The organism is Paracoccus aurantiacus, from assembly GCF_007993065.1.
GTDB classification, from domain to species: Bacteria; Pseudomonadota; Alphaproteobacteria; order Rhodobacterales; family Rhodobacteraceae; genus Paracoccus; species Paracoccus aurantiacus.
Window position 1 is genome coordinate 111,630 of sequence record NZ_VOPL01000003.1, and the last position, 108,352, is coordinate 219,981.

The window sequence follows — 108,352 nt, forward strand, 5'->3', positions numbered from 1 at the left end:
GTCCATCCGCGCCGCGAGGTCAAGGTTATGTGTCGCGATCAGCGCCGAAAGCCCGGTTTCGCGCACCAGGCTCATCAGCATCGCGAAGACCTTGTCCGATGTCTCCGGGTCCAGATTTCCCGTCGGCTCATCGGCCAGAAGCAGGGCCGGCTGGTTGGCAAGCGCCCGGCAGAAGGCCACCCGCTGCTGTTCGCCGCCCGAAAGCTCGGCCGGGCGGTGCCCTGCGCGATCCTTCAGGCCCACACGCTCCAGCAGCTCGGCTGCGCGGGCGGCTGCGCGCTTTTCCGGGACGGCATTGGCCAGTTGCGGAAGGATGATATTCTCGGCGGCGCTGAATTCCGGCAGCAGGTGGTGGAACTGATAGACAAAGCCAAGATCGCGGCGGCGTGCGATGGTGCGGACCATGTCGCGTTGGCCGGTCAGATCGGCGCCGTTCAGCGTGACAGACCCGGAATCCGGCGTATCCAGAAGCCCGGCAATATGCAGAAGGGTCGATTTCCCGGCACCAGACGGCGCGACAAGCGCCACCACCTCTCCGCGCCCGACCGCCAGATCGAGCCCGCGCAGCACGTCGATCTGGCCCGGCTCGCCACGGTTATATGTCTTTTCGATCCCGGTCAGGGCGAGAACATCACTCATACCGCAGCGCCTCCACAGGGTTCATGCGTGCCGCGCGGCGGGCCGGAAAGATGGTGACGATGAAGCTCAGCGCCAGCGACAGCCCGACCGCCTTGGCGATATCGACGCCGCGCAGCTTGGCTGGCAGTTCGTAGATCCCGCGCACCGAGGGGTCCCATGCACCACCGCCGGAAATCATGTTCACCGCGCTCATGATATGGTCGACATTCAGCGCGAATATCACGCCAATCACGACGCCCGCGATCGTTCCGATGATCCCCGTGAAGGCCCCACAAAGGAAGAAGACCCGCAAGACTGCGCCTTCAGTCAGCCCCATGGTGCGCAGGATGCCGATATCGCGTCCCTTGTTCTTCACCAGCATGATAAGGCCAGAGGTGATATTCATGGTCGCGATCAGCACGAGAACCGAGAGGATGACGAACATCACATCATCCTCGATATCCAGCGCCCGCAGAAAGCTGCCGGAGCTGTCTTTCCATGTCCAGACCTGCGCACCATCGCCTGCCGCCTGCATCAGCGGCAGTGACCAGTCGGCAATGTTTTCCGGATCATCGACATACACCTCGATCTCATCCGCGACGCCTTCGCGATTGAAATAGGACTGCGCCTCGGCAAGGGGCATATAGATGCGGGTGCGGTCGATGTCGTAGCGACCGGCGCTGAAGATATAGACAACCTCATAGGCATTGACGCGGGGGGTCGTGCCGAAGGCGGTCTGCGCGCCTTCGGGTGCGATCAGCCTGACACGGTCGCCGATACCGACGCCAAGTTCGCGCGCGATCCCCGATCCGATGGCGATGCCACGGTCGAAATCGCCAATCGTGCCGATCGAGGTTTCGGGGTCAGCGATACGGGGAATTCTTGCGAAATCTTTGTCGGTTACGCCAAATATCTCTGCCACGTTGGCGCGGTCGTCCGCCGTCGCCATGACCTGCCCTTTCACGACCGGTGCCGTGCGGATCACGCCCGGCACCGCCGCGAGGCGCTTGGCCATACCGGCGTAATCCGCGATGGTGCCGGGCTGGGTATAGACCTCTCCCGTCAGCTCGTTCGTGAAGCTGGAAGGCGACATATAGACGGTTGTATGGGCGTTCGCACCAAGGATGGTATCCACGAACTCGGCCCGAAACCCAGAGCGGACGGCGAGCGTGGCGATCAGCGCGGCGACACCAAGGGCAATGCCGATCAGGCTGATCCAGGTCATCGTCGAGACGCCGCCTTCCGCCTTGCGCGCGCGCAGATAGCGCCATGCGATGAGGAATTCGTAGCGCGAGAAGGGGCTGGGGTTCGTTGCGGGCTCTGCCATATCCGGTCCTTTGGCTCGGGCGGGAACCTGATCGGAAAGAGGACAAAGCGCAAGCCGACAATGGCGTGATCGCCGCATCACAGGCTTGCACCACGCGCAGACAGCCCGTAGCCGCCCGAACACCCGCACCACCCACGCCACCCGCACGCGGGCTTGCCGCTGCGCGGGGCCTCTGCCATGAAGTCCGGCATGGCAAAACCAGTTACCACCTTCACCTGTCAGGAATGCGGCGCGACCCACAAGAAATGGGCGGGGCGCTGCGATGCCTGTGGCGCGTGGAACACCATCGTCGAAGAAGCGCCCCTGTCGCAGGGTCCGGGGCGCGGACTTGGGGCGGCGAAGGGCAAGACGGTACCGTTAAGCGCTCTGTCCACCCACGAGCCGCCGCCGCCACGCGCGGAAAGCGGCATGACCGAATTCGACCGGGTTCTGGGCGGAGGTCTGGTGCCGGGATCGGCGATTCTGGTGGGCGGCGATCCGGGCATCGGGAAATCGACGCTGCTGCTGCAGGCCGCCGCCGCCTTCGCCAACCGGGGGCAGCAGGCGATCTATATCTCTGGCGAGGAAGCCAGCGCGCAGGTCCGTATGCGGGCGCAGCGGCTGGGGCTGGCGGAAGCGCCGGTCAGGCTGGGGGCGGAAACCGCCTTGCGCGACATTCTGACGACGCTGGATGCCGAACGGCCCGACATCGCCATCATCGATTCGATCCAGACCCTGTGGTCCGACACGGTCGAGGCCGCGCCGGGCAGCGTCAGTCAGGTGCGCGCATCCGCGCATGAGCTTGTCACCTTTGCCAAGAAGCGTGGCGTGGCCGTGGTGATCGTGGGCCACGTCACCAAGGAGGGCCAGATTGCCGGTCCGCGCGTCGTCGAACACATGGTCGATACGGTGCTGTATTTCGAAGGTGAGCGCGGGCATCAGTTCCGCATTCTGCGCGCGGTGAAAAACCGCTTTGGCCCCGCCGACGAAATCGGCGTCTTCGAGATGACCGGCGGCGGGCTGGCAGAGGTCGCGAACCCGTCAGCGCTGTTTCTGTCGGAACGCGGCCAGCCTTCGCCCGGCAGTGCGGTTTTCGCCGGCATCGAAGGCACGCGGCCCGTACTGACGGAAATTCAGGCGCTTGTCGCCCCATCGACACTGGCAAGCCCGCGCCGCACGGTCGTCGGACTGGACAGCGGCCGGGTCAGCACCATCCTTGCCGTGCTGGAAGCACGCTGCGGCATTCCCTTTGCGGGTCTTGATGTTTTCCTGAATGTCGCGGGCGGGATGCGGGTGCAGGAACCCGCCGCAGACCTTGCAATTGCGGCCGCTTTGTTAAGCGCACGCGAGGACAGCGCCCTGCCCGCCGACTGTGTCACTTTTGGCGAAATCAGCCTTTCCGGCGCGTTGCGTCCGGTCGCGCAGGCGGAAAACAGGTTGAAAGAGGCACAAAAACTTGGTTTTTCACATGCGATCATCCCGGCCTCATCGAAAATCGAGGGCTCAAGGGACATGCGGCTGGACCGGATCGCCGACCTGACAAGCTTTGTCGGAGAGGTTTTCGGGGCCGGCTAGAACAGGGACAGTGCGGCCATTTGCCGCAAAAAAGGTAGGCAAATGGACGGCTTCACCCTTATCGACGGCATTGTTGCGGCCGTTATTATCCTTTCGGCCATTCTGGCCTATGCGCGCGGCTTCGTGCGCGAATCACTGGCCATTCTGGGCTGGATCGGCGCGGCCGTGCTGGCCTTCCTGTTTGCGGCAACGGTGCGCCCGATGATCGCGCAGGTCCCGGTGCTGGACGATTTCCTTGGCGAAAGCTGCGAGTTGGCGACCATCGCCGCCTTCGCGGTTGTCTTTGCGCTGGCGCTGGTGCTGTTTTCGATCATCACCCCGCTGTTTTCGTCGGTCGTGCAACGCTCGGCGCTTGGCGGCGTCGATCAGGGCATGGGCTTCCTGTTCGGGGTCGCGCGCGGCATCCTTCTGGTTGCGATCGCCTTCATCGTTTACGACCGCGTCATGGCCTCGACCCCGGTGGCGATGGTGGACAATTCGCGTTCCGTGAAGGTGTTCCAGCGCATGACCGGGCGGCTTGATTCCGAAATTCCGCAGGATGCGCCGGGCTGGATCACCAATCGCTACAACCAACTCGTATCGGGCTGCGCGGGCGAGCCTGTCACCACGCCGGAAGCCGCGCCAACCGAAGCGGCGCCTGCCGAGGGCACGACCACCGCGCCCGCGAACTGAGCGCATCTTGCTGTGTTATGACAATTTTGCGTCACGCCCCGGCTTGCAGGGCGTGACTTTTGGTGCGTCAGCCCCTATCTAGGGCGCAACCCGTCCCGCGACCCCCAAAAGCCAGGTGAGCGTCATGCAACCCTTCCTCGCGCATCCTTTCGACGATGACCGGCTGCACGAGGAATGCGGCGTATTTGGCGTCACGGGCGTCGCCGAGGCGGCGAATTTCGTGGCACTTGGCCTGCATGCCCTGCAGCATCGCGGGCAGGAAGCCGGCGGGATCATCAGCCACGATGCGGAACGCGGCTTCAACAGCGCGCATCGCTTTGGTTATGTCCGTGACAATTTCACGAAGCAGTCGCTGATGGAAACGCTGCCCGGCCCGCTGGCCATCGGGCATGTGCGCTATTCGACGGCAGGCGCCAAGGCCGCGCATATCCGCGACGTGCAGCCCTTCTTCGGTGAATTCAGCATGGGCGGCTGCGCGGTTGCCCATAACGGAAATATCACCAATGCCGACGCGCTGCGCCGCGAGCTGATCGAGCGGGGGTCCATCTTCCAGTCGGGCAGCGATTCGGAATGCATCATCCACCTGATGGCGCGGTCCATCCAGCGCAACATTCCCGAACGCATGAAGGATGCGCTGCGCCGCGTCGAAGGCGCGTTCAGCGTCATCGCCATGACCCGCACCAAGCTGATCGGCGTGCGCGACCCGTTGGGCGTGCGACCGCTGGTCATCGGCAAGCTGGGCGATGACGCCTATGCGCTGTCGTCGGAAACCTGCGGGCTGGATATCATCGGGGCGGAATTCCTGCGCGAGGTCGAGCCGGGCGAGATGGTGGTGATTTCCAAGGGGCAGATCGAAAGCTCTCGTCCTTTCCATCCGACACCGTCGCGCTTCTGCATCTTTGAACATGTCTATTTCAGCCGCCCCGATTCGATCATCGGCGGGCGGTCTGTCTATGAAACGCGCCGCCAGATCGGGGTCGAACTGGCCCGCGAAGCCCCGGTCGAGGCCGATCTGGTCTGCCCGGTTCCTGACAGCGGCACGCCTGCGGCCATCGGTTATGCGCAGGAATCGGGCATCCCTTACGGCATGGGGATCATCCGCAACCAGTATATGGGCCGAACCTTCATCGAACCGACCGACCAGATCCGCAACATGGGTGTCCGGCTGAAGCTTAACGTCAACCGCTCGCTGATCGCGGGCAAGCGGGTGGTGCTGGTCGATGACAGCGTGGTGCGCGGCACCACCAGCCGCAAGATCAAGGACATGATCCTGGATGCCGGTGCCAAGGAGGTGCATTTCCGCATTGCCTCGCCACCCACGGCCTGGCCCTGCTTCTATGGCGTCGACACACCCGACCGCGACAAGCTGCTGGCGGCCAATATGACGCCCGAGGAGATGCGCGAATGGATCGGCGTGGACAGCCTGTCCTTCGTCTCGCTTGACGGGCTTTACCGCGCCGCGGGCGAGGCAAAGGGCCGGGACAAGTCCTGCCCGCAATATTGCGACGCCTGCTTCTCGGGCGATTATCCGGTCGCGCCCTTCGACCAATTGGAGCGCGGTTTCCAGATGAAGGACGGGTCGGAAACGGCCCATCCGCATGCCGCCGAATAGGCGGCGCCAGTCTTAGTGAAACGCAGGAATACGGGAGGCTGATCCGGCGACCGATCAGCCTTTTTCGCTGGCTTCGGCGTTGCTGGACGTGCCGGCCTTTTCCTCGGCGCGCTCGGCAAGGGACTCGGCGCGGGCGGCGAGTTCGGCCATCGCGTCCTGCACCTCGGACGCGACCATGCCGCTTGCGGCATTGCGGGTGCGCGCTAGCTCGCGTTCGGCAACCAAGGCGCGGTCTTCCATCGTGTTGAAGCGATCCGCCAGCATCAGCCCGGCCAGCAGAAGAAGGCGCGGCTCTGGCATGCGGCCGGCCTGTTCGGTGATTTTCTCTGCTTCTTCATCCAGAAGGGCGGCGGCGCGACGCAGCAGCCGTTCCTCGCCGTCCTGGGCCTGCAGGGAATATTCCTTGTGGCCGATCGTGAAGGTGACATCCATGCTCAGCCCTCGCTGTTGTCGAACGCGACCACTTCGCCCGGCGCGGGCGAGACATTTTCGGCATAAGGCGCATCTGACGACAAGGGCGCGCGCGCAATCAGCGATTCGAGTTCGTCCATGATTTCGTCAAGCGCGGCAACTTCGGCCGCGCGCTCGGCCTTCAGGGCCTCGATCTCGGCCTTGAGATCGGCGTCAGCGGTGGTCGATCCGCCCGCCCCATCCTGCGCTGCCAGTCGCGCCTCGGCCTCGGCAAGTTGCTGTTTCAGTTGCGCGTTTTCGGCGCTTAGCTGTGCCAGCGCATCCGCGTCGCCGGCTGCGGAGGCCGCAGCGTCGCCGGTGCTGCGGTCAAGGGCGCGATCGATGCGGCTGAGCGCCGCGTTCAGACGCTTTTCGCTGTCCGCAAAACTTGTCATTGGTCGTCCCGACAAAAAAACATGACGAATCTTGTGACACTACTCTGTCCAAAAAACAAGGACAGGCGGGGAATTCCCGCCTGTCCAGCATGACTTGGCCGATCTGGCAAAGACCGGGAAAGATGCGCCTCTCAGCGCAGTTCCCGGCGCTCTCCCATCAGGCCCTTGACGATGGCCCAGCACGCGCCGAGCAGAACGATGGTGAAGGGGAAGCCGGTCGAAACCGCCATCGCCTGCAACGCATCAAGTCCGCCTGCCAGCAGCAGCGCGATGGCGACCAGACCTTCGACGGTGCACCAGAACACGCGCTGCGGCACCGGCGAGTTCACCTTGCCGCCAGAGGCGATCGTGTCGATCACCAGCGAGCCGGAATCCGATGAGGTGATGAAGAACACGATGACAAGAATGATGCCGATGAAGCTGGTGATCGCCGTCCACGGAAGCTGTGAGAGCATCACAAACAGCTTGAGCTCAAGCGCTGCGTCCGAAATGCCCTGGAACCCTGCCAGCGTCAGCGAGATCGCCGTGCCGCCGAATGTGGTCATCCACAGGACCGACACGATGGCCGGAACCAGCAGCACTGCGATCAGGAACTGACGCACCGTGCGGCCGCGCGAAACGCGCGCGATGAACATGCCGACAAACGGTGACCAGCTGATCCACCACGCCCAGTAGAAAGCGGTCCAGCCGTGACGGAAGTTGTCATCGTCGCGCCCGAACGGGTTCGACAGCGGCAGCAATTCCTGTGCGTAGGATTTCAGGTTGGCGAAAAAGCCCGACAGGATTGCGGTGCTGGGCCCGACCACGATCACGAACAGAAGCAGCAGGAAGGCAAGGATCATGTTCGCCTCGGACAGGCGCTTGACGCCCTTGTCGACGCCGGTGATGACCGAAATGGTCGCCACGCCCGTGATCGCCACGATCAGCAGGATCATCGTCGTGTTCGACGCGGGCAGACCGAACAGGAAGTTCAGCCCGGCTGTCGCCTGTTGCGCACCGAAGCCAAGCGAAGTCGCCAGACCGAAGATCGTCGCAAAGACTGCGAGAATGTCGATCAGGTGACCCGGCCAGCCCCAGATGCGGTCCCCGAGGATCGGGTAGAAGACCGAGCGCATCGTCAGCGGCAGGCCCTTGTTGAACGAAAACAGTGCCAGTGCCAGTGCGACGATGGCATAGATCGCCCAGGGGTGCAGGCCCCAGTGGAAGATTGTCGCAGCCATGCCCAGACGCCGCGCGCCCAGTTCATCGCCGGCAGCGCCTTGCAGCGGCGCCCAATCGGTGCGCACGCCGTTTTCGACGACCGGCCCGGCAAGCGAGCTGTCAAAATGGCTCATCGGTTCGGAGACGCCGTAGAACATCAGCCCGATGCCCATGCCAGCCGCGAACAGCATCGCAAACCAGCTTCCGAGCGAGAAGTCCGGCGTCGCGTCCGGGCCGCCCAGACGAACGCTGCCAAGCGGCGAGACGATCAGCCCCAGGCACAGCAACACAAAAATATTCGCGGCGAACAGGAAGAACCAGGCGAGGTTGCCGGTCAGCCAGTCGCGCATCCCTTGAAAGAAGGGGTCGAGCTGGTGCTGGAAGATCAGCGCGGCCAGCGTGATGCCAATCACGCAAAGCGAGGAAATCAGGAAAACCGGCTTGTGGACGTCGAATTCCAGCGTGAACGAATGCGCGAGGTTGTCCTGACCGATTTCATATTCGGTGTCGATCACCTCGGTCGCGCCTTCCGGGGCGGGCACGGGATCGGCTTCGGGTTCGCCCCCGTCGATGACCTCTTCGTGTCTTTCGCCATCAAGGATCGGCCGTTCATAGGCGGGATCGCCCGGATGGCCCTTCTGATCTTGATGCGGATCATTTGGATCGGGCATGAAAATCCTTTCAGTTAATCTGTCATGTCTTGCGTCGCTTGTGAGGGGCGCGCTTATGTCACGTTCGGCGAAAGATTGCCACCCCACCGAACAAATGCCCGAAAATGTGTCATATTGCCGCATCGCCCGCACCGGTTGACGGCCCCGGCGGGGAATGGTCAAACCATTGGGGAAAAACAGGTCGCGGGGCATCATGGGCAAGAAAAGACGCAGCTTCGTCGTGCTCGGGCTGGGAAGTTTCGGCAGCGTGGTGGCGAAGGCGCTTGCGGGTCTGGACAATCAGGTTCTCGGCATCGACATCAACGAGAGGCGCGTCGCGGACATGGCCGAGGAACTTGGCAATGTTGCCATTCTCGACGCGACCGATGATGCGGCTTTGCGAGAGGCCGGCGCTGGCAGCTATGACGTCGCGCTGGTTTCCATGGGCGACGATCTGGAAAGCAGCATCCTGACAGTGATGAACCTCAAGCTGATCGGCATCGGCACGATCTGGGTCAAGGCCGACAGTCGCACTCATCATCGAATCCTGTCGAAGATGGGGGTGGATCGCGTGCTTCTGCCCGATATCGAGATGGGGCGTCACACGGCGCAGATGCTGAACAACCCCGCTGTGCAGGATTACGTCGCACTCGGAAACGGCTACAGCGTCGTAAACCTGCAGATGCCCGATACACATGAAGACAGCCTGCTGGCCGATCTGGGGCTGGACCCTGCGGTGCGCGTTCTTGGCCTGATGCGCGGCACCGAATATCTGGCCGCCGCCCCGGACACGGTGCTGAAGGCCGGGGACCGGCTGCTTCTGCTGGGTCAGAAGGCCGAACTGACCGCCGTCAGCGGCAAGCTGTGACGCGCCGCGACCCTTCGCCGTTGCAGGTCGCGATGCGCCGCGCACAGCGGCTGCCGCCGCCTGCGGTGCTGGCGCTGCTTTACCTGGCGCTGGTGCTGGCCGGAAGCGTCGCCTTTTTGCTGCCTGCGGCGACAACGCAGCCGATTTCGGTCATGGATGCGATTTTCACCTCGACCTCGGCGGTGACGGTCACGGGGCTTTCGGTGATAGATATCCAGACCGGCCTGACATTCTGGGGCCAGTTGATCCTTCTGCTGCTGGTCCAGCTTGGCGGGCTGGGCCTGATGAGCTTTGCGGTGCTGATCCTGTCTGCGCTTGGCATGCCCATCGGCATCCGCCACCAGACCTATCTGCGCGAGGATCTGAACCAGACCTCGTTCACGAGCCTGACGAAGATGGTCGGGATCATCCTGCGCGTGGTGCTTCTGGCCGAACTGGCGGGCACGGCGCTGCTCTGCCTTGTATTCGTGCCGGAATTCGGGGTGAAAACGGGCGTCTGGCACGCAGCCTTTCATGCCGTTTCGGCCTTCAACAATGCGGGTTTCTCGACCTTTTCGACGGGGCTAGTTCCCTACGCCACCGATCCGATCATCAACCTCGTCATCCCGGCCTTGTTCATCATCGGCGGCATCGGCTACGTCGTGCTGTCAGACATCCGGCGGCGGAAATTCTGGACCGGCTGGGGTTTGCATACGCGGCTGATGGTCGTCGGAAGCCTGGTGCTGATTTTCGTCGGGGTCACGCTTACCGCGGTTCTGGAATGGCAGAACCCGCGCACTCTGGCGGTCTATCCCGCAGCGGCTGACAGGCTGATGGTGGCGTGGTTTCAGGGCGTGACGCCGCGCACGGCGGGCTTTGCCACGACGGACATGGCCGGGCTGCACGATTCGACCGCGCTGCTTTTCATGGCGCTTATGGTGATTGGTGGCGGCCCGACCTCGACTGCGGGGGGAATGAAGGTCACGACAGTGATGGTCATGTTCCTCGCCACGCTGGCCTTCTTTCGTCGCCGGACCGAGATCTGGGCCTTCGGGCGTTCGATCGGGCTTGACGAGGTGCTGAAGGTCATGGCGCTGATCGCGATTGCCGCAGTCCTGAACTTCGCAGGTATTTTTCTGATTGCCGCGACGCATGACGGCGATTTTCTGAATATCAGCTTCGAGGTCGCCAGTGCTTTCGGCAATGCCGGGCTGACACGGGAATATACCGACGATCTGAGCACGCTGGGGCGCGTGGTCATCATGGTGATGATGTTCCTTGGCCGGGTCGGGCCGCTGACGCTTGGCTTTTTCCTTGCCACGCGCACGACACCGCGCGTCCGCTATCCCGAGGGGCAGGTTCATCTTGGATGATCCGGGCGGGCGGCATATAAGCGGCGGGCAATGAAGGGAAACACGATGCGCAAGGCAGAGATCACCCGCAAGACAGCCGAGACCGAGATCGAGGTCAGCGTGAACCTCGACGGGACCGGGGTCTATGACAACCAGACCGGCGTGGGTTTCTTTGACCACATGCTGGACCAGTTGTCGCGCCATTCGCTGATCGACCTGACGGTGCGCGCCACGGGCGACCTGCATATCGACGATCACCACACGGTGGAAGATGCGGGGATCGCGCTTGGGCAGGCGCTGGTGAAGGCGCTTGGCGACAAGAAGGGTATCCGGCGCTATGGCAGCTTCCTGCTGGCGATGGATGACGCGCTTGTGCGATCCGCGCTGGATCTGTCAGGGCGGGCCTATCTGGTGTGGAATGTCGATTTCCCGACCCAGAAGATCGGGACGTTCGATGTGGAGCTGGTGCGCGAATTCTTTCAGGCGCTGTCCACGCATGGCGGCATCACCCTGCATGTCGATGCCTTGCACGGGATCAACAGCCACCACATCGCCGAGGCCGCGTTCAAATCCGTCGCCCGCGCGCTGCGCGAGGCGGTCGAGCCCGACCCCCGCAGTGATGCGCTGCCCTCGACGAAGGGCGCCTTGTGATGCGGGTTGCGCTTGTCGATTACGACAGCGGCAACCTGCATTCGGCCGAAAAGGCTTTCGCGCTGATGGGCCGCAAGACCGGGGCCGAGGTCTTCGTGACCTCGGAGCCGGAAGCGGTGGCGAGGGCCGACCGGATCGTGTTGCCGGGCGATGGCGCGTTTCCGGCCTGCAAGGCGGCGCTGGAGGCTGTGCCGGGCATGGTCGAGGTGCTGCGCGAGGCGGTCGAGGGTCGCGGGGTGCCTTTCATGGGGATCTGTGTGGGGATGCAGATGCTGGCCGATATTGGCCACGAATACCGCGACACGGCGGGGCTGGGCTGGATCGGCGGCAGGATCGACGCGATCCGCCCTTCGGATGCCGCCCTGAAAGTGCCGCATATGGGCTGGAACGACCTGCGCCTCAGATCTCGGCATCCGGTTCTGGAGGGGATAACCGAAGGCGATCACGCCTATTTCGTCCATAGCTGGCAGTTCCACCCGGCGGACTCGGCGCATCTGCTGGCGGATGTCGATTATGGCGGTCCGGTCACGGCCATCGTGGGCCGCGACAATATCGTCGGCACCCAGTTCCACCCGGAAAAATCGCAGGCCGTGGGTCTTCGCATCATCGAGAATTTCCTGAACTGGAAACCCTAGGGCAGATGCGGTTCATCAATCCCATCTGCTTTTCGGCCGATCTGGACCGCGCGCGGCGGTTCTATCGCGACTTGATGGGGTTGCGCATTCTGGAGGATGAAGGCGGTTTCGTCCGGTTCGAGGGCGGGTTTGCGCTGCATGAAGGACGCGCGCTGCATCGCACGGTCTTCGGAACCGATCCCGCGCCCGGTACTTTTGGGCGCGGCAATCTGGTTCTGTATTTCGAGGATAACGATCTCGACGCCGCTTTCATCAGGATCGCGCCGGAGGTCGAGCTGATTCACCCGATCCAGCGCCAGCATTGGGGGCAGCGCGTTTTCCGCTTTCATGACCCCGACGGCCATATCGTCGAAATCGGCGATCCGGAATAGAAAAGGCAGCCCCAAAGGGCCGCCCGTTCCGTCTACAGGTCTGGCTTACTGGATCCGCGCCCAGGTCTGGTTCTTGCAGATCAGCCCGCCTGCGACGCAGCCCGCAAGGCTCATCTGATTGCCGCTGACCGAGGCCTTGCCGTTATAGATCTTGCCATCGGCCGGACGCAGGACCTTGCCCTTGTAATTGCCATCGCCCTGCGGGGCCATGTCGATCACGATCTGCTTGCCGATATTGGGCGACTGGAATTCAGCCTTGTCCTTGAAGGTGCGGGTGATGGTGCCACAGAAGGCACCCCCGCAGGGACCGATCTGGACATAGGCAAATGCGCCCTCGTCCGGCTGGGTCTGCCACAACCCTTCGATCGGGTCGGCGGATGCGGCACCGGCCAGCAGGCCGAAAGCGGCGGCGAACAGGATTTTCTTCATGGTTTCTCCTCCCAAAGATGCGGTTTGGTGCGATGAGAGGTCACGCCCGCGATTCCCGCAAGTATGACGTAGGGTCGAAGGTCCCGTTGACGCAGCTTCCGCTGCGCTTGCCCTGCCCGCGCCCCTGTGGCAAAGCGCGGCGAACCAAGCCGCCCGGAGCCGTGCCATGATCCTTTACCCCGCCATCGACCTGAAGGACGGCAATTGCGTGCGCCTGCTGCGGGGCGACATGGAGGCCGCGACGATTTTCGGCTCCGATCCGGCAGCGCAGGCAAAAGCGTTTCAGGATGCCGGCGCGGAATGGCTGCATCTGGTCGATCTGAACGGCGCTTTCGCAGGCCAGCCGGTGAACGCCGCAGCGGTCGAGGCGATCCTGCAGGCGACCGACATTCCCGCCCAGCTTGGCGGCGGCATCCGCGACATGGCGACAATCGAGATGTGGCTTAAGAAAGGCCTGAAGCGGGTGATCCTCGGCACCGTGGCCGTTGAAAACCCGGATCTCGTGCGCGACGCCGCCAGCGCCTTCCCGGGTCAGGTCGCCGTCGGCATTGACGCACGAAAGGGCTTTGTCGCGACCAAGGGCTGGGCCGAGGAAACGACCGTGCAGGCCACCGACCTTGCCCGCAGTTTCGAGGACGCGGGTGTGGCGGCCATCATTTATACCGATATCGACCGCGACGGCGCGATGCAGGGCCCGAACATCCCCGCGACTGAGGCGCTGGCGCGCGCGGTCAGCATCCCGGTCATCGCCTCGGGCGGGGTGTCGTCGATGGAAGACCTGACCGCGTTGCGCGATACCGGCGTGATCGCGGGCGCGATATCTGGCCGGGCGCTTTACGATGGCGCGCTGGATCTGAAGGCAGCACTTTACGCGCTTGCCGGCTGACCCCTTCCCCTGCGCCGCCGCGCAGGCTATCACCCGCATATGCTGAAGACACGCATCATCCCCTGCCTTGACGTGGCCGATGGCCGGGTCGTGAAAGGCGTGAATTTCGTCGATCTTATCGACGCGGGCGACCCGGTCGAGGCCGCGAAGGCCTATGACGCCGCCGGCGCGGACGAGATCTGCTTTCTGGACATCCACGCCACCCATGAAAACCGCGGCACCATGTTCGACGTGGTGACGCGCACCGCCGAACAGTGCTTTGTGCCGCTGACCGTGGGCGGGGGCGTGCGCACGCATCACGATGTCCGCGCATTGCTGCTGGCAGGGGCTGACAAGGTGTCGTTCAATTCGGCTGCCGTGGCGGACCCGAACGTGCTGTCCGACGCCGCTGACCGTTTCGGCAGCCAATGCATCGTCTGCGCCATCGACGCCAAGACCGTGGCCCCCGGCAGATGGGAAATCTTCACCCATGGCGGGCGCAAACCGACCGGCATCGACGCGGTCGAATTCGCGCGTCTTGTCGCCGAAAAGGGCGCGGGCGAAATCCTTCTGACCAGCATGGACCGCGACGGCACGAAATCGGGCTTCAACCTGCCCTTGACCCGCGCCGTGGCCGATGCGGTGGACATTCCCGTCATCGCCTCGGGCGGGGTGGGCATGCTGGAACATCTGGTCGAAGGCGTGACCGAGGGCCATGCTAGCGCCCTTCTGGCCGCGTCCATCTTCCATTTCGGCACCTTCACCGTGGGCGAGGCAAAGGCCCATCTGGCCGCCGCAGGCATCCCCGTGAGGCTGACATGAGCTATGACGCGTTCAAACGGCTCGACGCCACCATTGCCGCCCGCAAGGGCGCCGATCCCGATACCAGCTGGACGGCGAAGCTGCTGGCCAAAGGCCCCGAAAAATGCGCCGAGAAATTCGGCGAGGAAGCGGTCGAAGCCATCATCGAAGCCGTAAAAGGCGACCGCGACAAGCTGGCGTCGGAGGCCGCCGACGCGATCTATCACCTGGCCGTCATGTTGGCCGCGCGTGATCTGACGCTGAAAGATGTCGCCGAACAGCTTGCAAAGCGCGAGCATCAGTCGGGCATCGCCGAAAAGGCTGGTCGTGGCTGACGCCTGCTAGCCCGCAAAATGCTGCTGCAGGATGTCGCCCTCTGCCCCGGTGCAGCCCTGATATTCGCCCGCCAGATATTCCAGCTCTTCATTGGCGACCAGCGAGACGACCAGCCGCGCCGCATCTGGCGTGCGGGCGGGCCAGTATTCCAGCGCGAGGATGCCAAGGACCGGCACCGCCGTATCGTCGATGCAGGAAACGGTGACCATGGCCGTCGGCAGGTCGTTGCCGCGACCGTACATATTCGGGTTCAGCACGCCGTCGATCTGGCAGATGCCGGGATAGCCCAGGGGATAAAAGGCCGCCGTCTCGCCCGTGCCGATCAGGACCATCCCATCGCGATCCGCCCCGATGTCGGCATTACCCTTCTGGGCCACCACCGCGCACAGCCCGTGCGAGGTCAGTATCTGCCCGTTCAGATGTTCAAGGTCCCGTGACAAGGCGATAACGGGCGAAATAAGAAGCACCGCCGAAAGCGCCGCAATTCGCTGAAAATGATTGCGCATGTCACAAGTCCTTGTGTTTCTGGCGGAACTGGCCGCATATTCTAGAAAAGCGGACATAAAATGCGAGCGCCAATTCTGTCGGGAATCGCCCAATTTGCTTTCCCTTACCCAGCGTTCCTTGATATAAGCCGCGCAAATCTTACCGTGCGCAAGACGCGGGCATCACAAGGCAGAGGATACTCATGACCGCATTCGGCAAATCCGGCAGCAAGAATCACGAAGGCGATGTCGCTTTCATCCAGTCGCTGGCCGAACTTCTGAACAGCAGTGAACTGGCCGAACTGTCGGTCAAGCGTGAATATGGCGAACATGACCGGCTGACGGTGAGCCTGTCGAAGAATGGCAAGCAGGTCGTTGCGGCAGCGCCCGCTTATGCGCCCGCGCCCGCAGCGCCCGCCCCGGCTGCAGCGGCGGCCCCTGCCTCGCCCGCCACGCCGACTGCCACGCCCGGTGCCACCGCCGAAGATCCGGCGAACCTGCCCGGTGCCGTCACCTCGCCCATGGTCGGCACGGCCTATCTGTCGGCGGAACCGGGTGCGGCTGCGTTCGTCACCATTGGCCAGCAGGTCAGCGAAGGCGACACGCTGCTGATCGTCGAGGCGATGAAGACCATGAACCACATCCCCTCGCCCAAATCCGGCACGGTCAAGCGCATCCTCGTCGATGACGGCACGCCCGTCGAATACGGCGCGCCGCTGATGATCGTGGAATGAGGCCGGTCGGATGTTCGACAAGATCCTGATTGCCAACCGTGGCGAAATCGCGCTGCGCGTGATCCGCGCCGCCCGCGAGATGGGCATTCAGTCCGTCGCGGTGCATTCGACGGCCGACACCAACGCCATGCATGTGCGCATGGCCGACGAATCGGTCTGCATCGGCCCGAACCCGTCTTCTGAAAGCTATCTGAACCCCGCCGCGATCATCGCAGCCTGTGAAATCACCGGCGCGCAGGCGGTGCATCCGGGCTATGGGTTCCTGTCGGAGAACGCCGGTTTCGCGCAGATGCTGGAAGATCACGGCATCACCTTCATCGGTCCCAAGGCGGAACATATCCGCATCATGGGCGACAAGATCACCGCCAAGGAAACCGCGAAAGAGCTGGGGATTCCGGTCGTTCCGGGATCGGAAGGCGGCGTGAATGACGTGGACGAGGCCCGCAAGGTTGCCGCCGAAATCGGCTATCCGGTCATCATCAAGGCCACTGCAGGCGGCGGCGGGCGCGGCATGAAGGTCGCGCATGACGAAAAGGGGCTGGAAGTGGCCTTCCGCACCGCGCGTTCGGAAGCCAAGGCCGCTTTCGGCAACCCCGACGTTTACATCGAAAAATACCTGCAAAAGCCCCGCCATATCGAGATTCAGGTTTTTGGGGACGGCAAGGGCAATGCCGTCTATCTGGGCGAGCGCGACTGTTCGCTGCAGCGCCGTCACCAGAAGGTGCTGGAAGAAGCGCCCGGCCCCTCGATCACCGAAGAAGAACGGCAGCGCATCGGCAATATCTGCGCCGACGCGATGAAGAAGCTGGGCTATATCGGCGCGGGCACGATCGAGTTCCTTTATGAAGATGGCGAGTTCTATTTCATCGAGATGAACACCCGTCTTCAGGTTGAACATCCGGTGACCGAGGCCATTTACGGCGTCGATCTGGTCCGTGAACAGATCCGCGTCGCCGCAGGCGAGCCGATGGAGCTGGATCAGGACAAGCTGGCGATCAACGGCCACGCGATTGAGGTTCGGATCAACGCCGAGAAGCTGCCGAATTTCAGCCCATCGCCCGGCAAGATCACCCAGTTCCACGCTCCGGGCGGACTGGGCGTCAGGATGGATAGCGCGATCTATGACGGCTATGTCATCCCGCCCTATTACGACAGCCTGATCGGCAAGCTGATCGTCCACGGCCGCGACCGCCCCGAGGCACTGGCGCGGCTTAGCCGTGCGCTTTCGGAGCTTATCATCGACGGCGTGGACAATACGATCCCGCTATTCGATGCGCTGCTGCAGGAAGCTGACATCCAAAGTGGAAATTACTCGATCCACTGGCTTGAGCGCTGGTTGAGCGAGAACGTCCCGGCGTGATTTCCGCCGGGCAGATGCTATGGGGATATGCCAATGGCATTTTCCCCATGGCGGTCTCGGCCTCTGATCCCAGCCTGCACTGGTTCGATCCCCCGCAGCGCGGCATTCTGCCGATCGGGGGGCTTCACGTCTCACGCTCCATGCGGCGGCATCTGCGCGGTTGCGGCTGGCGGCTGGCGCTGAACACGGATTTCGCCGCCGTTGTCGATTCCTGCGCCGCGCGGCCAGAAACCTGGATCAACGCGCCGTTGCAGCGCATCTATGCCGAACTGCACGACGCCGGCCGCGCCCATTCGCTGGAGGCATATGACGGTTCGGCGCTTGTCGGCGGCATTTTCGGGCTGAGCATCGGCGGGGCGTTTTTCGGGGAAAGCATGTTCTCGCGTGCCGGGAACGGATCGAAGGCCGCACTTCTCGCCCTGTCAGCGCATCTGGCGAATTGCGGCTTCCTGCTGTTCGATACGCAATATCCGACCCCGCATCTGCAATCGCTTGGGGGGCTGACCATCTCACGCGCCGAATATCACCGCCGCCTGACGCGCGCGCTTGCTGCGCCCGCCGATATCACGCGCCGGCCGCTGCCGGATATTCAGGCGATCTCGCAGCTTAACACCCAGACGTCATAGCGCGCGTCGTCAAGCGCCGAAAGCGCCGGGGCCGAGGCCACCATCCATCCGTCGAACAGGGTTGCCCCGCTGTTGCGGTCGGTAATCACCATCTGCGCGAAAGCGTCGGAATTCGGATCGGCCGAGGGATAGCGGCACTCTCCCAAACGAACTGTCAGGCGCCCGACATTGACCGCCTCGCCCGGTGCCATTTCCAGATCGCGGACTGCGCTCGACACCTTGTCGAGAGCACGAAGCACAGCGCCGGAACCGCGTGTTGTTTCCACGCCTTCCTGCGCCGTTGCGGCTGCCGGTGCCGCGACCAGCAGGCCAAGAAGTGCTGCATGGCCAAGCACGCGGAATTGGCGGCGCAGGGCGAAGAGAGGGTTTTGTGGTCGGATCATTCGGAGTTGCTCGCTTGCGAATCGACGAATTTCATCATCAGCGACAGAAGGCTTACCGCACCCTGCACATCCTCGATCTCGTCGCCCGGTGAAAGGTTGTCGAGACTGCCGCCGGGCTGAAGTTCAAGATAGGCACCGCCAAGCAAACCGTCAGACTGGATAAGCGCCGCCGAATCGCTTGGCAGAAGAATGTTGTCAGGAAGGCTGATCCGGGCTTCCGCGTAATAGGTTTCGGGGTTCAGCCGGATGTCGGACACGCGCCCGACCGGGACACCGGCAAGGCGCACCTCGGACCCCTTCTCGATCCCCTCGATGCTGGGGAAGGCGGCGGTCAATTCGTATCCGCTGGCCGGGACCATGCGCGCGCTGCCGGCGAAGACCAGAAACCCCGCAGCGACCGCCAGAACCAGACCGCCGGCAATCAATTCTGCCCGGCTGTCATCACTCATCCCCGGCGCTCGTCACTGGTCGGGCTGCCAGGCATCGTAGTCGCTGCGATCAACCGGGTTGGCACGATAGATCGAGCCTTTCGGGCGATAGGCCTGCGGAGTGCCCGTCATGTTCATCTGGCTCGGCAACTCCCACGAACGGCGCTGCAGCGGGTCCTTGGTCGGCGGTTCCTTATAGGTGTGGTGCAGCCAGCCATGCCATTCGACAGGCACCCGGCTTGCTTCGGATTCGCCGTTATAGATGACCCAACGGCGCGCGCCCTTCTTGGACTGGTAATAGACGTTACCCTGATCGTCCTCACCGACCTTTTCACCGTAAAGCGCGGTCCAGACCTGCGTGTTCAGGGTCTGTCCCCTCCACCAGGTCAGAATACGGTCAACGATCCACATGGGCTGGACTCCTTCGGGTCTGTTGATCTGTCTATGCCGCAAAGCGGTCGCCGGGTCCAGTGGGGCCGGAACCACGCGACGCATCCGGCGTTGGGAAACAGGGGGCGAGCGATGGCGTACCATCAGGGCAGGCTTATCGACCATATCCATCTTCGCGTGGCGGATTTCGGGCGTGCGCGGGATTTCTACAGCACGGTTCTGGATGCCTTGGGTCGCGATGAATGCGTCGGCCGCGGGCGCGACTGGCTGGAATGTGACGAGCTTTACATCGACGAGGTCGCACCCGGCGAACGGCCCAGCCTGCTGCATCTGTGCTTTCAGGCAGCCGACCGCGACATGGTCGATCGTTTCCACCGTGCGGCGCTTGCCAATGGCGGGCGCGACAATGGCGAGCCGGGGCCGCGCGATTACCACCCCGGTTATTACGCGGCCTTCGTGCTGGACCCCGACGGCAACAATATCGAGGCGAAATGCGACGAACGCATTACCCGCCGCTCTGCCGACAGTATCGAGATCGAGACCTAGCCCAGATCCGCGCCAAGCCCGGTCATCAGCGGCACGAAATCCGGAAAGGATGTGGCAATGGCCGCGCCGTCATCGACGGTGATCTCGGCATCTGCCGCAAGACCTGCGACCAAGAAGGACATGGCGATGCGGTGGTCCAGATGCGTGGCGACCGGCACCCCGCCGCCCGGAATGCGTCCCTGACCGTGGACGGTCATGCTGTCGCGGGTTTCGTCAACCTCGACCCCGTTCGCGCGAAGGCCCTTGGCCATCGCATCGATGCGGTCGGATTCCTTGACGCGCAGTTCGGCCACGCCGTTCATCACCGTGTCGCCTTCCGCCATGGCTGCGATCACCGACAGCACCGGGAATTCGTCAATCATGCTGGCGGCGCGGTCGGCGGGGACCTGGACGCCCTTCAGCGCGGAATGACGCACGATCAGGTCCGCGACAGGCTCGCCCCCTTCCTCGCGGTCGTTTTCCCAAGTCAGGTCCGCACCCATTTCGGCCAGCGTCACATACAGCCCGTCCCGCGTCGGGTTGCGGCTGATACCGGGAACGCGGATTTCTGACCCCGGCACGATCAGCGCGGCAGCAACCGGAAACGCGGCCGAGGACGGATCGCGCGGCACGGCGACGGTCTGGGCGCGCAGTTCGGGCTGGCCGGTCAGGGTGATGACGCGGCCTTCGTCGGTCGTCTTTGTCGTGATGGTGGCCCCGAAGCCCGCCAGCATCCGTTCAGAATGGTCGCGGGTCGGTTCCTTCTCGATCACAACGGTCTGGCCGGGCGCGTTCAGCCCCGCCAGCAGAACGGCGGACTTGATCTGGGCCGAGGCGACGGGCGTCGCATAGCGGACTGGAACGGGATCTTGCACGCCCTTGATGGTCACGGGAAGCAAGCCGCCCTCTCGCGCGGTGATGTCAGCGCCGAACAGCGCCAGCGGGTCGGTGATGCGGCGCATCGGGCGTTTCGACAGGCTGGCATCGCCGGTGAAGGTGGCGGTGATCGGCGTCGTCGCCATCGCCCCCATGATCAGCCGGACGCCGGTGCCGGAATTGCCGCAGTCAATCACGCCCGCAGGTTCGGCAAAACCGCCGACGCCCACGCCATCAACCGTCCATTCGCCCGGCCCCAACCGTTCGACCGTTGCGCCAAATGCCTGCATCGCCTTACCGGTATCCAGCACGTCCTGCCCTTCCAGCAGCCCGGTAATATGCGTACGGCCAACCGCCAACGCCCCAAGGATCAGCGCGCGGTGGCTGATCGACTTGTCACCGGGGACCGAGGCGGTGCCGGAAAGCGGCTTGCCCGGGCGCGAGGACATCGGTTTCGCAGCTGCGTGTGACATCTGGACTGCCTTTCTAGAACAGGGCTTTGCGCAGCATGTTCAATGCCACGAGCATGAGGAATCCGGCAAACACCTTTTTCAGCATCTTCGCATCAAGCTTATGCGCCAGTGTCGCGCCAAGCGGTGCCGTCAGCGTGGTCATCACGATGACGATCAGGAAGGCCGGGATATTGACCGCGCCGATGGTGCCGGGGGGCGCATTTTCGGTCGGCGTGAACAGGAACAGCAGGGCCGAGGGCAGCGCGATCAGCCCGCCAAAGCCCGCAGCCGTGGCCACAGCGCGATGGATCGGGCGGCCATGCAGCGTCATCAGCGGTACGCCGATCGACCCGCCCCCAATCCCCAGCAGAACCGACACAAAGCCGGTCAGCCCCGCCATCACATATTTGATTGGCCCCTGCGGCATTTCCTCTGCCAGCCGCCAAGTGCTGCGTCCGAACATCATGTAAAGCGCAATGATGACAACCAGCACGCCAAAGATCACCTGCAGCGTATGGGTACGCAGCGACGATACCATCAGCACGCCCGCCGACGCGCCGATCATGATGCCCAAAGCCCAGTCCTTCAGGATCTGCCAGTCCACCGCGCCCTTGCGGTTATGCGCCATGACCGACCGGGCCGAGGTGACGATGATCGTCGCAAGCGAGGTCGCAAGACAGATCTGCATCAGATCGTCGGATCCGTATCCAGCCGCGCTGAACAGATAGAAGAAGGCCGGCACCAGCACAATGCCGCCACCCACGCCCAGAAGCCCGGCCAGCACCCCTGCAAAGGCACCGACAGCGGCCAGAATCAGGCCGGGAAGGATCATTTCGCTCATGCTGCCTCCGACGCTTCGCGCACCTGATCCAATGCCGCGTCGTAAAGCGCAAGGCCCTGTTCGGGGGTGTGGGCCTTCGACGCCCCCTCGCTGAGGGTTCTGCGCCACAGACGCGCACCGGGGCGGGCGTGGAACAGGCCCAGCATGTGACGGCTGATATTGTGGATGCGCGCGCCGTCATGCAGCCACGCCTCGATCAGCGGGCGCATGGCCAGTGCGGCGCCGGTGGGGTCGGTGAAGGGCGGGGCGTCGCCCCACAGCGTATCTGCCGCGCCAAGGCTGTCCCATGGCTGGTGATAGGCCGCACGTCCGATCATCACGCCGTCCATATGGGTCAGCTGTTCAGCCTCCATCCCCGGCTGAATGCCGCCATTGATCGACAGGTGCATGTCAGGGAAAGCGGCCTTCATGCGATGGACAAGCGGATAATTCAGTGGCGGGATTTCGCGGTTGTCCTTGGGCGACAGCCCCTCCAGCCAGGCCATGCGGGCGTGGATGGTGACGCGGCTGACGCCCGCATCGCGCATCCGCGACAGGAAATCGGGCAGCACCTGTTCGGGGTCCTGATCGTCCACGCCGATGCGGCATTTCACCGTCACCTCGACCGGGCTTTCGGCAATCATCGCCGCGACACAACGCGCCACCAGATCGGGCGTTTTCATCAGCACCGCGCCAAAGCAGCCCGACTGCACCCGGTCGGACGGGCAGCCCACATTCAGGTTGATCTCGTCATAGCCGAAGGGCGCGGCAAGCGCCGTCGCGCGGGCCAGTTCCTCGGGGTCAGATCCGCCGATCTGCAGCGCGACCGGCTGTTCCGCGCCGTCGCGGCGCAGCAGGCGGTCGCGAGGGCCGTGGATGATCGCGGGCGCTGTGACCATTTCGGTATACAGCAGCGCGCGCCGCGACAGGACGCGGTGAAAACCGCGGCAGAAGCGGTCCGTCCAGTCCATCATCGGGGCGACGGACAGGCGCGCGGCATCGCGGATCGCCGGATCGACAGGGTTTGCGGGCATCGACATGCTGCGCGATCTAGCAAAGCCCGCGCGCCAAGTCACGCCGTCAACGGCGGATTAAACAATTGGGGCTAGCGTCGGGGTCATGCGATTCGTCTTTGCCCTGCTGATCCTGCTGATCCCCTTGCCCGCCCTTGCAGCGACCGAGGAACCGGCAGCCCTTTGCGAATGGGCCGCCCAGACCGCTGCGACCGAAGCCGGCGTGCCCCCCGACATCCTTGGTGCGCTGACGCTGACCGAAACCGGGCGCAGGCGCGACGGCATCGTGCGCCCCTGGGCGTGGAGCGTGAATGCCGAAGGCGAGGGCACATGGTTCGACGACCCGAACAGCGCCATTGCCTTTGCAGAGGAACGCGTGGCGCAGGGGCGCACCAATGTCGATATCGGCTGCTTTCAGTTGAACTATCGCTGGCATGGCGAAAATTTCGGCTCGGTCGCGGACATGTTCGATCCGCTGTCAAATGCGCGATACGCCGCGCGCTTTGTCAGTCAATTACATGCGGAAATGGGTGACTGGCGGCGCGCTGCGGGGGCGTTTCATTCGCGCACACAGGCAAATGCCACCCGCTATCTGGCGCGCTTCGACGAATTGCGCGCAGGCCTTCGTGCGGGCGGGTTCGACGGGATGCGCGACATGTCGGAAACCTATAACCGCTTCGCCTCGGCCGATCCCGGCGCGGTGGCGCGACTGCCGCAGCCGTCGCGTCAGGCGCGGATCGTGGAAAAACGGATGCTGCTTGGCGCGCCGATTGGCACGGCCACGACCGGAATGCCTGGATCTCTTGCGGTTATCGGCGGTGAACGGGTCGCGCTGCTGAGCGCTGGCGCGTTGCGGGACGCCGACACGACTGAGCGGCGGCTTCTTGGCCAAAGGTCGCAACCCCTTATCGGGCCGGGCGCTGCCCCGATGAGGACCCGCGATCGCCGAACAGAGCGACGATCACGCGGCTCGACACGGAAAGCACGGCAAGCCGACCCTGATATGGAGGCCGAGGAATTGGCCGCGACCCCGGAGATACCGCCCGAATATGCCGCAGCGATTCCCGACGGCGGCGCGGCACCTCAGGACCTGATGATCCCTGTCACCGAGATGCCGTTATAGCGAATGCCGATGCAGGACCAAGACCCGTTCGCCTCCCGTGACGCCCGCAAGCGCCCCGGCAGGTTCATTCAGGCCTTCCAGTCCGGCGCGACCGATGCCGCGATGGACGCATCCAGCGCCTCGAAATCGCCGAGGCTGATCGTGCCGTAAAGCTCTTGCCGGGTCTGCATGTCGGGCAACATTGCGGTCGTCGCACCGTCGCGGGCCAGCGTCGCATACAGCTTTTCCTGCGCCTTGTTCGCCACCCGCAAGGAGGAGACCGGCCAGATCACCATGTCATAGCCAAGATCCTCGAACTCCTGCGCGGTCAGTGCGGGCGTCCGTCCGAACTCGGTCATATTGGCCAGCAGCTTCACCCCCGGCAATGCGGCGCGGACTTCCTTGAACATCTCGACCGAGGTCAGCGCCTCGGGGAAGATCGCATCGGCGCCTGCCTCGACATAGAGCTTCGCACGGGCAATCGCCCCTTCCAGACCCTCGCTGGCGGCCGCGTCGGTGCGCGCGATGATGCGCAGATGCCGCCGCGCCTTGGCGGCCGCCGCAACCTTGGCCGCCATGTCCGCCGCCGACGCCAGCTTCTTGTCGTTCAAGTGACCGCATTTCTTCGGCAAAAGCTGGTCTTCCAGATGCACTGCGCCCGCGCCCGCATCTTCGAATGTGCGGACCATGTGCATGACGTTCAGCGCTTCGCCATAACCTGTATCGCCATCGACCAGCAGCGGCAGCCCCGTCGCACGGGTAATCTGGCGGATGAAGAACGCGACCTCGTCCACAGTGATGATGCCCAGATCGGGCAGCCCCATCGACGCGGTCATTGCCGCGCCGGAAAGATACAACGCATCGAAACCGGCGGCCTTGGCTTGCAGCGCCGCCTGACCGTTATGCGCGCCGGGCAGGCGCAGGATACCGGGCGCATCCAGCAATTCCTGAAAACGTTCGCCCGCGGGGCGGTCGGGATAGTCGGCCCCAACAAGATAAACCATGATCGCTCCTTTTCAGCCGCGCTTGGACAGCGGCACGAATTTGCGGTTTTCCGGGCCCGTGTAATGGGCCGAGGGTCGGATGATTTTGCCGTCCTCGCGCTGTTCGATCACATGCGCACCCCAGCCAGAGGTCCGGGCGATGACGAAAAGCGGTGTAAACATCGCGGTCGGCACGCCCATCTGGTAATAGGATACGGCGCTGAACCAGTCGAGGTTGGGGAACATCTTGCGTTCCTCGTCCATCACCGTCTCGATCCGTTCGGCAATGTCGTAAAGACGGGTGTCGCCCGCCGCATCCGACAACTGCTTTGCCACACGCTTGATGACCACATTGCGCGGATCGGCGATGGTATAGACCGGGTGACCGAAGCCGATGATGATCTGCTTATCGGCGATGCGCTGGCGGATATCCTCGGCGGCGTCATCGGGCGAGGCATAGCGCGACTGCACCTCGAACGCGGCTTCGTTGGCGCCGCCATGCTTGGGGCCACGCAGCGCCCCAATGGCTGCGGTGATCGCCGAATACATGTCCGACCCCGTCCCCGCGACCATCCGCGCGGTGAAGGTCGAGGCGTTGAATTCGTGTTCCGCATAAAGGATCAGCGAGGTCTGCATCGCCCGCACATGGTCCGCCGACGGCTTTTTGCCGTGCAGCATGCGCAGGAAATGTTCGGCGATCGTCGTCTCGTCGCCTTCGACCTCGATCCGGCGACCATTATGGCTGTAGTGATACCAATAGAGCAGCATCGACCCCAGCGACGCCATCAGCCGGTCGATGATGTCGCGCGCGCCGGCATTGTCATGCGCATGACCTTCGGGCAGCGTGCAGCCCAGAACCGACACGCCCGTGCGCATCACGTCCATCGGATGGCTGGCCGCAGGAAGCTGTTCCAGCGCCGCCTTGACGGGCGCGGGCAGCCCCCGCAGACGTGACAGCTTTGCCTCATAGGCAGCAAGCTGCGCCTTGGTCGGCAGTTCACCATGAACCAGCAGATGGGCGATTTCTTCGAATGTCGCGGCCTCGGCGATGTCGAGGATGTCATAGCCGCGATAATGCAGGTCGTTGCCAGTCTGCCCGACGGTGCAGAGGGCGGAATTCCCCGCCTCTACCCCCGACAGTGCTACGGATTTCTTCGGTTTCGGTGCCATTTGCGGGCCTCCTTATCCCTTGAAGTCGAAAATGCCGGTCGGGCGCGCGCCGCCAAGCTTGCCAGCCTCGACCACGAAATTCAGCGCGGCAAGATCGCCCGCTTTCAGGTCGGCCAATGCTTCAGCGGCCTGAAGGAAGCGGGTCTGTTCGGCGGGCGCGATGATGCCGTCCGACAGGGTCAGGAACTTGTTCTTATAGTTCTCGCGCACGAAGGGACGGGCGCCGTCGGGATGTGCGTCGGCAAGGGCCAGTTCATCCTCGATCACGGTCCCGTCTTTCAGCGTCACCACCACGCGACCGCCAAAGGCCTTTTCCTTCGGGTCCTGCGAGTGATAGCGGCGCGTCCATTCCTTGTCCTCCGTCGTCGAGATCTTGTGCCACAGATCGACCGTCTCGGGCCGGTTCGCGCGTTCCGGGGCATAGGATTTTTCGTGATGCCAGCCGCCATCTTCCAGCGCCACGGCAAAGATATACATGATCGAGTGGTCCAGCGTCTCACGGCTGGCCTTCGGGTCCATCTTTTGCGGGTCATTCGCGCCGGTGCCGATCACGTAATGGGTGTGATGGCTGGTATGGATGACGATGCTGTCGATCTGGGAAAGATCGCCGATCTTCGGCCCCATGCGGCGGGCCAGGTCGATCAGCGCCTGCGATTGGTATTCCGCCGAATGTTCCTTGGTGTAGGTGTCAAGGATCGCGCGCTTGGCCTCGCCCTTGCCGGGCAGCGGCACGTTATATTTCGCGCCCGGACCCGACAACAGATAGGCGATGAAGCCGTCTTCGCCTTCCCATGCGGGCGACGGCGCGCCCTCGCCGCGCATCACGCGGTCCACGGCCTCGATCGCCATCTTGCCGGCGAAGGCGGGGGCATAGGCTTTCCAGGACGAGATCTCGCCCTTGCGCGACTGGCGGGTGGTGGTGGTGATATGCAGCGCCTGCTGGACGGCCTGATAGATGGTTTCGGTGTCCAGCCCCAGCAGCGTGCCGATGCCGGCGGCGGCCGACGGGCCGAGATGGGCGATGTGGTCGATCTTGTGTTCGTGCAGGCAGATGCCGGTGACCAGATCGACCTGAATTTCGTAACCCGTGGCCAGACCGCGGATCAGGTCGGCGCCGGATTTTCCCGTATGCTGGGCGACGGCCAGGATCGGCGGGATGTTGTCGCCGGGATGCGAGTAATCCGCCGCCAGATAGGTGTCGTGGAAGTCCAGTTCGCGCACCGCCACGCCATTGGCATAGGCCGCCCATTCGGGCGAAACGGTGGTGCCGCTGTCGACGCCGAAGACGGTCGCGCCGGGCTGATAGGGATGGGCCATGGCCTGCGCACGGGCTGAGGCGACCGGGCGGCGCGCGACCGAGGCGGCGGCGACCGAAGCGTTGTCGATGATGCGGTTGATGATCATGTCGGTGACATCGGCATCGACCGCGACAGGATCGGCGGCGACCTCGGCGATTTTCCAGGCGAGCTGGTCTTCGCGGGCCAGATTTTCGGCCGATTTATAAGTGCGGACTTCATGGGTCTTCATGAGCGGAACTCCTGAGCGGTGATTTTCTTCGGCCGTCCGTCTTCATTGACGGCGACCATCTGGAACTGTCCTTGCGCGACCGGGCTGCGTTCCCCGGTCTGCGGATCTTCGCGGCTTGCCGCGACCTCGACCGTCATCGAACTGCGACCCGCATCGGTGACGCGGGCGGCAATGACGAACAGGTTGCCGACCGGGACCGGCGCGGTGAAGCGCAGGTCCTTGACCGCCGCCAGCACCACATTGGCGCGGGCATAACGGCTGGCGGCGGTAAACGCGGCCTGCGCCAGCATCGAAAGCCCCTGCCCCGCGAACAGCGTACCGTAATGGTTCGCCTGTGCGGGCAGGACCAGTTCGGTGTGTTCGAATGTGGCGGTTTCTCGCGCTTGCATGGTGATCCTTCGCAAGATTTGCACAAACAGTTTCCACGCAGCAGGGCCTTTGGTAAACAGCAGAGTTGTATCAAGTTGCAAAAGCGCACAGGCGGTTTTGCGAATCTTGCGAAGGCTTGCGAATGAAGAATGCCTATCTTGGTGGCCAGCTGCGAAGGCTGCGTGAAACCCATGCGATGACGCAGGCGGCGCTGGCGCGGGTGCTGGAAATCTCTCCCAGTTATCTGAACCAGATCGAACGGAATCAGCGTCCCCTGACGCTGAGCGTGCTGGCAAAGCTGGACGAGGTGTTCGGGGCCGAGGCGCAGCCTTTCCACGATGCGGGGGACGGGCGGCTGGCATCCCGGCTGCGGGCCGCGCTTGCAGATCAGGGCGTCGCGATCAGCACCGCAGAGCTGCATGATCTGGCCGACAATTCACCCGCGCTGGCGAAGGTAATCCTCGATATGCGCCGCCGGCTTCGCAATGCGACCGAGCGCGCGAATGTGCTGGCCGAGCAGGCGACCGATCAGCCGGGCGCACCCACCGCACCCACCGCATTCGAATCGGTGCGTGACTATTTTTATACCCGCCGCAATCACATCGCTGAACTGGACCGCGCGGCGGAACCGCTTGGCAATCTGCTGCCGGTGATCGGGCGCGCGGACGGCCTTGCAACCTATCTGCGCGACCGCCACAAGATCCGGGTCGAGCCCGCGACAGAACCGGGCGTGCTGCGCCGCTTTGATCCCGAGACGCGCGTTCTGCGGATCTCGACCCAGCTTTCGGACGCGCAGCAGGCATTTCAGATGGGCACTCAGCTTGGCCTGCTGGAAGAAGCCGCGACCATCGACCGTTTGTGCCAGAATTCGGGCCTGTCGCCCGAGGATCAGCCGCTGCTGCGGATCGGGCTGGCGAATTACTATGCCGGGGCGCTGATCCTGCCTTACGAGACGTTCCTAACCGCCGCCGAGGCTGAACGCTATGACATCGCCCTGTTATCGCAGCGCTTCGATGTCGGGTTTGAAACCACTTGCCACCGCCTGTCGACCTTGCAGCGCAACGGCGCGCAGGGGGTGCCGTTCTTCTTCATCCGGGTGGATCGGGCGGGCAATATCTCGAAACGGCAATCGGCGACGGATTTCCACTTCTCGCGCTTTGGCGGGTCATGTCCGCTATGGACGATTTATGACGCTTTTTCCCATCCGGGCGAGGTGTTGCGGCAGGTGGCGCAGATGCCCGACGGGCGGCGCTATCTGTGGATTGCCCGCACCATCAGTCACGGGCGCGGCGGCTTCGGCACGCCGGTCAAGCATTTCGCCGTGGCGCTTGGCTGTGACATCGCCCATGCCGACCGGCTGGTCTATGCGCGCGGGCTGGATCTGCTGGGACCGGATATCGCGACACCCATCGGCCCCGGCTGCAAGCTGTGTGAGCGAGAGGCCTGCCCGCAGCGCGCCTTCCCGATGATCGGGCGCCCTGCCCTGGCCCTACCCGAAAGGTCCAGCTTCGCGCCTTATTCGTCCGGCGCGTCCTTGCCGTAATACATGGTGCCGATCTCGATCTGGCCGCGGCCGACCTCGCGCCGGTGACGGTTGGTGTCGCGCAGGGAATACACGCAGCCGCAATATTCCTGCATGTAGAATTCCTCGCGCTTGGAAATCTCGATCATGCGGCTGGACCCGCCACCCTTGCGCCAGTTGTAATCCCAGTAATCCAGCCCATCGTAGGGCCGCACTGCGCGTTCCCCGCAGCCATTGATCTGCTTCATGTCCTTCCAGCGCGAAATCCCAAGGCTGGAGGTCATGACCGGAAAGCCGTGTTCATGCGCATAAAGCGCCGTGCGTTCGAACCGCATGTCGAAACACATCGTGCAACGAATGCCGCGTTCCGGCTCCCACTCCATCCCTTTTGCGCGGGCGAACCAGTTGTCGGTGTCGTAATCGGCATCGACGAAGGGGACGTTGTGGATCTCGGCGAAGCGGATGTTTTCATCCTTGCGCAGCAGGTATTCCTTCTGCGGGTGGATGTTGGGGTTGTAGAAGAAGATCGTGTAGTCGATGCCGGACGCCGTCATCGCCTCCATCACCTCGCCCGAACAGGGGGCGCAGCAGGAATGCAGCAGCACCTTTTTCTCGCCATTGGGCGGGGTCAGCACGGGGCGGTCGAGGTCGGTCGTCATGGCGATGGGCCTTGCGTGGTCACAGGGTCAAGCCGCGTATGTAGCGCGAAAAGAGCTGTCGAGGAAGGGTGAAGGTCGGCTGTGTGGGACACAGCACCAGTTCGCTTGATTTGCTTTGCGATCCGCACAGACGATATGTTCGAGCCGAATGAAAGAACCGACATGGAGGCTGCGATGAACCTTGTTGGAAGAGCGCAAAAACCCTGGGACGCCCTGTTTATCTTTCACTTTTTCTCAATGGAAAGGGATCAATTTGTCGGTGAGATGTTGCAAAAGCTGGTTACTCGAGAGGCAAGCACCGGACTAAAGCCCTTTACGCTGGTAAAGGCGGACGAGAAGAGTAGCCGGTGCAGTCTTTTGGACGATTTCTGGATAAGAAGACTGCGTCTGCCATTGTATCTGCTTGGAACGCCCCAGATGGCGAAATGGCATTGAGGTGTTACACACCCAACCATGGTATGGCGACGGTTACTGATGGTGAGTTGGATTGGTGGGCTCTGATTTGCTTTCAGTGCACTAACGCAGGAATTTCAGGCCGGCTGTCGAAGTCAAATCCTTCTGTGCCTAATCGTCTGCTGTCTGGCGGTTCCGCATTAGAAACTGAGCTAACCAGTTTGCTACCGGGGCGCCCTTTCCCTATTCGACTGTAAGTTTGGGCTCAGAACCGACATCCGGAACGTGGCGGCCTCCTGCAACACGGCGTTTCAACAGAACAACGCAGGCACAAAAAAGCGGGCCGCAATGACCCGCCTTCAATTTGTGGTTTGGCTGAAGGTCAGCCTTTGTCGGCGTCTTCCGCCTTGTCGCCGGTGCCGCGGATGGTGGGGACAACCTGGTCACCCCATGCGCCTGCACCGTTGTGGATGCGCGAGACGCGGATCACCTCGACCGAGACGCCTTCCTGCACGGCGCGCTGCACGGCGTCGTTCAGGCGGTGCACGGCCTCGGCCACGCGGTGGATTGCGCGGGTCTCGCGGTCGCCTTCGGGAAGGTCAATGCGCTGGAATTCGGTGTCTGCGTTCATGTCTCGCTCCTCCAGTTTGGGGTTGGGGCCACATTAGCCGCCCCAACCAAGAGTTTACAGAGGCTTATTCCGCTGCGAACTGGTTCATGGTGTTGGCATGGCCGCCCGCTTTCAGCGCGCGCTCGCCGCCGACCATTTCCTTGAACGTGTCGCCCAGATCCGAACCGACCTCGTGCTGGTGCTTGACCGCGCTGATGCCGCGACGGATTTCCTCGCGCTGAACGGTCTTGACGTAGGCCAGCATCTTGTCGTCGCCGAAGTAGCCGCGCGACAGCTCGTCCACCGATTTCGCGGTCAGGTGGAAGGTCGGCAGCGTGATCAGGTTGTGGAACACACCCGCCTGCGTCGAGATGTCGTGCTGGAAGCGCTGCAGGCGCGCATCGGCTTCCTGACCCAGTTCCGAGGCGTCGAATTCCGCCTTCATCAGCTCGTTCCCTTCCGGGTAATCGCCGGCGGCGATCTTGCCTTCCTTGATCCACTCGTCACGGACCTGCTTGCGCAGGTTCAGGGTCCAGTTGAAGGAAGGCGAGTTGTTATAGACCAGCTTGGCATTCGGAACCGCCTCGCGCACTTCGTTCACCATACCGGCGATTTCGGCGACGTTCGGCGTGTCGGTTTCGATCCACAGCATATCCGCGCCACCCTGCGTCAGGTTGGCGATGCAGTCTTCGACGACGCGCGCCCGGCCAGAGCCTTTCTTGAACGGGAACAGACCGTTCGGCAGGCGCTTCGGCTTGACGAATTCGCCGTCCAGCATGATCGCCAATTCGCCATCGCGGACCGGGTTGGCATCGCTGATCGCTTCTGTATCCAGCCATTTGATGTATTCCGAGGCCAGATCGCCCGGTTCCTGCGACACCGGAACCTTCTGCGTCAGACCGGCACCAAGGCTGTCGGTGCGGGCCACGATGACGCCCTCGTCAACGCCCAGCTCTTCCAGCGCCAGACGGCAGGCGCGCAGCTTTTCGATGAAATCTTCGCGCGGCACGGTGACCTTGCCGTCCTGGTGGCCGCATTGCTTCGCGTCCGAGACCTGGTTTTCGATCTGCAGGCAGCAGGCGCCGGCCTGGATCAGTTCCTTCGCCAGCAGGTAGGTGGCATGTTCGTTGCCGAAGCCCGCGTCGATATCGGCGATGATCGGAACAACGTGGGATTCGAAGTTGTCGATGGCCTCGATCGCCTTCTTCTCTGCCGCAGCATCACCGGCCTTCCGGGCCGCGTGCAGGTCCTTGAACAGGTCGTTCATCGCCACTTCGTCAGCCTGACGCAGCGAGACATAGATCTCGCGGATCAGGTCGGCGACGGCGGTTTTTTCGTGCATCGACTGGTCGGGCAGGTGGCCCCAGGTGTTGCGCAGACCGGCAACCATCCAACCCGAAAGATAGACATAGGCGCGCTTGGTGGTGCCGCGCAGGCGCTTGACCGACTTGATCATCTGCTGGGCGTGGAAGCCCGACCAGCACCCCAGCGACTGGGTCGAAAGGGTCGGATCGGCGTCATAGGCCGCCATATCCTCGCGCATGACTTTTGCCATGTCGCGGGCAATATCAAGATGGGTGTCATAGCTGTTCTGAAGCTTCAGCTGCACGATATCATCGACGCTGACGCCACCGGGGGTCTGGCCCGAGGGGTAGCGCTTGGAAACTTCGGCATGAAGCTCGGCGTAGCTTTTGCGGTTTGCCATGATCTTTCCTTTCGTGGCGTTATTCCTTGGGTTCGGACCGACCCCGTGGACCACTGGCCCGATGGGTGATTCGCCCCTCCTCATGAATGTCACTTTAGTAATGTCATGCTGCAGAAGCATCATGCTCTTGCAGAAATGGGGTCATTCTGTCACTTTTGTCAGGCTCGTTACTTTTGTAATGTAAGTATTGTAATAATTTTCTGACAAACCTGCAGGGGGCACGAATGGCCGCGCGTGGTGACAAGCTTATCATAGGTCAGCGCCTGAAGGTGCTGCGAACGACGCTGGGGCTGACGCAGGCGCAGATGGCGGCGCAGCTTGGCGTTTCGGCCAGTTATATCACGCTGATCGAATCGGATCAGCGCCCCGCTTCGGCCAAGCTGTTGATGCGGTTGGCGCAGGTCTATGACATCAACGTGGCCGAACTGGCCCCCGATACCGACGCCCAGCTTGCCGCCGATTTCGAAGCCGCCCTGAAAGACCCCGCGCTGGAGGTCGAGGGCGTCAGCCGCACGGAAATCGAGGCGGTGTTGCAGACCTCGCCCCGGATCGCGGCGGCGCTGGTGCGGCTGCAGGGCAAGCTGGGCGACCAGTTGATGCGGCGCACAGCCGAGGATTCGCCCCTGACCGATGGCAGCCGGGTCGAGGTGATGGCGCAGGTCGCCAAGCCGGTCGAACAGGTGCGCGACTGGTTCTATGAACATCGCAACTATGTCGATGAACTGGACCGCGTGGCCGAGCGCGTCGCCGAGGAGCACAAGATTCACCGCGACGAATCCGGTCGCGCCCTGCACGGGCTGCTGGCCGCGCATAACGTCCGGGTGCGGCGGATGCCGGCGTCGGTGATGGGCGGCTCGCTGCGGCGCTATGATCCGCATCGCAAGGAACTGATGCTGTCGGAACTGCTGGACGTCGCCAGCCGCCGCTTTCAGATGGGGGTGCTGATCGCAAGGCTGGATTATCAGGATCTGATCGACGAGGTGATGACGGGCGGTGCCTTCGACGGCGACGCGACGCGCAGTCTTGCCCGCGTCAGCCTTGCGAATTACTTCGCTGCCGCGCTGTTGATGCCGTATCGCCCGTTCCTCGCCGCCTGCGAATCCGAACGTTACGACATCGAACTGATCGGCCACCGCTTCGGCACCGGTTTCGAACAGACCGCCCACCGCATGACCACCCTGCAACGCCCCGAGGCGCGGGGCATTCCCTTCTTCTTCGTCCGCGTTGACAGGGCCGGGAACGTGTCCAAACGCTTCAGCGCCGGGCGCTTCCCGTTTTCGCGCTTTGGCGGCACCTGCCCGTTGTGGAACATTCACGGCGCATTCGAAACGCCGGGCAAGCTGCAGACGCAACTGATCCGCATGCCCGAGGGCGGCAAATATTTCTCGATCGCGCGGACGGTCACGCGGGCGGGCGGCACATTCTTTTCGCCCGCACCACGGCTGGCCGTCGGGCTTGGCTGCGACGTGGCTTTCGCGCCGCGCCTGATCTATGCCGACGCGATAGATCAGGAAAAAACCGAACCGACAGAGATCGGCCTGAACTGCTTTCTGTGCGAACGTCAGAACTGCGCCTCGCGCGCTCAGGCACCGATCAACCGCAATCTGGCGGTGAACGAGTTGGAGCGCAGCGTGGCCCTGTTCAGCTTTGAGACGGAGTGAGCAGCCAGCCCAGCTTTACACTGCCAGTATATCGCGACAATCTGGGCACCTGACGCGAACCAGCAGCTTGCTGCGGTTCGCGTCCCGCCCAAGGGGGACCACGCTGACAACGCCCGCCACAATCAGAAACCCTGAAGACGCGACGCTTGATCAGACGCAAGACGGCGATCTTCTGCGTCTTGGCGGCGCGCTTCTGGTCTGGACCCTGCCCCAGCTTCCGCGCGACCTGCCCACGCGGATCGGTCTTGGAGATCTCGACCGCATGGATACCGCGGGGGCGTGGTATCTGGCCCGCGCGAGGCAAGCCGGGACACAGCTGGAAGGGTTGAGCGACAGCCATGCGCGCCTGATCGAGACGGTTGCCCAATCGGTCGCGCCACCGGAGCGCGGCGCGATCCCCGATGCGCGCTGGCACAATATCCTTGAGCGGACCGGCAAGCGCGTGGTCGGTGCGCTTGGCTATTTCCACGAACTGGCCGAATTTCTTGGGCGCTTTCTGGCCGCGTGGCTGCGCGCGTTGCGTCACCCATCCGAATTCCGCCTGACCTCGCTGGTCTATCATTGTCAGGAAACCGGACTGCGCGCGGTGCCCATCGTGTTTGTGATGTCCTTCCTGATCGGCGTCGTGCTGGCCTTTCAGGGGGCCGCGCAGTTGCGCCAGTTCGGGGCAGAGGTCTTCGTTGTCGATCTGATTGCGATCGCCGTGCTGCGGGAACTGGGGATACTTCTGACCGCGATCATCGTTGCGGGACGCACCGCCTCGGCGCTGACAGCATCCATCGGCTCCATGAAAATGCGCGAGGAAATCGACGCCATGCGCACGCTCGGCATGGACCCCGACATGGTGCTGATCCTTCCGCGCGTCCTCGCGCTTCTGGTGACCTTGCCTATCCTGGGGCTGCTGGCTGATCTTGCAGGACTGACCGGGGGCGCGCTGATGTCATGGATCGTGCTGGACATCTCTCCTTCGATGTTTCTGACTCGTCTGGGCGAAGTCGATGTCAGCCACGCAATTGCCGGGCTGGTCAAGGCCCCGGTCTTCGCAGTCATCATCGGCGTTATCGGATGCCATGCCGGCATGCAGGTCGGCCGCGACGCGGAATCGCTGGGGCGCATGACCTCCAGCGCGGTGGTGAACGCGATCTTCGCCGTGATCATCGCCGATGCCATCTTCTCGATCGTCTTTTCGGAGATGGGGATATGACCGGCGACAACGCGATCGAGGTTCGCGGCCTGAGAAACCAGTTCGGCGACCACGTCGTGCATGACGACCTGGATCTCGACCTGCGACGGGGCGAGATTCTGGGCGTGGTCGGGGGATCCGGCACCGGCAAATCGGTCCTGTTGCGCAGCATCGTGGGTCTTAACCAGACGCGCCATGGCGACATCAGGGTGCTGGGGCAGAATATTGGTTCGCTGACAAGCGCCGAGCGCGAGGCGCTGGAGCGTCGCTGGGGTGTCATGTTCCAGGACGGCGCGCTGTTTTCATCGCTGACTGTGCGTGAAAATGTCGAGGTGCCACTGCGCGCGGTTCGTGACCTCAGCGATTCTGACCGGATCGGACTTGCGGAACTGAAGGTGGCGATGGCCGGGCTGCCGCCGAATGCAAATGACAAATACCCGTCAGAGCTTTCCGGCGGCATGCGCAAGCGCGCAGGACTGGCGCGCGCACTGGCCCTTGACCCGGAAATCCTGTTTCTTGACGAGCCGACGGCGGGTCTCGACCCCATCGGCGCGGATGCCTTTGACCGCCTTATCGTGGAGTTGCGCGACGCACTGAACCTGTCCGTTTTTCTGGTGACGCATGATCTCGACACTTTGCACACCTGTTGCGACCGGATCGCGGTTCTGGCGGAAAAGAAGGTTCTTGCAACCGGAACGATGAGCGAGATGTTGGCGATCGACCATCCCTGGGTGCATGAATATTTCCACGGCCCGCGCGCCCGTGCCGCGATGACCCCCGACCACGAGGACGCATAGCATATGGAAACCAAGGCGAATTTTGCGTTGATCGGGGCGTTCACGCTGGTCGGATTCCTTGGCATACTCGGGTTTCTGATGTGGTTCGCGAAATTGGAGCTTAATCGGCAATTCGCCTATTACGATGCGTATTTCCGCGAGGTGGCCGGGCTGACCGTATCGTCGCAGGTGCAGTTCGCGGGACTGAATGTCGGCCGCGTCGTTGCGACCGAGCTTTCGCCCACCGGGGCCGAGGCGGTGCGCGTGCGGCTGGAACTTGACGAGGATACCCCGGTCCGTGTCGATTCGACCGCCTCTATCGACACGTCGGCGGTCACTGGCGTCTCGATTGTCACGATCACGCCCGGCTCGCCCGATGCAGCACTGTTGCGCGATGTAACCGAGGAGCAGATCCCGGTAATCACTAGCGGCCGCTCGACGCTTCAGACCCTTGGGCAGCAGGCGCCCGAACTTCTGGCAAGACTGAACGTGCTGGCAGGCCAACTTACCCAGATGACAGGCGACGAGAACCAGCAGCGCATCGCCAATATCCTGAGCAACACCGAAGCTGCTTCGGCAAGTCTGGATCAGACGATGAAGGACGTCTCCAGGGCCACCGATGCGATTGCCGCCGCCGCCACCGATCTTGCAGATGTGGGCGACAAACTGGAACTGATCACGGCAAGGGCCGATACGGCGCTTGAAAGCTTTGCGGGCGCGTCGACACAGGCGGAACAAACGCTCGCCCGCGTCGACGCCTATCTTGGCGATGATCTCTCGCCGCTGACCAATGATCTGCGCGGGAGGGTGCCCGCACTTGCCGACGATCTCAGTCGGCTTAGCAACCGCGCGATGGACAGCCTCGATAATCTTGATGTGGCACTCGGCTCTGCGACGACGACGCTGGATACGGCGGGGCGGGTCGTCGATGACCTTGGACCGGTCTTCAACGATCTTCGCAGCACCCTGGGCCGGGTGAATGAATCGCTGGCCAACCTGCCTGACGAACTTCCGCGGATCACTGCGAATATCGGCGATGCCGCCCGGTCCGCCGCGGGCGCGTTCGATTCCCTGCGCGCGATGCTGGACGGCGCGCGCGCGCCTGTGCAAGCCTTCACCCGAGAGGGGCTGCCGCAATATTCGCGACTGGCGCAGGACATGCGCGCGATGGTCACGAATATCGACGCGCTCGTTTCGACATTACGACGCAACCCCGCGCAACTGTTGCGGGGCCAACCCACGCCCGAATTCCGACGCTGAGGTGCCCATGTTCCGCCCCGCCCTTCTGCTGCTGCTTTGCCTGTCCCTGCCCGGCTGTGCCGCCCTGTCCGCGTTGGAGGGAGAGCCTGATCGCAACGTATTCGAATTGCGCGGCCCAGATGTCGGCATCGGGCAATGCGGCGGTGCGCGCATATCGGAACTGGTGATCGAGCTTCCCAAAACGCGCGGGACACTGGATTCCGAGCGTATCATGATCCGGCCGTCCGCTTTGCAGACACAATATCTGCCTGACGCCGTGTGGGGCGACCCTGTTCCGGCGATGTTGCAACGGCTTCTGGTCGAAACGCTTGGCAGTTATGACGCCTTCGGCCATGTCGGGCGCGCGCCCCTTGGCGTTGCGGGCGATCTGGCGATGATCAGCGAAATCGGTGACTTCAACGCCGAGACAAGCGGCGACGGCGCATTGATCCGGCTGAGTGTCGATGCCCAGCTTGTCCGCGAGATGGATGCCAGCATCGTCGCGCGGGGCCGCTTCGCCGCGACGACCGAAGCGGCGAGCACCCGGACCAATGATCTGATCCCGGCATTTGATGCCGCCGCGCAAGAGCTTGTCGCCGAAATGACCGGCTGGACACTATCGAAGGTCGGCGTGAACACGGCGAATTGCCGCTGAATCGCCTCAGACCCCGTCCTTCGCATCCAGATAGTTCCGCCAGCCGCCGTGCCGCGTGATGTCTTCGGCGCCGGAAAGCGCGGCTGTCTCGCACAGGAAACCCGCGACCTGCCGACCGTCCTCCAAAGTCAACTTTCCGATGCCAAGGGGTGCGGGAATCGCATCCACGAATAGCCCGAACGCATCGGGCGGCAACGCCCAAAGTTCGACCGCGATGCTGTCGCCGTCTTCGGCCCGCACCAGCCCGGGCTTGGGCGGAACGGTATCCGCAAGCGCAAAAAGGCGGTAATCGGGTGCTGTTCGCGTCTCCTGCAGGAATATCCCGCCCGGTTCAGTCAACTGGTGGTTCAGGGGCATGCCCCGCAGATGCGCGCCCACAACGGCCAGCGTCACCCAGCCTTCGGGCACATGCGGCGCGGGTGGCGCGGGAATTGCCGCCGTCCGGTCGCGGCCAAGCCCGCTTGCGGCGTCTGCATGCATCTTCGCCGCGAAATCCTCCAGCGCATCATCCGTGAAGCCGGGCGCAACCAGCATAACACCTGCAGGCAGCCCGTCCCGGCCAAAGCCCGCAGGCACCGCAATCGCGGCACAACCCATCAGGTTTGCGAAATTGGTATAGCGACCGAATTTGCTGTTCTGCCTGATCGGATCGGCCAACATCGCCGAAACCGTCGAGGTCGTGGGCGAGGTCGGCAGCAGCAGCATGTCCACGTCCTGCCATGTATCGGCGGTTTTCTGGCGCAGCCGGCCCAGTTCGTACTGGCCGCGAAACGCATCGACAGCACTGATGCCTTCCGCCCCTTCGATGATTTTGCGCACGGTCGGGTCCAGATCATCGGCATTCGTCGCGATGAACTCCTTGATGGCCGCCAGCCGCTCGGCGACCCAGGGCCCGGACGGGTGCAGATTGCCTTCGCCAATGGCCGGACGCTGGACTTCGACGCGCGGGGCGGCGAAGTTCTGCTCGACAATTATTCCACCGCAGGCATGGGCGCGACGGCGCTGTTCGTGGACAACACGAAAAGAGGTCTGATTTTCTCGAGAAAATGGCGCACCCGAGAGGATTCGAACCTCTGGCCTCTGCCTTCGGAGGGATTACGACTAGCTCCGTCGATTACCGAAAGGGGCACGCCATGATGCGCTATGTTACTGTAAATAAAAAGGAATTTGATTTCCTTCGCCGACAAGCCTATCCTTCTGTTCGCCACGGTTTTCGCCCTGCTGCTTACGTGGTGCTTACGCGGGTTTTCGGGCATGTGACGGAGGAAGTCCATGGCTAAACTTACAAAACGCGTCGTCGATGCGGCGGAAAGCCGTCGCAGTGATTACGTGATCTGGGACGATGAGCTACCCGGTTTCGGGCTTCGTGTCTTCACATCAGGCAAGCGCAGCTATGTGATCCAGTATCGCCAGGGAGGACGGTCGCGGCGCTACACCATCGGCCTGCATGGTATCTGGACGCCAGAACTGGCCCGCCAGGAGGCCAAGGTCCAACTTGGCAGGATCGCGCGCGGCGAAGACCCGGCCGAGGAAAAGCAGCTCGATCGCAAGTCCATGTCGGTCAAGGAACTCTGCACTCTTTATCTGAATGACATGAACGCCGGTCTCATCATGGGGAAAGGCGGCCGTCCAAAGAAGCACAGCACGATTGTGACCGATACCGGGCGGATCAACCGGCACATCATCCCGCTCTTGGGCAGTCGGCGGGTGCGTGACTTGACCAAATCCGACGTCAACAAGCTCCTCAAAGACGTCATGGCGGGTAAAACTCGGATTTCGGTCAAGACCGATAAGCTTAGAGGCAGGGCCATTGTCCGCGGCGGTCCTGGGACTGCCGCTCGAACCGTCAGCCTTCTCGGCGGTATTCTTACCTATGCCGTCGATGCTGGGATCATCGAGCGGAACCCGGCGCATGGCATCAAGAAACCGAAGGATAACGTCCGCAAGCGTCGGCTGTCCGAGGCGGAGTATCGCCTACTTGGTGTCTTGCTGCGCAAAGCAGCGCAGAACGAGAATTATGCCATGACCGTCGAGATCATCCGCCAGATCACCATGACGGGTTGCCGCCGATCGGAAATGATCGGGCTAAGCTGGAGCGAAGTTGACGCCCAAGCCAGTTGCCTGCGCCTTGAAGACAGCAAGGAAGGCTATTCCATTCGGCCCATCGGGCTGCCTGTCGTGGAGTATCTGGAAGAGCGCGCCAAGTCGCGTATCGGCACTTATGTGTTTCCCGGCCGTGATGAGGACAGAGCGTTCGGCAGCTTCCCCAATCACTGGAAGAAGATCTTCACGGACTCCCCGCTTGCCGATGTCACTCCCCACGTTCTTCGCCATAGCTTCGCGAGCATAGCGAATGATCTCGGGTTCACGGAGATCACCATCGCCGCTCTCGTCGGTCACGCCAAGGGGTCTGTCACGAGCAATTACATCCACACCGTCGACACGGCCCTCATCATGGCGGCCGACACGATTGCTGGCTACATTCAGGGCCTGCTCGATGGCATCGAGTTCAAGCAGACCGCCTACGCGCTGGATCGGGACTCCCGGAAGACGTCGCTCGCGCGCTTCCTTCAGAAGGCAGCAGGCAACGACGACAGAACCGCCGACGTGGCGCAGCCTCTGGCGGCTTGAGGATGGCGGAAACGGCTGGCGGATCGTGGGTCAGCCTTGAAATTGGGGCGCCTCCAATATATATTCCGACACATCGGAAGATTTATTGGTTGGAGGCGTCCATGCCCGCGACTGAAATGCTGAAGGCCACGGAGGCGGCCGTGGTCGCCCGCGTCAGCCTGCGCGATGTCAATCGCGTCATCGACGAGCGCATCCTGCCCGAAACGCTGGTCTCGGTCGAAAACGGACGTTTCGTGCTAGGGGCCGCCTGCACCCTGATCGCCTTCTATTTCGAGAGCGCCAAACGGCTGACCTCGGAGGAACGCCTGTTCGCCATCCGCTCCGCCGAGCCACGGTTGCGGCGCTGGAACCGCGCAGCCACCGAGGCCATGCTGAAAGCCGACTGGACCGTTCGCCACGACTTCCTGACCATCGACCTTCTGCCCTTCTTCGAGCGTTCCGTCGCACGGCTGGAACGGCTGGACGCCGCGCGCGAGGTGGTCACCATCTCCGATGACATCATGGGCGGCACCCCGGTCATCAGCGGCACGCGCGTTCCGGTTCACGACGTCGCGGCCGCATTGGCGGCGGGCGTCCCCGCCAAGGAGATCCTTGAGGATTATCCGTCTCTGACCGAGGACAGGCTGGAATTGGCCGCGCTCTATGCGGAGGCCAACCCCCTTCGCGGACGGCCGAAGCCGCTCATCGCCAGACTGCCCGAAGGTGCGCGCATCCTCTCGGATCATCGCGTGCCGCGCAGGCGAGCCGGATGAAGTTCCTGATCGACGAATGCCTCAGCCCGAAGCTGACCGAGCTGGCTCACCAGAGGGGGCATGGGGAATCGTCCCATGTCGTCTGGCTGGGCCGCTCGGGCGCGAAGGACTGGGATCTCATCCCCCTCATCATCGAGGACGACTGGACCTTCGTGACCCGCAATTCCGTCGATTTCCGGGGCGCAGCCTCGCGCCCCGGCGAGAAAGGGCAATATGCCCGTGTCGATCTGCATGCCGGCCTGGTCTGCCTCAATGGCCCCGAGGGTATGACGCGAGCCCTCCAGTTGGAGTTGTTCGAGCAAGCCCTGCTCGAACTTGACGCCGATCCAGACCTTGTGAACCAGGTGCTTGAAGTCACGCTGGAGGACGATGACCATCTGCGTGTTATCCGATATGCGCTCCCCTCGGAGCCGGACCAGAGAACCTGACGGGAGCGCGATCAGCGCTCACGCGGCCAAGCCGCGTGCATGTCGTCGATCACATAGGCATGGGCATGGCGTCGACCATGCCCAGCTTCTGCGAGATGCGGATGGTCGGCCGACAGATCGGCATGACCGTGTTCAAGCACCTCTGGATCGTCGGCAGGCCAGACGGCGAAGCCGATGCCGATCGCGACAGCGGCCAGCGCGGCCAGAATGATCGCCGTCATCGGCAGGCCGAGCGTCGCGCCGGCCCACCCGGCAAGCGGATAGGCGATCAGCCAGCAGGCATGGGAAAGCGCGAACTGCGCGGCGAACAGCGCCGGCCGGTCTTCGGGATTGGCCGAGCGCCGGAGCAGCCGGCCGGATGGCGTCTGTGCCGTGGAATAGCCGACACCGAGCAGGAACCACAGCGGCAACAGCCAGCCGTAGCCCGGCAGCGCCGCCGCCGCCAGTGTTCCCACCGCCAGCAGCGATGCGCCACCGAGCATCGCCGTTCGATCTGGAATCGAGTCCAGCAGCTTCGGCAGCGCAAGCGCCGCGACCATCGAGCCGCCACCGAACGCCGCGAGGGCCAGGGCCATCGCCTGGTTGTCGAGGCCATAGACAGCCTGCACGTAAACGACCGTATTCACGATCACCAGCGCGCCCGCCGAGGCGACTGCGAGGTTGATCGCCAGCAGCCCGCGCAGGCGCGGCGTCGCCAGATAGATGCGGATGCCGCGCGTCGTGCGGTCGTAGATACCACGAGGTTTCGACGGTTTCGGACTCGGCAGGACGACCGAGATCACCAGAGCCGCCGAGACGAGGAAGCCGATCACCGTGCCGGCGAATAGGCTATGGAACGAGATGAAGGCGAGAAGTGCCGCCGCCAGCATCGGACTGACGACGCTTTCCAGATCGTAGGCCAGCCGGGAGAGCGACAGCGCGCGCGTGTATTCCTTCTCGTCCGGCAGGATGTCGGGGATCGTCGCCTGGAAGGTCGGCGTGAAGGCGGCCGAGGCCGATTGCAGCACGAAGATCAGAACATAGACCTGCCAAATCTCGGTGACGAAAGGCAGGAAAACGGCAACGGCGGCGCGGACGAGATCGAGCGCCACCAGCATGGCGCGCCGCGGCACACGCTCGGCGAATGCCGATGCGACCGGCGCGACACCGACATAGGCGATCATCTTGATGGCGAGCGCGGTCCCCAGCACCGCGCCGGCCTCCGCCCCCGCCAGTTCGAAAGCCAGCAGGCCCAGCGCCACCGTCGCAAGGCCGGTTCCCACCAGTGCGATGACCTGTGCCAGAAAGAGGTGGCGATAGGTCCGGTTTTCGAGGATCGCCAACATCACAGATACTTCGCTATTTCCTTGAACTCGTCGATCGACTGCCGCCGATCACGCCCGAGCGGCCCGACCACTTCTTCGAGGCAATGGTCGAGGTGATCCTGAATCAGTGTCTTCTTGGCCTGGGCGATAGCCTTCTCGACGGCATGGAGCTGCTGGGCGATGTCGAGGCACGGCCGCCCGCCCTCGATCATCTCGATGACGCCGCGAAGATGACCATCGGCGCGCTTCAGCCGCTTGACGATCTCCGGGTGGGATTGGTGAGTTTGGGATGGCTTGGTCATCGTCATATCCTATCCCCCTGTAGGGGATATACCAAGATGGTCGAACGTCGAAAGCAGGTTGCTCGTTTGGCTATAGCGGCAGGTGAAGTCAGGTATTGCTTACTTGCACTTCTACGCTTTTGCGGTTGTCGGTTCTTGCGGGGGAAAGCCTTCCCCCTGGCCGGCACTGCGTTGCCGGCACACCCCCTTCTGCGGGGAGACCCCGCAACGCCCCCTGGGTAGGTCTCAGCCGGACTCAGTGATGTGGTGGACGCGCTCGCCTCGCGATACACTGTCCCAATGCCTATACTTCATCTCATCTGTGGGCTTCCCGGCTCGGGCAAGACCACATTGGCACGGCAGCTTGAGAATCAGGGAAAGGGGCTTCGCCTCTCTCCCGATGAATGGATGTCCACGCTCGGATTCCAGCTCTACGACGAGGGCGGCCGCGCGCGTGTCGAGCAGTTGCAATGGCGTCTGGCCCAACGCCTTCTGGCCGCCGGAAACGACGTCATTCTGGAGAACGGCTTCTGGTCAAGAGAGGAGCGCGATTCCTACCGGGCGGTTGCGCAGTCGCTCGGCTGCGAGACCCGGCTTCACTATCTCGACGTCCCCGTCGAGGAGTTGCAGCGTCGGATCATCGCCCGCAACCGCGATGCGCCTGCCGATGCGGCTGTCGATCCGAACGATCTTCTCGCTTGGTCGAAGATGTTCGAACCGCCGACCACGGACGAACTTGCGGTTGGGCACGGCACCGCGCCGCCGTGATCGGCGGCAGCGCCGCTTTAGAGTGAGAGTGCAGACGGGGTTTGCCGTGACGGGTTGAGGGCTGGAGAAGAGGTCTCCGGCGCCCGTCGCGGAGAACCGCGATGTCCAGATACGACCATACCCCCCGTTCCGGCGCGGATCGGGCGAACCTTTACGACGAGATCACCGACAAGATCATCGCCGAGCTTGAGGCCGGGCGCTTTCCTTGGGTCCAGCCCTGGGGCAAGGCCACGGCCCAGGCCCCGCTCGGCCTGCCGCAGAACGCCAGCACCGGCCGCGCCTATAGCGGCATCAATATCCTCATCCTGTGGGGCGCCGTCGTCCAGCACGGCTTCCCCGGACAGGGCTGGCTCACCTTCCGCCAGGCGCTTTCGCTCGGCGGCAATGTCCGCAAGGGCGAGTGCGGCACAACCGTCGTCTATGCCGATCGCTTCACGCCCGAGGACGAGAAGCGGCGGGCGCGAGAGACCGGCGAGGAACCGGGGAAGATCCCGTTCCTGAAGCGGTTCACGGTGTTCAACACCGCGCAGTGCGAGGGCCTGCCCGAGGACATTGCCGTGGCCATGCCGCCTCCGCCATCCGGACTGGTCGAGCCGAGGGTCGAGGCGCTCATCAAGGCGACCGGCATCGACTTCCGCATCGGCGGCGACCGCGCCTACTACGTCCCGGCCCTCGACCATGTGGTCGTTCCGCCGCCGCAAGCCTATTTCGAGCCGATCAACTGGCACCGGACGGCCCTGCATGAGCTGGGTCATGCGACAGGCCATGCGTCCCGGCTGAACCGCGATTTTTCCGGTTCCTTCGGCACCAGGAAATACGCTTTCGAGGAGCTGGTGGCGGAAATCTCGGCCGCCTTCTGCTGTGCCTCCCTCGGCATTGTGCCGACCGTCCGCCATGCGGATTACATCGCCTCCTGGCTCGAAGTGCTGCGCGAGGACAACCGGGCCGTCGTCCGCGCTGCCTCGCAGGCGAGCAAAGCGGCCGACTGGATTTTGTCCTTCCTGCCAGATGCGGACGGGCTCGGTGCGGCCGACGATGAGCGGGAGGCAGCATGATGAACGCGCTCGCCTTTCCCGGCTCGATCCCCGATCCTGCGCAGGCGGCCGAGATCCGCCTGCGTGTCCTCAGCCTCGGCGCCGGCGTCCAGTCGACCACGCTCGCCCTCATGGCTGCCCATGGCGAGATCGGCCCGATGCCGGATTGCGCGATCTTCGCGGACACCGGCTGGGAGCCGAACGCGGTCTATGAGCATCTTGCCTGGCTGGGATCGCCGAATGTCCTGCCATTCCCCATCCATATCGTCTCGGCCGGGGATATCCGCGCCGATCTGCTCACCGGCGCACGCGGCGAGCGGTGGGCCTCGATCCCCGCCTTCACACGCACGGTCGCGCCCGCTGGGACTGAACTACCCGTCTATGATGAAGACGAGAACGGCGAACCCGTCATTGTCGGTTCCCGCGTCCTGGCAGGTGAGCGGATCAGCATTGGCATGATCCGCCGCCAATGCACCAAGGACTACAAGATCACCCCAATCCGGCGGAAGGTGCGCGAACTCCTTGGCATTGCGGGGCGCCGCTCGCCCGGATCGCCAGTCGCCGAGCAATGGATCGGGATTTCTCTCGACGAGGCGTTGCGCATGAAGCCCTCGTTTGAGGACTGGCAGGTCAACCGCTGGCCCCTGATCGAACGGGGCATGACCCGCCAGGACTGCCTGCGCTGGCTGGAGCGGCATGGCTATCCTCTCCCGCCCAAGAGCGCCTGCATCGGCTGCCCGTTCCATTCCAATGCCTATTGGCGGCATATGCGTGACCACGATCCCGAAGGGTGGACCGATGCCGTGTCGGTCGATGCCGCCATCCGCACGGGCTTCCGGGGCATTCGCGGCGAGGTCTATCTTCACCGTTCCGCCGTCCCGCTCGATCTGGCCGATCTTTCGACAGCCGCCGATCATGGCCAGCTCGACCTCTGGCCGAACGAATGCGAGGGCATGTGCGGGGTGTGACTGCTGAAACTCGCCGATGCACATAGCCGGATTTCCGGCTTTGCGATTTTCCGGCTCGCAGCGCCGCCCTTCTGGAGACAGAGGGCGGCGCTTTGGGTCGTGGCGGGTTGGGTGCCGGGAGAGAGGCTCCCGGCGGCCCGCCACGGAGAACGCAGATGCCTGCTATTCAGTCACCCACGCCCCTGAAAACCTTCCTCATCTGCCATGGCGCCGAGAACGAGTTCTGGCTGTGCAAGGCCGCGGACCGGAATCATGCCGTCGAGCAGTTTGAAGCCGCCGCGACGGACGGCGACATCAACGAGGTATTCGAGTGCGTCCCCGCCATGAACCGCTACTTCGTCCGCCAGCGGCGGGCGATGTGGGTCTGCTTCGTCCAGGAGGTCGAAGCAGAGGATGAGGATGCCGCGGTCGATGCCTTCTACCAAGGGTTCGATCCGCAGCACTTCTTCATAGAGGGCGCCCTTCAACACGCTGATCATGGCCCCGCCACGGTCTTCGACCGGCGGGAATACCCGAACGCGAATGTTGCCGAGGCCGACTGACGAGCTGTTCCAAAGCTGAATAGCCCGTGTCCTTGCGACAGCGCTGCCCTCTTAGAGTAAGAGGGCGGCGCTTCGCTTCGTGACGGGTTGGAGGTCGAGAGAGAGGCTCACGACCGCCCGTCGCGGAGATGACCACCATGGCCCGAGCTGCCAAGAAAAAGAAGCCCGCCCTTCAGATGATCGAGTTCTCGCGGGCGCGCGATATTCCGTTCAACCGCATCCGACTGTCGGATAGCAACGTCCGCGAGATCGACGTGGAGGCCGGCCTGGACGACCTGACCCATGACATCGACCGGCGGGAAGATCTCGTGCAAGGTCTCAATGTCCGCGCCGTATTCGACGAGGACGGCAATGAGACCGGCGATTTCGAGACACCCGCAGGCGGCCGCCGCTACAGGTCCATCGCGCGCCTTGTGGAAGCCGGTCGCTTCCCGGCCGAAGGGCTTGTGCCTTGCATCGTCAAGAAGGCCGACGCCAAGACCTCGGCCGTCGACGACTCGCTGGCCGAGAACCTGCTGCGCCTCGCCCTGCATCCGCTCGACCAGTTCAAGGCGTTCAAGCGGATGTTCGACATGGGCATGTCGAAGGAGGAGATCGCCGACGCCTGGCGGACCACGCCGCGCTACATCATGCAGCGTCTGCGCCTCGCCACCGTCGCGCCGACACTACACGATGCCTATGCGCGCAACGAGATGACGCTGGCGATGCTGGAAGCCTTCACCGTCAACCCCGACCACGAGCGCCAGCATCAGGTCTGGGAGCGCATCAGCACGTCGTGGCAGAAGGAGCCCTGGCAGATCCGCAATATGCTGACCGAGACCACGGTTCCGGCCGCCGATAAGCGCGCCCGCTTTATCGGCGTCGAAGCCTATGAGACAGCGGGCGGCCCGGTGCTGCGCGACCTCTTCTCCGAGGAAAACGGCGGCTGGTTGCAGGACGTCACGCTCCTCGACCGCCTGGTCGACGAGAAGCTGCGCGCCATTGCCGACGAGATCGCCGGTCAAGGCTGGAAGTGGATCGACGCGGCGGTCGAGCTGCCCTACGGCCACACCAACGGCCTGCGCAAGCTGGCCGGTGTGACCCAGGAACTGACCGAAGAGGAGCGCGCCACGCGCGAGGCGCTGCGCGACGAGTATGACGAACTCGAAGCCAAGTATGCCGAAGCCGACGACCTCCCCGATGAGGCCGATCAGCGTCTCGGGGAGATCGAGGCCGAGCTGGAAGCCTTCGAGAACCGGCCCGTCACCTTCGCGCCGGAAGACATCGCCCGTGCCGGTGTTTTCGTCAGTATCGGCCGCGAGGGCGAGTTGATCGTCAGCAGCGGCTACGTCCGCCGCGAGGATGAGCAACCCGAGACGGTCGATGGCGAGGATGCCGGAGAGGGCGCGGACCCGTCCGACCCTGATGCCGTGCAGCGCGCCGTCATCACTGTCGGCGGCGAGCCGGTCCCGGACGCCGACGAGGAAGAGGACGATGCTGTCAAACCGCTGCCCGAGCGGCTGGTGACGGACCTGACCGCATGGCGGACGCTGGCGCTGCGCAATGCGCTCGCCGAGAATCCGCACGTCGCCATGACGGCCCTGCTGCACAAGCTGGTTCTCGATACCTTCGAGCGCACGTCCACCTCGGGAACGAGCCTTTATGCCGCCGTGCGTCACATCTATCTCCCGGCCGATGCGACCGGGCTCGCGGACAGTGCCGCCGCGAAGATGATCGACGAACGCGCGGACGCCTGGCGGGGCGACATTCCCTCCGGTGATGACGACAGGCTCTGGGGCTGGATCGACGGCCTCGACGATGCCAGCCGCCTGGCGCTGCTCGCCCATTGCGTCAGCTTCGGCGTCAACGCGCTCTATGAGCGGCCGAACCCCTATTCGGGGAATGGCATCTCGCAGCACGGTCTCGACCGCCGCATGGCCGAGGCCGAACGGCTGGCGCAGGCCACCGGCCTCGATCTTGTCGAAGCCGGCTGGAAACCCACGGTCGAGAACTACCTCGGCCGCGTGACCAAGACTCGCATCCTCGAAGCGGTGCGTGAAGGCGCCGGCGATCGCGCGGCCGATCTCATCGCGCATCTCAAGAAGGGCGACATGGCGAAGGAGGCCGAGCGGCTTCTGGCCGATACCGGCTGGCTGCCGGAGCCGCTGCGCCCCACCGTGGACGCGCAGGCCGTGGATGGCTCAGCCGATCAGGACGAGAATGGCATGGCGTTGCCCGATTTCCTCGCCGGTGACGATGAGAACGCGGCCGATGCCGCCGACGATCCGGTGGCCTTGGTCGCCGCCGAGTGACGCGCACCAGCGGGGCGGTCTCGGTCGCCCCGCTTACTCCCCACCCCATATAGGCTCGGCCCCGGCCGGGCCTTTTTTTTCAGGAGACAGGATCATGCCATCCGACAACCATCCCAACCCCGGCCAGCCCATTCCTCAGACTGTTCATGTCGCCCTTTATGAACATCGCTATGGAACCGATGTGCGCGCTTTTCTCGACAGCGAAGAGGCGATGCACTGGCGCACAGAGATCGCCAAAGAATGGTGGACTGACGCCTTCGATGACGATCTGCCGCCCGACGACCAGATCGGCGACGTGTATTTCGAGCGCATGTTGGAGCGCGACGAGTTCTTTTGGACGAAGGCGTGTGAAATCAAACGCGATCCTCCTGATTCCACCGATCCGGACAGCCCCGTTCCAAGCGCCGATGGTGGTGGCGCATGATCATGACGGTTGATGAAATCTTCGCTGACGACCGCCGCAACCCTCCCATGGAGCGATCGCTTCCGTGGGAGGAAACGCGCGGCGGCGTCACCGTCTTCGTGGAGCCGAAGCCTCATTGGGCCGAGGACATGCGCGCCTTCCGGCTCGATAGGTGCGAATATTGCCGCTATGCGGACTGGAGCGCGCACGGCGCCCGGACACGGTTCTACGGTCATATCGACACGTCCGGCGACGACGTGATGATGGAGGCTCGGGCAATTATCGCCCGCGAGATCGCCGATGGGCTATGGGACTGAGCAGCCCTTACGCCTGTGCCTGGCGCAGACCGGGCCATCGGGGTATCGCCGCGCAGCCAGCGACGGATCGAGGTCCAGCGTCACCATTGCGCCGTCAGCTTCTCGCAGCGGGACAGCGGATTCCATCTCCAGCCTGAAACACATCCTGAAGATCAGCCCGGCAACGAGGCTGGCGCGGCGGGGCATCTATGACGGGATTCCCGGCATCCTGTCAGAGGCGAAGCACCACCCCCGCTTCCATTCGCGAACCTTGGTCCGACCGTCTCTTTGTCAATCAACCCACGAGGGGTCGGCTTACGCGAGCGTGCCGCCCTCGCGGATTCGGACGAGCCGAACGCGCGAGGGTGATTGCAGATCCGGTCGGACACTTCGGGCGCCTGTCGCGCGGGGGATGGTCCCCCGCCTCCCAAGACAGGAGCCGGAACCCATGTCCTATGCAGATGCCACCGCCTTCGCCGCCAGCCTCGCCACCACGCTGATGGTTTCCATCGTCGTGTTTCAGGCCGGAGATGGAACCCACTCCGCCATGCCGGCCGACGAGTTCGACGGCGACGAGGAGATGGTGAAGCTGGAACTCGATCCGTGGAGCTGAGGCGCGAAAGCGCCTCACTCCCAAGGCCCGGTGCCCAAGCGCAGTCGGGCCTTCTCCCGACAATCGCCGCCGATTGCCGCTTGCGTGCCGGACGGCATTGCGATCTCGACCCGCATCGGAAAGAACCGTCGGCGATCACGCCGATTTCGCTCCATCAAGATGAAAGCCATTCGCCATGCTCAGCCATATTGTCGTTTCCATTCTGCTCTGCACGGCGTCATGCGAACCGGCCGAAATCCGCGTCTGGGACGGCGATTCCATTCGCTTGGGCACGACGCGGCAATCTGAGGCCGTCCGGATCTTCAACATCGACGCCCCCGAGATCGAGGGGCAATGCGCGTATGAAACCGACCTCGCGCTGCAATCGAAGATCAGGCTGGCCGAGCTTCTGAAAGGCCAGCGGATCGAAATCCTGCACCAGGGAACCGACCGCTATGGCCGGACCCTGGCGGCGATCCGCGTCGAGGGACGAGACGTCGGAGACATTCTCGTCAGCGAGGGACTGGCCCGAACCTGGGCGGGACGCCGCGAACCGTGGTGCTGATCCACCCCGACAACAGGAGAGTGAGAGGGTGGGTCGGTTGGCCGTGACGGGTTGCAGGTGGAAGAGAGGCTTCCGCCGCCCGTCGTGGAGCAAACCCCATGACCCTTTCCCACCACCCCGGTTTTACCCTGGTCGGCGACGTCATCACGCGCGAGGTGTTGCCCCGGCTGCGCTACGCCCAAAAGCTGCCGTTGCGCCTCTCCTGCATGGGCACGGCCGGTTACGAGGGCCTCGACGAGGCCGATGAATTCGACCGCACGGTCGTCATCGGTCAATCCGCATCCGCCGAAGAAGCCATGATCCTTGCCAGCCAGCGCGTCGCGCGCGGCGACATTCGTGTCAGCGCGGACGACACGCTGCGCTTTCACCCGCGTATCGTCGTCATTCAGGACGGCGATCTCGGCCTGGTTCTCGGTGGCGAGATCCGGGCAGGAATCGTCCTCTGGCAGCAGCCCGTCGTCTCCGACGTGGAGGCCCGCCGCATCATCACCGAAGCCAGCCGCTTGCGCGGGCTGGCCTTCGCCGCCTCCGGTCGGGTCGATCACAGCGCAGCCCGCGATCATCGTTATCGCGCCAGCCTGCTCGAGGCCCGACTGGTCGATCCCTACTGGCGCGAGACCGCGGCGGAGCTTCTCCATCTGCCCCAGGCCGCCTGACACCTTCTTCCACATCTTCGCCCGGCCGCGCGCCGGGCTTTCTCGTTTCAGGAGTCCGACATGGCTAACTATTTCACCCATTTCTCCTGCCTGCTCGACGTAGGCACCCCGGAAAACGCCGCCCGCGCGCTCGACCTCTACAACGCACTTTCAGAGGAAAACGCTGCCGAAGACCCTCCCTCGGAAGGATTCATTCTGTCGATCCAGCCTGAGCATGGCGGCACCCAGCTCTGGATGCGCGACGATGAGACCGGCGATCCCGAGCATGTGATCCAGTTCGTAAAACGCTGCGCGGCCGCGTTCGGCCTGTCGGGCCTCTGGGGCTTCCAGTATGCGACCGCCTGCTCGCAAGCCAGGGTCAACGCCTTCGGTGGTGGCGCGCATGCCCTCGATCTCGCCACCGGCGAGACCGTGGACTGGATCTATAGCGGCAGCTGGCTGGAGATCGTCCTGGACGGAGGTGATCCCTATGCCTGAGATCATCGAAACCACGGTCTATCGGCTCGACGAGCTTTCCGACACGGCGAAGGACAAGGCCCGCGCCTGGTATCGCGAAGGCGGGTTCGACTACGACTGGTATGATGCGGTCTATGAGGATTTCCAGCGGATCGCGGAAATCCTCGGCATCCGCTTCAAGACCCGCACCGTGCGCCTGTATGGCGGCGGCTCGCGGCGGGAGCCGCGCATCTTCTTCTCAGGCTTCTGGTCACAAGGCGATGGCGCTTGTTGGGAAGGGTTCTACTCCTATGGGAAGAACGCCTCGGCCGAGATTCGATCCCATGCACCGCAGGATACGGCCCTGCACGGTATCGCCGATGCCCTTCAGGCAATCCAGCGACGCAATTTCTACCAGCTTCGCGCCGAGGCCAGCCATCGTGGTCGCTACTACCATGAGTATTGCATGGCGATTTCCGTCGAACGCGACAGCCAGACATATCAGGACATGACCGCCGATGCCGAGGAGATCGTGATTGAGGCGCTGCGCGATCTGGCCCGTTGGCTCTACCGCCAGCTTGAGCGCGAATACGACTACCTCTCCTCGGGTGAGGCGGTGGATGAGACCATCACCGCCAACGAATATACCTTCACCAAAGCCGGACGCCGTTTTGGCTGACCCCGACAAGCGCTCCGCCTCTCGGCCGGGCGCTTGTTTCATGCCTGCTTACGCCACGGCTTGAGAGGGAGAGAGCGACCGGAAGGGATTTGAGCCGGTGCGGTCGAGAGAGAGCGCCGTGCGGCTCGGTCCTATTCCGCTCTCCCAAGGAATCTCCGATGAACATGATCTCTGCTTCCGCGGCGGCCTCCGCCGCCGCGCCGCTTCCACTCGACCATGACGCCGAGACGGCTGCTTCCACCTTCACCGCTGCCGGTTTCCTGCTGCCGCATCTCGAACGCGGTCAGCGTGTCGATGCCGCAACCCTGCGCGGCGCCATGGAAGCGGCCTTCGGCGCTTCCGATGCCACCGGCGCCTGGAACTGGAAGACCGCCTATGATGCCTGCGAGGCGGCGACCGTCCTCTTCCTGCGCAAATACGGCGCTGCGCTTTTCCGCAGAGCCGGGTCATCGGCGGCTATCCTGCCGCAGCTCGGCAAGATCGCCGGGCTCCTGCCGACGCATACACGCCGGTCGGAGGAAGCCCAGACCTTCCAGCAGTTCTCCACCCCGATCCCGCTTGGCTTTGCGGCGGTGACGGCGGCGGCGATCACTCCTGCCGACCGGGTGCTGGAGCCCTCGGCCGGCACCGGGCTCCTCGCCATTCTGGCCGAGATCGCCGGCGGCACGCTGCTCCTCAACGAACTCGCCGAGATGCGCGCCGGCCTGCTTTCCTCTCTCTTTCCGGCCCTCTCCGTGACCCGCTTCGACGCCGCCCAGATCGACGATCACCTCGATCCCGGCCTGGTCCCGACCGTCGTGCTGATGAACCCGCCGTTCTCGGTCATGGTGAATGTCGAGGGCCGCATGGCCGATGCCGCCTTCCGCCATGTCGCCTCGGCGCTGGCGCGCCTTGCGCCCGGCGGGCGGCTTGTGACCATCACCGGGGCGAGCTTCGCCGCCGACAATCCGGCATGGACCGCCTCCTGGACCCGGCTGCAGGAGCGCGGCCGCGTCACCTTTTCCGCCGCAGTCGATGGGTCGGTCTATGCCAAGCATGGCACCACGATCCCAACCCGGCTGACCGTCATCGACAAGCTGCCCGCCGACGACCCTGCGGTGTTTCCGACAGCAATCGGAGTCGCGCCGGACGTGGCGACGCTGATGGGCTGGCTGGCGGATCAGTTGCCCGCGCGGCTGCCGGTCGATCCCGGCGTTGCCGTGCCGATCGCGCGGCCTGCCGTCCCCCGCACCGTGCGCGGCTATGTCAACCGAACGGCGAGGGCTGCGCCCGCCGCGCCGCTGGCCGAGCCGGAGGGGGTGCCGCTCGCCTATGAGACCGTCGATTGGGCACCGGCCGAAGACGGCCGCCTCTCCGATGCGATCTATGAGGAATACGGTCTCCAGACCATCCGCATCGCCGGCGCGCAGGCGCATCCGACCCAGCTCGTGCAATCGGCGTCGATGGCGAGCATCGCGCCGCCGAAGCCGAGCTACCGGCCGATGCTGCCAGCCGACATTCTCGGCAAGCTGTCCGAGGCGCAACTGGAAACCGTGATCTATGCCGGCGAGGCCCATACGGGCTTCCTCGCCGGGGCCTGGACGGTCGATGACACGCTCGACAGCCTGTCCGCCGCGCCGGAGGAGGCCGAGGGTGCCATCCGTTTCCGCCAAGGGTTCATGGTCGGCGACGGCACTGGTGTCGGCAAGGGCCGGGAATCCGCTGCCATCATCCTCGACAACTGGATGCAAGGGCGGCGTAAGGCGGTCTGGATATCGAAGTCGGACAAGCTGCTGGAGGACGCACAAAGGGACTGGAGCGCCCTCGGCATGGAGCGGCTGCTGGTCACGCCGCTGTCGCGCTTCCTACAAGGCAAGCCGATCACTCTGGGCGAAGGCGTCCTATTTTTAACCTATGCCACGCTGCGCTCCGACGACCGCGGCGAAAGGGTTTCGCGCGTCAAACAGATCGTCGAATGGTTGGGCTCCGACTTCGATGGGGTCATCATCTTCGACGAGGCGCATGCCATGGCCAACGCCGCCGGCGGCAAGGGAGAACGCGGTGATGTCGCCGCCAGCCAGCAGGGTCGCGCCGGGCTGCGCCTCCAGCATGCCCTGCCGCAGGCCCGCGTCGTCTATGTCTCGGCCACCGGCGCCACCACCGTCCACAACCTCGCCTATGCGCAGCGCCTGGGCCTCTGGGGCGGCGAGGATTTCCCGTTCTCGACCAGGGCGGAATTCGTCGAGGCGATCGAGGCCGGTGGCGTCGCGGCAATGGAGGTGCTGGCCCGCGACCTGCGCGCCCTCGGCCTCTACACCGCCCGTTCGCTGTCATTCAAAGGCGTGGAATACGAGCTGCTCGACCATGAGCTGACCCCGGAGCAGATCCGCATCTACGACAGCTACGCCGATGCCTTCGCCATCATCCACAACAACCTGGATGCCGCGATGCAGGCCGCCAACATCACCGGCGGCGACGGCGGCTCCGGCACGCTGAACCGGCAGGCCAAATCCGCCGCCCGCTCGGCCTTCGAGAGCGCCAAGCAGCGCTTTTTCGGGCACCTGCTCACGTCGATGAAAACCCCGACGCTGATCCGCTCGATCACCAGCGATCTGGAGGCGGGCCATTCCTCCGTCATCCAGATCGTTTCGACCGGCGAGGCGCTGATGGAACGGAGGCTCGCCGAGATCCCCACCGAGGAATGGGGCGACCTGAAAATGGACCTGTCGCCGCGCGAATATGTCCTCGACTACCTCGCCCATTCCTTCCCGGTCCAGCTCTACGAGCCGTTCACGGATTCGGAGGGCAACCTGTCGTCTCGCCCGGTCTATCGCGACGGCCAGCCAGTCGAAAGCCGGGAGGCCGTGGCGCGGCGCGACGAGATGATCGCAAGCCTCGCCAGCCTGCCGCCGGTCCCCGGCGCGCTCGACCAGATCATCCAGCATTTCGGCACTGACACCGTGGCCGAGGTCACTGGCCGCTCGCGCCGGATCGTTCGCAAGCGCAGCGTGACCATCGACCGGCTGGTCGTGGAGAATCGCGCCGGTTCGGCCAATCTCGCCGAGACCCAGGCGTTCATGGATGATGGCAAGCGTGTGCTGGTGTTCAGCGACGCCGGCGGCACCGGGCGCAGCTACCACGCCGAACTCTCGGCGAAGAACACCCGGCTGCGCGTCCACTATCTCCTCGAAGCGGGCTGGAAGGCCGATGCCGCCATCCAAGGGCTTGGCCGCACGCACCGCACCAATCAGGCGCAACCGCCGCTGTTCCGGCCGATCTCGACCAATGTGAAAGCCGAGAAGCGATTTCTCTCGACCATCGCCCGCCGCCTCGACACCTTGGGTGCGATCACGCGCGGCCAGCGCCAGACCGGCGGTCAGGGCCTGTTCCGCCCGGAAGACAATCTGGAGAGCCACTACGCCCGCGACGCGCTGCGCCAGCTCTATCTCCTGCTGGTGCGGGGCAAGGTCGAGGGATGCAGCTTGGAGCGGTTCGAGGCCGCAACGGGGCTGAAGCTGATGGACTCGAACGGCATCAAGGATGATTTGCCGGCGATCACCACGTTTCTCAACCGTTTGCTCGCCCTGACCATTGAGCTTCAGGGCGTGCTGTTCACCGCCTTCGAGCAGCTTCTGACCGCGCGGATTGAGGGCGCCATCGCCTCGGGCACCTATGATGCCGGACTGGAGACGCTGCGCGCCGAAAGCTTCGTGGTGGCGGACCGGCAGGTGATCTACACCCATCCGCGCACCGGGGCCGAGACCAGCCTGCTGACTATCACCGAACGCAAGCGCAACCGGCCGGTGACGCTCGACGCCGCCTTGGCCGAACTCGATGATCCGCGTGCGAAGCTGCTGATCAACGAGCGCTCGGGTCGCGCGGCGGTGCAGATCCCCAGCACGAGCGTCATGCTGGATGATGGCGAGATCGAGCGCCGCGTCCGCCTGATCCGGCCGATGGAGGCCCATAACGTCCCGGTCAGAATGATGGGCGAAACCCATTGGGTCGAGGCCGACCGGGACGTCTTCGCATCGGCTTGGGAGGCCGAGGTTGCAGAAGTGCCGGAGTTTGCCGACAGCACCCTGCATATGGTCACGGGCTTGTTGCTGCCGATCTGGAAGCGGTTGCCCAATGACTCCACCCGCGTCTATCGGCTCCAGTCTGACGCCGGCGAGCGCATCATCGGCCGGAAGGTCTCTCCAGCCTGGGCCGCGAACGCGACCAAGACCGGAACCGCATCGGTCACGCCGGATGATGCCTTTGCGGCGCTGATGGAAGGTCGGACGATCCTCGATCTCGCCGAGGGCCTTCAGCTTCGGCGGGTCCGCGTCATGGGCGCGAACCGGATCGAACTCTCCGGCTTTACCGACATGATGCGTCAGCGCCTCTCGGCCTATGGCCTCTTCCACGAAATCATCTCATGGAAGCTGCGCATGTTCGTTCCGGTCGATGGGACTGGCCCTGCCGTTCTCGGCAAGGTTCTCGACCGCTGGCCGGTCGAGCGCATCGGCGAGCGGGAGGCAGCATGATGCCCCGTCACGATGTCTCGGAACTGGCGATCCGTCTCGGTCGGGAGGCCGAGGCGGTCTGCCGCCATTATCTGTCGTCCGGCCAGCGCGCCGGACGATACTGGCTGGTCGGCGATGTGCAAAACACGCCTGGGCGATCCATGTTTGTCCGCCTCACCGGGCCTGAATCCGGCAAGGGCGCGGCGGGGAAGTGGACCGACATGGCCACTGGGGAGCATGGCGATCTGCTCGACATCATCCGGCAATCGCTTGGCCTCGTCGACTTCAAGGACGTGGCCGAGGAAGCGCGCCGTTTCCTCGCTCTCCCGCATCCCGAACCGGAGAAGACGAAGACGCCGACCGGCAGCACGTCCAGCGTGGCGTCCGGTTCGCCTGAAGCGTCTCGCCGCCTCTTCGCCATGGCGCAGCCGATCGGCGGCACGCTTGCGGAGATCTACCTGCGCGGGCGGGCGATCACCCGCCTCTCGGGCACCGCCGCGCTGCGCTACCATCCCCGGTGCTATTACAGGCCCGATGAGCATTCGCCCACCGAGATCAGGCCGGCACTCGTCGCCGCCGTCACCGATCTCTCCGGCCACCAGACCGGCGCGCATCGCACCTGGCTCGCCCCGGACGGTTCCGGCAAGGCACCTGTCGAAACACCGCGGCGGGCGATGGGCGACCTTCTCGGCCACGCAGTCCGCTTCGACACTGCCGCTGAGGTTCTCGTAGCCGGCGAGGGCATCGAGACCGTGCTGTCGCCCCGTCAGGTTCTGCCCCACATGCCGATGCTGGCGGCGCTTTCAGCCGCTCACCTCGCTGCCATCCTGTTCCCGCCGTCCCTGCGCCGGCTCTATGTCCTGCGCGATCGCGACCCGGCCGGGGACGGCGCAAGAGACAGCCTCGCCTCCAGAGCAGCGAGCTTCGGGATCGAGGCGGTCACGCTCACGCCGGTCGAGGGCGACTTCAACGATGATCTGCGACGCCGTGGCGCCGATGCCCTCAGGGCGGCCCTGAAGGATCAGCTTCATCCCGAGGACATCCGCCGTTTCATGGAGCGGTGAGGATGTAATCGTTCTCGGAGGCGCGGCCCAACTCGTCGCCTGCCGGTTTCGTTCGCTGGCCATCGGCAGGCGCATCCTTCGTCGGAGAGGCCCGCACCCACGGCCTTCTGAGAGGGCGATCGGCGCACAAACGGGCCGGGCAGGCAATGGCCGCTTTCGGACTATTTTCCGCCGGCGGGGACGAGCCCCGCCTTTGCATCGCGAAAGTCAAAATAGTCCGAACCCGGCCATCGAGGCCCTCGCGGAGTGGGCGAGGGCTGCCAACCCGTCCCGCCCGTGCGCGTCGACGCCTGCGAAGGCCGCGATGGGCGCGGTCTCCAGACAAAGGACGCTCCCGATGACGAACGAAACCTATTCCGCAGGCGACGAGCCGGTCCACACCTCCTCCCAGACCGATCACGCCCTCACCGAACTCCAGCTCTACGGCTGGCGTCCTTTCCAGGACGAACCCGATCCCAGGCCGCTGCCCGAAGGCAATACCGTCGCCAGTGCCGTCACCGACATCTTCGACGCCCTCGTCGCGACGCTCGGCGACACCCGCTTAGAGCCCGATCTCGAAGAGCTGCTCTGGGGGACGGTCAATCTCTTTCACCGCGCCGCCAGCCGGGTGGAACGCGATCTCGACGACAACGAGCAGGCGCAGCGCCGGATGCAGCGGGAACAGGACGGCAGCGAGGTGAAGTCGGTCGAACTCGAACGCCTCACGGCAGAGGGACAGACCCTCATCGAACGGCGCAACAGCATGGAACTCTTCCGCGATCTCGCCGCCGAGGCTTTCGAACACCACACCGGCAGCGCCTGGCGGCCGCGCAGCGGCTCGATGGTCAACCATCGCAACCTGACCGCCGCGATGATCGACAGCCGCGACTTCCTTGCCGCGAAACGCCGCGCCGAGACCGAGGTGATGCTGCCTGCCGGTCCCAAGGTGGCCGTGACCGGCGGCGCCGGTTTCAACGATCACCGGCTGATCTGGGGGCGGCTCGATCAGGTCCATGCCAAGCACCCGGAGATGGTCTTGCTGCACGGCGGCACCCCGAAAGGCGCGGAACTGATCGCCTCCCGCTGGGCAGACCACCGCAAGGTGCCGCAGGTCGCCTTCCGGCCCGACTGGACGAAGCACGGCAAGGCCGCACCCTTCAAGCGCAACGACGCGATGCTGGATGTGCTGCCGGTCGGCATCCTCGTCTTCCCCGGCACCGGGATTCAGGAGAATCTCGCCGACAAGGCCCGCAAGCTCGGCATCCCGGTCATGAAGTTCGACGGCGGCGCGTAAGCGCCGCCGTTCGGCGGCTTTCAGCCGCCAAACCTTGACAGGAAGCGAGGTCGAGCCTCTATTGGAGCATCCTTGTAGAACCGGCGAAGCAGAATAGTCGCAGGCGGAGCGCATCTCCCGGCAGCCTGTCGTGATCCTCAACCGTTCGCTGGAGGTTTCCATGACGTTGATCCTGCTCGCCATCTCTTTGACCATCACGGCCTGCGTGATCGCCTACAATCTCGCGATCTACGCTTTGCCCGTCATGTCGGCCATTACTGCCGCGCAATACGCGTGGGGCGCGGGAGCCGGCGTCCTGATGTCCGGTTTCGCTGCGCTCGGTGCGGCCCTGCTGTCCATCGTCTTGGTGATCGCGGTCCTGGGCTTTGCCAAGAACCCTGTTCTTCGCCTCATCGCGCTTGCCCTCTTCGCGGTGCCCGCCGTCATAGCTGGCTACGCGCTCGTCTATGGCGTCACGAAGAACGCCATAGACTCGACCCTCGCGCTCAACCTTCTGGGCGGCGTGGGCGGCCTGGTCATCGGCGTCTCGGCCATCATCAATCTGAACGCGCTCGGCGAGTCGGTGTTCTCGCGCTGAGCCGGCGCGCGCGATCCCGCAGTCTCATGGAAACCCGACGGCTGGACCACCGGGCTCCGGGCTTCCTGCTCAGAATGGGAAATCATGTCATCGCGGTCACGCTGCCGTCTTTCTCGACCTGCTTTGCCCGGCTCTGGAAGCCGGTCATCGGCGTGAATCCCGCTGACGCCGTGCAGTCGATGGCCAGCCGCATCCTTCCACTTCATTTCGTGAACACAGCCGCAATCACCTTCAAACCCTTGCCGCAATACTGCCGGACCTGACCTCGTGCCATTGATGCAGGTGATGCGATGCCGGTTCCGCGCTCCAGACCCGATAGCCCTTCTCGTCACGGGCCACACAGCCTTCCAGCGGGGCGTGAACATGACGGGGAAGTGGGTTAGATCGGGATGCCCGGTGGCATGGATACGGGTTCCAAGGGCCAGCACGCTGCTGCTACCGGCAGGGATGCCAGTTCTGCTGCGCGTCCCCGATTGGCTCTCGAAGGCACCAATCCCTCCGACTGACTGATCCCCTAAGTCCGTTCGGTTTCCACCAGCAACCCCGGCGGCTCCGGACCGTGTTGCCGCGCGAGCGCGGCTGCCCGCCCCACTCCGGGCCTTAGGGGCGAGCTGCCGCAAGGGCGGCAGTTGCGGGAGTCTCCCGACGGCCTTGGCCGGGTCTCGTCGGAGGGATGGTCCCTCCGAGGAGCAACGGAGACTTACAATGCAGAACATCGTCATCCTCGCCGGCAACATCGGTCAGGCCCCCGAAACCCGCACCACCCAGGGCGGCACCTCGATCACCCACTTCAGCCTCGCCACGTCGCGCCCCAAATACTCGGAAGGCCGCGTGGTCCGTGACGAGAAGGGCTATCGGGTTCAGGACACGGAATGGCACCGCATCACCTGCTTCAACGGCCTCGGCAAGACGGTCCAGCAGTATTGCGACACGGGCATGAAGGTTCTGGTTCGCGGCCGCATCCACTACACGAAGTGGAAGGATGCGGAGGGCAACGACCGCTACGGCTGCGAGATCATCGCCGAGACCGTCGATTTCCTGAGCCGGGCGAAGCAGACCGAGAACGACGACGGCAAGTTCATCGACGACGATGACATCCCGTTCTGAGCGGGAAGCCAGAGGCCCGGCGGCGCAAGCCGCCGGGCCTTCCATGTTTACGGTGGGTCGCGCCCGCCGGCTCAGCGCAAGATTCCCCACCGGAACGCCATGCGCCTTCGCGCCCGGCGCTCCGATTTCCTTGCCGGAGAATCGGATCATTTCCAAAAACAGGAAACCACTTTTTGGTCCGATGCTCCCCGAATGAGTAGGGGGCAAGCCGCCCCTCTCAAACTCGCCCCATGAAGGTGCAGGGCTACGCCCCGCCCCCTCCAACTCCCTACCCATGGAGGGGAGACCCCTCCAAACCTCCCCTTTGGCGTTGCGCTGAATAATGTCGCGACCCCTGGTCGGGGCCGCGGGCTCCTCTCTCTCTGACTTCGGATCATGCACCAGCCACTCCGGCGTCAAGGACTTCGCGGTCCCCCAATTTTCAGCCGACGCCCAAGAACATCGTCAGAAAATCGGCTCCACCACTCGCCGCCGCTGGCGGTCGGCTTACGCGATCCCTGACCCCTCGCGGCAACAGTGCAGGCTCCTCCCGTCAGAACGAAAGGAGAAACAAATGTCTGATCTCGATTTCCTCAATCTCTCAAGAAAGCTTGGCCGCATCAGAACCAGGGTGCGCAAGAACTACTTCAGGTGCGACACTCGCTTTTCGCAGTCCCTCCATGAAAAGCTGCTTCTTGCCCTCAACGGCCATCTCAAGACTTGCCGCGAGGGCGCAAAGGTCCAGCGGCGGCTACGGAACGAAAGCGATCCGACGGTGCGCGAGTCCCTTGAACAGACCCTCGGCGACTGCATGGGCGATCTCGAATCCGGCGGCCGGGGGTTCTATCCTTGGCATCTGCTGGATGCCGTCGATGGTGACCCGGACTTCGGCGGATACCACCACCCCGTTGCGGCCATGTGGTGCAATGGCCCGATCCCGGAATGGATGACCGTCGAGGACAAGCATCTGTCCGGCCTTGGTCCCATCCTCCGGCAGATCGCTGCCCAGACAGGTATCCGCTTCACCACCTATCTCTGCGATGCCAGCATTGGCCCCGATGGCGCGGGGCAACTCGACCCCGAGATCTACGAGCGCCCGGTCAGCAACTTCCGATACCGATACCGATAGCGAGGTGGCGGGCGGCGGAAGCCGCTCGCCACCTTTTCCCCTGTCGTAATAGCCATACCGACCGGATCGACCGCTCGGCAGGGCTTATGAAAGGGGGGCAAGCCGCCCCTCTCAAACTCACCCCATGAAGGTGCAGGGCAAAGCCCCGCCCCCTCAAACTCCCCCACCCATGGAGGGGAAACCCCTCCAAACCTCCCCTTCGGTTCCACCGAATATTGTCGCGGCCCCTAGTCGGGGCCGCGGGCTCTTCTCTCTCTGACTTCGGATCATGCACCAGCCACTCCGGCGTCAAGGACTTCACGGTCCCCCCAATTTTCAGCCGATACCCAAGGGCATCGTAAGAAAATCGGCTCCCCCGCTCGCCGCCGCTGGCGGTCGCTGCGCGATCCCTGACCCCTCGCGGCTACGGTGCCCGACCCTCCCGTCAGCGAGAGAAAGGAGCATGACATGACCGAACAAAAGATCATCCGTATCGACGGGGGCAGCGCCGAATACTGGCGCGATCGCAAGCAGGCTTTCGGGCTTATCCGCGATGCCGAGCTTGCCGCAAAGCGTCTGGCCGAGGCGCCGATGTATCTGCACGGCGGCTACGACGAGGATGGCGACGTTATCCCCATCGAAAACCTCGGTCCCCACGACGATATGGAGGACGCGATCTGGGCCATCGAGGCCGATCCGACTGCGGTGAGCATCCTCGTTGCGCAGGGGCGCACGAGCATCGGCGGTCACGAGATCGGGGCTGTGGTTCGCGGTTTCGAACCGGACTACGGGCACATCGAGGACCCGGAGAGCAATCCGCTCTGGGGACCGGATACCGACTGACCCTTCGACGAGAGGCGGCGAAAGCCGCCTCTCGTCTTTGCTTCGTCGTCAAAGCCCTGCCGGCCGGATCGACCGGCCCGCAGGGCTGATGAAAGGGGCACGCCCCTCTCAACGCTCTCCCATGAAGGAAGGGGCAAGCCCCCTCCTTCAAACATCCTCCCCAAGGGAAGGGCTGAAGCCCCTCCCTTGAACCCTCCCATGGGAAGGAGGCGACGGTTCCCTCGCCCTCCTTCCCAAACCCATCCTCCTCTCCCTGGGCCAGGCCATTCTGGCCGCGCCGATACGCTGTCGTATGTCCGACCGAATCAGATGGCTGCCTATCCCGCCACTGCGAGGTTGATCACGACGATTCCAGCCGAATTTCGAGTGGAATTTGAAGGCAGAGCGACTATTATAGTCGTAGTTCTGGAGTGCGTGCAGGTCTCGGTGGGAGGTGATCATGTATGATCACCGCTCGCCAATCACGGGCCGCACGCGCGTTGCTGGGTTGGACACAGGAGACGCTCGCTGACAAGGCCCAGGTCGCATTGACCGCACTCAAACGCCTCGAATCCCAAAATGGGCTTGAGGTGTTCGAGACGACTCGCGATCAGGTTCGCCGCGCTCTCGAAGCGGCCGGCATCGTTTTCCTGTCAACGGATAAGGGCGAAGGCGTCTTGCTCCTGCACGAGCGGAGCCCGACGCCGGGTTAGCGTCGTGGCCTGCGCATTGACCCGTTGCCCATAAAAAGAATGGCTATCTCCCGCCGGAGATGGTTAACAAATACGTTATCCGATCGTGAGCGACTGATGGGACAAGCGACACAGACATTTCTTGACGAACCACCGTCCAGCCAAACGCTGACACCATATGATCGAGAACACATGAAGCTCTATATGCGCCTGCTCGACGCAGCGCGCGATGGCGCCGACTGGCGCGAAGCGGTTCGAATCCTCTTCAATCTCGATCCAGAGCGTGATCCCGAGCGTAGCCGCCGCGTTCATGACGCGCATCTCGCACGAGCGCGTTGGATGACCGAGCGCGGCTATCGCGAACTGGTCCGCGAAAGTCAGCACCGAACATCATAGCGATGCGCGGGACGCATCACCTGTTGATCCCGACCCAGCTTCCTCAATTCAACCCGAACGGGAATCGTAGAGTCTCTCCAACTTCCTGAGCTGTGACGTGGGAGGCTCCGATGACACCCAACGCATCTACCTGGCGTTCTTCGGCAGACTACGAGCATCTGGATGTGCTGACGCCATCCGATCTGGCTTGGGAGTGGCTCCGCCGCAACGATGCCTATGACGCTGATTTTGAGGCATCGGCCTCTGGCCAGGGAGATCCCGAACCGCTGACCGAACGAATCCGGCAGCGGTGGGGACTCCGATTTCCCCGTCGATCCGCTGGCTGCGCCACCTGACGCCAAGGTATTATGGCTTCCGCAGGAGGACACGAGCGTCGTCATACTGGCGAACGCGCCATCGGAATTTGACGAGCAAATCGGTCTCGCAGCTACCGTGATCTGGCGCGCCCATCCTCGCTCGCAACCTACGGATGAGGACTACCGGCTCGATATTGGCAACGGACAGCATCTGCAGATCCTCGACTGCACGGCCGGCGACGACAGGATCGCCGTCGCCATCGTTCCGCTCGGCCTGGACGGCTTCGACCGGATCGAAGCCGTCCGCCGCTTCCTCTCCGCCCTACATGGCCGCGCCATTCCTCCCGATACGCGGCTGACCCGGCAGCAGCGCATACGCCTGCGACGGATGCTTCGCGCCTTTGACGGACACAGGGCGGGCGCCACACAGCAGGAAATCGCGCAAGTCATCCTGAAGATCGGGCCGCTCGACCGCGATGAATGGCAGGCGTCTTCGGCCCGCCACACGATCAAGGCGCTTCTGCGCGACGCCCATTCCATGGTCGCGGGCGGCTATCGAAAACTCCTGCGTCATCGTCGCCAACGCTAGCGTAGTTCGACGCCTGGGCTGGTGGGCGATTTCGATACCCATCAACTTCGCCCTGCAACTCGCCGGCCTCCCTCCGCCACCGTGGTCGTTGTCCCGCCGCTGACTCGCAGTGGCCGTTCCCAACAGCCCGGAGGCCCGATCATGCCACATGAACCCGTCGTTTTGCCGCCGCGCTTCCTGCGCACCAAGGAGGCTGCGGATTTTCTCAGCCTTTCGGCCCGGACGCTCGAAAAACACCGCACCTACGGGACCGGCCCTGCCTATCGCAAGCTCGGCGGCCGGGTTGTCTATGCCATCGACGATCTCGAAGCCTGGACCGAGCGCGGTGCGGTAACCTCCACCTCCGATCCCCGTGGCTCCGTGCTGCCCGCCAAGCGCCACGCCCTTCCGACCGGCCCGCAGGTCGGGCGCTCCGCCCGCTGATCGCACCCAGTTCCCTTCATGGTGGCGCGACGTCGATCCCTTTCCGAGCGCGGGCAGCTCGACCTGTTCAGGGCGCTCCCCGGCGACTTCGCGCCACGAGACGCGCAGGATCTCATGGCCTATCCCTTCTTCTCCCTCGGCAAGTCAAAACGTGTCGCGCCCATCGACTTCGCCGCCGGCAATGTGACGATCCGGGTCGAGGCGGTCCCCGATCATGGCATGGCGACGATCTGGGATGCGGACATCCTGATCTGGGCCGCCAGCCAGATCGTCGAAGCCCGTGATACCGGGCTTCGGACGTCCCGGCTGATGGCCGCCACGCCTTACGAAATCCTCACCTATGTCGGGCGCGGCACGTCGCTGCGCGACTACCAGCGCCTGAAGGCCGCACTCGACCGGCTGCAATCGACCACCATTTCCACCTCGATCCGGCAACCAGCTGAAGGCCGCCGGCATCGCTTCTCCTGGATCAACGAATGGCAGGAGCGCACCGACCGCAACGGCCGCCCCGATGGTATCGAGATGATCGTGCCGGACTGGTTCTATCAGGCCGTCCTCGACGACGCGCTCGTGCTGACCATCGACCGGACCTATTTCGACCTGACCGGCGGACTCGACCGATGGCTCTACCGCCTAGTGCGTAAGCACGGCGGCCGCCAGCGTGAGGGTTGGCGCTTCGACTTCCGCCACCTCCATCAGAAGTCCGGCAGCATGTCGCCATTCAAACGCTTCGCTTTTGAGTTGCGCGACATCATCCGACGCCAGCCCTTGCCGGGCTACCGGCTCTTTCTGGAAGCCGAGATCGGCGGGCGCATGCTGCTCGCCTTCGAGCCGACACCGGCCTGTGGAAAACCTGTGAATGGCCTCGTGCTATCGGGAACCCGGACTATCGTGCTATCGGGAACCCAAGGCTCGTGCTATCGGGAACCGAAATCGGGCTTAACGCCCGAAGACCACTCGCAAAATCGCGCCCTTAACTTAGAGTCTAACAAAGACTCTAACCTTGAAGAGCGCGTGCGCGATGTGGAAAACCTCATCCGCGACACCGCCAGAAGCCTCAGCAGAGCCGCTAGGAACGGCGCATCTGCCACGCCACGCGCTTCCCAGCCGGCCCCTCAGCCCGGCGGAACCGAGGCTTCCGAAGGTTCCGACACACCCCGCCTTCCTCTCGACTTGCCGGGAGGCGGCCAATGATCATCGCACTCCTCAACCAGAAGGGCGGTGTCGGCAAGACCACGCTGGCGCTGCATCTCGCCGGAGAACTGGCGCAGGGCGGAAAGCGCGTCACACTTCTCGATGCCGACCCGCAGGGTTCGGCGCTCGACTGGTCACAGCAACGCGCACGCGAGGGCCTGCCTCGACTGTTCGGCACCGTCGGCCTCGCACGGGACACACTGCACCGCGAGGCACCGGAGATCGCCCGCGATGTCGATCACGTCGTCATCGACGGACCGCCGCGTGTCGCCAGCCTCATGCGCTCCGCGCTCCTCGCCGCCGACCTGGTGCTGATCCCGGTGCAGCCGTCGCCCCTCGATGGCTGGGCCTCGGCCGAAATGCTGGCCCTCCTCGCAGAGGCCCGCATCTATCGGCCCCAACTCGTCGCCCGCTTCGCGCTCAACCGCTGCGGCGCGCGCACCGTCATCGCCCGCGAAACGGCCGAAAGCCTTGCAGATCACGACCCGCCCGTCCTTGCCACCACTGTCGGGCAGCGCGTCGTCTTCGCCGACGCTGCACAGTCAGGTCGTCTCGCAGGCGAGATCGACCGCCAATCTCCTGCCGCGCGTGAAGTCGCAGCGCTCACCGATGAGATTGCGCGGCTGGGCATCGGGAGGGTCGGCCAATGACCATCCTGACCGGCGACTGCCGCGAAGAAATGCCCTGGCACGCTCCCTACGACATGATCCTCGCCGATCCGCCCTATGGCGACACCTCGCTCGCCTGGGACCGGCGCGTCGAGGGCTGGGTCGCGCTGGCGCGCGCCGCCCTCAAGCCGACCGGCTCGCTCTGGGTTTTCGGTTCACTTCGTTCCTTCATGGCGACCGCCGACCACTTCGCCAATGCGGGTCTGCGCATCGCGCAGGAGGTGATCTGGGAGAAGCAGAACGGCACCGGCTTTCACAATGATCGCTTCAAGCGGGTGCATGAGCTGGCCGTCCAGTTCTATCCGGCAGAGACCGCCTGGCGCGACATCTACAACGACGTCCAGACCACGCCCGACGCAACGGCCCGCACGGTGCGGCGCAAGCAGCGTCCACCCCATACCGGCCAGATCGACGCCGGCCATTACATTAGCCATGACGGCGGACCGCGCCTCATGCGCTCGGTCATCTACCTGCGCAACTGCCACGGCCGCGCCATCCATCCGACCGAGAAACCGTCGGCGCTCCTGGAAATCCTGATCCGCACGAGCTGCCCGGAAGGCGGACTTGTCGGTGACTGGTTCGCCGGTTCCGGCGCAGCCGGGGAAGCCTGTCGGCTTTCCGGCCGGAGCTATCTCGGCTGCGAGATCGACGCCGACATGGCCGATCTCGCCCGCGCCCGCATCGCCACCGTGCTGCCGTTCCATGACGGAGCCCCGTCATGACGGCCGGCACGGACAAGCGCGGCTTCGCTACGCGCCCAGCCGATCCCGATGGCTGGATCAAGGCTGGCGATGGACGGCCAGCGCGCGATGGCGCCGCAGCCGCCCATTCCGCCCGGCTGACGATCGACATCACGCCCGAGCTTCGCGGGCGGATCAAGATCGCCGCGTTCGGGCGCGGCACCACCGTCGCGGACATGCTGCGTGACCTGCTTGCGCGCGAGTTTCCCGACACAGCGGGAGACCGCCCATGATCGGTATCGATGCCCATGATGGCGATCTGACCCGCGTGGAACTGACCTGGGTGGAGGGCAGGACCGAATACTGGATCAGGTTCGGCCATGAGGCGGGAACGCAGATCCTCGACCGCAACCGGCGCGTCGTTTCTTTCGGTCCTGGTTCGGTGTTCGCGTTCGTCCGCTGGGCGGCGAACGACCACGGCACGATCATTTCGCGCCTCGACATCCTGCGCGCGGTTGCGCCGGGCGAATCCTATCAGACGCTGCCCTTCGTCCGTCCGGGCGGCGAAATCCTGCTGAAGATCGAAGGCTGGCCGAAGGTTGAGGCCGTCCTTCGCCATGTCGACGGGATCGAGGCCATTGGCGTCGATCCCGCCCAGGTCGATCCCGATCACTGGCGGCATGTCGCCCACTGGATGAACGCAGGCGAAGCGCCGCGTCCTTACACCGCCGAGCGCCATCAGGCATGGCTCCGGCGCCGGGAGATTGCCCCATGACGCGCTTTCGCTATGTCATGGTGACGGCGGCGGCCACGCTGGGGATCGCCATCGCCGGATTCGTTCCGACCGCGCCAAGGCTGCTCTGGAACGCATCGGCCAGCGTGCCGATCGGGTTCTACACCGTCGCGCCCGCTGATCGGATCGAGATGCCCGATCTGGTCGCCGTCATGCCACCTGAGCCGTTCGCGTCCTACATGGTGGACCGCGGCTACGTCGCGCGCGACGTGCCGCTTCTGAAGCGCGTGATCGGCCTGCCCGGACAGCGCGTCTGCCGCGCCGGCCGCGCCATCGCCGTCGATGGTGTTCCGCTCGGCGAAGCACGCGACCGCGACAGCCTCGGCCGAGACCTGCCGGTCTGGCAGGGCTGCCGCGTCATCGCCGAGGGCGAAGTCTTCCTGATGAACCCGGACGTCGGCGACAGCCTCGACGGCCGCTATTTCGGCCCGTTCCCCGCCTCGGCGGTGATCGGCCGCGCGATCCCGCTTTTCACCGACGAAGACGGCGATGGCCGCTTTGTCTGGCGCGCGCCGATGCGGTGACGGCGCGTCCGCTGCGGGGCGTGCGAACGGCCCGCGTCTTCTCCACCGCATAGCAAAGGAAACCTCCCATGGCACAGATCGGCCAATTTACCCGCACCCCGTCCGGCTATTCCGGGCATGTCCGCACCCTCACGCTCGACGCGGAGTTGACCTTCGTTCCAGCAGAGAACGCCGAGGCGGAGAATGCGCCCGCCTACCGCATCCACCTCGGCGACGAGGACGGACCGGAAGTCGGCGCGGGCTGGAAACATTCCGGGGAACGCGCCGGGCCGTTCGTTTCGGTCCTGCTCGACGATCCCGTCTTCCAGCAGCCGATCCGCGCCCGCCTGTTCCAGGCGGACGAGGACGGACGCGACTGGGGCTTGCACTGGACCCGCCAAAAGAAGCGCGACGAGCAGGAATGACCATGCTCATCTCCTGCATTCGTCTCGCCTCCGGGAGATACGGCGTCCGCCGCCGCATCATCCTCTCTCTTCTTTCCGGCCTGTTCGTTTCAGCCATCACCACGCCGCCCGTCCTAGCCCAAGCTGCGATGCCCGGTCATGTGGTTGCCGCGCATCCGCACGACGCCCACATTGCGGAAGCCTCGCAACGCTTCGGCATCCCGACGACATGGATCATCGCCGTGATGCGCACTGAGAGCGCGGGCGACGTGCGCGCAATTTCGTCCGCCGGTGCGATGGGACTGATGCAGGTCATGCCCGACACCTGGGCGGATCTGCGCATCCGCCATGCTCTCGGCCGCGACCCCTTCGAGCCGCGCGACAACATCCTCGCGGGCACGGCCTATCTCCGCGAGATGTGGGATCGCTACGGCAATGTGGCCGCGATGCTCGCGGCCTACAATGCCGGTCCCGGCCGTTACGACGAATACCGCGCGACGGCTCGTCCGCTTCCGGCCGAGACACGCGCCTACGTCGCCGCGCTGACACCGATCCTGCTCGGCGAGCGACCGTCGGGGGGCAGCTCGTCGGTTGTTCCACCGCTCGATTGGCGCGAGGCGGCGATCTTCGTGGCGGGAGAAATCGGCGCTACCGCTTCCGATCCGGCTTCACCCGACCCCACGCCTCGCGACGCCCCTTCATTCGTCCCGGCAGCACCGGAAACGCTCACGGCCTTGCAGCCGGAGGGGCTGTTCGTCGCTCGCAGTGCCGGTGAGGACCAGCCATGAGCGGCTCCGTGCGGTTTCGCATCCTGTCGACCGCTGGCGTGTCATGGAGGGCGCGGGGGGTGGCGGCAGGCACCACGACCGGAAGATGGCAGGATAAAAGCGCGCACGGTGCGGCTCGGTCGGTCGGTTGTTTTTGTTCATGTTTTCGGCGCGTTCCGCACCGTGCCGCGCATTCGCGCACCGTGCGCCTCGCGCCCATCCTCCTGAATTTCCTTACTGTCTTGCACCGTGCGGGGCTGTGTCATGTCCGATGAACACGAGTTCCGCATAAGGCCGGGGCGCATCCGCTCGACCCGCGCTCAGCAGACCCGGCCCTTCATCGCGCAGGCGCTCGCCGCCGCGAAGAAGGCCGGCGGTGGCGTCTCTCGATCCGGCCGCGTGACTTCCGGCAATCGCTCCCGCTTCGGGCGCGGCCAGCGCGCCAGCGTCCAGGCCAATCGTCTCATCACCACCCGCACACGCGGCGCCGTCGTCAAGGCGCGCGTGGTGCGCAACATGGCATGGTCCGCGCCGCTCGGAACGCATCTCGATTATCTCCGCCGTGACGGCGTGACCCGAGATGGCGAGAAGGCACGGCTGTTCGGGCCGGGAACGGAGGATGCCGATGGTCGCGCCTTCGCGGAGCGGTGCGGCGATGACCGGCATCATTTCCGGTTCATCGTCTCGCCCGACGACGCGCCGGATATTTCCGACCTCCGATCATTCACGCGCGATCTTGTCGGCCAGATGGAAAAGGATCTCGGGACGCGCCTCGACTGGGTGGCGGTCGATCACTGGAACACCGCGCATCCGCATGTCCATCTGATCGTGCGCGGTGTTCGCGACGATGGGCAGGACCTCGTGATCTCCCGCGACTACATCAAGGAGGGGATGCGGGACCGGGCGCGCGATCTCATCACCCAGGAGCTGGGGCCGCGCACCGATCTCGACATTCACCGTGCGCTAGAGGCCCAGATCGAGGCGGAACGCTGGACCCAGCTCGACCGGCAGCTTGTCCGTGATGCGGGAAAATCCGGCATCGTCGATCTTGCCCCGCTCGCCAGCCGACCGCAGGACGAGTTCCATACGCTGAAGGTCGGGCGGCTGCGCACCCTCGAAATCCTCGGCGTCGCCGGGCAGATCGGCCATTCGCAATGGTTCATCAAGCCCGAGGCCGAGACGGTCTTGCGCGAACTCGGCGAGCGCGGCGACATCATCAAGCGCATGCACCGTGCCCTGATCGCGCGCGGCATCGAACGCGGCTCGGCCAGCTATGTCCTCGCCGGCGAAAGCCTCGACGTTCCCGTCATCGGCCGCCTGGTCGAGCGCGGCCTTGACGACGAGTTGAAGGGCACGGCCTATGCCGTCGTCGATGGCGTCGACGGACGCACCCACCACATCAAGCTCCCTCATCTCGATGCCGCCGGTGACAGCCCGCCCGGCTCAATCGTCGAGTTGCGCGCCTATGAAGATGCGCAAGGTGCGCGCCGCGTCGCGCTCGCTGTCCGCTCCGATCTTGATCTCGGTGCGCAGGTGGGGGCCTCGGGCGCGACCTGGCTCGACCGCCAGGCCATCGCCCGCGAGCCGGTTCCTCTCTCGGATAGCGGCTTCGGCGCCGAGGTCCGTCAGGCACTGGACGAGCGGGCGGAGCATCTGATCGGCGAGGATCTCGCGGAGCGGCAAGGCGGGCGCGTCGTCTTCGCTCGCCGGCTATTGAACACGCTGCGCAGGCGCGAACTCGACAGTCTCGGCGAGAAGCTCGCGGCCGAGACCGGCATGTCCTTCGAGCGCGCCGCCAGCGGCGAATATGTCGCCGGCTCCTATCGCCAGCGCTTCGCGCTCGCCTCAGGCCGCTTCGCCATGATCGACGATGGCCTCGGCTTCCAGCTCGTGCCCTGGTCGCCCTCCATTGAGAAGCAGATCGGCCGTCACGTCTCCGGCATCGCCCGCGACGACGGCGGTGTCGATTGGGACTTCGGGCGCAAGCGCGGCCTCGGCCTCTGACCTCAATCGGAAAGGAACCAACCCCATGTCCGCCACCAAGATCCTCTGGGGACAGATCAGCGTCGTCTTCCTCATCATCCTCGCCACCACCTGGGGCGCCACCCAATATGTCGCCTGGAGCCTTGCCTATCAGGCGCAACTCGGGCCGCCCTGGTTCGAGCTGTTCGGCACCCCGATCTACTATCCGCCCGCACTCTTCTGGTGGTGGTATTTCTATGAAGCCTATGCGCCGCCGATCTTCGCCAAGGGCGGGATCATCGCGGCCTCGGGCGGCTTCATCGCCATCGCGGTCGCCATCGGCATGTCAGTCTGGCGCGCGCGCGAGGCGAAGAACGTCGCCACCTATGGCTCGGCGCGATGGGCGGAGAAACCCGAGGTGAAGGCGGCCGGCCTGCTCGATCCCGATGGTGTCGTCCTTGGCCGGTATGATCGCGAGTATCTGCGCCATGATGGACCGGAGCATGTGCTGTGCTTTGCCCCGACACGTTCGGGCAAGGGCGTCGGCCTGGTGGTGCCGACGCTGTTGACCTGGCCCGGCTCGGCCATCGTCCACGACATCAAGGGCGAGAACTGGCAGCTTACCTCGGGTTTCCGGGCACGCCATGGCCGCGTGCTGCTCTTCGACCCAACCAACCCAAAGTCCTCGGCCTACAATCCGCTGCTCGAGGTGCGCCGCGGCGAGTGGGAGGTGCGCGACGTCCAGAACATTGCCGACATCCTCGTCGACCCCGAAGGCTCGTTGGACAAAAGGAATCACTGGGAAAAAACCAGCCATTCGCTCCTCGTCGGCGCCATCCTTCATGTCCTCTATGCGGAGCCCGACAAGACCCTCGCCGGCGTGGCACGATTCCTCTCCGATCCGAAGCGCCCGGTGGATTCCACCCTGCGCGCCATGATGGAAACCGCGCATCTCGGTGACGCAGGACCGCACCCCGTCATCGCCAGCGCCGCGCGGGAGCTGCGCAACAAATCCGAGAACGAGCGGTCCGGCGTGTTGTCGACGGCGATGTCGTTTCTCGGCCTCTATCGAGATCCGGTCGTGGCCGAGGTCACGCGCCGCTCAGACTGGCGCATCAGCGACATTGTGGGAGGCGATCAGCCGACCACGCTCTACCTCGTCGTGCCGCCCTCCGACATCAACCGCACCAAGCCCTTGATGCGACTGCTGCTGAATCAGGTCGGCCGCCGCCTGACCGAGGATCTGCAGGCGAACACGGGGCGGCATCGGCTGCTCTTGATGCTCGACGAGTTTCCGGCGTTGGGCAGGCTCGACTTCTTCGAGACGGCCCTGGCCTTCATGGCGGGCTATGGTCTCAAGAGCTTCCTGATCGCGCAGTCGCTGAACCAGATCGAGAAAGCCTATGGCCCGAACAACTCTATCCTCGACAACTGCCATGTGCGGGTGAGCTTTGCGACGAATGACGAACGCACCGCCAAGCGAGTCTCGGACGCGCTCGGCACTGCTACCGAGATGAAGGCGATGAAGAACTACGCCGGGCACCGGCTGTCGCCCTGGCTCGGGCACCTCATGGTTTCGCGCTCGGAAACCGCCCGCCAGTTGCTGACGCCGGGCGAGATCATGCAGCTTCCCCCGCATGAGGAGATCGTCATGGTGGCGGGCATCCCCCCGATCCGGGCGACGAAGGCGCGCTACTACGAGGACGCCCGGTTTCGCGAGCGTGTTCTGTCACCACCTGAATTGCAGCGCCCTGAGGGAGCCCGGCCCGACGACTGGACCACGCTTCCGCTCCCGGCGCGGCCGGAAGCCGCCGTGGATGAGGACAACCCCACGACGGATGACGAGGATACGACCGAATCCGAACGCCGCTTGCAGCCAGAACTCAGCCGGGTGAAGCCGGTGGAGAAGAAAAAGCCCATCGAGAACGAGTTTGAGTTCGCCCCGCCCGATGATGTCGACGAGGAGGCTGTCCAGAACCGGCGGATGATCCGGCAGGTCCAGGGGATTGCCCGGCAGGTTGCCATGGACCCGAACGACGGCATGGACCTATAGGACCATGATGCAACGCAAGAAGAAATCAAAGGTCACGATCTATCTCGATCCAGACCTCACTGCGGCGCTGGCCGACTTCGCCGCACGCCGGGATCGGTCGCAATCCATGATCGCCGAGGCTGCCATCGCATCCTTCGTGTCGCCGGATGATGCTGAGCGCCGCGAGGCGATCGTCGCCAAGCGACTCGACCAGATCGACCGCCGCATGACGCGGGTAGAGCGTGATGTCGGCATCGCCGTCGAGAGCCTGGCGGTATTCATTCGTTTCTGGCTGATGACGACGCCAGCCTTGCCCGAGCCGGCGGCAAAGGCGGCAAAGGCCAAATCGGCCGAGCGATACGAGGCGTTCATCACTGCGCTCGGCCGACGCCTCGCACAGGGACCGAAGCTGCGGCAGGAGATTACCGAGGATGTAGCGGCAGCGGACGAATAGATCGTCAGGCGGAGTGCTTGCATTAATGCCGATCCCGTAAACTGCTTTTTCGCGGCGATGGCGCGACGGAGGCGAACGCTACAACTATCGCAAAACCGTTCTTAGGGCACGATCCAGCGTCCTTCCCAGCCGTGGAGCCCTTGCCTAAAGCTGCATCGCCTGTGCGGCTCCGAGGAAAGATCCAATCGTTCCACATGGCTTATGACGATCTCGACCAGGCAGAACCGCGCATAGGCGGTCGCCGGATCGCTATCGTCGGTTTCCATTTCATTCGGCGAGGCCAGCACTGTCCCCGGCGGCAGTGCCGACCGAAAGAGGATATGTGTATGCGGGCGCAGCGCGTTCCAGAAGTCCCGCCGCCTCGTCTCGTCTTCGATGATCTCCGCCCGACCGTCGATGCGCAGTTGAACGACCCTCTCATTGTCGAAGCCGGCAAGCGATACGCACGGATTGGCCGTGATCTCCCGAACCTTGGGCGAACGCAGGTCGGTGATGAAGGACAGACTCGTAGATGCCTCGTTGAAGCTGCGCAGCACGATGGTTCGGATCTTCGGCGCACCGTCCTCGCCGACGGTCGCGAGTTGCATCAGCGTAAAGGGCGTTCGCTGTTTGACCGCATCGGCCAGCACCAGCCAGACATCATGGAGCAATGCCTGCTTCATGGTGCTTTTCCGGCAGGAGCAAGGCCGACACCGGCATCTGGCTCGACCTCCGGTGCCACCTTCCGCGACCCGAACTGAAGCAGAGCGACCCCCGCGAGGATGAGGCACATCGCCAGGTAGCCGATCAGCTGGATCGCCTCGCCGACGAACACGACGCCGATCACCAGGGCCACGACCGGAGGAATGTAGGTAACGCTCGAAGCCGCCAGCGCACCGAGGTTTTCGACGATGTGATAATAGGCGACATAGGCAAGGCCGGTTCCGCAGAGGCCAAGACCGATGACAAGGCCGATCCAGGCCCGGTCGTCGGCGAAGACCGCGCCAATCCCCTCGACCGGGATCACCATGAACAGCAGAAGCATTGCGATGCCGATCTGGTAGGTCGTCAAGGCGGCGGCTGGCAGCTTCAGCGGGCTGACGAATTTTCTGGCATAGACGAAGGAGCAACCGACGCTGAAGGTGCCCGCGATCATCCAGGCGACCCCTGCCATCTCGATGTCGCCACCGACCGACCACGGCTGCGCGATCAGCAACACGCCGAGAAAGCCGAGGGCGACGCCGACCGCCTTTGTCGCCGTGATGCGTTCCTCGCGCAGGAAAAGGAAAGCGCAGACGAAGGTGAAGAGCGGGATCGCCCCGCTCAGCATTCCGGCGATGCTCGACGGCAGCAAGGCCGTGCCCTTGGCGAAGGCGAAATAGTAAAGCGCGGTCGCCACCAGCGCCATGACCGCGAAATGATGCACATGACGGGCATGGCTCCATCGCAGTTCGCCCCGAGACAGCGCGAACAGAAAAACAGGGAGGAAGCCGAAGACCACGCGCAGCAGCGTGATCTGAGCCGGCGTGATGTATTCCGCTGCCCATTTGACGAAGATGAAATTGCTTCCCCAGATGAATCCGAGGAAGCAGAAGGCAAGCCAGGCGGTTTTCTTCATGGGCTTACACGGCGCGGGTGACGCCGCCGTCGACCCGGATATTCTGGCCAGTGATATAGGCCGCGCCATCGGAAGCGAGGAAGGCAACCGTCGCCGCGATTTCCTCGGAGGTGCCGTAACGCTTCAAAGGCACGCCGTCGCGGCGCTCCTCGGTCGCGGGGAGACTGTCGATCCAGCCGGGCAGCACGTTGTTCATGCGGATGTTGTCGGCCGCATAGGTATCGGCGAAGATCTTGGTGAAAGATGCGAGCCCGGCACGAGCAACGGCCGAGGTCGGGAACATCGCACTCGGCTCGAAGGCCCAGGCCGTCGAGATGTTGATAATGACGCCGCCCTTCTGCTTCTGCATGGTCGGAGCGACGAGCCGAGCCGGCCGCACGACGTTCAGGAAATAGGTGTCGAACCCTGCGTGCCAGTCCTCGTCGGTGATTTCGAGGATCTGCTTGCGCGGGCCGTGGCCGGCGCTGTTGACCAGCACGTCGATACGTCCCCAACGCTCAAGGGTGCCGTCGACGAGGCGCTTCAAGTCGTCATTCGACTGGTTCGAGCCCGTGACGCCGAAGCCCCCGAGTTCCTGTGCCAGTGCCTCACCCTTGCCAGAGGACGAGAGAACCGCGACCTTGAACCCATCTGCCGCCAGCCGGCGCGCAGCAGCCGCGCCCATTCCACTACCGCCAGCCGTGATGATTGCGATTTTTTCTACTGTCATATCCGTGGCCTCTGAAAGAGAATTGATCGTGGAAGCCGCCTATACGGAGGCACTATGGATTGGTATCATCCTTTGAAACGGGATACGAACCAGTTCCACTCCCATCACTCTGTAGAAAATCTATCCTATGCCGGAAGGTTTCCCTCGACTCCCCTCGCTCAACGGCCTGCGCGTATTCGAGGTCGTGACGCGGCATCTCAACTTCCGGCTCGCGGCCGAGGAGCTGGGCGTCACGCAAGGGGCGGTCGCGCAGCAGATTCGCGGGCTGGAAGCCGAACTCGGGCTGAAGCTGTTTGAGCGCCAGCCACGCACGCTGGCCTTGACGGAGGCGGGCCGCAGCTACGTTGCCAATATCCGCCGGGCGTTCGAGTTGATCGCCGAGGCGACCGAAATGCTGAAGCCGGAACCCAGGCACCTGACCATCAGCGTCACGCCGACCTTCGCATCACGCTGGCTGATCCCGCGCCTGCCAGATTTTACCGCCACACACCCGGATATAGACCTTCGTATCCTTGCCACGGATCGGCTTTCCAGCTTCCAGACGGATGCGGTCGACATCGCCGTGCGCTATGGGCGGCCACCCTTCGGGGCGGGCCTCAACACCGAACTCCTGTTCGAGCAGGTGATCGTCGCAGTTGCCAGCCCGCTTCTCCTCGAAAAGCTCGGTCCGCCCGACGAGGACGACAATCTCACGCGCTATGCGCTCCTACACGACGCACATAATTTCTGGCCACAGTTCCTCGAACGAGCCTATCCGGGTGGCGTGACCGCCTCAGCCAAGAACATTCGCTTCAACCAGACATCGCTCGCCGTTGACGCGGCTGTCGCCGGTCAGGGTCTGGCGTTAGCGAGCCTGTTCTTCGTGCAGGACGATATTGATGCAGGCCGCCTCGCGCGCCCCTTCGCGACGGAATTGCGCGTCGGTTCGGACTTCTACCTGGTTTCGCCGCGCAAGCCGCGCCACCCTGAACCGACAGCGGATGTGCGGAGCTGGCTCCTGACCGCCGCGCGATGAACCGAATCACCTGACAAGGACCAAGGCGCTGCTTTCAGGCTTGGTCCTAGATGGGGTCACCGCCGTTCTCCTGTATTTGCGCGCTACGCTACTACGACGGTCGAAACTTGTTGAAACGACCCGATTTGGGTCTCTTTTAGTCATCCCCATCCGGGGATCGTCTCTCGCCTCCCCGGTGGAACGGGGACGAGATGGCAGGCATCAACCACAAACAGGCAACGGTGGACCGCGGCGCGCGTATGCTCCGGACGGCGCTCGGGCCTGCCATCTCAACCTTGCTGCAAGACCCGTCTGTCGTCGAGGTCATGCTGAATCCCGACGGGCGCATCTGGGTCGACCGGCTGTCCGAAGGGCTGGCCGATACCGGCGAGATCCTGTCCGCCGCCGATGGCGAGCGCATCGTGCGGCTGGTGGCCCACCATGTCGGCGTCGAAGTGCATGCGCGCAGCCCACGGGTCTCGGCGGAGCTGCCGGAATCGGGAGAGCGCTTCGAGGGGTTGCTGCCCCCGGTGGTGTCCTCGCCTGCCTTCGCCATCCGCAAACCCGCCGTCGCGGTGTTCACCCTCGATGACTATGTGGCGGCCGGCATCATGTCCGAGGATCAGGCAGAAGCACTCCGCGCCGCCGTCCAGTCGCGCGCGAACATCCTGGTCGCGGGCGGCACGTCCACCGGCAAGACCACGCTGACCAATGCGCTGCTCGCCGAGGTGGCGAATACGCAGGATCGGGTCGTAATCATCGAGGATACCCGCGAGTTGCAATGCGCGGCGCCCAATCTGGTCGCCATGCGGACCAAGGATGGTGTCGCCACTCTGTCCGATCTGGTGCGCTCGTCCTTGCGCCTGCGCCCCGACCGTATCCCGATCGGTGAGGTCCGTGGGGCCGAAGCTCTGGACCTGCTCAAAGCCTGGGGCACCGGCCACCCCGGAGGGATCGGAACGATCCATGCCGGTTCCGGCATCGGCGCGCTGCGCCGCCTCGAACAACTCATCCAGGAAGCGGTCGTCACCGTGCCGCGCGCGATGATCGCGGAAACCATCGACCTTGTTGCCGTCCTCTCCGGGCGCGGTTCCGCCCGCCGCCTTGCCGAGCTTGCCCGCGTCGAGGGGCTCGGGCCGGACGGAGACTACCGAATTTCCTCAGCCTTTTCAGAACCCGACACCACTCACAACACTGGAGAACCTGCATGATCCGTCGTGCCTTCCGTATCCGCCACCATATCGCAACCGCATCGGCCTTCGCCTGGGTGAGCCTGATGACGTCCCCGGCCTGGGCCTCCGGCTCCTCCATGCCCTGGGAGGCGCCGCTGCAATCCATCCTCGAATCCGTCGAAGGTCCAGTGGCGAAAATCGTGGCGGTGATCATCATCATCGTCACGGGCCTGACACTGGCCTTCGGCGATACCGGCGGCGGTTTCCGGCGGCTGATCCAGATCGTCTTCGGCATCTCCATCGCCTTCGCGGCATCGAGCTTCTTCCTGTCGTTCTTCAGCTTCGGCGGGGGGGCGCTGGTCTGATGGCCGTGAGCTTCGAGGCCCTCGATACCGTGCCGGGCTTCGCGGTGCCGGTTCACCGCGCCCTGACCGAGCCGATCCTGCTCGGCGGGGCGCCCCGATCCGTCGCGATCCTCAACGGCACGCTGGCTGGCGCCGTCGGCCTCGGCCTTCAGCTATGGCTTGCAGGCATCCTGATCTGGGCCGTCGGTCACATCGCCGCCGTCTGGGCCGCCAAACGCGATCCGCTCTTCGTCGAGGTCGCGCGCCGCCATCTTCGCATCCCCGGCCATCTTTCGGTGTGAGGCACGAGCCATGATGAATCTCGCAGAATACCGTCGCACCGCCTCACGCCTTGCCGACTACCTTCCCTGGGTGGCGCTGGTCGGCTCCGGCGTCGTGCTGAACAAGGACGGCTCGTTCCAGCGCACGGCGAAGTTCCGTGGTCCCGATCTGGATTCCGCCGTCGCGGCCGAGCTGGTCGCGGTGGCCGGGCGGCTGAACAACGCCTTCCGCCGTCTCGGCTCCGGCTGGGCCATCTTTGTCGAAGCACAGCGGTCGGAAGCCGCAAGCTATCCCGCAAGCCGCTTCCCCGATCCGGCCTCGGCGCTGGTCGATGCCGAGCGGAAGGCCGATTTCGAGGAGGAGGGCAGCCATTTCGTCTCTGGCTACTTCCTGACCTTCCTGTGGCTCCCGCCCGCCGAAGATGCCGCACGTTCCGAGTCCTGGCTGTATGAAGGGCGCGAGACCTCGGGCGTGAACCCCTGGGAACTGGTGCGCGGCTTCATCGACCGCACCGACCGCGTGCTGGCGCTGCTCGACGGCTTCATGCCCGAGTGCCGATGGCTCGATGACGCCGGCACGCTGACCTACCTCCACTCGACGATTTCGACCAACCGGCATCGCGTCCGCGTGCCCGAAACTCCGGTCTATCTCGATGCGCTGCTGGCCGATCAGCCGCTGACCGGCGGCCTGGAACCCCGACTGGGCAATCAACATCTCCGGCTTCTGACGATCACCGGCTTTCCGGGCACCACCACACCCGGCCTGCTCGACGAGATGAACCGGCTGGCCTTTCCCTACCGATGGTCCACCCGCGCCATCCTTATGGACAAGACCGACGCGACCCGGCTGCTGACGAAGATCAGGCGGCAATGGTTCGCCAAGCGCAAGAGCATCGCGGCGATCATCAAGGAGGTGATGACCAACGAGCAATCTGCGCTCGTGGATACCGATGCGGCGAACAAGGCCGCCGACGCGGACATGGCCTTGCAGGAACTCGGCGCCGACATGGCCGGGATGGCCTATGTCACGGCGACCGTCACCGTCTGGGACGAGGACGCCCGCCGCGCCGACGAAAAGCTGCGGCTGGTCGAAAAGATCATCCAGTCCCGCGATTTCAGCGTCATGGTCGAGACGGTCAATGCCGTCGACGCCTGGCTCGGCAGCCTGCCCGGACATGCCTATGCCAATGTCCGGCAGCCGCCGGTCTCGACGCTCAACCTTGCCCACATGGTCCCTTCGTCCGCCGTGTGGGCGGGGCCGGAACGCGACGATCATCTCGGCGCACCCCCACTGCTTTACGGCAGGACCGAGGGATCGACGCCGTTCCGGCTTTCCCTGCATGTGGGCGACGTGGGCCATACCCTCGTCGTCGGACCGACCGGCGCGGGCAAATCCGTGCTGCTGGCGCTGATGGCCTTGCAGTTTCGCCGCTATCCGCGCGCTCAGGTCTTTGCCTTCGATTTCGGGGGGTCCATCCGCGCCTGCGCCCTCGCCATGCAAGGGGACTGGCACGATCTTGGCGGCGAGCTGACCGATGCGGCCGATGCTTCCGTCTCGCTGCAACCGCTGGCTCGTATTCACCAGACCTCCGAGCGCGCCTGGGCTGCGGACTGGATCGTCGCGATCCTGATGCGCGAGAACATCCAGATCACCCCGGACGTCAAGGAACATATTTGGACGGCGCTGACTTCGCTTGCTTCCGCCCCGGTCGGCGAACGCACCATCACCGGCCTTGCCGTGCTGCTCCAGTCCAACGACCTGAAACAGGCGCTACGGCCTTATTGCGTCGGCGGCCCGTATGGTCGGCTGCTCGACGCCGAGAGCGAACATCTCGGTTCGGCCGATGTCCAGGCATTTGAAATCGAGGGCCTCGTCGGCACCGGCGCAGCGCCCGCCGTCCTCTCCTATCTCTTCCACCGCATCGGCGATCGGTTGGGTGGGCAACCTACGCTGCTGATCATCGACGAGGGCTGGCTTGCGCTGGACGACGAAGGGTTCGCGGACCAACTCAGAGAATGGCTCAAGACCCTGCGCAAGAAGAACGCCAGCGTCATCTTCGCCACGCAGTCGCTGTCCGACATCGACAATTCCGCCATTGCTCCGGCCATCATTGAAAGCTGCCCGACGCGACTCCTCTTGCCGAACGAGCGCGCCATCGAACCCCAGATCACCGCGATCTATCGCCGCTTTGGCCTCAATGATCGCCAGATCGAAATCCTGGCCAGGGCGACTCCGAAGCGGGACTACTACTGCCAGTCGCGGCGTGGCAACCGCCTGTTCGATCTTGGATTGTCGGAGGTCGGTCTGGCGCTCTGCGCCGCCTCGGCCAAATCCGATCAGGCCCTGATCACCGAAATCCTCGCTGAACACGGTGGCGACGGGTTCCTCTCGGCCTGGCTCCGGGCACGCGACGTCGATTGGGCCGCCGATCTCATCCCGGACCTCACCAATCTCGCGACCGAAAGCGAGACCCTGCCGCCGACGGTCGCTGACCTCGGCGAAATCGAACTCATCCTGGAAGAAGAGGAGATTACCCCATGACGCGCACAATTCCCCGGCTCACCCGCATCGCCAGCGCTTCGGCGCTCGCCCTTGCGCTCACCGCACCGCTGGCGCTGACCCCGATGTTCACGACACCGGCCCACGCCTTCTTCGGCATTGGGCGGATCGTCTATGACCCGACCAACCACGCGGAGAACCTGCTGACCGCCGCCCGCACTCTGGAACAGATCAACAACCAGATCACCTCGCTCCAGAACGAGGCGCAGATGCTGATCAACCAGGCCCGCAACCTCGCGAGCCTGCCCTACAGTTCGCTTCAGGCGCTTCAGCAGAACGTCCAACGCACCCAGCAGCTTCTCGGGCAGGCCCAGAACATCGCCTTCGATGTGCAGAACATCGACCAGATGTTCCAGCAGGATTATGGCAACCTTTCCCTCACGGCCACCGACCAGCAGCTCATTGCGGATGCCCGAACCCGCTGGGAAAATACCGTCGGGGGTCTTCAGGACGCGATGCGGGTGCAGGCGGGTGTCGTCGGCAATATCGACAGCAACCGCGCGGAGATGTCCGCGCTCGTCGGCGAAAGCCAAGGGGCGACCGGCGCGCTTCAGGCCACCCAAGCCGGCAATCAGCTTCTCGCCCTCCAGTCGCAGCAGCTTTCCGACCTGATCGCGGTCATCTCGGCCAACGGCCGGGCCGACGCCCTGATGGAAGCCGAACGCGCGACCGCCGCCGAACAGGGCCGCATCCAGCGCGAACGCTTCCTGACACCGGGCTCGGGCTACCAGCCCGGCAACGCCCAGATGTTCAACTGACGCCGGGGAGGCCCATCATGGAGGGGAAGGTGCTGGCCCGGATCGCAGCCATCGTATTCGTAGCCGTCGCCATCACGGCGGCGATCATCGAGATGAACCGCGAGGATGTAGCCGGTCCGGCCCCTTCCGTTCCTTTGCAGACGCGACAGGTCGATCTCCTGCGCGAGGGGCAGCGTCTCTGTCAGGAAATGGGCGAGGCGGCGGCCAATGACGCCGAATGCTTGGCGATCTGGGCCGAAACCCGCGACCGCTTCCTCGGACGGTCGCCCGCGCAGTCGACGCCTGGCCCGGATGGGGAGCGATAATCATGGGCGGAACGGGGGTCATCGACAATTTTCTCGGTATCTTCACCAGCTACATCGACTCGGGCTTTGGCCTGCTCGGCGGTGAAGTTGCCTTCATCGCGACGACGCTGATCGTCATAGACGTCACGCTCGCCGCCCTGTTTTGGGCCTGGGGCGCCGACGACGACATTCTCGCGCGCCTGGTGAAGAAGACGATCTTTGTCGGTGTCTTCGCCTATATCATTGGCAATTGGAACAGCCTCGCACGCATCGTCTTCGAGAGCTTCGCCGGGCTGGGCCTCATGGCTTCCGGCACAGGCTTTTCGGCCGCAGATCTCCTGCGCCCCGGCCGCGTTGCCCAGATCGGTCTCGACGCCGGGCGGCCGCTGCTCGAATCCATCTCCAGTCTCATGGGCTGGATCGCCGTCTTTGAAAACCTGGTGCAGATCCTCTGCCTGTTCTTCGCCTGGGCACTGGTTATCCTCGCCTTCTTTATTTTGGCAATCCAGCTCTTCGTCACCCTGATCGAGTTCAAGCTGACCACGCTTGCGGGCTTCGTGCTGATCCCCTTCGGCCTGTTCGGCAAGACCGCCTTCATGGCGGAACGGGTTCTGGGGAACGTCATCTCTTCCGGCATCAAGGTGTTGGTCCTCGCCGTCATCATCGGCATCGGCTCGACACTCTTCGGCCAGTTCACCGCCGGCTTCGGCGGCGCGACCCCGACCATCGACGACGCCATGGCGATCGTGCTGGCAGCCCTTTCCCTTCTCGGCCTCGGCATCTTCGGCCCCGGCATCGCCACCGGCCTCGTCTCCGGCGGCCCGCAACTCAGTGCTGGCGCTGCCGTCGGGACTGGCCTCGCTGTCGGCGGTGCCGCGATCGCTGCCGGTGGTGCGACCATGCTCGCCGCGCGGGGGGGCGGTGCCACACTCTCGGGCGGTGCTGCACTTGCACGCGGCGGGGCCTCAGCCGCCGGCGCAGCATCGTCTGCCTATTCCCTCGGCTCCATGGGTGGGTCAGGCGCGGCGGGGGTCGCTTCCGGCCTTGGCGGTGTGGCGCGCGCCGCAGGCTCGGCTGCCATCTCGCCTTTGAAGCGCGCAGCCTCCCATGCCGCCGACAGCATGAAGTCCAGCTATTCCGATGGCGCAAGGGCCGGATTTGCGGCGTCCGGCGGCAGTTCGTCCATGGGCACGGTCGGGGGCGCCCCGTCGCCCGAGCAATCACCTCCTTCAGCCGCTGATGGTCCACCGGCCTGGGCGCAGCAGATGCGCCGCAGCCGGGCGATGAGCCACGGCGTCACCGCTGCCGCCCATGCCGTCCGGTCCGGCGACAGCCACGGTGGCGGCTCCTCAGTCAGCCTTTCCGAAAGTGACCGCACATGAACACCTTCAAACGACCGACGACCCATTACGGCAAGGTGCCGGAACCCGAAACGCCCTATCAGCGCGCCGCGCAAGTCTGGGACGACCGCATCGGCTCGGCCCGCGTGCAGGCGAGGAACTGGCGCTACATGGCGTTCGGTTCGCTGATCCTCTCGGTCGGGTTCGCCGGCGCTCTTGTCTGGCAATCTGCGCGCGGAACCGTCGTGCCCTGGGTCGTTCAAGTCGACAATCTCGGCCAGGCGCAGACCGTTGCCCCCGCTACCGCCGATTATCGGCCGACCGATCCGCAGATCGCATTCCATCTCGGCCGCTTCATCGAACAGGTCCGCTCGCTTCCGGCTGACCCGATCATTGTCCGTCAGAACTGGCTCAGGGCCTATGACTGGACCACGGATCGCGGCGCCGTGGCGCTCAACGACTACGCCCGCGCCAACGACCCGTTCACGCGCGTCGGCCGCCAGCAGGTCGCCGTCGAGGTGTCGAGCATCATCCGGGCGTCCCCGGACAGTTTCCGCGTAGCCTGGACCGAACGCCACTACGAAAACGGCCAGCTCTCCACCACCGAGCGATGGACCGCGATCCTCACCATCGTCATCCAGCCGCCGCGTGACGCCGAGCGCCTGCGCGCCAATCCCTTGGGAATCTATGTCAACGCAATCAACTGGTCGCGGGAGATGAGTCAATGATCCGCACGTCTTTGAGTGAACCCGCTTTTCCGGTTTTCCGTAAACTCGGTTTTCCGGCTTTGTTGCTTGCCGCGACCATGCTCGCTGGCTGCGCCACCAACCGGACACCGCAATTCAGCTACGACGCCGATGTCCCGCCTCTTCCGTCCGCGCAGGCTCCCATCACCGATGCACGCCCAAGGCCGCTGCATGTGCCGCCCACCTGGAATGTGGCGCGGGGCGGCGAGGCTGCCGGCACGGCCACCGGCCGCGTTGAGAACGCCAATGCCGCCGCCCGTGTCGAGCCGCGTCGCGAAGGCTATTACAATGCCATACAGATCTATCCCTGGTCGGAAGGTGCGCTCTACCAAGTCTATGCCGCCGTCGGACAGATCACCACCATCGCGCTGGAGCCGGGCGAGAACCTGACCGGCGCGGGACCGATCGCCGCCGGCGACACGGCCAGGTGGGTGATCGGCGACACAGAGAGCGGAAGCGGTCCGACGCGCCGAGTGCATGTGCTGGTGAAGCCAACCCGGCCGGACATCTCGACCAACCTCGTCATCACCACCGACCGGCGCATCTACATGATCGAACTTCGCGCCCGCGAAGCGCTCTATATGCCTGCCGTGGCATGGGCGTATCCGGCACCGCCGCCGGGCAGCCGAGCGACCGCGCCGTCGGTCCCCGTCATCCCGGCCGAGGCCGCGCGGAACTATCGCTACGCCTTGCAGCTGCAAGGCGACAGCCCGCCATGGCGTCCAGTCTCCGTCTTCGATGACGGCAGGCGCGTCTATGTCGTCTTCCCACGCGGCATCGTGCAGGGCGAGATGCCGCCCCTGTTCGTTCTCGGTTCCGACGGCGAACCGCAGATCGTCAATTCGCGCATCCACCAAAATGTCCTGATCGTCGACAGGCTGTTCGGCGCGGCGGAACTGCGCCTTGGCAGCGGTGACCGCCAGCAGGTGGTCAGAATCGTCCGTATCGAGCAGAGACAGGCCGCTACCCAGTCGGCCGACGCGACCACGGGAGGATCGCCTTCATGAGCGATACCAACACCGCCGCGCCCATGCGGTTGCGCGCCGAGCCGCCCCGCGTCACCCGCTTGTCCCGCAAGGTGCTGGCAGGCGTCGGCGCCGCCGCGCTTCTCGGCGTCGGGGGAGCGCTGATCTATGCGCTCCAGACCCGCGAGGCGGGGCCGGGAGGAGGCGAACTCTACTCAACCGAGAACCGTCCCACTGCGGATGGCCTCGCCGGTCTCCCGCGCGATTATACTGGCCCGATCCTGGGGCCGGCATTGCCGGGCGACCTTGGCCGGCCAATCCTCGATGCACAAAATCGGGGACAGCCGATCGTTCCGCCTGCCATCACAACCCCTGCCGTCGATCCCGAGGAGCAACGCCGCCTCGCGGAAGAAGAAGCCGCACGGTTGAGCAACGTATTTTTCCAGTCAGGCCCACGCACGGGAGGTCCGGCCGGAACAGCCATGCCCGGACTGGCTGGGCTCACAGGACAACCGGACGGAACGGCGGGCCAGAATCGCCATACCGCTTTCCTCAACGGGCCGGTGGACCGGCAGACCGTCGCTCCGGATCGCGTCGCACCGCCGGCCTCGCCCTACATCCTTCAAGCCGGAGCCGTGATCCCGGCCGCGCTCATCACCGGCATCCGTTCCGACCTTCCGGGCCAGATCACCGCACAGGTGACGGAGAACGTCTATGACAGCCCCACCGGCTCGCTGCTCCTGATCCCGCAGGGAACGCGCATCATCGGCCAATATGATGATGGCGTGACCTTCGGCCAGCGCAGGGTGCTCTTGGTGTGGAATCGCCTGATCCTGCCGGGCGGACGCTCCATCGTGCTTGAGCGCCTGCCGGGCGCGGACGCCAGCGGCTATGCCGGCCTTGAGGACGGGATCGACTACCACTGGTGGGATCTGATGAAAGCGGCTGGCCTCTCCACGCTGCTCGCGGTCGGCGCGGAGCTGGCGACCAGCGACGAGGACCGGCTTATCCGGGCCATCCGCGACGGCGCACAGGATACCGTCAATCAGGCGGGCCAACAGATCGTGCAACGTCAGTTGCAGGTTGCCCCCACGCTGACCATCCGGCCGGGCTTCCCGGTCAGGATCATCGTGACCCGCGACCTTGTATTCGAGCCGGCAGGAGGTTGATCATGACCAAGCTGAGACTCGGCCCGCTGCCCGACGACAAGCCCGTCAAGGTGACGGTGGAGCTGCCCGCGCCGCTTCACCGCGATCTGGTCGCCTATGCCGAGGTGCTGGCCCGCGAGAGCGGCCAGCCCGTCGCCGATCCCGTCAGGCTCATTGTGCCGATGCTGGAGCGATTTATTGCGACAGATCGCGGCTTCGCAAAAGCACGTCGCTCGCCCCAATCTGCGAAGCCGCTTGCTTGAGCCTCATAGCCTTGGCAGACGCCGCCTTTGCCATGGAGAGCAACCTGCGGAACGCGGGATTGTCGTTCGCCGGGGACCAGACCGCCGAAAATGGAAGCACCTCGGCGGCGATGGGTCGGTATGTGATGCCTGGAAGCGCGGCCACCGTCATGGCCTCGCTCACTAGCGTCAGACCCTGGCCGATCGCCACCAGCGGCAGCAGGTTATCCCGACCGACCGATTGAACCTGGATCTCGGGATGCCGGCCGAGGTCCGCCAACTCCCGCACCAGATGGTCATGGATCTCCTGGCCCGGCGCGGCTTCGCTGACGATGAAGGGCTCATCGGCGAGATCTCCCCACATCACCTCGTCCAAAGCCGCCAGGGGGTGGAGATCGGGCAGCACAACGAAAACCCGCTCGGACCACAGAGGCGCCCGGTCGCATCCAGGCCATTCCCGGTCGCCGGTCAGGAAGGCGACGTCGAGGCGGAACTGGCGGATGGCCGCGACGTGTTCGGCAGGATCGCCGTCGATCAGTTCGATCCTGACGTCTTTATGAGACCGACCATAGCTTGCCAGCAGCTTTGTCAAAAAGCCCGAAGCGATGGACGAATAGATGCCGATCCGCACTCGTCCCTGCTCGGATCGTCCTGCGGCGGCAACTTCGTGAGCGCCTTCGTCTATCGTCTTGATAGCCCGACGCGCGCGATGAAGGAAACGCTGCCCCGCAAAGGTCTGCGACACGCCCCATGCGTGCCGGTGAAAAAGGGACGCGCCCATCCTGTCTTCGAGATCGGCGATGCAACGGCTGATTGCCGATTGCGATAGTCCTAACGAACTCCCTGCCTTTCGGAAGCTGCCATGTTCGGCAGCGGCTATGAAGTAGCGAAGGTGACGAAGCTCGATGGAGTCAGGGAACTTGGCGGTCTCCTTCATCCGAGGGCCGCCGTCCGGATCATATGCTCTCGGACCATAGGCAAGCCAACTGTCCCTCTCCGATTGTCGAGCATTCACGCGATGACGAGACGTATCGCGCGTAGCGGGTCATAGCCAGATCATACAACATTTGAACACATAAACAACTGTTCAATATTTGTATGAAAGAGGAAGATAATCGAGAGAGGCGATGCCACCGCCAGGTCAAGATGCCGAAGTCTCAAAACGAGCCCGTGGCGCTTGAGGATTGCGGTCGTGGCATGACGGATGCTTGCGGCTTACAACGGTGGCAAGGTCAAGCAGAAAGTTTTCTGAATTTTGCCCCTTGACCTTCCAACGGTGGAAAGCCCCATTTTCCAGAGGACTCAAATCAAGGAGCCCTCCATGTATCTCTTCACCGTTCCCAACATGACATGCGGCGGTTGCGCCAAGTCGGTAACCAAGGCGCTGCAAATCGTCGATGCCGCCGCGAAGATCGAGACTGATCCGCCCAAGCGTGAGGTCCGTGTTGAATCATCCGCGACCGAGGCGGACCTGCGTGCCGTTCTCACCGAGGCGGGCTATCCGGCCGAAGGCGCCCCGGCAGCCGCCTGATGCTACCTCCTGCCCACTGATCATGAGCGTCAAGCTGCTCCCGTAGGTGTCCCCCGGTTCATTGCAGTGTCAAAATGGGCAGTCCTCGGGCTGCCCATTTTGATTTCTAGGATCAGCCAGATCTTCAACGTCGAAGGCGTCGGCATTGCCCTGTGCGCCGTCACGACCCGTCGGTCCTAGAGGCTTCGGGCAGATGGCAAAAAAATTCGCACGGCTGGTTGACAAGCATACACTTGAACAACTATTCAAGTGTTGACTTGATGCAACCGGAAACGAGCAATGGCAAACTCATCACACTCCCACAGCGACCATGACGGTCACGACCACTCCAAGCACGACCATAACCACGGCGGCGGCCACGATCATGGTCACGATCACGATCATGACCACTCGCATGTCCCGACAGTCACGAAGGACAACGAGCGCAAAATCCTCATTTCCTTTTTCATCATCTTCACCTTCATGATCGTGGAGGCCGTCGGCGGCGTGATCTCGGGCTCGCTCGCGCTGCTTGCCGATGCCGGCCACATGCTGACCGACGCAATCGCGCTCGGCCTCGCCTATGTCGCCTTCCGCCTCGGTCGGCGGGCCGCGGACGGCCAGCGCACCTTCGGCTATGCCCGCTTCGAGGTGATCGCCGGCCTGGTCAACGCTCTTACGTTGTTCGGCATCGTCGGCTTTATCGTCTATGAGGCTATCGAACGGTTCCAGGAGCCCCAGCCGGTCCTCGCTGGTTCGATGTTCGTCGTAGCCATCATCGGCATGCTCGTGAACCTCTTCGTGCTTTGGTATCTGACGCGCGGAGATTCCGAACACGTCAACGTCAAGGGCGCTGTCCTGCACGTCATGGGCGACCTGCTCGGCTCGGTGGGTGCGATCGTCGCCGCTGTCGTCATCTGGTATACGGGTTGGACTCCTATCGACCCCATCCTGTCGGTATTCGTGTCTCTGCTGATCCTGCGCAGTGCATGGAGCCTGCTCAAGAACACTCTGCATATCCTGCTCGAAGGCGCACCTGACAACGCCGGCGCCGACAAGATCTCCGAGCATCTTCTCAAGACTGTTCCTGGTATCCAGAGCGTCAACCATATCCATGTCTGGTCGCTGACCTCCGGTCGTGTGCTGGCGACGCTTCAGGTGCAGCCGATGGAAGGCGTCGATGTTCGCAGCGTCATGAAACAGGTCGAGGCCGAACTGAAAACGAAGTTCAAAATCGAACACCCGACGATCGGCATCGACTGGGACGGAGTAGCCAGTTGCACCTTGGAGGAGCCGAACACCGCGGCGCTATCCCATGCGGGTCATTCGCACTGATCGGTCGCGCCTGATGGTTCACTCAGTTGATCGGGAAGGTTCGACATGAATATCGCAGAAGCCCCTTCGTCCCAAGAGTTGAACTTTCTCGCTGAAACCTTCCGCCTGCTGGGTGATCCCAGCAGGCTGAAGATTCTCCTGCACTGCGAAGACGGTCCGAAATCCGTGACCGATATTTCCGAGGCGCTGGAGCTTTCGCAGTCGCTCGTCAGCCATCACCTGCGTCTTCTTCGTGGCGCGCGCCTGGTGACCCGTGTTCGCCACTCGAAGCAAATGTTCTACGAGGTCACCGACAGGCATGTCGGTGACGTTCTGCTCGACATGCTCTCGCATGCGCGTGAGGAAAGGGAAGGCGACCCAAAACGCGACATCATCGGTCCTCGTTCTTGAGCAGCCCTTCGCTGGCCTGTGACACTAAATGTCGATCTTGGTAGTTCTCAATCGCAAAGCGTTGGCAATGACGCTGACCGAAGAGAGCGCCATGGCCAGTGCGGCAAGCGCCGGTGACAACAGCAGCCCCATCACGGGATACAGTAACCCGGCCGCCACCGGCACGCCTGCCGAGTTGTAGAAGAATGCGAAGAACAGGTTCTGCCGGATATTGCGCATTGTCGCTCCCGACAGGCGACGCGCCTTCACGATCCCCAATAGGTCACCGCCTAGCAGCGTGACTCCCGCGGATTCCATGGCGACATCCGTTCCTCCGCCCATCGCTATGCCGACATCGGCAGCCGCAAGCGCTGGGGCGTCATTCACCCCATCGCCCGCCATGGCGACGATACGGCCTTCCTTGCGAAGACGTGTAACAACCTCGCTCTTGCGTTCTGGAAGCACCTCGGCCTCCACATCGGCGATGCCCAGCTCTTTTGCCACCGCCTGAGCCGTGAGCTTATTGTCACCAGTCATCATGACCACGCGGATGCCGTCCTTTCGGAGGGCTTCCAGCGCTGCCGGCGTAGTGGATCGTATGGGATCGGCCACGCCGATGGCGCCGACGGGCCGGCCGTCGATGGCGACCAAGACGGCGGTGGCCCCGCGTGAGCGAATGACGTCCGCCTCGATCGCCGCTGCGCCCGGCTGAACGCCTTCCAGCTCCAAAAACTTGGCGCTACCGATCAGCACGCGCTGACCGGCGACGGTTCCCAAGACTCCCCGACCGACAGGAGAGTCGACGTCCGAGGGTTCCGACAGTGCGAGCTGCTTCTCCACCGCGGCACGGACAATAGCCTGTGCAATCGGATGTTCGCTCGCACGTTCAAGGCTCGCCGCGGCTTGAAGAAGTTCCGTCTCGCTCCGCCCATCGACCGGAACGATGGCCGTGACGGCCGGTTTCCCCTCCGTAAGCGTGCCGGTCTTGTCGACCACGAGGGTATCGATCTTCTCCAGCCTTTCGAGCGCCTCGGCGTTCTTGATCAGCAATCCGAGATTGGCGCCTTTGCCGACGCCAACCATGATCGACATCGGCGTTGCAAGGCCAAGGGCGCATGGGCAGGCGATGATGAGAACAGAAACAGCCGCAATCAGGCCGTAACTCAACCGGGGTTCCGGGCCAAAAAGGGTCCAGGCCACAAAAGCGATCAAGGCGATAACGATGACCAGTGGAACGAACCAGCCGGACACCTGGTCTGCTAAGCGCTGGATCGGGGCGCGGGACCGCTGCGCCTGCGCCACCATCTGGACGATCTGCGAAAGCATGGTATCGCGACCAATGCGAGCCGCATCCATGACCAGAGCGCCAGATTGATTGATGGTCCCTGCGATGAGCTTTGCACCCGGCTCTTTCGTGACCGGCATCGATTCGCCGGTAATCATCGATTCATCGACGGCCGAACGCCCCTCCAGCACCGTCCCGTCCACCGGAACTTTCTCGCCCATGCGAACACGAAGCTTGTCGCCGACGGCAATATGCTCGACCGCCACCTCCTCGTCGGTGCCATCTGGCCGGATACGTCGGGCTGTCTTCGGAGCCAGGTCAAGAAGCGCGCGTATCGCGCCCGAGGTCTGTTCGCGCGCGCGTAGCTCCAGCACTTGGCCGAGCAGCGCCAGCACCGTGATCACCGCGGCCGCCTCGAAGTAAACCGCAACGGTGTCTCCCATCATCCGCGCCGTTTCCGGGAACAGGTCGGGGGCGAGCGTTGCCACCACGGAGTAAATCCAGGCAACGCCTACGCCCATCGCGATGAGCGTGAACATATTGAGCGATCGGTTCACCACGGACGCCCAGCCGCGCTGAAAGAACGGCCAGCCTGCCCACAGCACCACCGGCGTCGCCAGTATGAGTTGCAGCCAGTTGTTGATCTGGCCAGGAATGTAACGATGCAGGCCGAAAAGTTCGCTGCCCATCCCAAGGAAGACCACCGGAACAGAAAGGGCGGCACCCACCCAGAACCGTCGAGTCATGTTGACCAGTTCCGCACTGGGTCCGGTTTCGGCCGTCGGCATTTCGGGTTCCAGCGCCATCCCGCAGATCGGGCATGATCCTGGACCGACCTGACGGATCTGGGGGTGCATCGGACAGGTAAAGATCGTGCCCTCCGGCACTACCGCTGCCTGGGTCGGTTCCGATGGTCCAACATATTTGCCCGGATCGGCCATGAACTTGGTCTGGCAGTTCTCGGAGCAGAAATAATACGTCGCGCCCTGGTATTGGGCTCGGTGCTTAGCCGTTGTGGGGTCCACGGACATCCCACAAACGGGGTCCTTCACAGTATCGCTTGCCTCCGCAGTCGCGGTGTGATGGCCCGATCCGCCACCGTGCCCCTTGTTATGGGCATGGGCGGCGCCTTGATGATGGTTATGGTCGTGAACCATAGTAAGCCTCCGCTTCCCTTATCTCCCCGCATGCAGGTTGCCACCGCATGCGAACCAAGCCCCGACTAATCGTTCAGCCGGCCAGCAATCGCCTGCATTTGCTCGATCTCGCGACGCTGGGCGACCTCAATCTCTTCACACAACGCCAGAAGCTCGGCGTCCGACAGGTTGGCCTCTCTGCACATCAAGATGGCTCCCGAGTGATGCGGAATCATCGAGTCGATAAACTGGCGGTCATCGATCATGGCTTGGGATCGAGTCGCCCAAAATGATCCCAGGGTAAGGACGACAAAAAGCACATAGAGGACAATATTCACGCTGCGGTTCGGAAACATGCCCGGCATCGTCGCCAGCATGAAGATGCCCATCGGCGCCCACATGGTTATCGCCATGTAAAGCATGTTCAGATTGTTCCGGAAGTCGCCCCAGCCGTCGATCATCGAAAACATCACGACATACATCACGATGAGGCCGAGGATCATGTTGATCCAGAACATCAGATAGGGACGGCCATGGGAGCCGTGGCTATTCCCCGAATGCCCGCCATGAGCCGTGTGGTCGCTCGCCATTTGATCGTCCTTTCGCGGTTGTCAGTGTCCAATGCCCATCGGCTTGAAGATCATCCAGACCGCCATGCCGATCATCATGAGGTTCTCGGTGAGCGACACGAAGCCGAGCGGCACGTTGCTGTCGCCACCGACGCAGGCGCATTTCAGCTCGCGCCTGTCGATATAGACCGCCTTGAACACCGAGACCGCGCCGATGCCGCCGATGAACAGCGCGACGGGGATCGACACCCACATCAGGGCACCGGAGATCATCAGGACGCCGGCGAGCGCCTCCGCGAAGGGATAGATGTAGGCATATCGGACCCATCGCTGCGCCAGAAGGTCGTAGTTCAGGAACATGGTCGCGAAGCCTTCCACGTCCTTCAGTTTCTGAAGGGCAAGAAGGCACATCGCGATGGCGATGAGCCATTCGGCGGCTTGGACCGTCGCGAGGTTCCCGAACGCCGCCCAACTCGCGGCCAAAGCCATTAGGGCAGCCATCGCGAACAGCGCGATCACCGGCTTGTAGGTAACGGCATCCTTGTCCTCGACCTTGCCGCCGAAGAACCGGACGAGATCATCGTAACCGCCGATCCGCTTGCCGCCTATGAAGGTCTGCGGCGTCGATTGAACATCATGCTTTGCCTTGAAGGCGTCCGTCTCCGCGCGGGTCGTCAGATGGTGATCGTCGACCTCGTAGCCTTCCCGCTTGAGCAGATCGAGCGCTTTCAACCCGTAGGGGCAGGTATGGTTTTCCATCACCATTCTATGAAGTTCGGCGCGTTTGGCTGCATGGGTCGCCATAGTCTGATCCCTTCGATCTAAAGTTTCGCTTTCGCGAACACCTCCACCAGTTCATTGAACTTGGCGCGCTGAAGGTCTGCATCGCCCGATGCGATCGCCTCCTCGACGCAGCAGGCGGCATGCGATCGCAACACCTGGTTCTCCACCTTGGAGAGCGCGGCTTTAACCGCGTGGATCTGGTTGAGAATGTCGATGCAGTATCGCTCGTCCTCGACCATCTGGCCGACACCGCGAACCTGCCCGGCGATCCGGTTGAGCGACGCGATGATCTGCTTGGAATTTTTGTTGCACATCCAGCTACCCCTACCCGGTATGGGTATATATACGTTAGAGCAAAAGTTTGGTTCCCGCAAAACCCAAGAGTTTTGCCGGCATGTCAACGTCGAAGCAAATAATCGTGGGAGGTCCAATGGACGATACGGTAACTGTCCGGCGCAACATCACCGTCCTTACTGCCGCGCAGGCGCTCGGAGGATCGAGCGCGCCGATCGTCATGTCGCTCGGCGGCCTGGTCGGCCAGCAGCTTGCCGACAACCCCGCATGGGTGACGCTGCCGGTCAGTCTCTTCGGTCTCGGCCTCGCAATCGGCACGCTGCCCGCCGCCTTCGTCATGCGCGCCTGGGGGCGCCGTGGCGGTTATCTGTTCGGCGCGTTGTTCGGCCTCGCAGCGGGACTCATCGCGGCGTTTGGCATCTTCGTATCGTCGTTCCTACTGTTCTGCGTCGGCTGCTTTACCGCCGGTCTCTACGGTTCCTACGTCCAAAGCTATCGCTTCGCTGCCGCCGATGCTGCCGAAGGCGCTTTGAAGGCACGAGCAATCTCCTGGGTGATGGTCGGTGGGCTGATCGCGGCTGTAATCGGTCCGCAGCTCGTCATCTGGACACGCGATTCCTTCCCCGGCACCCCCTATGTCGGCAGCTTCCTCAGCCAGGCGGCGCTTCCGTTGTTGTCGATCCCGATTCTGTTGATGCTGCGCACGCCGCAATCCGCTTCGCAATCCGCGTCGGAAAGCTCCGGCCGTTCCCTGATCCAGATCCTGATGATGCCCCGCTACATGCTTGCCGTCGCGGCCGGCGTCGTCTCCTACGGCCTCATGGCTTTCGTCATGACGGCCGCACCGATCGCGATGGTCAATACCGGCCATTCGGTCGACAGCGCAGCACTCGGAATCCAGTGGCATCTACTGGCGATGTTCGCGCCGAGCTTCGTCACCGGCCGCCTCATGACACGCTTCGGCAAGGAGCGTGTGACGGCGGCGGGGATGCTGCTCATCGCCGTCTCGGCCATCGTCGCGCTGGCCGGGCTTGAGCTAATCAATTTCTGGGGGTCTCTGGCCATCATGGGCATCGGCTGGAATTTCAGCTTCATCGGAGCGACGGCGATGGTCACAGACTGCCATACGCCGGGCGAGCGCGCCAAGGCGCAGGGCGCAAACGACTTCATGGTCTTCGGCACGACCGCCGCCGTCTCGTTTCTGGCAGGCAGCGTCCTGCACAACTCGGGCTGGGCGGCAATCAACTGGCTATTGTTTCCGCCGGTCGCCTTGATCCTCGTGCCGTTGCTCTGGCAAGCGGCACGCAAACCGCAAGCCTGAAACGCAATGTCCCCGCCATTTTGGCGGGGACGCACCGGGTCAGGTCCTCGCTCTGCGCCCTCGCAGCCGAAAGGCTGCTTGGGCATGCGGTTATTGCAGCGAGCGATTGACCGCGCCGGACCGAGGCCGGATCGAAAGATCTTCATCGTCCTGATCGGTCTCAAGGCGCTGTAGGATCGGGCAATGCGGCCGATGATCCCCTTGGCAGGCGTTCACCAGCATGGTGAGCGTGTGGGCCATGTCCTGCATATCCGCGATCTTCCTCTCCAGCGCGTCGATATGGCCCTGCGCCAAGCGCTTCACTTCTGCGCTCTGTCGCGTCTCGTCGCGCCAGAGGTTGAGCAGGTCGCCGATCTCGGCCACCGAAAAACCGAGGTCGCGCGCGCGGCGGATGAAGCGCAGCATGTGGACATCGGTAGCCGAATAATCGCGGTAGCCGGAGTCCTTCCGATCAGCAGCCGGGATGAGACCTGTCTGCTCGTAGTAGCGGATCATCTTGGCCGAAACGCCCGATGCCTTTGCTGCCTGTCCGATGTTCATGAACAATCTCCCATATGTAAGGACAGCCGACCCTAAATATAGGATCGGCTGTCTGGTTTCATCAGCCCTGGACCTTGAAGGTCTTGAGCCGGAGCGCATTGCCGAGGACGAAGACGCTCGACAGGGCCATGGCGCCGGCGGCAAAGACCGGCGACAAGAGGATGCCGTAGGCCGGATAGAGCGCACCCGCGGCGACCGGGATCAGGGCCGTGTTGTAGGCGAAGGCCCAGAACAGGTTCTGCCGGATATTGCCGATCGTCGCCTTGGACAGCGCGATGGCGTTCGGCACCCCGGTCAGGCTGCCCGACATCAGCACCACGTCCGCCGCCTCGATGGCGATGTCCGTGCCCGTGCCGATGGCGAGACCCACATCCGCCTCGGCCAGCGCCGGAGCGTCGTTGATGCCGTCGCCGACGAAGGCGACCTTGCCATGCTCGGCCTTGAGCCGGCGGATCGAGTCGACCTTGCCGTCCGGCAGCACCTCCGCCACCACCTCGTCGATGCCCAGGCGAGCCGCGATGGCCTTGGCCGTGCGCTTGTTGTCGCCGGTGATCATCGCGACCTTCAGGCCGAGGTCGTGCAGCGCCTTGATCGCCGCCGGCGTCGTCTCCTTGATCGGGTCGGCCACGGCGATGATCGTCGCCAGCTTGCCGTCGATCGCCGCATAGAGCGGCGACTTGCCCTCGTTGCCCAGACGTTCGGCAACCTGGGCGAAGCCCGCCACGTCATGGCCAAGCTCGACCATGTAGCGATCCGCGCCGATCTCGATGCGCTTGCCGTCGACCACGGCCTTCACGCCGAAGCCGGTCACCGACTCGAAGTCCGACACGGCGGGCAGTGCAATGCCTTCCGCCTCGGCCGCATCCACGATGGCGCGGGCAATCGGGTGTTCCGACTTGGCTTCGACGGCTGCGACCAGGCCCAGCACCGTCGTCCGGTCGAAGCCGGCGGCCAGTTCGAGGTCGGTCAGCGCCGGCTTGCCTTCGGTCAGCGTGCCGGTCTTGTCGACGGCCACCACCTTGGCATCCTTCAGCAGTTGCAACGCTTCACCCTTGCGGAACAGCACGCCCAGCTCCGCGCCCCGGCCGGTGCCGACCATGATCGAGGTCGGCGTTGCCAGACCCATGGCGCAGGGGCAGGCGATGATCAGCACGGCGACGGCATTGACCAGCGCGAAGGTCAACGCAGGCGACGGGCCGAAATAGAGCCATGCAGCGAAGGTGAGGGCGGCGACGGCGAAGACCGCCGGCACGAAATACATCGTCACCTTGTCGACCAGCGCCTGGATCGGCAGCTTCGACCCTTGTGCTTCCTCGACCATGCGGATGATCTGCGACAGCACCGTGTTGCCGCCGACCGCCGTGGCCCGGATCGCGAAGGCGCCCTTCTGGTTCACGGTTCCGGCCACGACCTCGCTGCCGCTCGTCTTGGACACCGGGATCGGTTCGCCGGTGATCATCGACTCGTCGACATAGCTTTCGCCCTCGATGACTTCACCATCGACCGGGATACGGTCGCCGGGGCGGACCTCCACGATGTCGCCGGACAGCACCGAATCGATCGGCAGATCGACCGTCTTGCCGTCGCGGCGGACACGCGCGGTCTTGGCCTGAAGTCCGACCAGCCGCTTGATCGCTTCCGAAGTGCGCCCCTTGGCGCGGGCCTCGAGCAACCGGCCGAGCAGGATCAGGGTGACGATAACCGCGGCGGCTTCATAATAGACGTTCACCGTCCCAGCGGGCAGGAAGCCCGGCGCGAAGGTCGCCACCAGCGAATAGAGGTAGGCGGCCAGCGAGCCGACGGCGACCAGCGAGTTCATGTCGGGAGCCAGCCGCCAGAGCGCCGGGAGGCCCTTGTCGTAGAAGCGGATGCCGGGCACGAACAGCACCAGCGTCGTCAGCACGAACTGAAGATACCAACTGTTCTGCATGCCGATGGTCGCGGCGATCATGTCGTGCGCGCCCGGAATGAGGTGCGACCCCATCTCCAGGATGAAGACCGGCGCGGTCAGAACCGCCGCGATGGTGAAATCGCGGGTCAGCTCACGGCGTTCGGCTTCCTTCTTCTCGGCGCGGTCATCGACCTCGGCCTGGCCCGCCCCGGTCGCCGCCGCGATCACCTTGGCCTCGTAGCCCGCGTTCGCGATTGCCGCGACGATGGCCGCAGCATCGGCGGTTCCCTGGACGGTGGCCTTCTCGGTGGCGAGGTTGACGACGGCGTTGGTGACGCCCGGCACGGCCTTGAGCGCCTTTTCGACACGTCCCACGCAGGAGGCGCAGGTCATGCCCTCGATCGCGACCTCAAGCGAAGCCGCCGCCGGCGCGGTGAAACTTGCCGAAACCGCGTAGCCTGCGTCCTCCACGGCCTTCACGACGACCGCTCGGTCCACCGGGCCGCTCGTCGTGATGCTGGCTTTCTCGGTAGCGAGGTTGACCACGGCATTGGCAACGCCGGGGATGGCCTTGAGGGCCTTTTCCACCCGCCCCACACAAGAAGCGCAGGTCATGCCTTCGATCGGCACTTCAAGGAGGGCAGCTTTCGGCGCACTGAAGCTGGCCGGCACTTCATAGCCAGCATTTTCGACCGCCTTGACGAGCGCTATGCGATCAACCGTGTCGTTCGTCGTGATGCTGGCCTTCTCGGTCGCCAGATTGACGACCGCGTTGGCGACGCCGGGGACGGCCTTCAGGGCTCTCTCGACACGGCCGACGCAGGATGCGCAGGTCATGCCCTCGATAGGCAGGGAAATTGCTGCATTCATCTTGTCCGCAGCTCGAACAGGGGCATCCATTGCCGCCTCCTTTCTAAGTCAGAATTCGAGTTCGGACACTGATATGCTCCTTCCAACGATGGGAAGGTCAAGGGTAAAAATTCCTTTTCGTTTCCTCTTGACCTTACCATCGTTGGAAACCCCAACTTGAGGACCATGAGAACCGAACCCAAAGGAGAAAGCTCATGGAACTCAAGATCGAAGGCATGACCTGCGGCGGTTGCGCCAAGTCCGTCACCAAGGCGATCCAGTCGGTCGATCCGACCGCCAAGATCGATACCAACCCCGCCCAGCGGATGGTCAAGGTCGAGACGACCGCAACCCCGGCAGCCCTTCGGCAGGTTCTCGAAGAGGCTGGCTATCCGGCGACCGTGAAGTGAACAGGAGCAAGATCATGCACAAGCTGACCCCGATTTTCATTGGCGGCGCACTCGCCATCAGCGCCGGCCTCGCCATCGCACAAAGCCAACTGAACACGGATACCACCATGCAAGGCCACGACATGCCGGGGCATTCGATGCCGGCCTCCGACAACCCATCCACGCAGGCTTACATCGAAGCCAATAACCGTATGCACGCCGACATGACAGTCGACTTCACCGGCGACGCCGACATCGACTTCATGCGCGGCATGATCCCGCACCACCAGGGCGCGATCGACATGGCGCGGATCGTGCTGCAATACGGCACTGACCCCGAGGTCCGCAAACTCGCCGAGGAGGTGATCTCGGCCCAAGAAGGTGAGATCGCTATGATGCGGGAATGGCTCGCCGCGCGCGGCCAGTGATTTTGATATGTAGGAACCGCCGCGGTGCGTCAGCAATGATGCGCGGCGGCGGTTGCGACATATAAGATTCATCCAGCCAAGGATGCGCGGAATGTTGTCTGACAAGGAGTTTTGACGCCGATGCGTCGTCTGTTCATCGCAGTGCTGATGATCTTCTCCTTCGTCACGGTGGCGTTGGCTGTGCCGGCGCACGGCGCCCGCATGGCCACCGTCTCCCAAACGATCGCCTCAAAACACGAAGCGCCGCATCGCACCGCATACTCCTCTCCCGAGGCATGTCAGGAAGATCGAATCTGTTCCGGAAGCGATGGCTTCTGCTACTTCGTATGCTCTGGCATGGGCTCTTGGTTCGTGTCTGACCAGCCCGGAAATGCGATTCAGCCTACCTCGGCGCGTTGGGCACTACCGGAGACGACGAACCTCGCCGGTCTCAGCCCCGAACGGAATGAACGCCCTCCCAATCCCAGTCTCGCTGAAAACCAGTGGCTGCATAAGCGCACGCCGATCTGAACTCAGAGGGAGCATAGTTCTCCCAGGAGACCGAAAATGACACTTATTTCACGACGCGGCTTTCTTGCCGCAAGCGCTGCCACGTTGTCCACAGCAGCTCTACCGCGCTTTGCCATGGCGCAAAACGCCATATCGCTCAGCGCCGCGACACGGGTGCTGGACGTCAATGGACGCGCCGCCACAGTCTTCGGCTTGGAAGGCCCGAGTGGACAGGGATTGGTTCTCAATCCAGGCCAACGCTTTCGCGCCAGTCTTACCAATCGCCTGGATGTTCCGACCCTCATCCATTGGCATGGCCAGATCCCGCCCAACGAGCAGGATGGCGTCCCGGATCTGCCACAGCCGATGCTGCAACCCGACGAAACGCGCTCCTATGACTACGAGCCGCTCCCCGGCACATACTGGATGCACGCGCACATCCCGCTCCAGGAGATGAACCTGCTCGCCGCGCCGCTGATCGTGCGCAGCGCCGAAGACGTGGCGGCCGACCGCCAGGAAGTCGTGATGTTTCTCCATGACTTCTCGTTCAAGGCGCCCGAAGAGGTCATGCAGGAGATCACCGGCGGGCACGGCGGCGGCCACGATATGAGCGCCATGGGAGGCCACGCCGCCCCCGGCGCCTCGATGGACCATTCAGGCATGCAGATGGATATGTCCTCGATGCAGGGCATGGCCATGGATCTGAATGACTACAATTGGGACGCCTACCTGACCAACGACCGCACCTTGTCCGACCCGGAGATCATCATGGTCGAGAAGGGCGGACGGGTAAAGCTGCGGGTGATCAACGGCGCCTCGGCCACTGTTTTCTGGATCGATACGGGTGGGCTGTCTGCGAGACTCGTGGCAGTCGACGGCCATGCCATCGCGGGCCTCGAAGGCAGTCGTTTCGGTATCGCCATGGGCCAACGCCTCGATCTGGATCTGGAGCTTGCCGGTGAAGGGGCGTGGCCCGTGCTTGCGTCGCGCGAGGGGTCGAAGGAGCGCACGGGGTTGATCCTCGCCACGCCCGGCGCGACCATTGAGAAGATCCCGGCGCTTGGCGAAGCGGATGCGCCTGCGTTCGACATCGACCTGTCGCAAGAGCTGAAGCTGCGCGCCTCGGACGGCCTTCCCTCGCGTGCGCCACAGCGCAGCCACATGGTTATGCTGGGCGGCTCGATGCAGCCCTATGTCTGGACCATCGACGGCAAGGTCTGGGGAGATCACAAGCCCCTCCTTGCAAAGACGGGCGAGCGGGTCGAGATCATGTTTCACAATATGTCGATGATGGGGCATCCGATGCATCTGCACGGCCATGTCTTCCAGGTCGTGGACATCAACGGCAAGCGCTTCGATGGGGCACGGCGCGACACCGTTTATGTTCCTCCGATGGCCATGGTGACCGTCGCGCTCGACGCCGGAGAGGCGGCGCGCTGGATGCTGCACTGCCATCATATGCCGCATCTCCAGACCGGCATGATGACCGAGCTCAGCATATCCGCCTGAAATGAATGAAAAAAGCCTGCGCCGCGATTCCTCGCAGCGCAGGCTCTCGCCTGATTTCATTGAACGAGGCGACTAGCCTTCCTGCCCTTCGGGCGTGAAGAAAACGTCGGCGTGCATGTCCTCGGGTCGCAGCCCGCGCGCAAATGCCATTGCCATCGCCGCATCAACCATCGGGGGCGGGCCTGCGACATAGGCTTTCCACCCGTCGAAGTCCGCGAGATCCTCGGCCACCGCGTCGGTCACGAACCCGTGCCGATGGGGGGCTACCTGTGTATCGGACAAGACAGCCGTAAAGCTGAGATTGTTGTGGCGGTCCGCCAGGGTCTCGAAATGCTCGACGAGATAGAGATCACGCGCGCCGCGTGCGCCGAAGTAGACATGGATCGGCTGCTTCATGCCGTGCGCAAGGGCTGTTTCCACGATCGACTTGATCGGCGCCAGACCGGAACCGCCGGCGATGCACAGGATCGGGCCGGAATGATGCTGGCGCAGATAGGAGGAGCCTAGTGGAAATTCGAGCGTCAGCTTGTCACCGGCCTTCAGTGCCTCATGGACGTGCTGCGAGGTGACGCCGCCCGGAACCTTGCGAATGTGAAATTCGAGGCTGTCGTCGCCGTGACGATTGGCCATGGAGTAGCTGCGCGCGGGCACACCATCGAATCCGACCTGGGCATACTGTCCGGCCGTGAAGAGCAACGGGGAGCCATCCACAGGCGAGATTCGCACCAGTTTGATGTCGTGGGTAAGGTCATCGAGGCCGGACACGATGGCCTCCACCCGTCGAGGAGCCTCAACCGCATCATCGTCATCGCTGCCAAGCCAGGCGACAGCCGCATCGGTCTGCGGCACCGCGCGGCATGCCAGGATCAGGCCGTCGGCCTTCTCTTCCTCGCTGAGGGCGAAGCGAGAATGCTGGAGCAGTTCCACCTCGCCCTCGATCAGACGTGACTTGCACGAGCCGCAGCGGCCGGAACGGCAGCCGTGGGGATAAGGTATGCCTGCGGCAAGTGCTGCGTCGAGGATGGTTTGTCCCTCCTGGACCTCCAGACTGACCCGTGCCTGCCGAATATCAACGAACCTGGTCGTCATCATGCACTCCCGGTCAAACCTAGAGCCTTGACGAGTCCCGGCTTCTGGCTTGGGAAGGTTCCGTAGAAAACTTCCGACCCTACGATTGTAATAGGAGCGACCCTGACACCCGTGCGTGCCTTTGCCTCCTCGGCGATCTTGGGGTCGGTCAGGTCACGCTCCTCATAGGCGAGACCCTGCTGGGCCAGCCAACGCTTGAGTGCATGGCAGTCCGGGCAGGTCGGCGTCGTATAGATGAGGATGTGTGGCGTGTTGGCTTCTGGCATGTCCTTGCCCTTCTTGCTTTAGACGTGGATTGGCTTCCGGCAGACCGTCAAACGGCCTCCCGGAAGAGTGGATTGCCGTCAGCGTGCGGCTTCCAGCGCTTGTAAAGTCAAGGCTGTTCTTGCTCCGGGGTCGAAATTTCCGAAGCGCAGGACGACATCAGCAGATGAAGACTGACGTGGTGCCGGCTACGATCGCTCCGACTCGCTGATCGGGAAGTATCGGGCCTGTTGCGCATTGAGATCGCGCAGCCTTCCGGTAGATTGGACGAGACAAATCGACGTGGCCGACACGTTGCCATCAAACGGGCGTGAACCGCCTCAAGACACAGGTGAAAATCGCTGATGACTGCCGGTAAACCGAAACTACGGGTCGAAAAGCAGGCCGAGGCCGCAACCCCGAGCGCAACAGAGACACGCAGCCACCTCGACCATTCCTCGCTCTCGCAGAACGAGGTGACGATCCTGGCGGAAACCTTCCGGCTTCTCGGCGATCCTTCACGGCTGAAAATCCTCCTGAGCTGCATGCCCGGTCCGATTTCGGTCGGCGAGATCGCGGAGAAAATCGACCTGTCCCTATCCCTGGTCAGCCATCATCTGCGCCTGCTGCGCGGTGCCCGTCTCGTCAAGGGCGAGCGCCAGGCCAAGCAGATCTTTTACGAGATCGCCGACGAGCATGTCCGTCAGGTTCTCCACGACATGGCGACGCACATCTCCGAGGATCACGCCGAGGAGTGATCTGAAACCGCGAAAGCCGATACTATCAACATACGCTTGAATAGTTGTTCAATCGTGGTATTGACTCCTTTCGTGGCCATGCGGGGCCTGCGCACGCGCCCACCGCGTGGTGAGAAAGGAGATCGGAATGACAACGGGACTTTCAGCACCTAGCGGCGGTGAGCGCTTGGGCTTTCGCGTCGAGGGCATGGATTGCGCAAGTTGCGTCGGCAAGATCGAGACTGCACTGAACCGTCTGGGAGGCATCACTGACGTTACCGTCAATTTTGCCACCGAGACGCTGCAGCTTTCCCGCGATACGGCCAGCACAACGACGTCGAACGACATCGCCAGGAAGATCCGCGCGCTCGGCTTCGATGTGACCGAGCTACCGCCCGCCGTCATTCCATCGACGCCCGCCCGGCATTCCGAAGCGCACAGCGGGCATGACCACAGCGGCTGCTCCGGTGAGCATGATCATGGGCACGATCACCACCATGCGCATCATCATGATCACAGCGACTGCGGTGGCCACGATCATGGTCAGCTCGCGCAAACGCCGGTCTCGCGCACAGATCCGACATCTCCGCCCAATGTCTCGATGCGGGTCGAGGGCATGGATTGCGCGAGTTGCGTCGGCAAGATCGAAGTCGCACTTGCAAGAATGCCCGATGTTTCCGACATTCGCGTGAACTTCACGACCGAAATGCTTGAACTCAACTTGGTTCCCGGCTCGGGCACCAAGGTTGCCGACATCGAAAGGACCATCAAGAGCCTCGGCTTCGGGGTATCCAACACACGCGAACTTTCGTCTTCGTCCGACGTCGCCGTGGACGTTGCGCCCGCGCCAGCCATGCGCAATCAACGCTGGTGGCAGACTCGCAAGGGCAAGCACGTCATCGGCCTCGGTCTGCTGATGGGCTCGGCCTACCTCATCGCCCAGTTTATCCCCCTCTATGCAGAGTGGATCTTTGCACTCGCCGTCGTCGCAGGCGTCCTGCCGTTCGCCCGCAAGGCGTTTGCTCTCGCGACGTCAGGGTCGCCATTCTCGATTGAGACACTGATGAGCGTGGCCGCGATCGGCGCCTTGGTGATCGGCGAGGCCGAAGAGGCGGCTGCGGTGGTGTTCCTGTTCGCGGTCGGCGAGTTGCTTGAAAGCGTTGCAGCCGGACGCGCTCGCGCTGGCATAAAGGCCCTTGCGTCGCTGGTGCCAAAGACCGCAATTCTGCTTGATCCCAGCGGCGCTCAGCGCAGCGTCCCGGCGACTTCCTTGCGCGTGAACGACCTTGTTCTTGTGCGGCCCGGCGACCGAGTGCCGGCCGACGGACAGATCGTCCAAGGCACTTCCAGCCTCGACGAATCGCCCATCACCGGAGAATCGGTCCCGCGCGCCAAAGCCAAGGGCGAGAGCATTTATGCTGGGTCCATCAATGTCGATGGCGTTCTCAAGGTTCGCGTCGAAAAGGCCGCTGCCGACAACACGATCTCGCGCATCATCCAGCTCGTCGAGCAGGCTCAGTCCGCCAAGGCTCCTACCGCACGTTTCATCGAGAATTTCAGCCGCTACTATACCCCGGCCGTGATGCTGATCGCTGCGCTGATCGTCATCGTGCCGCCACTGGCGATGGGCGGCGATTGGGACACCTGGATCTATCGCGGCCTCGCGCTCTTGCTGATCGCATGTCCCTGCGCGCTCGTTCTCTCGACGCCTGCGGCGATCGCCTCGGGCCTTGCCGTCGGCACCCGCCGCGGCCTGCTGATCAAGGGCGGCAACGCCCTCGAAACCATCGGCAAGGTGAATGCTATCGCCTTCGACAAGACAGGGACGCTTACTGAGGGCAAGCCGCGCGTCACCGAAACGGTGGCCTTCGGCAAGAACGAGGAGAAGGACGTCATCGCATTGGCGGCAGCGGTCGAGACGGGTTCCAGCCATCCGCTTGCCAAGGCGATCATCAACCGAGCAGAGGCTTCCGGCATAGCGGTCCCTCCGGCGCAGGACGCCTCTGCGACGGCCGGGAAGGCAGTCCATGCCACGGTCGTCGGGCGCCGCCTTGCCGTCGGCTCCCCGAGCCATGCCGCGAACGTGGTAGTGATCGGTAAGCACGAGCAGAGCGCAATCGAAGGGCTCGAAGATCGCGGCAACACCGTTGCCGTCCTCTTTGATGAGGGGACGCGGGAAGCAATCGGCCTGATCGCCTTGCGCGACGAACCGCGGCGAGACGCGCCCGAGGGGATTGCCCGGCTCAAAGCGATGGGCGTTCGTTCCGTGATGCTGACCGGCGACAATCGGCGCACCGCTCAGGCGATCGCCAAGGGTCTTGGTATCGAATGGAGCGCCGAGCTTCTGCCGCAGGACAAGCTCGATCTCGTGAACGAGATGAAACGAACGACCAAGGTGGCTATGGTCGGTGATGGAATCAACGATGCCCCTGCGCTCGCAACCGCCGATGTCGGGATCGCCATGGGCGGCGGAACCGACGTGGCAATCGAGACGGCGGACGCCGCCCTGCTGAAGAGCCGAGTGACGGATGTTGCCCATCTTGTGGCGCTGTCCCGTGCGACAATGGCCAACATCCATCAGAACGTCGTCTTCGCTTTGGCGCTGAAGGGCCTGTTTCTCGTTACCAGCGTCCTAGGGATCACCGGCCTCTGGATCGCAGTCCTCGCCGATACCGGCGCCACCGCGATCGTGACGCTGAATGCGCTCCGGCTCTTGCGCTTCAAGGGGGCGAAGTCGAACGACGACGAACGTGACGACGGCACGTCTTCACGCCCCCTGATACCAGCCGAGAGCTACTGATCCCTCCCGTCGAAGAAGCCGTCCGTCAAACTTGACGGGCGGCTTTGCCCGGCCGGAACCAATCGTAGCAACGGCGAACATCGCGCTCGGAAAACCCATTCATGAACTGGCACCACCCTTCAGAAAGGACAACAGCCATGGACCTGGGCATCGGCAAACTCTCCCAGATCACGGGGGTCAAGATTCCAACGATCCGCTATTACGAGCAGATCGGTCTCTTGCCCGAGGGCTTGCGAAACAAGGGCAATCAGAGACGCTACGATCATGATGCGGTCAAACGATTACTGTTCATTCGCCGGGCGCGGGATCTCGGGTTTGACATCGATGCGATCAGGGATCT

Annotated in this window: 122 protein-coding genes (2 of these 122 only partly in view); 87 read left to right on the top strand and 35 right to left on the bottom strand. The window is 63.8% G+C overall.

Annotated features, from left to right (window positions below):
- Both FQV27_RS08855 and FQV27_RS08860 read right to left on the bottom strand, forming a co-directional pair.
- Positions 1-639 carry the 5' portion of an ABC transporter ATP-binding protein gene (locus FQV27_RS08855; RefSeq protein ID WP_147097653.1) on the bottom strand. Its footprint begins 42 nt before the window's first position, so the window shows 639 of its 681 coding nt (coding positions 1-639); its start codon is at positions 637-639; its stop codon lies beyond the left edge, outside the window.
- A complete protein-coding gene (locus FQV27_RS08860) occupies positions 632-1,945 on the bottom strand; it encodes a lipoprotein-releasing ABC transporter permease subunit (RefSeq protein WP_147097656.1) in 1,314 nt (437 codons plus the stop codon). The genes FQV27_RS08855 and FQV27_RS08860 overlap by 8 nt, the downstream gene beginning before the upstream one ends.
- A gap of 189 nt (positions 1,946-2,134) precedes the next feature.
- Between FQV27_RS08860 and radA the strand changes: the two genes are divergently transcribed.
- From radA to purF, 3 genes are all read left to right on the top strand, one after another.
- Entirely contained in the window at positions 2,135-3,499 is a 1,365-nt protein-coding gene (gene radA, locus FQV27_RS08865) for a DNA repair protein RadA (RefSeq protein ID WP_147097658.1), read from the top strand.
- Between the two features lie 42 nt (positions 3,500-3,541).
- Positions 3,542-4,171 (top strand): CvpA family protein, encoded by a 630-nt coding sequence (locus FQV27_RS08870; protein ID WP_147097660.1) that lies wholly within the window; start codon positions 3,542-3,544, stop codon positions 4,169-4,171.
- A 124-nt stretch (positions 4,172-4,295) separates the two neighbouring features.
- Positions 4,296-5,783 carry an amidophosphoribosyltransferase gene (gene purF / locus FQV27_RS08875; RefSeq protein WP_147097663.1) on the top strand — a complete coding sequence of 496 codons (1,488 nt, stop codon included), beginning with the start codon at positions 4,296-4,298 and terminating at the stop codon, positions 5,781-5,783.
- A gap of 54 nt (positions 5,784-5,837) precedes the next feature.
- Here the strand turns inward: purF and zapA are convergent, their stop codons facing one another.
- The 3 genes from zapA to FQV27_RS08890 all read right to left on the bottom strand — a co-directional run bounded on the left by zapA (position 5,838) and on the right by FQV27_RS08890 (position 8,499).
- Complete coding sequence (zapA, locus tag FQV27_RS08880; RefSeq protein WP_147097665.1) at positions 5,838-6,215, bottom strand: cell division protein ZapA; 378 nt, start codon at positions 6,213-6,215, stop codon at positions 5,838-5,840.
- Positions 6,216-6,217: 2 nt separating this feature from the next.
- Positions 6,218-6,628 (bottom strand): hypothetical protein, encoded by a 411-nt coding sequence (locus FQV27_RS08885; protein WP_186827269.1) that lies wholly within the window; start codon positions 6,626-6,628, stop codon positions 6,218-6,220.
- Between the two features lie 131 nt (positions 6,629-6,759).
- Positions 6,760-8,499, bottom strand: a complete 1,740-nt coding sequence (locus tag FQV27_RS08890) for a BCCT family transporter (protein WP_147097667.1) — start codon at positions 8,497-8,499, stop codon at positions 6,760-6,762.
- A gap of 193 nt (positions 8,500-8,692) precedes the next feature.
- Between FQV27_RS08890 and FQV27_RS08895 the strand changes: the two genes are divergently transcribed.
- From FQV27_RS08895 to FQV27_RS08915, 5 genes are read left to right on the top strand one after another with little or no spacing between them, the layout of a single operon-like run.
- Positions 8,693-9,346: a potassium channel family protein gene (locus tag FQV27_RS08895; RefSeq protein ID WP_147097668.1), complete on the top strand. Its 654-nt coding sequence runs from the start codon at positions 8,693-8,695 to the stop codon at positions 9,344-9,346.
- Positions 9,347-9,378: 32 nt separating this feature from the next.
- Positions 9,379-10,698 (top strand): TrkH family potassium uptake protein, encoded by a 1,320-nt coding sequence (locus tag FQV27_RS08900; RefSeq protein WP_147098138.1) that lies wholly within the window; start codon positions 9,379-9,381, stop codon positions 10,696-10,698.
- Positions 10,699-10,743: 45 nt separating this feature from the next.
- Positions 10,744-11,328 (top strand): imidazoleglycerol-phosphate dehydratase HisB, encoded by a 585-nt coding sequence (hisB, locus tag FQV27_RS08905; RefSeq protein ID WP_147098140.1) that lies wholly within the window; start codon positions 10,744-10,746, stop codon positions 11,326-11,328.
- Positions 11,328-11,963 (top strand): imidazole glycerol phosphate synthase subunit HisH, encoded by a 636-nt coding sequence (gene hisH, locus FQV27_RS08910; protein WP_147097670.1) that lies wholly within the window; start codon positions 11,328-11,330, stop codon positions 11,961-11,963. The genes hisB and hisH overlap by 1 nt, the downstream gene beginning before the upstream one ends.
- Positions 11,964-11,968: 5 nt before the next feature.
- On the top strand, positions 11,969-12,334 hold the full coding sequence (locus FQV27_RS08915; protein WP_147097672.1) for a VOC family protein: 366 nt from the start codon (positions 11,969-11,971) through the stop codon (positions 12,332-12,334).
- Positions 12,335-12,379: 45 nt separating this feature from the next.
- Here FQV27_RS08915 and FQV27_RS08920 read toward each other — a convergent pair whose 3' ends face one another.
- On the bottom strand, positions 12,380-12,763 hold the full coding sequence (locus FQV27_RS08920) for a DUF2147 domain-containing protein (RefSeq protein ID WP_147097674.1): 384 nt from the start codon (positions 12,761-12,763) through the stop codon (positions 12,380-12,382).
- Positions 12,764-12,929: 166 nt separating this feature from the next.
- Here FQV27_RS08920 and hisA point away from each other — a divergent pair, with 166 nt between their 5' ends.
- From hisA to FQV27_RS08935, 3 genes are read left to right on the top strand one after another with little or no spacing between them, the layout of a single operon-like run.
- Positions 12,930-13,649 carry a 1-(5-phosphoribosyl)-5-[(5-phosphoribosylamino)methylideneamino]imidazole-4-carboxamide isomerase gene (hisA, locus tag FQV27_RS08925; protein WP_147097676.1) on the top strand — a complete coding sequence of 240 codons (720 nt, stop codon included), beginning with the start codon at positions 12,930-12,932 and terminating at the stop codon, positions 13,647-13,649.
- Between the two features lie 39 nt (positions 13,650-13,688).
- Positions 13,689-14,450, top strand: a complete 762-nt coding sequence (gene hisF / locus FQV27_RS08930) for an imidazole glycerol phosphate synthase subunit HisF (protein ID WP_147097679.1) — start codon at positions 13,689-13,691, stop codon at positions 14,448-14,450.
- Complete coding sequence (locus tag FQV27_RS08935; protein ID WP_147097681.1) at positions 14,447-14,764, top strand: phosphoribosyl-ATP diphosphatase; 318 nt, start codon at positions 14,447-14,449, stop codon at positions 14,762-14,764. Before hisF ends, FQV27_RS08935 begins: the two co-directional genes overlap by 4 nt.
- Positions 14,765-14,770: 6 nt before the next feature.
- On the opposite strand, the gene FQV27_RS08940 is transcribed toward FQV27_RS08935, so the two are convergent.
- Positions 14,771-15,271: a hypothetical protein gene (locus FQV27_RS08940; protein WP_147097683.1), complete on the bottom strand. Its 501-nt coding sequence runs from the start codon at positions 15,269-15,271 to the stop codon at positions 14,771-14,773.
- A 182-nt stretch (positions 15,272-15,453) separates the two neighbouring features.
- Between FQV27_RS08940 and accB the strand changes: the two genes are divergently transcribed.
- Genes accB through aat form a run of 3 tightly spaced genes read left to right on the top strand, consistent with a single transcriptional unit; the run spans position 15,454 to position 17,970 of the window.
- Positions 15,454-15,984 carry an acetyl-CoA carboxylase biotin carboxyl carrier protein gene (gene accB / locus FQV27_RS08945; protein ID WP_147097684.1) on the top strand — a complete coding sequence of 177 codons (531 nt, stop codon included), beginning with the start codon at positions 15,454-15,456 and terminating at the stop codon, positions 15,982-15,984.
- 10 nt (positions 15,985-15,994) lie between these two features.
- On the top strand, positions 15,995-17,344 hold the full coding sequence (gene accC / locus FQV27_RS08950; protein ID WP_147097687.1) for an acetyl-CoA carboxylase biotin carboxylase subunit: 1,350 nt from the start codon (positions 15,995-15,997) through the stop codon (positions 17,342-17,344).
- Positions 17,341-17,970, top strand: a complete 630-nt coding sequence (gene aat, locus FQV27_RS08955; protein ID WP_342779880.1) for a leucyl/phenylalanyl-tRNA--protein transferase — start codon at positions 17,341-17,343, stop codon at positions 17,968-17,970. Before accC ends, aat begins: the two co-directional genes overlap by 4 nt.
- Here aat and FQV27_RS08960 read toward each other — a convergent pair.
- The 3 genes from FQV27_RS08960 to FQV27_RS08970 are packed head-to-tail and all read right to left on the bottom strand — an operon-like array spanning position 17,934 to position 19,192.
- Positions 17,934-18,353 (bottom strand): DUF2155 domain-containing protein, encoded by a 420-nt coding sequence (locus FQV27_RS08960; protein ID WP_147097689.1) that lies wholly within the window; start codon positions 18,351-18,353, stop codon positions 17,934-17,936. The genes aat and FQV27_RS08960 overlap by 37 nt on opposite strands.
- Entirely contained in the window at positions 18,350-18,802 is a 453-nt protein-coding gene (gene mlaD, locus FQV27_RS08965; protein WP_147097691.1) for an outer membrane lipid asymmetry maintenance protein MlaD, read from the bottom strand. The genes FQV27_RS08960 and mlaD overlap by 4 nt, the downstream gene beginning before the upstream one ends.
- A 12-nt stretch (positions 18,803-18,814) precedes the next feature.
- Entirely contained in the window at positions 18,815-19,192 is a 378-nt protein-coding gene (locus FQV27_RS08970; RefSeq protein ID WP_147097693.1) for an NADH:ubiquinone oxidoreductase subunit NDUFA12, read from the bottom strand.
- Positions 19,193-19,303: 111 nt separating this feature from the next.
- On the opposite strand from FQV27_RS08970, the gene FQV27_RS08975 reads away from it, so the two are divergent.
- Positions 19,304-19,717: a VOC family protein gene (locus tag FQV27_RS08975; protein WP_147097695.1), complete on the top strand. Its 414-nt coding sequence runs from the start codon at positions 19,304-19,306 to the stop codon at positions 19,715-19,717.
- Here FQV27_RS08975 and aroA read toward each other — a convergent pair.
- From aroA to dusA, 3 genes are read right to left on the bottom strand one after another with little or no spacing between them, the layout of a single operon-like run.
- On the bottom strand, positions 19,714-21,045 hold the full coding sequence (gene aroA, locus FQV27_RS08980) for a 3-phosphoshikimate 1-carboxyvinyltransferase (RefSeq protein ID WP_147097698.1): 1,332 nt from the start codon (positions 21,043-21,045) through the stop codon (positions 19,714-19,716). The two genes, FQV27_RS08975 and aroA, sit on opposite strands and share 4 nt — an antisense overlap.
- A 13-nt stretch (positions 21,046-21,058) precedes the next feature.
- Positions 21,059-21,865: a sulfite exporter TauE/SafE family protein gene (locus FQV27_RS08985; protein ID WP_147097701.1), complete on the bottom strand. Its 807-nt coding sequence runs from the start codon at positions 21,863-21,865 to the stop codon at positions 21,059-21,061.
- On the bottom strand, positions 21,862-22,878 hold the full coding sequence (gene dusA / locus FQV27_RS08990) for a tRNA dihydrouridine(20/20a) synthase DusA (protein ID WP_147098144.1): 1,017 nt from the start codon (positions 22,876-22,878) through the stop codon (positions 21,862-21,864). Before dusA ends, FQV27_RS08985 begins: the two co-directional genes overlap by 4 nt.
- Positions 22,879-22,963: 85 nt before the next feature.
- Between dusA and FQV27_RS18860 the strand changes: the two genes are divergently transcribed.
- On the top strand, positions 22,964-23,980 hold the full coding sequence (locus FQV27_RS18860; RefSeq protein WP_186827270.1) for a lysozyme family protein: 1,017 nt from the start codon (positions 22,964-22,966) through the stop codon (positions 23,978-23,980).
- Positions 23,981-24,048: 68 nt separating this feature from the next.
- Here the strand turns inward: FQV27_RS18860 and prpB are convergent, their stop codons facing one another.
- From prpB to FQV27_RS09015, 4 genes are read right to left on the bottom strand one after another with little or no spacing between them, the layout of a single operon-like run.
- Positions 24,049-24,963 (bottom strand): methylisocitrate lyase, encoded by a 915-nt coding sequence (prpB, locus tag FQV27_RS09000; RefSeq protein ID WP_147097703.1) that lies wholly within the window; start codon positions 24,961-24,963, stop codon positions 24,049-24,051.
- A gap of 12 nt (positions 24,964-24,975) precedes the next feature.
- Positions 24,976-26,112: a bifunctional 2-methylcitrate synthase/citrate synthase gene (prpC, locus tag FQV27_RS09005; protein ID WP_147097705.1), complete on the bottom strand. Its 1,137-nt coding sequence runs from the start codon at positions 26,110-26,112 to the stop codon at positions 24,976-24,978.
- Between the two features lie 12 nt (positions 26,113-26,124).
- The gene (locus FQV27_RS09010) at positions 26,125-27,639 is read right to left on the bottom strand and encodes an MmgE/PrpD family protein (protein ID WP_147097707.1); all 1,515 of its coding nucleotides are present in this window, start codon (positions 27,637-27,639) and stop codon (positions 26,125-26,127) included.
- Positions 27,636-28,028: an acyl-CoA thioesterase gene (locus FQV27_RS09015; protein WP_147097709.1), complete on the bottom strand. Its 393-nt coding sequence runs from the start codon at positions 28,026-28,028 to the stop codon at positions 27,636-27,638. The genes FQV27_RS09010 and FQV27_RS09015 overlap by 4 nt, the downstream gene beginning before the upstream one ends.
- A gap of 122 nt (positions 28,029-28,150) precedes the next feature.
- Here FQV27_RS09015 and FQV27_RS09020 point away from each other — a divergent pair, with 122 nt between their 5' ends.
- Complete coding sequence (locus FQV27_RS09020; protein ID WP_147097711.1) at positions 28,151-29,551, top strand: short-chain fatty acyl-CoA regulator family protein; 1,401 nt, start codon at positions 28,151-28,153, stop codon at positions 29,549-29,551.
- Here the strand turns inward: FQV27_RS09020 and FQV27_RS09025 are convergent.
- Positions 29,524-30,189 carry an epoxyqueuosine reductase QueH gene (locus FQV27_RS09025; protein WP_147097713.1) on the bottom strand — a complete coding sequence of 222 codons (666 nt, stop codon included), beginning with the start codon at positions 30,187-30,189 and terminating at the stop codon, positions 29,524-29,526. The genes FQV27_RS09020 and FQV27_RS09025 overlap by 28 nt on opposite strands.
- Before the next feature lie 135 nt (positions 30,190-30,324).
- Between FQV27_RS09025 and FQV27_RS09030 the strand changes: the two genes are divergently transcribed.
- Complete coding sequence (locus FQV27_RS09030; protein WP_147097715.1) at positions 30,325-30,624, top strand: hypothetical protein; 300 nt, start codon at positions 30,325-30,327, stop codon at positions 30,622-30,624.
- 340 nt (positions 30,625-30,964) lie between these two features.
- Here the strand turns inward: FQV27_RS09030 and FQV27_RS09035 are convergent, their stop codons facing one another.
- Both FQV27_RS09035 and FQV27_RS09040 read right to left on the bottom strand, forming a co-directional pair.
- Complete coding sequence (locus tag FQV27_RS09035) at positions 30,965-31,213, bottom strand: hypothetical protein (protein ID WP_147097717.1); 249 nt, start codon at positions 31,211-31,213, stop codon at positions 30,965-30,967.
- 64 nt (positions 31,214-31,277) lie between these two features.
- A complete protein-coding gene (locus tag FQV27_RS09040) occupies positions 31,278-32,897 on the bottom strand; it encodes an isocitrate lyase (RefSeq protein WP_147097721.1) in 1,620 nt (539 codons plus the stop codon).
- 224 nt (positions 32,898-33,121) lie between these two features.
- On the opposite strand from FQV27_RS09040, the gene FQV27_RS09045 reads away from it, so the two are divergent.
- From FQV27_RS09045 to FQV27_RS09065, 5 genes are all read left to right on the top strand, one after another.
- Positions 33,122-34,558, top strand: coding sequence for a helix-turn-helix domain-containing protein (locus FQV27_RS09045; protein WP_147097724.1), 1,437 nt, complete (start codon positions 33,122-33,124; stop codon positions 34,556-34,558).
- Between the two features lie 121 nt (positions 34,559-34,679).
- Positions 34,680-35,762, top strand: coding sequence for an MlaE family ABC transporter permease (locus tag FQV27_RS09050; RefSeq protein WP_417629435.1), 1,083 nt, complete (start codon positions 34,680-34,682; stop codon positions 35,760-35,762).
- The gene (locus tag FQV27_RS09055; protein WP_147097728.1) at positions 35,759-36,538 is read left to right on the top strand and encodes an ABC transporter ATP-binding protein; all 780 of its coding nucleotides are present in this window, start codon (positions 35,759-35,761) and stop codon (positions 36,536-36,538) included. Before FQV27_RS09050 ends, FQV27_RS09055 begins: the two co-directional genes overlap by 4 nt.
- Before the next feature lie 3 nt (positions 36,539-36,541).
- Entirely contained in the window at positions 36,542-37,777 is a 1,236-nt protein-coding gene (locus tag FQV27_RS09060; protein WP_147097731.1) for an MlaD family protein, read from the top strand.
- A 7-nt stretch (positions 37,778-37,784) separates the two neighbouring features.
- Positions 37,785-38,411, top strand: a complete 627-nt coding sequence (locus FQV27_RS09065) for an ABC-type transport auxiliary lipoprotein family protein (RefSeq protein ID WP_147097733.1) — start codon at positions 37,785-37,787, stop codon at positions 38,409-38,411.
- Positions 38,412-38,417: 6 nt separating this feature from the next.
- Here the strand turns inward: FQV27_RS09065 and FQV27_RS09070 are convergent, their stop codons facing one another.
- Positions 38,418-39,230, bottom strand: a complete 813-nt coding sequence (locus tag FQV27_RS09070) for an allophanate hydrolase-related protein (RefSeq protein ID WP_246133054.1) — start codon at positions 39,228-39,230, stop codon at positions 38,418-38,420.
- An 81-nt stretch (positions 39,231-39,311) separates the two neighbouring features.
- Between FQV27_RS09070 and FQV27_RS19145 the strand changes: the two genes are divergently transcribed.
- The 5 genes from FQV27_RS19145 (at position 39,312) to FQV27_RS09085 (ending at position 42,222) form a co-directional block, all read left to right on the top strand.
- Entirely contained in the window at positions 39,312-39,548 is a 237-nt protein-coding gene (locus FQV27_RS19145; protein WP_246133055.1) for a hypothetical protein, read from the top strand.
- Positions 39,545-39,691 carry a hypothetical protein gene (locus tag FQV27_RS18865; RefSeq protein ID WP_155043630.1) on the top strand — a complete coding sequence of 49 codons (147 nt, stop codon included), beginning with the start codon at positions 39,545-39,547 and terminating at the stop codon, positions 39,689-39,691. The genes FQV27_RS19145 and FQV27_RS18865 overlap by 4 nt, the downstream gene beginning before the upstream one ends.
- Entirely contained in the window at positions 39,684-41,042 is a 1,359-nt protein-coding gene (locus tag FQV27_RS09075) for a tyrosine-type recombinase/integrase (RefSeq protein ID WP_080620466.1), read from the top strand. The genes FQV27_RS18865 and FQV27_RS09075 overlap by 8 nt, the downstream gene beginning before the upstream one ends.
- 101 nt (positions 41,043-41,143) lie before the next feature.
- Positions 41,144-41,794, top strand: coding sequence for a DUF433 domain-containing protein (locus FQV27_RS09080; RefSeq protein WP_080620467.1), 651 nt, complete (start codon positions 41,144-41,146; stop codon positions 41,792-41,794).
- Positions 41,791-42,222 (top strand): DUF5615 family PIN-like protein, encoded by a 432-nt coding sequence (locus FQV27_RS09085; RefSeq protein ID WP_147097739.1) that lies wholly within the window; start codon positions 41,791-41,793, stop codon positions 42,220-42,222. The genes FQV27_RS09080 and FQV27_RS09085 overlap by 4 nt, the downstream gene beginning before the upstream one ends.
- Before the next feature lie 11 nt (positions 42,223-42,233).
- Here FQV27_RS09085 and FQV27_RS09090 read toward each other — a convergent pair whose 3' ends face one another.
- Both FQV27_RS09090 and FQV27_RS09095 read right to left on the bottom strand, forming a co-directional pair.
- A complete protein-coding gene (locus FQV27_RS09090; protein ID WP_080620471.1) occupies positions 42,234-43,547 on the bottom strand; it encodes an MFS transporter in 1,314 nt (437 codons plus the stop codon).
- Positions 43,547-43,828 carry a metal-sensing transcriptional repressor gene (locus tag FQV27_RS09095; protein ID WP_080622743.1) on the bottom strand — a complete coding sequence of 94 codons (282 nt, stop codon included), beginning with the start codon at positions 43,826-43,828 and terminating at the stop codon, positions 43,547-43,549. Before FQV27_RS09095 ends, FQV27_RS09090 begins: the two co-directional genes overlap by 1 nt.
- A gap of 279 nt (positions 43,829-44,107) precedes the next feature.
- On the opposite strand from FQV27_RS09095, the gene FQV27_RS09100 reads away from it, so the two are divergent.
- From FQV27_RS09100 to FQV27_RS09275, 36 genes are all read left to right on the top strand, one after another.
- A complete protein-coding gene (locus FQV27_RS09100) occupies positions 44,108-44,575 on the top strand; it encodes a P-loop nucleotide/nucleoside kinase family protein (protein WP_080622744.1) in 468 nt (155 codons plus the stop codon).
- A gap of 101 nt (positions 44,576-44,676) precedes the next feature.
- Positions 44,677-45,630 (top strand): ArdC family protein, encoded by a 954-nt coding sequence (locus FQV27_RS09105; protein WP_080620472.1) that lies wholly within the window; start codon positions 44,677-44,679, stop codon positions 45,628-45,630.
- Entirely contained in the window at positions 45,627-46,577 is a 951-nt protein-coding gene (locus FQV27_RS09110) for a hypothetical protein (RefSeq protein WP_230382924.1), read from the top strand. Before FQV27_RS09105 ends, FQV27_RS09110 begins: the two co-directional genes overlap by 4 nt.
- A gap of 155 nt (positions 46,578-46,732) precedes the next feature.
- Positions 46,733-47,119 carry a hypothetical protein gene (locus FQV27_RS09115; protein ID WP_080620473.1) on the top strand — a complete coding sequence of 129 codons (387 nt, stop codon included), beginning with the start codon at positions 46,733-46,735 and terminating at the stop codon, positions 47,117-47,119.
- A 137-nt stretch (positions 47,120-47,256) separates the two neighbouring features.
- Positions 47,257-49,410 (top strand): ParB/RepB/Spo0J family partition protein, encoded by a 2,154-nt coding sequence (locus FQV27_RS09120; protein WP_080622746.1) that lies wholly within the window; start codon positions 47,257-47,259, stop codon positions 49,408-49,410.
- 94 nt (positions 49,411-49,504) lie between these two features.
- On the top strand, positions 49,505-49,834 hold the full coding sequence (locus FQV27_RS09125) for a hypothetical protein (protein WP_080620474.1): 330 nt from the start codon (positions 49,505-49,507) through the stop codon (positions 49,832-49,834).
- Complete coding sequence (locus FQV27_RS09130) at positions 49,831-50,130, top strand: hypothetical protein (RefSeq protein ID WP_080620475.1); 300 nt, start codon at positions 49,831-49,833, stop codon at positions 50,128-50,130. Before FQV27_RS09125 ends, FQV27_RS09130 begins: the two co-directional genes overlap by 4 nt.
- A 427-nt stretch (positions 50,131-50,557) precedes the next feature.
- Positions 50,558-50,722, top strand: a complete 165-nt coding sequence (locus tag FQV27_RS09135) for a hypothetical protein (protein ID WP_164871400.1) — start codon at positions 50,558-50,560, stop codon at positions 50,720-50,722.
- 175 nt (positions 50,723-50,897) lie between these two features.
- Positions 50,898-51,266 carry a thermonuclease family protein gene (locus FQV27_RS09140; RefSeq protein WP_080620477.1) on the top strand — a complete coding sequence of 123 codons (369 nt, stop codon included), beginning with the start codon at positions 50,898-50,900 and terminating at the stop codon, positions 51,264-51,266.
- 98 nt (positions 51,267-51,364) lie between these two features.
- Positions 51,365-51,922 (top strand): hypothetical protein, encoded by a 558-nt coding sequence (locus FQV27_RS09145; RefSeq protein ID WP_080620478.1) that lies wholly within the window; start codon positions 51,365-51,367, stop codon positions 51,920-51,922.
- A gap of 60 nt (positions 51,923-51,982) precedes the next feature.
- Positions 51,983-52,399, top strand: coding sequence for a hypothetical protein (locus tag FQV27_RS09150; protein ID WP_080620479.1), 417 nt, complete (start codon positions 51,983-51,985; stop codon positions 52,397-52,399).
- Positions 52,392-53,036: an antitoxin of toxin-antitoxin stability system gene (locus tag FQV27_RS09155; protein WP_080620480.1), complete on the top strand. Its 645-nt coding sequence runs from the start codon at positions 52,392-52,394 to the stop codon at positions 53,034-53,036. The genes FQV27_RS09150 and FQV27_RS09155 overlap by 8 nt, the downstream gene beginning before the upstream one ends.
- A 158-nt stretch (positions 53,037-53,194) precedes the next feature.
- A complete protein-coding gene (locus FQV27_RS09160; protein ID WP_080620481.1) occupies positions 53,195-57,544 on the top strand; it encodes a strawberry notch family protein in 4,350 nt (1,449 codons plus the stop codon).
- Positions 57,544-58,587 (top strand): DUF7146 domain-containing protein, encoded by a 1,044-nt coding sequence (locus FQV27_RS09165; RefSeq protein WP_080620482.1) that lies wholly within the window; start codon positions 57,544-57,546, stop codon positions 58,585-58,587. Before FQV27_RS09160 ends, FQV27_RS09165 begins: the two co-directional genes overlap by 1 nt.
- A gap of 337 nt (positions 58,588-58,924) precedes the next feature.
- On the top strand, positions 58,925-59,860 hold the full coding sequence (locus FQV27_RS09170) for a DUF2493 domain-containing protein (RefSeq protein WP_080620483.1): 936 nt from the start codon (positions 58,925-58,927) through the stop codon (positions 59,858-59,860).
- Between the two features lie 160 nt (positions 59,861-60,020).
- Positions 60,021-60,437 carry a hypothetical protein gene (locus tag FQV27_RS09175; protein ID WP_080622747.1) on the top strand — a complete coding sequence of 139 codons (417 nt, stop codon included), beginning with the start codon at positions 60,021-60,023 and terminating at the stop codon, positions 60,435-60,437.
- Positions 60,438-60,463: 26 nt separating this feature from the next.
- Positions 60,464-60,700, top strand: a complete 237-nt coding sequence (locus FQV27_RS09180; protein ID WP_147097742.1) for a hypothetical protein — start codon at positions 60,464-60,466, stop codon at positions 60,698-60,700.
- Between the two features lie 442 nt (positions 60,701-61,142).
- Entirely contained in the window at positions 61,143-61,544 is a 402-nt protein-coding gene (locus FQV27_RS09185; RefSeq protein ID WP_080620484.1) for a single-stranded DNA-binding protein, read from the top strand.
- A gap of 553 nt (positions 61,545-62,097) precedes the next feature.
- Complete coding sequence (locus tag FQV27_RS09190; RefSeq protein ID WP_080620485.1) at positions 62,098-62,652, top strand: hypothetical protein; 555 nt, start codon at positions 62,098-62,100, stop codon at positions 62,650-62,652.
- Positions 62,653-63,099: 447 nt separating this feature from the next.
- A complete protein-coding gene (locus FQV27_RS09195; protein WP_080620486.1) occupies positions 63,100-63,474 on the top strand; it encodes a hypothetical protein in 375 nt (124 codons plus the stop codon).
- Positions 63,475-63,917: 443 nt separating this feature from the next.
- The gene (locus FQV27_RS09200; protein WP_080620487.1) at positions 63,918-64,166 is read left to right on the top strand and encodes a helix-turn-helix domain-containing protein; all 249 of its coding nucleotides are present in this window, start codon (positions 63,918-63,920) and stop codon (positions 64,164-64,166) included.
- Positions 64,167-64,262: 96 nt separating this feature from the next.
- Positions 64,263-64,541: a DNA -binding domain-containing protein gene (locus FQV27_RS09205; protein WP_080620488.1), complete on the top strand. Its 279-nt coding sequence runs from the start codon at positions 64,263-64,265 to the stop codon at positions 64,539-64,541.
- A gap of 110 nt (positions 64,542-64,651) precedes the next feature.
- Complete coding sequence (locus FQV27_RS09210; protein ID WP_080620489.1) at positions 64,652-64,876, top strand: transcriptional regulator domain-containing protein; 225 nt, start codon at positions 64,652-64,654, stop codon at positions 64,874-64,876.
- Positions 64,877-64,973: 97 nt separating this feature from the next.
- Positions 64,974-65,426, top strand: coding sequence for a DUF2285 domain-containing protein (locus tag FQV27_RS09215; protein ID WP_226341155.1), 453 nt, complete (start codon positions 64,974-64,976; stop codon positions 65,424-65,426).
- Between the two features lie 141 nt (positions 65,427-65,567).
- Positions 65,568-65,849 (top strand): helix-turn-helix transcriptional regulator, encoded by a 282-nt coding sequence (locus tag FQV27_RS09220; RefSeq protein WP_080620491.1) that lies wholly within the window; start codon positions 65,568-65,570, stop codon positions 65,847-65,849.
- A gap of 114 nt (positions 65,850-65,963) precedes the next feature.
- Complete coding sequence (locus tag FQV27_RS09225) at positions 65,964-67,043, top strand: replication initiator protein A (RefSeq protein WP_230382923.1); 1,080 nt, start codon at positions 65,964-65,966, stop codon at positions 67,041-67,043.
- The gene (gene parA, locus FQV27_RS09230) at positions 67,040-67,693 is read left to right on the top strand and encodes a ParA family partition ATPase (protein WP_080620493.1); all 654 of its coding nucleotides are present in this window, start codon (positions 67,040-67,042) and stop codon (positions 67,691-67,693) included. The genes FQV27_RS09225 and parA overlap by 4 nt, the downstream gene beginning before the upstream one ends.
- Positions 67,690-68,433, top strand: coding sequence for a DNA-methyltransferase (locus tag FQV27_RS09235; protein WP_080620494.1), 744 nt, complete (start codon positions 67,690-67,692; stop codon positions 68,431-68,433). The genes parA and FQV27_RS09235 overlap by 4 nt, the downstream gene beginning before the upstream one ends.
- Positions 68,430-68,684, top strand: coding sequence for a ribbon-helix-helix protein (locus FQV27_RS09240; protein WP_080620495.1), 255 nt, complete (start codon positions 68,430-68,432; stop codon positions 68,682-68,684). The genes FQV27_RS09235 and FQV27_RS09240 overlap by 4 nt, the downstream gene beginning before the upstream one ends.
- Positions 68,681-69,166, top strand: a complete 486-nt coding sequence (locus FQV27_RS09245; protein ID WP_080620496.1) for a DUF2840 domain-containing protein — start codon at positions 68,681-68,683, stop codon at positions 69,164-69,166. The genes FQV27_RS09240 and FQV27_RS09245 overlap by 4 nt, the downstream gene beginning before the upstream one ends.
- Positions 69,163-69,708, top strand: a complete 546-nt coding sequence (locus FQV27_RS09250; RefSeq protein ID WP_080620497.1) for a S26 family signal peptidase — start codon at positions 69,163-69,165, stop codon at positions 69,706-69,708. Before FQV27_RS09245 ends, FQV27_RS09250 begins: the two co-directional genes overlap by 4 nt.
- A 68-nt stretch (positions 69,709-69,776) precedes the next feature.
- Entirely contained in the window at positions 69,777-70,112 is a 336-nt protein-coding gene (locus tag FQV27_RS09255; protein WP_080620498.1) for a DUF736 domain-containing protein, read from the top strand.
- A 2-nt stretch (positions 70,113-70,114) separates the two neighbouring features.
- Positions 70,115-70,879 carry a lytic transglycosylase domain-containing protein gene (locus FQV27_RS09260; protein ID WP_080622748.1) on the top strand — a complete coding sequence of 255 codons (765 nt, stop codon included), beginning with the start codon at positions 70,115-70,117 and terminating at the stop codon, positions 70,877-70,879.
- Positions 70,880-71,122: 243 nt separating this feature from the next.
- On the top strand, positions 71,123-72,862 hold the full coding sequence (locus FQV27_RS09265) for a relaxase/mobilization nuclease domain-containing protein (RefSeq protein WP_080620499.1): 1,740 nt from the start codon (positions 71,123-71,125) through the stop codon (positions 72,860-72,862).
- A 25-nt stretch (positions 72,863-72,887) separates the two neighbouring features.
- Positions 72,888-74,873, top strand: coding sequence for a conjugal transfer protein TraG (locus tag FQV27_RS09270; protein WP_089389005.1), 1,986 nt, complete (start codon positions 72,888-72,890; stop codon positions 74,871-74,873).
- 4 nt (positions 74,874-74,877) lie between these two features.
- On the top strand, positions 74,878-75,306 hold the full coding sequence (locus tag FQV27_RS09275; RefSeq protein WP_080620500.1) for a ribbon-helix-helix protein, CopG family: 429 nt from the start codon (positions 74,878-74,880) through the stop codon (positions 75,304-75,306).
- Positions 75,307-75,407: 101 nt separating this feature from the next.
- Here the strand turns inward: FQV27_RS09275 and FQV27_RS09280 are convergent, their stop codons facing one another.
- From FQV27_RS09280 to FQV27_RS09290, 3 genes are read right to left on the bottom strand one after another with little or no spacing between them, the layout of a single operon-like run.
- Complete coding sequence (locus FQV27_RS09280; protein WP_080620501.1) at positions 75,408-75,968, bottom strand: pyridoxamine 5'-phosphate oxidase family protein; 561 nt, start codon at positions 75,966-75,968, stop codon at positions 75,408-75,410.
- A complete protein-coding gene (locus FQV27_RS09285; RefSeq protein WP_080620502.1) occupies positions 75,965-76,903 on the bottom strand; it encodes a DMT family transporter in 939 nt (312 codons plus the stop codon). The genes FQV27_RS09280 and FQV27_RS09285 overlap by 4 nt, the downstream gene beginning before the upstream one ends.
- Positions 76,904-76,907: 4 nt before the next feature.
- Positions 76,908-77,612, bottom strand: a complete 705-nt coding sequence (locus FQV27_RS09290) for an SDR family oxidoreductase (protein WP_080620503.1) — start codon at positions 77,610-77,612, stop codon at positions 76,908-76,910.
- 127 nt (positions 77,613-77,739) lie between these two features.
- On the opposite strand from FQV27_RS09290, the gene gcvA reads away from it, so the two are divergent.
- The 12 genes from gcvA to FQV27_RS09350 all read left to right on the top strand — a co-directional run bounded on the left by gcvA (position 77,740) and on the right by FQV27_RS09350 (position 88,467).
- Complete coding sequence (gene gcvA / locus FQV27_RS09295) at positions 77,740-78,627, top strand: transcriptional regulator GcvA (protein WP_080620504.1); 888 nt, start codon at positions 77,740-77,742, stop codon at positions 78,625-78,627.
- Positions 78,628-78,866: 239 nt separating this feature from the next.
- Positions 78,867-79,817 (top strand): P-type conjugative transfer ATPase TrbB, encoded by a 951-nt coding sequence (gene trbB, locus FQV27_RS09300; RefSeq protein WP_425274181.1) that lies wholly within the window; start codon positions 78,867-78,869, stop codon positions 79,815-79,817.
- A complete protein-coding gene (locus FQV27_RS09305; RefSeq protein ID WP_028710779.1) occupies positions 79,814-80,143 on the top strand; it encodes a TrbC/VirB2 family type IV secretion system protein in 330 nt (109 codons plus the stop codon). The genes trbB and FQV27_RS09305 overlap by 4 nt, the downstream gene beginning before the upstream one ends.
- Positions 80,143-80,424, top strand: a complete 282-nt coding sequence (locus FQV27_RS09310) for a VirB3 family type IV secretion system protein (protein WP_080620506.1) — start codon at positions 80,143-80,145, stop codon at positions 80,422-80,424. Before FQV27_RS09305 ends, FQV27_RS09310 begins: the two co-directional genes overlap by 1 nt.
- Before the next feature lie 10 nt (positions 80,425-80,434).
- The gene (trbE, locus tag FQV27_RS09315; protein ID WP_080620507.1) at positions 80,435-82,945 is read left to right on the top strand and encodes a conjugal transfer protein TrbE; all 2,511 of its coding nucleotides are present in this window, start codon (positions 80,435-80,437) and stop codon (positions 82,943-82,945) included.
- Positions 82,942-83,721: a P-type conjugative transfer protein TrbJ gene (gene trbJ / locus FQV27_RS09320; RefSeq protein WP_080620508.1), complete on the top strand. Its 780-nt coding sequence runs from the start codon at positions 82,942-82,944 to the stop codon at positions 83,719-83,721. The genes trbE and trbJ overlap by 4 nt, the downstream gene beginning before the upstream one ends.
- 17 nt (positions 83,722-83,738) lie before the next feature.
- Positions 83,739-84,026 carry a putative entry exclusion protein TrbK-alt gene (trbK-alt, locus tag FQV27_RS09325; RefSeq protein ID WP_080620509.1) on the top strand — a complete coding sequence of 96 codons (288 nt, stop codon included), beginning with the start codon at positions 83,739-83,741 and terminating at the stop codon, positions 84,024-84,026.
- 2 nt (positions 84,027-84,028) lie between these two features.
- The gene (gene trbL / locus FQV27_RS09330) at positions 84,029-85,387 is read left to right on the top strand and encodes a P-type conjugative transfer protein TrbL (RefSeq protein ID WP_080620510.1); all 1,359 of its coding nucleotides are present in this window, start codon (positions 84,029-84,031) and stop codon (positions 85,385-85,387) included.
- Positions 85,384-86,073 (top strand): conjugal transfer protein TrbF, encoded by a 690-nt coding sequence (trbF, locus tag FQV27_RS09335; RefSeq protein WP_080620511.1) that lies wholly within the window; start codon positions 85,384-85,386, stop codon positions 86,071-86,073. The genes trbL and trbF overlap by 4 nt, the downstream gene beginning before the upstream one ends.
- A complete protein-coding gene (trbG, locus tag FQV27_RS09340; protein ID WP_080620512.1) occupies positions 86,070-87,098 on the top strand; it encodes a P-type conjugative transfer protein TrbG in 1,029 nt (342 codons plus the stop codon). The genes trbF and trbG overlap by 4 nt, the downstream gene beginning before the upstream one ends.
- Positions 87,095-88,225, top strand: coding sequence for a TraB/TrbI/VirB10 family type IV secretion system protein (locus FQV27_RS09345; RefSeq protein ID WP_080620513.1), 1,131 nt, complete (start codon positions 87,095-87,097; stop codon positions 88,223-88,225). The genes trbG and FQV27_RS09345 overlap by 4 nt, the downstream gene beginning before the upstream one ends.
- 2 nt (positions 88,226-88,227) lie before the next feature.
- On the top strand, positions 88,228-88,467 hold the full coding sequence (locus FQV27_RS09350) for a DUF2274 domain-containing protein (protein WP_080620514.1): 240 nt from the start codon (positions 88,228-88,230) through the stop codon (positions 88,465-88,467).
- Here FQV27_RS09350 and FQV27_RS09355 read toward each other — a convergent pair.
- Positions 88,400-89,383, bottom strand: coding sequence for a LysR family transcriptional regulator (locus FQV27_RS09355; RefSeq protein WP_080620515.1), 984 nt, complete (start codon positions 89,381-89,383; stop codon positions 88,400-88,402). The genes FQV27_RS09350 and FQV27_RS09355 overlap by 68 nt on opposite strands.
- Positions 89,384-89,767: 384 nt before the next feature.
- Here FQV27_RS09355 and FQV27_RS09360 point away from each other — a divergent pair, with 384 nt between their 5' ends.
- The 3 genes from FQV27_RS09360 to FQV27_RS09370 all read left to right on the top strand — a co-directional run bounded on the left by FQV27_RS09360 (position 89,768) and on the right by FQV27_RS09370 (position 91,681).
- Positions 89,768-89,977, top strand: a complete 210-nt coding sequence (locus tag FQV27_RS09360) for a heavy-metal-associated domain-containing protein (RefSeq protein ID WP_080620516.1) — start codon at positions 89,768-89,770, stop codon at positions 89,975-89,977.
- Between the two features lie 279 nt (positions 89,978-90,256).
- Positions 90,257-91,291, top strand: a complete 1,035-nt coding sequence (locus FQV27_RS09365) for a cation diffusion facilitator family transporter (RefSeq protein WP_080620517.1) — start codon at positions 90,257-90,259, stop codon at positions 91,289-91,291.
- Positions 91,292-91,336: 45 nt separating this feature from the next.
- Positions 91,337-91,681, top strand: a complete 345-nt coding sequence (locus tag FQV27_RS09370) for an ArsR/SmtB family transcription factor (RefSeq protein WP_080620518.1) — start codon at positions 91,337-91,339, stop codon at positions 91,679-91,681.
- Between the two features lie 24 nt (positions 91,682-91,705).
- Here the strand turns inward: FQV27_RS09370 and FQV27_RS09375 are convergent, their stop codons facing one another.
- The 4 genes from FQV27_RS09375 to FQV27_RS09390 all read right to left on the bottom strand — a co-directional run bounded on the left by FQV27_RS09375 (position 91,706) and on the right by FQV27_RS09390 (position 95,747).
- Complete coding sequence (locus FQV27_RS09375) at positions 91,706-94,102, bottom strand: heavy metal translocating P-type ATPase (protein ID WP_089389385.1); 2,397 nt, start codon at positions 94,100-94,102, stop codon at positions 91,706-91,708.
- A 65-nt stretch (positions 94,103-94,167) separates the two neighbouring features.
- On the bottom strand, positions 94,168-94,671 hold the full coding sequence (locus tag FQV27_RS09380) for a DUF305 domain-containing protein (protein WP_080620520.1): 504 nt from the start codon (positions 94,669-94,671) through the stop codon (positions 94,168-94,170).
- Positions 94,672-94,692: 21 nt separating this feature from the next.
- Positions 94,693-95,415, bottom strand: coding sequence for a MauE/DoxX family redox-associated membrane protein (locus FQV27_RS09385; RefSeq protein ID WP_230382932.1), 723 nt, complete (start codon positions 95,413-95,415; stop codon positions 94,693-94,695).
- A 56-nt stretch (positions 95,416-95,471) separates the two neighbouring features.
- Positions 95,472-95,747 (bottom strand): metal-sensitive transcriptional regulator, encoded by a 276-nt coding sequence (locus FQV27_RS09390; RefSeq protein WP_064790834.1) that lies wholly within the window; start codon positions 95,745-95,747, stop codon positions 95,472-95,474.
- Positions 95,748-95,863: 116 nt separating this feature from the next.
- Between FQV27_RS09390 and FQV27_RS09395 the strand changes: the two genes are divergently transcribed.
- On the top strand, positions 95,864-97,048 hold the full coding sequence (locus FQV27_RS09395) for an MFS transporter (RefSeq protein ID WP_080622749.1): 1,185 nt from the start codon (positions 95,864-95,866) through the stop codon (positions 97,046-97,048).
- A gap of 90 nt (positions 97,049-97,138) precedes the next feature.
- Here the strand turns inward: FQV27_RS09395 and cueR are convergent, their stop codons facing one another.
- Both cueR and FQV27_RS09405 read right to left on the bottom strand, forming a co-directional pair.
- Positions 97,139-97,588, bottom strand: a complete 450-nt coding sequence (gene cueR, locus FQV27_RS09400) for a Cu(I)-responsive transcriptional regulator (protein ID WP_080620522.1) — start codon at positions 97,586-97,588, stop codon at positions 97,139-97,141.
- A 61-nt stretch (positions 97,589-97,649) separates the two neighbouring features.
- Positions 97,650-100,379: a heavy metal translocating P-type ATPase gene (locus FQV27_RS09405; RefSeq protein ID WP_226341156.1), complete on the bottom strand. Its 2,730-nt coding sequence runs from the start codon at positions 100,377-100,379 to the stop codon at positions 97,650-97,652.
- Between the two features lie 164 nt (positions 100,380-100,543).
- On the opposite strand from FQV27_RS09405, the gene FQV27_RS09410 reads away from it, so the two are divergent.
- The 4 genes from FQV27_RS09410 (at position 100,544) to FQV27_RS09425 (ending at position 103,143) form a co-directional block, all read left to right on the top strand.
- A complete protein-coding gene (locus FQV27_RS09410; RefSeq protein WP_080620523.1) occupies positions 100,544-100,738 on the top strand; it encodes a heavy-metal-associated domain-containing protein in 195 nt (64 codons plus the stop codon).
- A gap of 14 nt (positions 100,739-100,752) precedes the next feature.
- Positions 100,753-101,145 carry a CopM family metallochaperone gene (gene copM, locus FQV27_RS09415; protein ID WP_080620524.1) on the top strand — a complete coding sequence of 131 codons (393 nt, stop codon included), beginning with the start codon at positions 100,753-100,755 and terminating at the stop codon, positions 101,143-101,145.
- A 120-nt stretch (positions 101,146-101,265) separates the two neighbouring features.
- A complete protein-coding gene (locus FQV27_RS09420; RefSeq protein WP_127898013.1) occupies positions 101,266-101,655 on the top strand; it encodes a hypothetical protein in 390 nt (129 codons plus the stop codon).
- Positions 101,656-101,691: 36 nt separating this feature from the next.
- Positions 101,692-103,143, top strand: a complete 1,452-nt coding sequence (locus tag FQV27_RS09425) for a multicopper oxidase family protein (RefSeq protein ID WP_080620525.1) — start codon at positions 101,692-101,694, stop codon at positions 103,141-103,143.
- A 72-nt stretch (positions 103,144-103,215) separates the two neighbouring features.
- Here the strand turns inward: FQV27_RS09425 and FQV27_RS09430 are convergent, their stop codons facing one another.
- Entirely contained in the window at positions 103,216-104,232 is a 1,017-nt protein-coding gene (locus FQV27_RS09430; protein WP_080622751.1) for a 2Fe-2S iron-sulfur cluster-binding protein, read from the bottom strand.
- Positions 104,232-104,498: a glutaredoxin family protein gene (locus tag FQV27_RS09435; RefSeq protein ID WP_080620526.1), complete on the bottom strand. Its 267-nt coding sequence runs from the start codon at positions 104,496-104,498 to the stop codon at positions 104,232-104,234. The genes FQV27_RS09430 and FQV27_RS09435 overlap by 1 nt, the downstream gene beginning before the upstream one ends.
- Positions 104,499-104,840: 342 nt before the next feature.
- Between FQV27_RS09435 and FQV27_RS09440 the strand changes: the two genes are divergently transcribed.
- The 3 genes from FQV27_RS09440 to FQV27_RS09450 all read left to right on the top strand — a co-directional run.
- Positions 104,841-105,233 (top strand): ArsR/SmtB family transcription factor, encoded by a 393-nt coding sequence (locus tag FQV27_RS09440; RefSeq protein ID WP_080620527.1) that lies wholly within the window; start codon positions 104,841-104,843, stop codon positions 105,231-105,233.
- A gap of 127 nt (positions 105,234-105,360) precedes the next feature.
- On the top strand, positions 105,361-108,012 hold the full coding sequence (locus tag FQV27_RS09445; protein ID WP_080620528.1) for a heavy metal translocating P-type ATPase: 2,652 nt from the start codon (positions 105,361-105,363) through the stop codon (positions 108,010-108,012).
- A 137-nt stretch (positions 108,013-108,149) separates the two neighbouring features.
- Positions 108,150-108,352: the start of a MerR family transcriptional regulator gene (locus FQV27_RS09450; RefSeq protein ID WP_080620529.1), read on the top strand. Its footprint extends 208 nt past the window's final position; only the first 203 of its 411 coding nucleotides appear in the window; the start codon lies at positions 108,150-108,152; the stop codon falls past the right edge of the window.

What these genes read in the sequence shown, in the direction of transcription:
- FQV27_RS08870 (WP_147097660.1), top strand. Translation starts at nt 3,542, where the DNA reads ATGGACGGCTTCACCCTTATCGACGGCATTGTTGCGGCCGTTATTATC.
- FQV27_RS09200 (WP_080620487.1), top strand. Translation starts at nt 63,918, where the DNA reads ATGATCACCGCTCGCCAATCACGGGCCGCACGCGCGTTGCTGGGTTGG.
- FQV27_RS09445 (WP_080620528.1), top strand. Translation starts at nt 105,361, where the DNA reads ATGACAACGGGACTTTCAGCACCTAGCGGCGGTGAGCGCTTGGGCTTT.
- FQV27_RS08935 (WP_147097681.1), top strand. Translation starts at nt 14,447, where the DNA reads ATGAGCTATGACGCGTTCAAACGGCTCGACGCCACCATTGCCGCCCGC.
- FQV27_RS09090 (WP_080620471.1), bottom strand. Translation starts at nt 43,547, where the DNA reads ATGTTGGCGATCCTCGAAAACCGGACCTATCGCCACCTCTTTCTGGCA.
- FQV27_RS09160 (WP_080620481.1), top strand. Translation starts at nt 53,195, where the DNA reads ATGAACATGATCTCTGCTTCCGCGGCGGCCTCCGCCGCCGCGCCGCTT.
- FQV27_RS09045 (WP_147097724.1), top strand. Translation starts at nt 33,122, where the DNA reads ATGGCCGCGCGTGGTGACAAGCTTATCATAGGTCAGCGCCTGAAGGTG.
- trbB (WP_425274181.1), top strand. Translation starts at nt 78,867, where the DNA reads ATGCTCCGGACGGCGCTCGGGCCTGCCATCTCAACCTTGCTGCAAGAC.
- FQV27_RS09165 (WP_080620482.1), top strand. Translation starts at nt 57,544, where the DNA reads ATGCCCCGTCACGATGTCTCGGAACTGGCGATCCGTCTCGGTCGGGAG.
- FQV27_RS09430 (WP_080622751.1), bottom strand. Translation starts at nt 104,232, where the DNA reads ATGACGACCAGGTTCGTTGATATTCGGCAGGCACGGGTCAGTCTGGAG.
- hisA (WP_147097676.1), top strand. Translation starts at nt 12,930, where the DNA reads ATGATCCTTTACCCCGCCATCGACCTGAAGGACGGCAATTGCGTGCGC.
- FQV27_RS09185 (WP_080620484.1), top strand. Translation starts at nt 61,143, where the DNA reads ATGCAGAACATCGTCATCCTCGCCGGCAACATCGGTCAGGCCCCCGAA.
- FQV27_RS09080 (WP_080620467.1), top strand. Translation starts at nt 41,144, where the DNA reads ATGCCCGCGACTGAAATGCTGAAGGCCACGGAGGCGGCCGTGGTCGCC.
- FQV27_RS08920 (WP_147097674.1), bottom strand. Translation starts at nt 12,763, where the DNA reads ATGAAGAAAATCCTGTTCGCCGCCGCTTTCGGCCTGCTGGCCGGTGCC.
- FQV27_RS09110 (WP_230382924.1), top strand. Translation starts at nt 45,627, where the DNA reads ATGATGAACGCGCTCGCCTTTCCCGGCTCGATCCCCGATCCTGCGCAG.
- FQV27_RS09135 (WP_164871400.1), top strand. Translation starts at nt 50,558, where the DNA reads ATGTCCTATGCAGATGCCACCGCCTTCGCCGCCAGCCTCGCCACCACG.
- FQV27_RS08940 (WP_147097683.1), bottom strand. Translation starts at nt 15,271, where the DNA reads ATGCGCAATCATTTTCAGCGAATTGCGGCGCTTTCGGCGGTGCTTCTT.
- trbL (WP_080620510.1), top strand. Translation starts at nt 84,029, where the DNA reads ATGGGCGGAACGGGGGTCATCGACAATTTTCTCGGTATCTTCACCAGC.
- FQV27_RS18865 (WP_155043630.1), top strand. Translation starts at nt 39,545, where the DNA reads ATGATGCGCTATGTTACTGTAAATAAAAAGGAATTTGATTTCCTTCGC.
- FQV27_RS09250 (WP_080620497.1), top strand. Translation starts at nt 69,163, where the DNA reads ATGACGCGCTTTCGCTATGTCATGGTGACGGCGGCGGCCACGCTGGGG.
- FQV27_RS09310 (WP_080620506.1), top strand. Translation starts at nt 80,143, where the DNA reads ATGGCCGTGAGCTTCGAGGCCCTCGATACCGTGCCGGGCTTCGCGGTG.
- FQV27_RS08960 (WP_147097689.1), bottom strand. Translation starts at nt 18,353, where the DNA reads ATGATCCGACCACAAAACCCTCTCTTCGCCCTGCGCCGCCAATTCCGC.
- mlaD (WP_147097691.1), bottom strand. Translation starts at nt 18,802, where the DNA reads ATGAGTGATGACAGCCGGGCAGAATTGATTGCCGGCGGTCTGGTTCTG.
- FQV27_RS09095 (WP_080622743.1), bottom strand. Translation starts at nt 43,828, where the DNA reads ATGACCAAGCCATCCCAAACTCACCAATCCCACCCGGAGATCGTCAAG.
- FQV27_RS09115 (WP_080620473.1), top strand. Translation starts at nt 46,733, where the DNA reads ATGCCTGCTATTCAGTCACCCACGCCCCTGAAAACCTTCCTCATCTGC.
- FQV27_RS09395 (WP_080622749.1), top strand. Translation starts at nt 95,864, where the DNA reads ATGGACGATACGGTAACTGTCCGGCGCAACATCACCGTCCTTACTGCC.
- FQV27_RS09350 (WP_080620514.1), top strand. Translation starts at nt 88,228, where the DNA reads ATGACCAAGCTGAGACTCGGCCCGCTGCCCGACGACAAGCCCGTCAAG.
- prpC (WP_147097705.1), bottom strand. Translation starts at nt 26,112, where the DNA reads ATGGCACCGAAACCGAAGAAATCCGTAGCACTGTCGGGGGTAGAGGCG.
- FQV27_RS08890 (WP_147097667.1), bottom strand. Translation starts at nt 8,499, where the DNA reads ATGCCCGATCCAAATGATCCGCATCAAGATCAGAAGGGCCATCCGGGC.
- FQV27_RS08860 (WP_147097656.1), bottom strand. Translation starts at nt 1,945, where the DNA reads ATGGCAGAGCCCGCAACGAACCCCAGCCCCTTCTCGCGCTACGAATTC.
- FQV27_RS09100 (WP_080622744.1), top strand. Translation starts at nt 44,108, where the DNA reads ATGCCTATACTTCATCTCATCTGTGGGCTTCCCGGCTCGGGCAAGACC.
- zapA (WP_147097665.1), bottom strand. Translation starts at nt 6,215, where the DNA reads ATGGATGTCACCTTCACGATCGGCCACAAGGAATATTCCCTGCAGGCC.
- hisH (WP_147097670.1), top strand. Translation starts at nt 11,328, where the DNA reads ATGCGGGTTGCGCTTGTCGATTACGACAGCGGCAACCTGCATTCGGCC.
- FQV27_RS09150 (WP_080620479.1), top strand. Translation starts at nt 51,983, where the DNA reads ATGGCTAACTATTTCACCCATTTCTCCTGCCTGCTCGACGTAGGCACC.
- parA (WP_080620493.1), top strand. Translation starts at nt 67,040, where the DNA reads ATGATCATCGCACTCCTCAACCAGAAGGGCGGTGTCGGCAAGACCACG.
- FQV27_RS09440 (WP_080620527.1), top strand. Translation starts at nt 104,841, where the DNA reads ATGACTGCCGGTAAACCGAAACTACGGGTCGAAAAGCAGGCCGAGGCC.
- FQV27_RS09435 (WP_080620526.1), bottom strand. Translation starts at nt 104,498, where the DNA reads ATGCCAGAAGCCAACACGCCACACATCCTCATCTATACGACGCCGACC.
- FQV27_RS09270 (WP_089389005.1), top strand. Translation starts at nt 72,888, where the DNA reads ATGTCCGCCACCAAGATCCTCTGGGGACAGATCAGCGTCGTCTTCCTC.
- FQV27_RS09425 (WP_080620525.1), top strand. Translation starts at nt 101,692, where the DNA reads ATGACACTTATTTCACGACGCGGCTTTCTTGCCGCAAGCGCTGCCACG.
- FQV27_RS09285 (WP_080620502.1), bottom strand. Translation starts at nt 76,903, where the DNA reads ATGAAGAAAACCGCCTGGCTTGCCTTCTGCTTCCTCGGATTCATCTGG.
- FQV27_RS09365 (WP_080620517.1), top strand. Translation starts at nt 90,257, where the DNA reads ATGGCAAACTCATCACACTCCCACAGCGACCATGACGGTCACGACCAC.
- FQV27_RS09225 (WP_230382923.1), top strand. Translation starts at nt 65,964, where the DNA reads ATGGCCTATCCCTTCTTCTCCCTCGGCAAGTCAAAACGTGTCGCGCCC.
- radA (WP_147097658.1), top strand. Translation starts at nt 2,135, where the DNA reads ATGGCAAAACCAGTTACCACCTTCACCTGTCAGGAATGCGGCGCGACC.
- FQV27_RS09235 (WP_080620494.1), top strand. Translation starts at nt 67,690, where the DNA reads ATGACCATCCTGACCGGCGACTGCCGCGAAGAAATGCCCTGGCACGCT.
- FQV27_RS09390 (WP_064790834.1), bottom strand. Translation starts at nt 95,747, where the DNA reads ATGTGCAACAAAAATTCCAAGCAGATCATCGCGTCGCTCAACCGGATC.
- FQV27_RS09155 (WP_080620480.1), top strand. Translation starts at nt 52,392, where the DNA reads ATGCCTGAGATCATCGAAACCACGGTCTATCGGCTCGACGAGCTTTCC.
- FQV27_RS09055 (WP_147097728.1), top strand. Translation starts at nt 35,759, where the DNA reads ATGACCGGCGACAACGCGATCGAGGTTCGCGGCCTGAGAAACCAGTTC.
- FQV27_RS09420 (WP_127898013.1), top strand. Translation starts at nt 101,266, where the DNA reads ATGCGTCGTCTGTTCATCGCAGTGCTGATGATCTTCTCCTTCGTCACG.
- FQV27_RS09035 (WP_147097717.1), bottom strand. Translation starts at nt 31,213, where the DNA reads ATGAACGCAGACACCGAATTCCAGCGCATTGACCTTCCCGAAGGCGAC.
- trbK-alt (WP_080620509.1), top strand. Translation starts at nt 83,739, where the DNA reads ATGGAGGGGAAGGTGCTGGCCCGGATCGCAGCCATCGTATTCGTAGCC.
- trbE (WP_080620507.1), top strand. Translation starts at nt 80,435, where the DNA reads ATGATGAATCTCGCAGAATACCGTCGCACCGCCTCACGCCTTGCCGAC.
- FQV27_RS09305 (WP_028710779.1), top strand. Translation starts at nt 79,814, where the DNA reads ATGATCCGTCGTGCCTTCCGTATCCGCCACCATATCGCAACCGCATCG.
- FQV27_RS09105 (WP_080620472.1), top strand. Translation starts at nt 44,677, where the DNA reads ATGTCCAGATACGACCATACCCCCCGTTCCGGCGCGGATCGGGCGAAC.
- FQV27_RS09175 (WP_080622747.1), top strand. Translation starts at nt 60,021, where the DNA reads ATGACGTTGATCCTGCTCGCCATCTCTTTGACCATCACGGCCTGCGTG.
- FQV27_RS09240 (WP_080620495.1), top strand. Translation starts at nt 68,430, where the DNA reads ATGACGGCCGGCACGGACAAGCGCGGCTTCGCTACGCGCCCAGCCGAT.
- dusA (WP_147098144.1), bottom strand. Translation starts at nt 22,878, where the DNA reads ATGCCCGCAAACCCTGTCGATCCGGCGATCCGCGATGCCGCGCGCCTG.
- FQV27_RS09020 (WP_147097711.1), top strand. Translation starts at nt 28,151, where the DNA reads ATGAAGAATGCCTATCTTGGTGGCCAGCTGCGAAGGCTGCGTGAAACC.
- FQV27_RS09370 (WP_080620518.1), top strand. Translation starts at nt 91,337, where the DNA reads ATGAATATCGCAGAAGCCCCTTCGTCCCAAGAGTTGAACTTTCTCGCT.
- FQV27_RS08915 (WP_147097672.1), top strand. Translation starts at nt 11,969, where the DNA reads ATGCGGTTCATCAATCCCATCTGCTTTTCGGCCGATCTGGACCGCGCG.
- trbJ (WP_080620508.1), top strand. Translation starts at nt 82,942, where the DNA reads ATGACGCGCACAATTCCCCGGCTCACCCGCATCGCCAGCGCTTCGGCG.
- hisB (WP_147098140.1), top strand. Translation starts at nt 10,744, where the DNA reads ATGCGCAAGGCAGAGATCACCCGCAAGACAGCCGAGACCGAGATCGAG.
- FQV27_RS09345 (WP_080620513.1), top strand. Translation starts at nt 87,095, where the DNA reads ATGAGCGATACCAACACCGCCGCGCCCATGCGGTTGCGCGCCGAGCCG.
- FQV27_RS09170 (WP_080620483.1), top strand. Translation starts at nt 58,925, where the DNA reads ATGACGAACGAAACCTATTCCGCAGGCGACGAGCCGGTCCACACCTCC.
- FQV27_RS09145 (WP_080620478.1), top strand. Translation starts at nt 51,365, where the DNA reads ATGACCCTTTCCCACCACCCCGGTTTTACCCTGGTCGGCGACGTCATC.
- FQV27_RS09260 (WP_080622748.1), top strand. Translation starts at nt 70,115, where the DNA reads ATGCTCATCTCCTGCATTCGTCTCGCCTCCGGGAGATACGGCGTCCGC.
- FQV27_RS09030 (WP_147097715.1), top strand. Translation starts at nt 30,325, where the DNA reads ATGTTCGAGCCGAATGAAAGAACCGACATGGAGGCTGCGATGAACCTT.
- accB (WP_147097684.1), top strand. Translation starts at nt 15,454, where the DNA reads ATGACCGCATTCGGCAAATCCGGCAGCAAGAATCACGAAGGCGATGTC.
- trbG (WP_080620512.1), top strand. Translation starts at nt 86,070, where the DNA reads ATGATCCGCACGTCTTTGAGTGAACCCGCTTTTCCGGTTTTCCGTAAA.
- FQV27_RS09205 (WP_080620488.1), top strand. Translation starts at nt 64,263, where the DNA reads ATGGGACAAGCGACACAGACATTTCTTGACGAACCACCGTCCAGCCAA.
- FQV27_RS09040 (WP_147097721.1), bottom strand. Translation starts at nt 32,897, where the DNA reads ATGGCAAACCGCAAAAGCTACGCCGAGCTTCATGCCGAAGTTTCCAAG.
- FQV27_RS09360 (WP_080620516.1), top strand. Translation starts at nt 89,768, where the DNA reads ATGTATCTCTTCACCGTTCCCAACATGACATGCGGCGGTTGCGCCAAG.
- FQV27_RS09255 (WP_080620498.1), top strand. Translation starts at nt 69,777, where the DNA reads ATGGCACAGATCGGCCAATTTACCCGCACCCCGTCCGGCTATTCCGGG.
- FQV27_RS09290 (WP_080620503.1), bottom strand. Translation starts at nt 77,612, where the DNA reads ATGACAGTAGAAAAAATCGCAATCATCACGGCTGGCGGTAGTGGAATG.
- FQV27_RS09025 (WP_147097713.1), bottom strand. Translation starts at nt 30,189, where the DNA reads ATGACGACCGACCTCGACCGCCCCGTGCTGACCCCGCCCAATGGCGAG.
- FQV27_RS09125 (WP_080620474.1), top strand. Translation starts at nt 49,505, where the DNA reads ATGCCATCCGACAACCATCCCAACCCCGGCCAGCCCATTCCTCAGACT.
- FQV27_RS18860 (WP_186827270.1), top strand. Translation starts at nt 22,964, where the DNA reads ATGCGATTCGTCTTTGCCCTGCTGATCCTGCTGATCCCCTTGCCCGCC.
- FQV27_RS09375 (WP_089389385.1), bottom strand. Translation starts at nt 94,102, where the DNA reads ATGGTTCACGACCATAACCATCATCAAGGCGCCGCCCATGCCCATAAC.
- copM (WP_080620524.1), top strand. Translation starts at nt 100,753, where the DNA reads ATGCACAAGCTGACCCCGATTTTCATTGGCGGCGCACTCGCCATCAGC.
- FQV27_RS09210 (WP_080620489.1), top strand. Translation starts at nt 64,652, where the DNA reads ATGACACCCAACGCATCTACCTGGCGTTCTTCGGCAGACTACGAGCAT.
- FQV27_RS08975 (WP_147097695.1), top strand. Translation starts at nt 19,304, where the DNA reads ATGGCGTACCATCAGGGCAGGCTTATCGACCATATCCATCTTCGCGTG.
- FQV27_RS09065 (WP_147097733.1), top strand. Translation starts at nt 37,785, where the DNA reads ATGTTCCGCCCCGCCCTTCTGCTGCTGCTTTGCCTGTCCCTGCCCGGC.
- FQV27_RS09120 (WP_080622746.1), top strand. Translation starts at nt 47,257, where the DNA reads ATGGCCCGAGCTGCCAAGAAAAAGAAGCCCGCCCTTCAGATGATCGAG.
- purF (WP_147097663.1), top strand. Translation starts at nt 4,296, where the DNA reads ATGCAACCCTTCCTCGCGCATCCTTTCGACGATGACCGGCTGCACGAG.
- FQV27_RS09355 (WP_080620515.1), bottom strand. Translation starts at nt 89,383, where the DNA reads ATGAAGGAGACCGCCAAGTTCCCTGACTCCATCGAGCTTCGTCACCTT.
- FQV27_RS09265 (WP_080620499.1), top strand. Translation starts at nt 71,123, where the DNA reads ATGTCCGATGAACACGAGTTCCGCATAAGGCCGGGGCGCATCCGCTCG.
- FQV27_RS08970 (WP_147097693.1), bottom strand. Translation starts at nt 19,192, where the DNA reads ATGTGGATCGTTGACCGTATTCTGACCTGGTGGAGGGGACAGACCCTG.
- FQV27_RS09245 (WP_080620496.1), top strand. Translation starts at nt 68,681, where the DNA reads ATGATCGGTATCGATGCCCATGATGGCGATCTGACCCGCGTGGAACTG.
- FQV27_RS09405 (WP_226341156.1), bottom strand. Translation starts at nt 100,379, where the DNA reads ATGGATGCCCCTGTTCGAGCTGCGGACAAGATGAATGCAGCAATTTCC.
- FQV27_RS09130 (WP_080620475.1), top strand. Translation starts at nt 49,831, where the DNA reads ATGATCATGACGGTTGATGAAATCTTCGCTGACGACCGCCGCAACCCT.
- FQV27_RS09275 (WP_080620500.1), top strand. Translation starts at nt 74,878, where the DNA reads ATGATGCAACGCAAGAAGAAATCAAAGGTCACGATCTATCTCGATCCA.
- hisF (WP_147097679.1), top strand. Translation starts at nt 13,689, where the DNA reads ATGCTGAAGACACGCATCATCCCCTGCCTTGACGTGGCCGATGGCCGG.
- FQV27_RS09180 (WP_147097742.1), top strand. Translation starts at nt 60,464, where the DNA reads ATGGAAACCCGACGGCTGGACCACCGGGCTCCGGGCTTCCTGCTCAGA.
- FQV27_RS08985 (WP_147097701.1), bottom strand. Translation starts at nt 21,865, where the DNA reads ATGAGCGAAATGATCCTTCCCGGCCTGATTCTGGCCGCTGTCGGTGCC.
- FQV27_RS09140 (WP_080620477.1), top strand. Translation starts at nt 50,898, where the DNA reads ATGCTCAGCCATATTGTCGTTTCCATTCTGCTCTGCACGGCGTCATGC.
- FQV27_RS08895 (WP_147097668.1), top strand. Translation starts at nt 8,693, where the DNA reads ATGGGCAAGAAAAGACGCAGCTTCGTCGTGCTCGGGCTGGGAAGTTTC.
- FQV27_RS08885 (WP_186827269.1), bottom strand. Translation starts at nt 6,628, where the DNA reads ATGACAAGTTTTGCGGACAGCGAAAAGCGTCTGAACGCGGCGCTCAGC.
- FQV27_RS09015 (WP_147097709.1), bottom strand. Translation starts at nt 28,028, where the DNA reads ATGCAAGCGCGAGAAACCGCCACATTCGAACACACCGAACTGGTCCTG.
- trbF (WP_080620511.1), top strand. Translation starts at nt 85,384, where the DNA reads ATGAACACCTTCAAACGACCGACGACCCATTACGGCAAGGTGCCGGAA.
- FQV27_RS09380 (WP_080620520.1), bottom strand. Translation starts at nt 94,671, where the DNA reads ATGGCGAGCGACCACACGGCTCATGGCGGGCATTCGGGGAATAGCCAC.
- FQV27_RS09060 (WP_147097731.1), top strand. Translation starts at nt 36,542, where the DNA reads ATGGAAACCAAGGCGAATTTTGCGTTGATCGGGGCGTTCACGCTGGTC.
- FQV27_RS09220 (WP_080620491.1), top strand. Translation starts at nt 65,568, where the DNA reads ATGCCACATGAACCCGTCGTTTTGCCGCCGCGCTTCCTGCGCACCAAG.
- FQV27_RS09385 (WP_230382932.1), bottom strand. Translation starts at nt 95,415, where the DNA reads ATGGTGATGGAAAACCATACCTGCCCCTACGGGTTGAAAGCGCTCGAT.
- FQV27_RS09190 (WP_080620485.1), top strand. Translation starts at nt 62,098, where the DNA reads ATGTCTGATCTCGATTTCCTCAATCTCTCAAGAAAGCTTGGCCGCATC.
- FQV27_RS09410 (WP_080620523.1), top strand. Translation starts at nt 100,544, where the DNA reads ATGGAACTCAAGATCGAAGGCATGACCTGCGGCGGTTGCGCCAAGTCC.
- cueR (WP_080620522.1), bottom strand. Translation starts at nt 97,588, where the DNA reads ATGAACATCGGACAGGCAGCAAAGGCATCGGGCGTTTCGGCCAAGATG.
- aroA (WP_147097698.1), bottom strand. Translation starts at nt 21,045, where the DNA reads ATGTCACACGCAGCTGCGAAACCGATGTCCTCGCGCCCGGGCAAGCCG.
- FQV27_RS09280 (WP_080620501.1), bottom strand. Translation starts at nt 75,968, where the DNA reads ATGAAGCAGGCATTGCTCCATGATGTCTGGCTGGTGCTGGCCGATGCG.
- prpB (WP_147097703.1), bottom strand. Translation starts at nt 24,963, where the DNA reads ATGGTTTATCTTGTTGGGGCCGACTATCCCGACCGCCCCGCGGGCGAA.
- FQV27_RS09075 (WP_080620466.1), top strand. Translation starts at nt 39,684, where the DNA reads ATGGCTAAACTTACAAAACGCGTCGTCGATGCGGCGGAAAGCCGTCGC.
- FQV27_RS09085 (WP_147097739.1), top strand. Translation starts at nt 41,791, where the DNA reads ATGAAGTTCCTGATCGACGAATGCCTCAGCCCGAAGCTGACCGAGCTG.
- gcvA (WP_080620504.1), top strand. Translation starts at nt 77,740, where the DNA reads ATGCCGGAAGGTTTCCCTCGACTCCCCTCGCTCAACGGCCTGCGCGTA.
- FQV27_RS09010 (WP_147097707.1), bottom strand. Translation starts at nt 27,639, where the DNA reads ATGAAGACCCATGAAGTCCGCACTTATAAATCGGCCGAAAATCTGGCC.
- FQV27_RS08900 (WP_147098138.1), top strand. Translation starts at nt 9,379, where the DNA reads ATGCGCCGCGCACAGCGGCTGCCGCCGCCTGCGGTGCTGGCGCTGCTT.
- FQV27_RS09195 (WP_080620486.1), top strand. Translation starts at nt 63,100, where the DNA reads ATGACCGAACAAAAGATCATCCGTATCGACGGGGGCAGCGCCGAATAC.
- accC (WP_147097687.1), top strand. Translation starts at nt 15,995, where the DNA reads ATGTTCGACAAGATCCTGATTGCCAACCGTGGCGAAATCGCGCTGCGC.